We start from the raw sequence: 88,499 nt of genomic DNA, 5'->3' as shown, positions 1-88,499 counted from the left end.
CGGCGCCGGCATCGAGACCCACATCCTCGCCGCCGAGGGCCTCGCGGCGAGCGATCCCGACGCGGCGCTGGCGCAGCTCGAACGCTCGGCCCCGTCCTGCCGCGCCGCCGCGCGCCTGCGCGCGGCGATCCCGAGGGTCGATCCGCCGCCAGCGCCGCTGCCGGCGCCGCTCGCCGGCCCCGTCGTCGTCCTGGCCCCCGGCGGCGCGGTTCCGGCCGCCCTGGCGCCCCGGCTCGCCGGCGAGGTCCAGGGCCTCGACCCCGACGGCGAGGACGCGGTTCCGGCGCTGAACGCGGCGCGCCGGGTAATCGTCGCCGGGGCCGAGGCGTCGCCGGCACTCCTTCACGCGATCCTCTACGCGCGCGGCCTCGGGCTCTCCGTCCAGCCCGCCGACGCCGGCCTCCCGCCATCCACGGACCCGGCCGACGCGGCGGTCCGCGCCTGGCTGGTCGACCTCGCGCGGGCGGAGACCGGCACCGCCTTCGCGGCCGACCTCGATCCGGACCCGGCGCCCGCGGTCGAACCGGTCGCCGTCCCGGCGCGCGATCCCGCGCCGCGGCCGCATGCCGACGGGGCCGTGACGCTGTTCTCCGGCCCCCTGCCCGACGACCTCGCCCCGGTCGTCGCCGACGCCCTCGCGCGCCACCCGCGCCTGCGCCTCGCGCTCCTCGGGCAGGCGGATCTGCGCGGCGCCTTCGTGGCCGTGCGCGAGCGGGTGCATCCCCTCGGCAGCCTCACGGAGGCCGCCGCCTGCCGGGAGGTCGTGGCGGGCTGCGAGATCGTCCTCGTCCCCGGCCCGACCTCGGGCGCCGACGACCCCGCCGGCTGGCACGCCGCCGCGGACGCCGGCCGGCCCGCCCTGGTCGCCGCGGCGGAAGCCGCGCGGTGGGGCCTGCGCGACGGGATCGACGCCCTGGTGGCGGACGGTCCGGCGGCGTGGCGCGCCGGCCTCGACGCCCTGGCGGGCGACCCTGAGCTGTGCCGGCGGATCGGCGAGACCGCCCGCGCGGCATTGCCGGCCCCCGAACCTGTCATGTCGCGAGCCCGGCCCCGCCCGTCCGGTTCCCGGCCGCGGCTGATGCTCCTCAACGTGTTCGCGCCGCCCCAGACCCTCGGCGGCGCCACCCGGGTGCTGCGCGACAACATCGACGACCTGCTGGCGCGGGCGGGCGACCGCCTCGACCTCATGGTCGTCGCGACCGACCACGGCGCCGACGACGCGCCCTACCGGGTGCGGATCGACGCCTATCGCGGCGTTCCCGTCGCCCGCATCGCCGCCCCGCAGGAGACCCATCGCGACTGGCGCCCGTTCAACCCGGCGATGGCGGCGCCGTTCGCGGCGCTGCTCGACCGGTTCGCGCCGGACCTCGTCCACGCCCATTGCATCCAGCGCCTCACCGGCACGGTGCTGGAGGCGGTGCAGGCCCGCGGCATCCCCTCGGTGGTCACCCTGCACGACGCGTGGTGGATCTCGGACTTCCAGTTCCTCGCCGACGAGGACGGGCGCGTGCCAACCCCCTCGGCCGACACCCTGGCGACGCCCTCGGCACGCACCATCGGCCGGCTGCGCGCGATCGCCCGCCGGCGCGGGCTCGGCCGCCTCCTCGACGGCGCCACGGCGCTGGTCGCGGTGTCCGAATCCTTCGCCGCGACCTACCGGGCCGCCGGCCATCCGCGCACGATCGCGGTGCCGAACGGCGTCCCGCCGCTCGCCCCGGTCGCCCGCTCCCCCCGGAATGCCGGTCCGGTGCGCCTCGGCCATGTCGGCGGGCGCAGCGCCCACAAGGGTGCGACGCTGGTCGAGTCGGTGCTGCGGGCGAACGCCTTCGCCAACCTGTCGCTCACCCTCGTCGATCTCGCGCTCGATCCCGGCACGGTGCGCGAGGAGAGCTGGGGCGCGACCCCGGTGCGGATCGTCGGGCCGGTGCCGGCCGAGGCAGTCGGCGGCCTCTATGCCGGCCTCGACGTGCTGCTCGCCCCCTCGCTGTGGCCGGAGAGCTTCGGCCTCGTCACCCGCGAGGCGCGGGCCGCCGGCCTCTGGGTGGTGGCGAGCGACCGCGGCGCGATCGGCGAGGACATCCGCGAGGGAGTCGACGGCTTCCGCATCGACGTCGCCACCGCCGAGCCCCTGCGGGCGGTGCTGGCCTGCCTCGACGCCGAGCCCGCGCGGTTCCGGACCCCGCCGCCGCCGGAGCAGCCGATGCGGACGGCCGCCGACCAGGGCCGCGACCTCCTGGCCCTGTACGACCGGATCCTCGCCGAGGCGCGCTGACCGCGCATGAGCGAAGCCGATGCCCGCATCGCGAAGCGATCGCCGCGATCCCGCAGGGATCGCCAGAAGCGATCGATCGGGAGCCGTATCACTGCGGCAGCGGCAGCCCGGCGGCGTCCAGCGCGGCCTTCTGGCGGGCGGCGAGGTCGTCGAGGGAGAAGCGGTCGATCTCGGCCTCGAACAGGCGGTGGTAGTTCAGCTCCGAGCGCAGGTGCAGGAACACCGCGCCGAGGCCGACCGCGGCCCGGTCCATGAAAACGAATTCCCGCGGCACCGTGACGGGACCGCGCTCCTTGAGCGCCTTGTGGACCTCGAAGGCCTGCCGGCGGCCGTACTCGCCGGGCTTGACCCCGTCCGCGACCGTGCGGGTGCGGTCCTCGAGCAGCGGCCCGTAGATGAACCGGGCCCAGATGTTGAGCACCTCGATCAGGTCGCGGTTGAGGTTGCGGAAGCCCCAGACCTCGTAGGCGTGGACGACCCGCGCCTCGTCGTTCTCCAGGAGGCCCTTGTAGAGGTCGACCACGCCGCCGACGAAGCGCGGGTGGAAGATCCGGACGCAGCCGTAGTCGAGCAGGTTGATGCCCTGCGCCTCGCCGTCCTCGGAGAACACCGTGTAGTTGCCGAGGTGGGGATCGCCGTGGATCACCGCGGCGCGGCTGAACGGGTGCCACCACGCCTTGAACATCGCCAGCGCCAGCCGGTTGCGGATCTCCTGCGGGCCTTGCGCGAAGGTCAGGATCTTCTCGCCCTCGAGCCAGCCGAGGGTGAGCAGGCGCTTCGTCGACAGGTCGGGATGGACCGAGGGCACCCGCACGAGGCCGACGTCGCGCAGCACCTCGCGGTAGAGCGCGGCGTGCTTCGCCTCGCGGCCGTAATCGAGCTCCTCGCGCACCCGCTCGCCGATCTCCTTGGCGATCTCGCGGGTGTCGATGACCGCGCTCATGCGCCGGTGGAGCGAGAACGCGACCTGGAGCTGCGTCAGGTCGGCTTCCACCGCCGACTGCATGTCGGGGTATTGCAGCTTGCACGCCAGGGCCTCGCCCGACAGGGCGGTGGCGCGGTGGACCTGCCCCAGGGAGGCGGCGGCCGCCGGCCTGAGGTCGAAGCTCCCGAACCGCGTCTGCCAGTCGGTCCCGAGTTCGGCCGCCATGCGGCGCTTGACGAAGGCCGCCCCCATCGGCGGCGCCTCCGATTGCAGCTTCTGCAACTCCTGGGCGTATTCCGGCGGCAGCAGGTCCGGCACGGTGGCGAGGAGCTGGGCGACCTTCATGATCGGCCCCTTGAGGCCGCCGAGCGCCTGGGCGAGGGCGGCGGCGTTCGACAGGTCCTCGCCGCCCTTGCCGCCGAACAGGCGGTTGCCGGCCATGCGGGCCGCGACCCCGCCGACATTGGCGCCGACACGGGCGTAGCGGGCGGCGCGGGCGGAGAAACGGTTGGCTTCGCGATCGGAGGCGGACATGCGGATGCTCGTGAGGGCCGGTCTGCCGACTCAGATAAGCGGCGCGGGCCGCCGTGACAGGGCGACGGGACGGCGCGGCACCCGCACCCTCCTCAGCCTTGCCGCATCGCCGCCCGCAGCACCCGGATCATCTCGGCGACCGCGCCCTCGCGGTCCTCGCCGCGGGAGGCGTAGTCCGCCGAGGCTTCGAGGTGCTCGGCGATGATCTGGAGCGCCGCCTCGCGCACGGCGGCCGAGATCGCGTTCATCTGCTGGATCTCGTCGAGGCAATAGCGGTCCTCGTCGATCATCGCCTGCAAGCCGCGAACCTGCCCCTCGATGCGCTTCAGGCGCTGGAGAAGCGGCTTCTTCTCGTCTGCATTGCGCCTGAGATACAGGCGTCCGTCCGAATACGTGTAGTCCATCGGTCGCGCTTTCCCGCCTTCGCCCGTTCCCTGCCGCTCCGGAGGACGGGAACGTCCCGATGGCCGCAATTCCCCGCGAGGCGCGTATGAGCCTCTCTCTGAGGAAGCTCAACCGATCCTATGCAGAGGCGGTGCCGGTCAAGACCGAATCGCCCGGTCGAGCCCGCGGCTGCAAGCGTGGCCGATGTGCCGACCGGCCGTCGCCGGGCGGGAAGACTGCATCCGGAGCGGGCGCAGGGCCGGAATCCCAACGGCAGCGCCGGAGCCGCGGCGCCGCACGGCGCCGCGGCACGATCCTCACGCGAGGGCGTTGGTGACGGGGGCCTCCGCCATCTGCTCCTTCTGGGCGCCGGAATCGGGCCGGGCCGGGCCGAGCACCGGCTCGTCGCCCAGCGGCTCGAACGCCTCGAAGCGGTACTCGCCCTTGCCGTCGATCGACGGGCCCTGGCTGTAGCGCCCGGGGGTGACCGGGGTGCCGTTGCGCTCGGTGCCCATGAACATGTAGCTGAAGCGCTGCGCCTCCTTCGACTGGTCGAAGCTGTTGGGCACCGGCAGCGACTCCTTGAGCCCGCCGAGATCCTCGATCACCGCCAGCCACTGCTGCTGGTGCATCGTGTCGCGGGCGATGAGGAAGCTCAGCATGTCCTGCATGCCGGGGTCGCGGGTGGCGTTGTAGAGCCGCACCGCCAACGTCCGGCCGGTCGCCTCGGCGGCGACGTTGGCGAACATGTCGCCGACGAGGTTGCCGCTGGCGTAGACGTGCGAGCAGTCGAACGGCACGCCGTCGCAATTGGCCGGGAACGCGGCCATGCCGGTCGACAGGATGTGGCGCTGGAGCATCCCCTCGACGACGTGGCGCGGGCGCTCGCCGCCCATCACCGCCCCGATCACCGGATTGGCCTGCGCGGTCGATTCCTGGAGCGTCGCCGGCGCGTCCTCGAGGTTGAGGGCGACCGCGGTCGCCAGCATCTCGATGTGGCTGATCTCCTCGGTCGCGGTGTTCATCAGCACGTCGCGGTACTTGTTGTCCGGCCCGCGCGCGCCCCAGGCCTGGAAGAAGTACTGCAGGCAGACGCGGATCTCGCCCTCGATGCCGCCGATCGCCTGCTGGAGCTGGCGGGCGAAGAGCGAGTCGGGGTTCTCGACGCGGACCGGGTACTGCAGCCGCTTGTCGTGGTAGTACATCGGGGGGCTCCTGGTCATGGCGCGGGGCCCTGCGCGGCCGTATGCGGCCATGCTCATACTCAGTATGAGTATGTGGCAGGGATACCCGTCCAACGCCGGGGCGGGGGAGCGGTTCGAGCTTGGCCGCCGACCGGGACCGGCGAATTTTTTCGGGCGCCCCCGGATGTTGCGGCGCGAAGCGCCACCTTAAAAGGGCCGCGTTGTCCGTCTTCCCTCGGGTCTGAAGCCGGGCGCGCGCCCACCGCCACCGCCCGCTCCGGCCGGGCGCCTCGCTAGCCGAATGAACCCAGTCCTCATCAAGCTCTTCGCCACCGCGCTGACGCTGAGCCAGGTCACGACCCGGCCCGACGCGATCCGGACGCAGTTCGACCCCGCCACCGACGGCCCGGAGGTGGTGCGGATCCTGCGCGACGGCTGCGCCCACATGCGCAAGGCGTTCGACATCGAGGACATCAACCTCGACGATCTCATCTCCACCGCGATGGAGGATCCGAAGGCGATCGCGGGCGAGTCGAAGATCCTGCACGGGCTCGACATCACCGAGCTGCTGACGAGCTACAAGCAGTTCTGCAAGGGCGAGAGCCCGGCCAACTCGCCCTTCGACGCCCGGGCGGTGATCGAGTTCTATGATCGTGCCGTCGCGGACCTGCCGGACGCGAACGCCCTGAAGACCCTGAAGCTGCCCGGCGTCAGCACGATCCTCGACGGGCGCGGCAACCGCCTCGCCGAGGCCGCCGAGCCGAACGGCCGGCGGGTCACGGTGCCGATCGACACCGTGCCGGCGATGGTCCAGCGCGCCTTCATCGCCGCCGAGGACAAGCGCTTCCTCACCCATCGCGGCCTCGACGAGCGCGGGGTGATCCGCGCCTTCATCGGCAACCTCGCCTCGCCGGGCCGGCCGCAGGGCGGCTCGACCATCACCCAGCAGGTGGTCAAGAACCTCTCGGTCGGCGACGACGTCACCTACGAGCGCAAGATGCGCGAGATGATCGTCGCGGCCCGGGCCGAGCGGATCATGACCAAGCCCGAGATCCTCGGGCTCTACCTCAACGGGATCTATCTCGGCCGCGGCGCCTACGGCATCGAGATGGCGGCGCGGGCGTATTTCGGGAAGTCGGTGCGCGACCTCACGGTCGCCGAGGCGGCCCTGCTCGCCGGGATGCCGAAGGGGCCGAACTACTACAGCCCCGACCGCTACCCCGACCGCGCCCGCGAGCGGCGCGCCTACGTGCTGACCCGGATGAAGGAGGAGGGCGTGATCTCCGAGGCGGAGATGGCGGCCGCCCTCAAGGCCGATCTCGGCCTCGTGCCGATCGAGCGCACGCGGCAGGAGGCCGGGTTCCACTTCGTCGAGCACCTCAACCGCGAGGCGCGCACCCTGGCCGGTCTCGATTCGCTCACCGCCGACGCCTACACCGTGCGCTCGACCCTCAATGCCGGGCTCCAGGAGGCGACCGAGGGCCTCCTCCAGGAGGCGCTGTCGCGCTACGAGGCCTCGACCGGCCGCGCCCGCTTCGAGGGGGCGGAGTTCAACATCGCCGAGTCGGTCAAGCGGTTCGAGGCCGCGGCGCCGGCGCCCGAGCCTGCCCCCGCGATCGGCCCCCCGGCCAAGTCTGCCGAGGTCAAGTCTGCCGAGGCCAAGTCGGCCGGAAAGGCCAAGCCCGTGCCGAAGCCCGCCGGCCCGAAGCCGGCCTGGGCGCGGGCCCTCGAATCGGCCCGCCCGCCGCTCTACGACGTGCACTGGCCGCTCGCGGTGGTGCTCGACACCGGCGGGCGCGGCGGCGCCGCGAAGGTCGGCCTCGCCGACGGCCGCACCGCGAGCCTCAATGCCGGGCAGGCCCGCGGCCGGCTCGTCCCCTACGACGTCGTGCGGGTGTCGCTGCGCGAGGGCAAGGGCGCGCCGCGCGCCGACCTGCGGATCCGGCCGCAGGTCCAGGGCGCCGCCGTGGTGCTGGAGAACCGCACCGGGCGCATCCTGGCGATGGCCGGCGGCTTCTCCTACCCGCTGAGCCAGCTCAACCGGGTGACCCAGAGCGTGCGCCAGCCCGGCTCGACCCTCAAGCCGCTCACCTACCTCGCGGCGCTCAATGCCGGCCTCCAGCCCAACACCCTGGTGATGGACGCCGCCGTGACCCTGCCGCCGATCGGCGGCGTCGGCCAGTCGTGGTCGCCGAAGAACTACGAGGGCGGCGGCTCGGGGCCGACCACCCTGCGGCGGGGCCTCGAACACTCGAAGAACCTCGTGACGGCGCAGCTCCTGCGCGGCGGCATCGCCCCGGCGGCGCCGGCGAGCCTGCAGAAGGTCTGCGACATCGCCCTCGAGGCGCAGATCTACGCCGAGTGCGAGCGCTACTACCCGTTCGTGCTCGGCGCCCAGCCGGTGCGGATGATCGACCTCGCGGCATTCTACGCCGCGATCGCCAACGAGGGCGCCCGCCCCTCGCCCTACGGGCTCGAATCGGTGAGCCGCGGCGAGCGCGAGGTCTACCGCCGGCCCGAGCGGCCGCTGGTTCGGATCGGCTCGGCCGACGGCGTCGCGTTCTACCAGCTCAAGAGCCTGCTCCAGGGGGTGACCCAGCGCGGCACCGCCGCGGCGCTCGGGCGGTTCGCGCCCTACGTGGCGGGCAAGACCGGCACCTCGGAGGACGAGAACGACGCCTGGTTCGCCGGCTTCACCAACGACGTCACCATCGTGGTGTGGTTCGGCTACGACAACGCCGACGGCAAGCGCCGCACCCTCGGGCGCGGCCAGACCGGCGGCAGCCTCGCGGTGCCGGTCTTCGGGCAGATCCTCCAGGCGGCCTGGGCCAACGGGGTGCCCAAGACCCCGCTCGCTCCCCCCTCCCCCGACACCCGCCGCCACATCGCCGACGTGTCGATCGACCTGCGCTCCGGCAGCCCGGTGCCGGGCGGCGGCTTCACCGAGCATTTCCGGCTCCAGCCCGACGGCCGCGTCGCCGACACCCGCTACAGGCTCGTCCCGGCCGAGACCCTCACCGCGATGCGGCGCGGCCCCGAGACCGAGCAGGACGGCGACGCGCTCGCCGACCCGCAGCCCGACGAGGACCGCTACGATCCGTTCGGCGATCTCGGCCGCCAGCTCTTCGGCCGGCCGGATCCGGCCCCGGCGCCGCGCTACGGCGCCGAACAGCCCTCGCCCTACGGCCGGCGGGCCCAGCCGGTCCCGCCGCCGGACCCGGTCTGGCCCGGCGCGCGGGCGCGCTCGCCGTTCGGCGACGACGACGACCCCTGGCGGCGCCCGCGCCGGCGCGACCCCGACTATCCGTTCGGCGACGACCCGACCTACTGAGCGCCGTCCTCGCCTCATGCCCTCAACAGGAATGCCCCGTCCCGTGCGTCTGCCCGCTCCGGTCCGCCTCGCCCTGCCGCTCCTCGCCGTCCTCGCCGGGCCGGCCTCGGCCCAGTACGTCACGAAGGACGTGCCCGCGGTCGCCGGCCTCGCCCCGGCCGCGATCGCGCCGAACACGATCGCGTTCACCGACCACCGCGACACCCCGTCGAGCCCCGAGAGCGGCCTCGTGCCCTTCGCCGAGTGGGGCCGCCGGCAGCCGGAGCAGAAGGCGGCGCTCGCCCCCTATCCGGGCTACGTCGAGCCGGAATACACCCAGACGGTGAACGGGGTGGCGAAGCGCCGGCACGAGGACCTGAAGGTCTACGTCGCCGAGGCCCGCTTCGTGGTGCCGCGCCCGGCCGACCGCATCGACCTCCAGCGCTTCGCCTCGCTCGCCTTCCTCGGCCGCATGGACCCGGCGATCCGGCACAAGGCGCTCGCGCCCGCCGACGCCACGCCGACGAAGGACCCGGCGGCGGCCTTCGCCCGCCGCCCCGACCGGCCGTGGTGCGAGGCGCCGCAGACCCAGTGCATCGAATCGCGCTACGACCTCGAAGGCAAGCTGCCGCTCGGCGTGCGGCTCGCCAACAAGCTCGAGGAGGGCGGCGCGAAGAAGATCGCCGAGTTCGTCTCGTTCCAGAGCGAATTGCGGGTGCTGGCGCCCGACGAGGCCGCCCGCCTCACCGGCCTCACCCGGATCGAGACACCGGTCGCCGGCGCGCTGGAGCAGAACATCTTCTGGGTCAACCAGATCCTGCGCTTCGGCAAGTTCCTGGCGGTGCTCCAGCCGGTGCCGGGCGATGCCGGCCGGACGGTGGTGACCGCCTATATGACGCTCGGCATCAAGGCCGACGTGCTCGACCGCAAGAAGGAATACGAGCGCGTGCCGGTGCTGCGCAACCTGCTGCCGGCGCAGGTGCTGATGGGCAACTCGTCGTTCAACACCGGCACCTCGATCAGCGCCGGCCTGCCGACCTACGCCCGCAACCGCATCGCGGCCTTCGCGGACGCGCTGGCGAAGGAGTAGGATCGAACATCGAGCCCGCGGAGGTCGCGGCGCTCGGGGATCGGGGACGATGCCGCGCATGGCCGAGACGCCGCTGGTCACGATCGAATCCGACGCACGGCTGGTCGTGCTCGCCAGGACGCTCCGGGCGCCGGGTCCGGCGACGGCGTGGGAACAGGGCTTCGCCGACCGGACCGCGTTCGGCGAGACCTGCGTCGGGCGCGCGCTCTATCGCCACCGCTCCGTGTTCCGGAGCGCGTCGGACGCGCCGGTCTGGAGCCATCTCGAACTGACATATTTTCGCGATCTCGTCCCGGCCGACGCGCTCCGCGCCCTCGTCTTCGACCGCCCGCCCGGGGAGCCGGACCTGATGCGGGCGGAGATCCTCGCGACCACGCCGGCCTCCTTCGTGCTGCCGCGCGGCTGGCAGGGCGTGGCGGGCCGGCCGGACCGGCAGGCCTCGCTCGAATATCTCGACGTCGGGCCGGCGCATCTCGGCGCGTATCGCGAGATCATGCGGCGCTCCATCGGTCCCGCCGCGGCACGGCTCGTCGCCGCGGGCCGGTTCGGGACGTTCCGGGCCATGGAGACCCTCGCCGTGCTCCACAGCGACCCGGCGCTGACGACCGGCTGGAACCAGATCCACCTGTGCGAGGTGGAGGCCGAGAGCTTCGAGGGGTTCGGGCAGGCCTTCGACGCCGCGCTTCGTGACATCTCCCCGGATGGCGGCTTCGCGGGCGTCTTCGCCGGCCTCGGCCCGATGCGCACGATTCCGCGCTGGACGTTCAACGACGCGGTCGTGGAGGCGGATGCCGCCCTCGGCCGGCCGGGCCTCAGCGGCCCATGTTGACGATGCTCGGCATCGACGGCTGGGTGTAGAGGCGGTTGACGTCGGGGCGGCGCTGGGTGCCGTTGGTGTCGCTCGAGCGCACGTAGTTGCTGGTGTCGAAGGTGCTGCCGAAGCTGCTGCCGCCGCCCGAGTCCGTGCTCGAACAGGCGGAGAGCAGGCCCAGGAGGGCGGCGGCGAGGAGCGGGAGACGCATGACGGGTCCTTGACCGGATCGGATGCCGTCGTGCTTCGCGGTCCCGGCCGGCGCCGTCAAGGCCGCGGGCGCCTCCCGCCGCGGGCGGTGCGCGGTTCCCGGCCCGCTGTGCCCGGGGGGCCGCGCCGCCGGGGATTGTGTGGAGAGCGCCCCTCCCCCGGCTGGTGCCGTGGCGGGCTTTGCGCGAGAGTGGCGCCGATGAGCAACGTCGTTCCCCTGCGCGCCCGACCGGCGCCCGATGCCGCCGCCCGGGAGACCGCCTCGGTCGTCTGCGACCTCGTGGCGCTCGCCGAGCAGTTGCACGACATCGGCGCCCGCTCCGCCGGCCTCGGCCGGCCGCGCCTCGAAACCGAGCGGACGATCCAGCTCCTCCTCGATGCCGTCACCTCCGTCGAGCGCGCCCTCGACACCATCACGGACGGCGGCGACTACACCCCGTTCTGAGCGCCGGTCTGCTGCGGTTTTTGGACGACGCGGGTCCCGGCCCGCCGGCGAGCGGGGTTCTGCGAAGCCCCTGCGTGGCGGGTCCGTGCGACCGCCGCGGAAGCATCTCGGGGAGGACGGCCGGAACCCGGACGCCCCTTCGCCGGCCCGGCAGGGCGATCCGCCCGGCGGAGCGGGTCGTGTCCGCACCGGGGGCGGGAACGCGACGCGGCCCCGTGATACGGTTTTCGATGGACCGCTCGGCGCTCCCTGCGGGATCGTGGCGATTGCTGTGCAATCGCGTCGCGATGCGGATTTCGTATGAGAACCTGTTTGAGCGATGGTCCATCGTATTTATCGCGCGAAGCACCGCTTTCCCGGACGACTGAAGCGATAGCGGAAGGAGATCCGGGATCCAGACGTCAGATGTGCCGCGAAGCGGCTCAGTCTGATAGCACCGCCGCTGAGTATGGACGCTTCGCGACTTGTTGTGCTGGATCCCGGATCTCCTTCCACTGCGTTCCAGTCGTCCGGGAAAGGGGGGATCTTGTTCTTTAGATCGAGAGTCAAACAGGCTCTGAGTTGCACACCGGCTTTGCCGTCCCTTGCGGACGAAACCGGGCGGTGGTCGTCTGTATCCGTTGCCACGGTCGAAGGCGGCTTTCGCTTTGGCGCGCCTCCCCTCTCCCACTCGGGAGAGGGGATCCCGCGCTCCAAATATCCAATTTGAAATCAGATACTTGGAGCCAAGCTCCATTTAGCCGGCCGACGAAGGACCGGCGCAGCTCCGCGAGGCGCGGCCGGTCCGGCAGCAGGTCGTCGGCGACCGCCGGAGGCTCCACACACCCGAGCGAGGCCGGTTTCCGCATCGCGGAGGCGACGGCACCCGCCTCACGCGAAGGTGAAGTTGGCGGCCGAGAGGGTGCCGGCCTGCACGTTCTGCAGGGTGAGGACGTCGCCGGCGCCGTAGGCGATGACCAGATCGGCCCCCTCCTGCCGGCTCGCCGCCAGCACGCCCGCGAGGTCCGCGAAGGCGCCGTTGTTGAACGCGATCACATCCGCCTCCGGACCACCCGCCGTGAAGTCGGTGACGACGTCCACCCCGTCGCCGGGGCCGAAGCCGAAGATGTCCCAGCCGGCCCCGCCGGTGAGCCTGTCGTCGCCGGCATTGCCGAACAGCAGATCCTGTCCCGCGCCGCCGTCGAGCAGGTCGTCCCCGGCCCCGCCCGAGACGTTGTCGCCGCCATCGCCGCCGAACTGGCGGTCGTCGCCATCCTGGCCGTAGAGCTGGTCGGTGCCGGCGTCGCCCGTGAGATCGTCGTCGCCGGTGCCGCCATACACGAGGTCGTCGCCCCAGCCCCCGTCGACGCGATCGTCGTCGTCGTCGCCGAACAGCAGGTCGTTGCCGGCGCCGCCCTCGACGGTGTCGTTGCCCCATCCGCCCGAGCCGAAATCGTTGCCCGCGCCGGTGCCGACGAAGTCGTCGCCGTCCTGGCCGAGGACGAGGTCGTCGCCGAGGCCGCCGTACAGCGTGTCGTTTCCTCCGGCCCCCGGGATCGTGTCGTCGCCGAGGCCGCCGACCATCGAGTTGGCCTCGTCGTTGCCGTACATCACGTCGTCGCCGTCACCCCCGGTCGCGGTGTCCTGCACCAGCCAGCCCGAGCCGCTGGCGCTGGTGAAGTCGAGCTGGACCACGAGGTCGTTGTAGTCGCGGTCGCCGCCGCCGAACGTGCTCTCCCAGCCCCAGGTGTCGAGGCCGTAGTTCCACAGATGCGTCACCCCGCTGCCGCCGACCGTCTCGTTGGCGGCGGAGAAGCCGTAGAAGTCGTGGCCGCCGCTGGTCAGCCGCATCGCCACGAGGTCGCCCCCGTCGATGCCGGTCAGCTGAAGCTGCTTGTAGTAGCCGTCGCCGGGTCCCGAGATCGCGGTGGTGCCGCTCCCGGTGGCGTAGAGCCGGCCCGTGACCGCGGCGTCGTAGCCGGCCTGACCGGGCGCGAGGCCGTCGATGGTGCCGTCGAGGTCGTCGACCCGGTAGAACGAGGCCGTGACCGCCTCCTCGGTGTTCTGGCGCAGGCGCACCACCGCCCGCTGGCCGTCGGCGTTGCCGGCGGTCCGGGCGACGGCGACGGCGCGGGCGAGGCGGACCCCGCCGTCGCCGGCAGGATCCTTGTAATCGACGAAGCCGAACGGATTGGTCATGGCGGCCTGCGGCGTCGCTGCCGAGCCGCCGCCGAAGGCGACGCCGAGGCTGGCCCCGTCGGCGACGCCGAGGTCGTGCGGGGTACTCTGGCTGGCGCCGTCGAAGAGGCGCACGAGAGCCGGGTCGAAGTCGGCCTGCATCGCCCGCTGGGCGAAGGCGCTGTCCCAGGCGAAGCTGCCGGTGGCGGCGGCCCTGTAGGAGGTCGGGGCACCGGCCACCGAGAGGGCGAAGTTCCGGTCGCTCCGGACGGTCGGCTGGACGAGGAGGTGCTGGGCGGCGCTGCTGGCCGTGAAGGTGGGGTCGAGAACCGCCGGGGCGGTCGACGACATCTGGGCGTGGGCGATGGCGGTGAGCGCGCGGGCGAGGAGCAGGCCGTTGGGGGTGCCGAGGCCGGTGGTCAGGTCGTAGCCCGGCCCGGCCTCGTAGCCGTAGCCCGTGAGGGTGATGGTGTCGTCGCCGGCGGTGACCGGTCCGTCGTAGAGATAGGACGACGTGTTGTTGCCGTAGGTGATGTCGTTGAAGGCCGCCGGGGCGACGGCGGCCGCCTGGTAAAGCAGGTCGTTGGAGAAGCCGAGGTTCGGCAGGCCCTGGTCCGCGAAGATGGTGTTGAACTGCGCCAGCAGTGACGCCCAGAGCGGTGCTGCGGCGCTGGTGCCTTCGTCCCAGCTCAGACCGCTCATGTCTCCCCGCGGCGTGATGAAGAACATGTTGCCGCCGGAATTGGCCGACACGTCCGGCGTGCCCCGGCCCGTCCCGCCGCCGGGATTGACCGATGTCGGCGTGAGACCGAAATCGGTCTGATACGTCGGCACGGGCCGGTTCGTGTCCACGCCACCGTCGCCGGCGGCGATGTCGCTCCCGAGCGCCGGCAGGATGCTGTATCGGCCCTGGTCCTCGCTGACCTGGAGGATGTTCCAGACCGATTCCAGAAGGGCGACCTGGCCGGCATGCTGCGCCGACACCGAGGACGGCAGAATGGACAAGCCCCCGCCGATCAGCCGCCACAACGTCGCGGCGTCTCCCGCTATCGCACGATCATACAGGGACGCGGCCCGGGTCGGATCCTGGAATACCGTGGGGTCGCCCGGTGCGGCTCCCAGCGTCGTCAGCGACGTTCCGCCGACGATGAGCGCATAGGGCGAAGACGAGTTGGTCGCGACATTGGCGAGACCGTTGGCGAAATTCCACGAAGATCCCCAATCGTTTCCCGCGAATGCGACGGAGATGTTGCGCAAGGCCGCGTCCACGAACAGCTCGTCGACGGCGTTGGCGAACGGTGATCCGCGCTTCGACTGCTGGAAGAGCGAGAACGATGACGAGACGACAGAAGGGTTGTTGACCAGATCCCAGAACGCCGCCTGGAACGCCGTGAAGCTGTTCGACTGCGCGTGGTCGTCGAACCCGGAGCCCGCATACAGCCCGATCGTGCTCTGCGGACTGGCCGAAGCGACGACGCCGACGTCGAGCGACCGCTCGAGGGAGTTGCCCCTCGTGTAGCTCTGGCCGCCCTGGTTGCTGACGTAATAGCTCCCCGGCGTCGAGAGGCCGGCCGTCTGCCTGAACTCGTCGAGGAGTTCCTGGAAGCTGTTCGGATCGCCGGCGCTCAGAGCATTGCCGATCCCCGGCTCGACGAGGCCGATCGTCGCGGTCGGAACCGTGCGGTCGCCCAGCGGGAAATTGTAGAACCAGTCGGCGATATCGGCAGCGAAGTTGTTGCTCTCCCGGTAGTCTCCGGAGTTGCTCAGCGGCGACAGCGCGTTGCCGATGCTTTGATGTCCCACTCTCGGTGTGATCTGCGCACCGCCGGACATGTCCGAGAAAGCGGGATACTGGCCCCAGATCGGACCGAGGTCGAACCAGATTCCGGTCGCGCCGATCTCCTCGGGAACCGACAGAGCGCCGTTCCAGTAATAGATCTGCTCGGTCTGCCCGGAACCGCCCGGAACGTCGGCGGTCCCCGTCAGGGCCGGCGTCCCGAACAGCTCCCCGAACTTGGCCGGCGTCACTTGGAGCCAGATCGTGCGCGATTCGGCGGAGGAGACGTAGCCGTCCGTGCCGGAGAGGCCGAGCACCGGGATGTTCATGGCCCGCAGGGCCGCGACCGCGTCGGCGAAGGCGGTGGGATCGGCGCCGTAGGTCGACCACAGCGTGCCGGCCTGGTTCAACGCCTGGAGCGTCTTCTGGCGCGTCGCCCAGTCGCTCTCCAGCAGGGCGGTGGGATCGTTCGCCCGCGGCAGCATCAGCGCGACGTTGATCGTCTGCGTCGCCGGCACCGGCCCCGAGACGAAGTCGTAGGCGTCCGCCACCGTGGTCGCGGTCGTCGTGCCGTTGCTGGTGTAGTCCAGGTATGTCGAGTTGGGCAGTACGACCTGAGCCATGGCGATGTCGCGTCCCTCGGGCTGGTCCGCGCAACCCGGCTGCATCGTGAGGTCCGCCCGCTGTTGCGCGCGAGACGGGCTCAGACATTGCGGCCGATGGATCCTCGGGGTGGATGCAGCGCGCGCCCAGTCGCAGGCGTGCGGCAAGATGGTTAGCGAAGGACTAATGCGATTTTCGATGGATCGCCCGGCGACTGCGTCGCAGTCGCTTTCGCGATGCGGATTTCGGCTTCGCTCCGGCGCCGCGCGGGCTTGTGATACGGTTTTCGGAACTGATCGTCCGAGAATTGTATCAGTTGCTCACCGGCTTCGCCGTCCCTTGCGGATGAAACGGAGCAGCGGCTTTCTGCTCCCGTTGCAGCCATCGAAGACAGTTTTCGTCCTGGCGCGGGTCCCCCTCTCCCGAGTGGGAGAGGGGACAGGGGTGAGGGTGGCTCGGGTTCAGAATCAGGCACCAACGGTTGAGCTGCGCAACTCGACGGTCGGCATTCCATTCTGAAGTGTCTCCACCCTCACCCCTACCCCTCTCCCACTCGGGAGAGGGGATCCCGCGCTCAAAATTTTGACTGCAAAACCAGTCGTTTGCAGCGAGTTTCCATTTAGGTCGCGATCATCTCGCGGATGCGAGCCGCCAGGGCGTCGACCGCGAACGGCTTGGTCAGCACCGCCATGCCGGCGTCGAGCCGGCCGTCGCCGAGCACCGCGGCCTCCGCGAAGCCGGTGATGAACAGGACCTTCAGGTCCGGCCGGCCGACCCGGGCGGCATCCGCCATCTGGCGTCCGTTCATGCCGCCGGGCAGGCCGACATCGGTCACCAGCAGGTCGATGCGCGCATCCGACTGCAGCACCCTCAAGCCGCCCGCCCCGTCCGCCGCCTCGACCGCGGTGTATCCGAGGTCGCTCAGCACGTCGGTCACCAGCATGCGCACGGTCGGTTCGTCGTCCACCACGAGCACGGTCTCGCCGGCATCGGCGCAGGCCATCGGGCGCCTCTCGGGGGCGGGTCCGTCCGCGTCCGCCTCGCCCCGGTGCCGCGGCAGGGAAAGGCACACCGCCGTGCCGGCACCGACCTCGGAGGTGATCCGCACCTGCCCGCCGGACTGCTTGGCGAAGCCGTAGATCATCGACAGGCCGAGCCCCGTGCCCGCGCCGATCGGCTTCGTCGTGAAGAACGGGTCGAACGCCCGGGCGACGACCTCCGGGGGCATGCCGGTGCCGGTGTCGGACACGCACAGCGACAGGTACTGCCCCTCGGGCATGTCCAGCGCCTCGGCCTGCCGCCCGTCGATCCAGCGGTTGTACGTCTCGATGACGATCCTGCCGCCGTCCGGCATTGCGTCCCGGGCGTTGATGCACAGGTTCAGGAGCGCGTTCTCGAGCTGCGAGGGGTCGACCAGGGCGGGCCACAGGTCGTCCGCCCCCTTGTGCCGCACGTCGATGCCCGGGCCGACGGTGCGCTGGATCAGGTCGAGCATCCCGTCCACCAGCCGGTTCGCGTCGATGGCCTTCGGTGCCAGGGTCTGGCGCCGCGAGAAGGCGAGGAGACGATGGGTCAGCGCCGCGGCCCGCTTCGACGCGCCCTGCGCGGCGGCGATGTACTTCGCGACGTCCTTGGACCGGCCCTGCCCGATGCGGGTCTCGATGAGCTCCAGCGCGCCGGAGATGCCGGCGAGCAGGTTGTTGAAGTCGTGCGCCAGACCTCCGGTGAGCTGGCCCACCGCCTCCATCTTCTGCGACTGGCGCAGCACCTCCTCCATGCGCGCGCGCTCCTCCCCGGCCTGCCGCAGGCGGTCGGCGGCCTCCCGCAGGTCGCGGGTCCGCTCCTCGACCCGGGCTTCCAGCGAGGCGTTGAGCCGGCGGATCTCGTCCTGCGTGCGGCGCTGCCGGAACGCGGCGAAGCCCAGCAGGGCCGTCGCGAGGAGGCCCCCGACGCCGACGAGCCAGACCTCGGACAGGGCCGAGGCCCGTCGCGGGGAAAGGCGCTGCTCGAACAGCACGGTCCAGGTGCGGCCGCCGAGGTCGAGCGTCGCCTCGCGCGTCAGGCGCCCGGCCACGGCACCGGTGGCCCGCGCGGACCGGTGCAGCAGCGTCGCCTCGCTCGGAGCGCCGTCGTAGATCGCGAAGGCGGCGTCCTCCTCGGCCCTGGCCGCCACGATGCTGTTGAACAGGTCGTTGGCCCGGAAGGCCCCGAAGACGAAGCCGAGGAACCGCCGTCGCCGCTCGCCGACGCCGGCGGGCACCGCCCCGCCGGCATAGACCGGCATGGCGACGAGGAAGCCCGCCTGCTTGTTCGCGTCGATCTCCTGCACGAGCTGGATGCGCGCCGAGGCGGCCGGCAGGCCGGTGTCGCGGGCCCGCTCGACCATGTCGCGCCGGACCGGGTCGGACATCACGTCGTAGCCGATGGCGGCCTGGTTGCGCGGGTTCGGCGGCTCGGCGAACAGGACCGGGCTGATCATCGGGTTGTCGGTCGGCGGGCGCACGTGGAAGCCTGCCACGCCCAGCGCCTCGGCCCGCGCGGCGAACCGCTCGCGTTCGGAGGCGGGCATCGTCGGGGTGAAGCCGATGCCGAGGAAGCCGGGATACAGGCTCTGGAACTCGATGCGCCCGACATACGCCCGAAACTCGGCCAGCGTGACGCTGTCGCCGTTGGCCGCGAACAGGCCGGCGCCGCCTCGAAGCAGAGCGGCATAGGTGCGGAACTGGTCCTCGACCGTGCGCAGCTCGATCTCGGTGGCATGGAGAAAGGTCAGCCGGTCGCGCATCTCCGCCGCCCGCCAGGTCAGGGCGGTGCTGACCCCCGTTGCGAGCAGACCCACGGCCAGGGTGGCGCGCGGAACCCAGCGCGCCGCCCTGGGAGTCGGGGGCGTCGGGATGGCCGTGGTCTCGGCACGGTCCTGCGGTCGGTGACGTTCGTGCAAGTGAAAACCGGCGGGGTAGGCGGCCCTTCGTGCGGGACGGGCGGTGGCATGCCAGCCCATGATGGCGCCTGCAGGGCGGTTTTCGCCAGCCGCCGCTCGACGGCAGGCGGCGGATCGATCCCGTCCGGGCCGTCGCGGCCGCAGGGCGGTCAGGGCCGGCACCAAGGCCGGGGACCCCGGCGAGCCGCCCGCGGGCCCCGCATCCGGGACGGCCAGGCGGTCCCGGCCACGGCGCCGAGATCGGGCGTGATCAGGATCACGCCCATGCCGGAGCGGTCGCGCATCTCGCCGGGCAGGTCGAGGGCCCGACCGGCCGGTGCCGGAGGATCCGCTCTTAACGTCTCCACCGGCCGCTGGGATATTCCTGCCCGGACGCATTCATCCTGATGGCAGTGCCGTCGGGGGCCTTGCGGTAGGAGCCGAGATCGATGTGCGACGAGTAGCTCGGGGTTCCGATCGCTCCGGTCTGGACCCTGGTTCCGTACATGTAGTGTCCGTCGACGAGCTGCCATCCCTCGCTGGCACCCCCCTGGACACCGTCGAGATCGGCGTCGCTGAGCCTCACGGCAGCCCGTTCCATCCCGGCGTTCATGACAACCTCCGTCTGGGTGACGCGCCGGACGTCCCGGCGCCTGGGACCCGCTTCTGACCGCGCCCTGTTGCCCGAATGTTGCGCGCCTGCAATGAAACCTGCGCAACACGCGCGATGGTTAACAGCAAAAAACAGAACATCGACAATCGATCCTCGGATCGTCGCAGACCGTTGTCGGAAACAGCGGCTCAACCATCTTTTCCTGCCGCGGGATGTCAAATCGGAAACCCCGATGCGCGATGCCTCGAGGCGTCCCTATCCCCGGCAGGTCGATGGTCATGACAGCGGTCGTGTTCCGCAAGCAGGCGCTCGATGGCTTGTCCGAGCCGGGCCGCCTGGACGAGCGGCTCGATGTCGCCTCGCCCTCGGGCTGGGCGGCGCTCGCCGTCGCGCTCGCCATCCTGGCCGGATGCGCCGGCTGGGCCGTGTTCGGCAGCTACCGGGTCACCGTGACGGGGCAAGGGCTGCTCGTGCCGGCCGGCGGGGCCTTCGTGGGCGTCTACGCCCCCAAGGCCGGCTGGGTCGACAGCTACATCCAGCGCGGCGACCGGGTGAAGCGGGGCGACCTCATCGCGCGGCTGAACGCGCCCGAGGACGTGGCCCGGCTCGCCGATGCGGAGGCCCGGGTGAGCCAGTTGCAGGCCCAGAGGAGCGCCCTGCGCGCCCAGCTCGATGCCCATCTCGGCAAGGAGACCGCGGCGGCCGAGCGCAAGCGCGACGCCCTCCAGGAGACGATCGATCTCGCCCAGGCCCGCGTGCGCGAACTCGCCGAGCTGCTCCGGCAGCGCGAGGGCCTCCAGGGCAAGGGTCTGGCGACCGCCGAACGGGTCATCGAGGCCCGCGAGCGCCTGTTCGCGGCGCGGGAATCGATCTCCCGGGCCAGGACCGACCTGATCTCGGTCGACGCCTCGCTCCTGTCGCTGCGCCACCAGTCCGACCAGGAATGGGCGGCGATCGAGCGCCAGTTGCGCGACGGCGAGGGACAGCGCGACCAGATCCGCCTCGGCCAGCGCCTCGCCACCACGATCGAGGCGCGGGTCGACGGCGTCGTCACGATGAACGAGGTCGGCAACCACGCCCTCGTCGGCCCGGGCCAGAAGCTGATGGTGATCGAGCAGGGCGGGCCGCGGCTCGAAGCCCTGCTCTACGTGCCGGCCCGGAGCGGCAAGGAGATCCGCCTCGGGATGGAGGTGCGCCTCTCGCCCTCGGTGGCCAGGAAGGAGGAGTACGGCTCGCTCCTCGGCCTCGTCGTCGAGGTCGATGCCAGCCCCGAGAGCCAGAGCGCCCTCAACGACCGCCTCGGCAACCCGGATCTGGCCCGCCTCTTCACCAGGGACGGACCGCCGCTGCAGATCGTCGTGCGCCTCGAACCCGGCTCCGGCGGGCCCGACAGCTACGCCTGGACCTCCGCGCGCGGCGCCGAGATCCGGCTGACCTCGACGACCCTGCTCGAAGGCCAGGTCACGGTGAAGACCGGCCGGCCGGTCGCGCTGCTGATCCCCGCCCTGCGCCGGATGCTCGGGCTGTGAGCGCCGGGACCCGCTTCCCGCGCACCGCCCGCCTCCGGGTCCCGACCGTGCTGCAGATGGAGGCGGTCGAGTGCGGCGCCGCCTGCCTGGGGATGATCCTCGCCCATCACGGCAAGTGGGTGCCGCTGGAGGAGCTGCGCGCCGCCTGCGGCGTCTCGCGCGACGGCAGCAGGGCCCGGGCGATCGTCCACGCCGCCCGCTCCTACGGCCTCGACGCCGCCGGCTGGCGCAGCGAGACGGCGCAGGTGGACGGCCAGCGGCTGCCGGCGATCCTGTTCTGGGACTTCAACCATTTCGTGGTGCTGGAGGGCATCGGCCGCGACCGGGTCCACCTCAACGATCCGGCCTGCGGACCGCGCACGGTCACGCACGAGGAGTTCGATCGCTCCTTCACGGGCGTGATGCTGACCATGGTCCCCGGACCCGGGTTCCGCCCCTCGGGGTCCAGGCCCGGGGTCTGGCGCGCGGTCGCCGGCCAGCTCGCCGGCGCGAAGGGGGCGGTGGCGTTCCTCGTCACGGCGGGAATCGCCGCCCTGCTCCCCGGCCTCGTCGCACCCGCCGCCCTGCGGATCTTCGTCGACGACATCCTGATCCGCGGGCTGACCGACTGGCTTCGGCCGCTCCTCCTCGTCCTCGCGGTCGCGGCGGCTCTGGGCGGCCTGCTGGCCTGGCTCCAGGGGATCGTCCTCGCCCGGCTGCAATGGACGCTCGGCACCTCGCTCGGGCTGCGGCTGACCTGGCACCTCCTGCACCTGTCGCCGGGCTTCTTCGCCCAGCGGCATGCCGGCGACGTCGCGAGCCGGCTGCACGCCGCCGAGCACGCCTGCGACCTGATCGGCAGCCAGGTCGCCGCCCTGTTCGTCGGCGGCCTCGCGACCGTGTTCTACGGCGGCCTGATGCTGCTCTACGATCCGGTCCTGGCGGCGATCGGGCTGGCGCTGGCCCTGCTCGACCTCGCCTTCGTGCGGGTCGTCGCCGAGCGTCAGACCGATGCGCTACGCCGGGTGATGCGCGAACAGGCGATGCTCGGCAGCCTGTCGATCAACGCCATCCAGTCGATCGAGACCCTGAAGGCCGCCGCGGCGGAGACCGCCGTCCTGGCGCGCTGGTCGGGGGCCCAGGTCCGGATGATGAACGCCGTGACCCGCTCCGAGCGGTCCCTGCAGCGTCTCGGGCTGGTCCCGGCCGCCCTCGCGGCGGTGGCGACGGCGGGCATCCTGGCGGTCGGCGGCCTGCGCGTCATGGACGGGATCCTCACCGTCGGGACGCTCGCGGCCTTCCAGACGGTGCTGACGAGCTTCCTGACCCAGGTCAACGGCCTCGTCGGCGTGGCCGCGCGGATGCGCGAGCTGCGCGTCGCGCTGGAACGGGTCGACGACGTGCTGCGCGCGCCCCGGGACGCTCGCGCGGTGCAGGCGCAAGATCCGGCGCAAGATCCGGCGCAGAACCCGGCCGGCGCCGGCGCCGCCCGCCTCGCGGGCGCCGTCGCGGTCCGCGGCCTCACCTACGGCTTCGATCCCCTCGATCCGCCGCGGATCGCCGACGTCTCGTTCGCGGTCGCGCCCGGGGCGCGGATCGCCCTCGTCGGCCCGTCGGGCAGCGGCAAGACCACGCTCGCACGGCTGATCGTCGGACTGGCCGAGCCGTGGTCGGGCAGCATCCGCTTCGACGGCATCGAGAGCCGGGCGCTCGATCCGGGCGTGCGCTGCGCCTCGGTCGGCTACGTCGACCAGACGACCACGCTGATCGAGGGCAGCGTGCGCGACAACCTCACCCTGTGGGACGAGCGACTGCCCGACGACAGCCTGATCGCCGCGGCCCGCGACGCCCTGCTCCACGAGGTCGTCGCGAGCCGGCCGGGCGGCTACGACGGGCCGGTCAGCGAGGGCGGCGGCAACTGGTCGGGCGGGCAGGCGCAGCGGCTGGAGATCGCCCGGGCCCTGGCGCTCGATCCCAGCATCCTCGTCCTCGACGAGGCGACCTCGGCGCTCGACGCGGTGAGCGAGGTCGCGATCCTGGAGAACCTGCGCCGGCGGGGCTGCACCACCATCCTGGTGACCCACCGGCTCAGCGCGATCCGGGACTGCGACGAGATCCTGGTCCTCGACGGCGGCCGCATCGTCCAGCGCGGCCGCCACGATGCCCTGTGGAACGAACCCGGTCCCTACGCGGAGCTGATCCGTGCTGCATGACACGCGCGATCCGGACGGCTGGCAGGCGGTGGCCGCCGCCACGCCGGCCGATGGCGGTGCCCTCGTCCTCGACGGCGGGGTGCTCCAGGTCGTGGGCGGCGCGGCGTCGCTCTACCTCGAACGGCCGGGGCGCGCCGGGCGCCGCTACCTGTGCGGGATCGCGGCCGGGGAGGTCGCGCTCGCGCCGGTCTTCGGGGACGAGGGCTGGCGGATGGTCGCCTTCCTCGACGGTGCCGGCGCACGGGCCGAGCGCCACGAGGCCGAGGCGTTCCTGGCGCGTCTCGACGCCGGGGACGGGGGGGTCATCGCCGCGACGGAGGCGTGGATCGAACGGATCGCCGCCCGGGTCGGGGCCTCGCCGGCGGGACGTCCCGGGCCGCTCGGGGCCGGGACGCAGGTCCTGGTCCCGGGCGTCTGCGCGCGTCCGGCCGCGGGCCTGCTCTGGGTCTCGCTGGTGCAGGGCGCGACCCTGACCGGTCATCCGGAGCCGGTGGCGCCCGGCGCCGCGCCGGTGCCCGCCTTCGCCGCGCCCGGGGGAGGCATCGCGGCGCGCGACGGCGAGGCCCTGATCGTCTGCCGCGACAGCGGGGGGCTGGCCGCCGCGGGCGGGCTGTCGCGGGCGGTGCGCGAGCATCTGCGGCGCGTCGGCCGGGCCCTGGAGGCGCGGGAGGCGGCGCGGGAGGCCCGCGAGGCGGCGTTCGTGGCCGGCAAGGGCGCCCATGACCGCGCCCTCCTCGCCACCCGCGTCGACCCCCTGGTGATCCCGTCCGCCCGGTCCGACGAGCGGGATGACGGGACCCGGCTCGCCGCCGCCTTCCGGGCGGTGGCGGAGGCCGGCGGGACGGCCTGGCCGGACGCCGAGGTCGGATCGGCGATCCGCGACCCGTCCGTGCCGGTCGGGCGCCGGGTTCGGGCGCTCGCCGACGAGGCCGGGCTCGGCCTGCGCGAGGTCCGGCTCGACGGCCGGTGGTGGCGCGAGGGCGGACACTCCCTCCTGGCCTTCCGGGCGTCGGACGGCGCTCCGCTGGCGCTGATCGCCGGCACCGGCTGGCGCGGCGGCTACCGCCTGCAGGTCGGCGGCCGGCTGCGCAGGGTGGGCCCGCGCGAGGCCGCCGGGATCGCGCCGGACGCCTATCTGCCGGTGCGCCGCCTGCCCGACGCCCCGGTGGACGGCCGCACGCTGCTGCGCTTCGCGAGCGTCCTGACGGCGCCGGTCCTGATGCCGCTGCTGCTGCTCGCGGCCGCCGGCAGCGCCCTCGGCCTCGTCACGCCGCTCGCCTCCGGCATCCTGTTCGACACGATCATCCCGTCGGCCGCGCGGACCGAACTCGTCCAGCTCGCCGCCGGGATCGCCGGCCTCGGTCTCGGTGCGGTCGTGTTCGAACTGGTGCGCGGGTGGCTGCTGCTGCGGCTCGCCACCCTCCTCGACGGCGACCTCGAAGGCGCGCTCTGGGACCGCCTGCTCCACCTGCCGGCGAGCTTCTTCCGCGGGTTCCCGGCCGGGGACCTCGCCCTGCGCGCGACCGCGATCAACCAGATGCGCGACGCGCTGGGCGGCACGGTGGTCGCCAGCCTGCTGGCGGCGGTGGTCTCGCTGTCGAGCCTCGGGCTGATCCTGACCTACGACTGGCGTCTCGCGGTGCTGGCGCTCGGACTCGTGGCCGTGCAGGTCGCCGTCATGGTCGCGGTGAGCCTGCGGATGCTGGCGATCGCCCGGCGGATCCTGGAGACGGAGGGACGCCTGCAGGCCCTGGCGCTCCAGTTGATCCAGGCGATCGCGAAGCTGAAGGTCGCCGGGGCCGAGACGCGCGGCTACGCCCGCTGGGCCCCGCTGTTCGTCGCCCGCTCCACCCTCGCCCGGCGCCAGCACACCCTCTCGGCCGGCGTCTCCGCCTTCGGCGCGGCGTTCGCGATCGTCTCGACCGCGACGATGATCGGCGTCGTCGGCCTCGGCGGGCCGACGATCGGCGTCGGGCCGTTCGTCGCCTTCTCGGCCGCCTACGGGCAGTTCATCGCCGCCACGCTCTCGCTCGGAGCCGTCCTGCCGGCGCTGCTGTCGCTGCAGCCGCTCTACGCCCGGGCGAAGCCCCTGCTGCAGGCGGTGCCGGAGGCGCGCGGCCGGTGCGGGGCCGCGCCCGAGCTCTCCGGCCGCCTCGCGGTGCGCGACCTCGTCTTCCGCTACCGGCCGGACGGCCCGGCGATCCTCGACGGCGTGTCGCTGCGGGTCGAGCCGGGGGAGTTCGTGGCGATCGTCGGCGCGTCGGGATCGGGCAAGTCGACGCTGCTGCGCCTGCTGCTCGGCTTCGAGGCGCCGACCCGGGGAACGATCGCGTATGACGAGCGCGACCTGGCCGCGCTCGACGTCAGGGCGGTGCGTCGCCAGTTGGGGGTCGTGCTGCAGAACGGCCGCATCCAGAACGGCACGATCCTCGACACGATCCGCAACGGCCTGCCGCTTCCCGAGGCGCAGGCGTGGGAGGCGGCCCACATGGCGGGACTGGACGACGACGTCCGGGCGATGCCGATGGGCCTGCACACCTTCGTCGGCGAGGATGCCGGCCTGCTGTCGGGCGGGCAGCGCCAGCGCCTGCTGATCGCCCGCGCCCTGGTGCACCGGCCGCGCCTGCTGCTGTTCGACGAGGCGACCAGCGCCCTCGACAACCGGACGCAGCAGCGGGTGACGGAGCGCCTCGCGATGCTGGACGCGACGCGGCTGGTGATCGCGCATCGCCTGTCGACCATCCGGCAGGCGGACCGGATCTACGTGCTCGACGCCGGCCGCGTGGTCGAGGAGGGCGACTACGCCCGGCTCATGCAGGCGGGCGGACGGTTCCGCGAGCTGGTGCAGCGCCAGTTGCCGCTTTGAGCCGATGCAGCCGGCCGCTAAATGGAAACTGGCTCCAAAAGATTGATTTAGCAGTCGAATTTTCAAGCGCGGGATCCCTCTCCCGAGTGGGAGAGGGGTAGGGGTGAGGGTGGAGACGGTTCCGCAATGGCCCTGAACGGTTGAGCTGCGCAGCTCGACGCTGGGCGTTCATCTCGGAACCCGAGCCACCCTCACCCCCGGCCCCTCTCCCACTCGGGAGAGGGGAGGCGCGCCACACCGAAAACCGCTTCCCACCGGGGCAACGGGTGCAGACGAACACCGCTCCATTTCATCCGCAAGGGACCGCGAAGCCGGTGAGCAACTGATATGGTTTTCGGACGATTCGCTCCGAAAACCGTATCACCAGCCCCCGCGGCGCATGAGCGATGTCGATGTCCGCATCGCGACGCGACCGCAACGCCGTCGCCGGGCGATCGATCGGACATCGCATGACCCGTCCCGGGAGTCGCCGCGGCACTCCGCGCCCCCGGGCACAGTCGACGTCGGCAGGACGGCGCGGCCCCGCGGGGACGGCCGGCAGCGATCGACCGCCCCGCCCGTTGCCGGGATCGGCGTGCGCTCCCGATCCCGAATGGTTAAGCGGAGCCTCGCATTTACCAGTCAAGCGCCCCGGGCCGCTGTTTTCCTCCGGCAACAGATGACGAAATACCCGATCAACGATCCCGTGAGAACTTGGACGTGACGCCGACGGAGCGTCACGGACAACGAGTGTACCATGACCAGCCCGATCCACGACTCCACCACCGAGTCCGCCCCCCGCGAGGAGCCGGCCACCAGGCTCACCGATGCCGAGCTCGATGCCATCAACGGGACCGGCGGCCCGAGGCAGGGGTTCGATATCAAGAAGGACATCAACGATTTTCTGCGTCCGGTGGAACTCGCGATCCGCAACAACGGCGGATCGATCACGAAGTATCCGTAGTTCGACGGCGCGACGGACCGACCAGTCCGGAGACGGTTTCCGGACGCCTCGTTCAGGAACCGTCTCGGGCAGCCCGCGCGCTGCCCGAGACGCCCCGTGCCGCCCCTGCGAGGGACACGATCCCGTCGGCCTGACCGTCTGCGCGGAAAGGGGCGTGCCCGCGCAAGGCGACGACCGCGCTACGCGATGTCCGCCTGCCCCCGGCGATGGTCGTGGCCGGCGATGATCCGCCCGAGGAGGTCGGTGAGCAGGGCGCGCTCGGCCGGCGTGAGGGCCGCGACGGTCTGGGCGTGCGCGGCGCGCGCCGCCGGCTCCATCCCGGCGTGCAGCGCCTCGCCCTCGGGCGTCAGGCGGCAGACCTGCGCCCGGCGATCGGCCGGCGAGGTGACGCGGCTGACCAGCCCGCGGGCGGCCAGCCGCTTGAGCGCGCCGGTCGTCGTCGTCCGGTCGAGGGCGACCGCGTTCGCCAGCGTGGTCTGATCCGCCTCCCGCAGGACGCGCAGTTGCGACAGCAGGCTGTATTGCAGCGGCGTGATGCGGAATTCGGCGCAAAGCTCCGAAAACAGGCTGACGTGGATCTGGTGCAGCCGCCGGGCGAGGAAGCCGGGGCGCTCGGACAGGGGCCAGGGCCGGACCTCCGCAACCGGTTCCGGCCCGGCCGTCCCCTCGACCGCCCCGTCCCGCACGACCTCGTCCATCGACCCGCTCCGTAGAAGCCTTCCAGACTTGGCATGCCACATGCAGAGGCCAATGCGAAGCATGCTTCGCTTTTGCGGAGCCGAGGCCGGCCCGGCCGGCCGCGATCACGAGGTCGAGAATGGACACCGCCCAACCCGATCCGCGCCGCTACGACCTGCTCCTGCGCGGCGGCCGCGTCATCTGCCCCGCCTCCGGCATCGACGGCCTGCGCGACGTGGCTTTGCGGGACGGACGCATCGCCGCCGTCGAGGAGACGATCCTGCACTCCGCCGCCGCCGAGGTGGTCGACGTGTCGGGCAAGCTCGTCCTGCCGGGCCTGATCGATACCCACGCCCACGTCTACCAGTACGTCACCGGCCGCTTCGGCCTGAACCCCGACATGGTCGGCGTGCGCTCGGGCGTCACCACGGTGATCGACCAGGGCGGTCCCTCCTGCATGACCCTGCCGGGCTTCCGCCGCTTCATCGCCGAGACCGCCGAGACGCGGGCGCTCGCCTTCCTGTCGGCCTATCTGGTCGGCGGGCTGGAGGGGCACTTCTACCCCAACCTCTACAGCCCGGACGGCGTCGACGTCGACGCGACGGTGAAGGCGGCGGTCGAGAACCGCGACCTCGTGCGCGGCATCAAGGGCCATGCCGAGATCGGCGGCTTCGCCCGCTGGGGCATCAAGGTCATGGAGATGGCCGCCGAGATCAGCCGGCAGGCCGACCTGCCGCTCTACGTGCATTTCGGCCAGCTCTGGGGCCTGCCGGAATCGGGCGCCAACGGCGAGGACGCCAACACCATCATGGAGCGGGTGATTCCGCTGCTGCGCCCCGGCGACGTGCTGGCCCATCCCTTCACCCGCCACCCGGGCGGCTTCATCAACGAGGAGGGCGTGGTCCACCCGATCATCCGGGCGGCGATGGATGCGGGCCTGCGGGTCGATGTCGGCCACGGCAGCCACTTCTCGTACCGGGTCGCCCGCGCCTCGCTGCCGGCCGGCGTCGTTCCCTACACCCTCGGCGCCGACATGCACGGCTACAACACCGAGGTGCCCGAGGCGCCGCGCCCCGCCGGCACCCCGGACGAGCACCACGACGACGAGAACCACCCGTTCCTCGGCCAGGCCCGGTTCAGCCTCACCCAGGCGATGAGCTCGATGATGGCGCTCGGCATCCCGCTCGAGGAGGTGGTGCCGATGGTGACCTCGCACCCGGCCGAGATGCTGCGGATGAGCGACAGCCTCGGCGCCCTGAAGGTCGGCCGCGCGGCGGACGTCTCGGTGCTGCACGACGATCGCGGCCGCTTCCTGCTGCGCGACAACGAGGACACCCGGGTCGTCGCCGACCGGCTGCTGCGCCCGGCCTTCTGCCTGCGGGCCGGCCGGCGCTTCGAGGCCGATTCGCCGATCCTGCCCCAGGCGGTCGCGGCCTGAGGCGATGCCGATGCCCGCCGTCATGATCGCCGCGCCGCCCCGCCCGACGGACCGCCCCGGAGGCGCGCGATGAGCGCCGAGGGCGTCGGGGCGCCCCTGCCCCGCAAGGAGGACGACCGCCTCATGCGCGGGCGCGGCCTTTATGTCGGCGACATCCGGCTGCCCGGCCTGCACGACGTCGCCTTCGTGCGCAGCCCCCTGGCGCATGCCCGCATCCGGGCGATCCACGTGCCGGATCACTGCCGCGACCGCGTCTTCACGGCGGCCGACCTCGACGGCGTGCTGCCGATCCGCGCGGTCTCGGGCCTGCCGGGCTTCAAGGTCTCGGAGCAGCCGGTGCTGGCGACGGGCAAGGTCCGGCAGGTCGGCGAACTGGTGGCGATGTGCGTGGCCCCGACCCGCGCCGAGGCCGAGGACATCGCGGCGTCGATCGTCCTCGACCTCGAGGAGCTGCCGGCGGTCCACGACATGCTGGCGGCGCGCGAGCCCGGCGCCGCCCTCGTCCACGAGCACTGGGGCGACAACGTCTTCCTGGAGACGCTGGTCGACGTGAACATCGCCGCCGCCCTCGACGCGCCGATCCGGGTCAGCCGCACCATCTCGACCGGCCGGCAGTGCATGGCGCCGATCGAGGGCCGCGGCACCGTCGTCCAGCTCGACCACCGCCTCGACCAGCTCGTCGTCCACACCGCGAGCCAGATGCCGCACATCGTGCGCAACGGCCTGTCGGAATGCCTGGGGCTGGAGCAGGGCCGCCTCCGCATCGTCTCGCCCGACGTCGGCGGCGGCTTCGGCTACAAGGCGATCCTGCTGCCCGAGGACGTCGCCCTGTGCTGGCTGGCCCTGCGCCGCGGCCACCCGGTGCGCTGGCTGGAGGACCGCCGCGAGCACCTCACCGCCAACGCCAATTGCCGCGAGCACCATTACCGCATCACCGCCTACGCGGAGCGCGACGGCCGGCTTCGCGGCATCGATTGCGAGGCGACCGTCGATTCCGGCGCCTACTCGGCCTATCCGTTCTCGGCCTGCCTGGAGGCGGCGCAGGTCGCCAGCATCCTGCCCGGCCCCTACGATTTTCCGGCCTATCGCTGCCGCACCTGGTCGGTCGCGACCAACAAGTGCCCGATCCTGCCCTATCGCGGGGTCGCGCGGACCGGCGTCTGCTTCGCCCTCGAACTCGTGCTCGACGCGGTCGCGCGCGAGGCGGGCCTGCCGCCGGAGGTCGTGCGCGAGAAGAACCTCGTGCGGCCCGACCAGATGCCGTTCGAGAACATCACCCGCAAGCACTTCGACAGCGGCGACTACCCGGGGGCGCTGGCCCGGGCCCTGGCGGCGATCGACGTCGCGGCTTTGCGCGACCGCCAGCGCCGCGGCGAGGCGGACGGACGCCGGATCGGGCTCGGCCTCGCGATCTACTGCGAGCAGGCGGCGCACGGCACCTCGGTCTATTCCGGCTGGGGCATCCCGATGGTGCCGGGCCACGAGCAGGCCTGCGCCCGGCTGACCCCCGACGGCGGGCTCGAACTGCGCATCGGGGCGCATTCCCACGGCCAGGGCCTGGAGACGACGCTGGCGCAGGTCGCCCACGAGATCCTCGGCGTGCCGGTGGCGCGCACCCGCCTCGTCCACGGCGACACCGCGATGACGCCCTACTCGACCGGCTCCTGGGGCTCGCGGGTGATGGTGATGGCGGGCGGCGCGGTGGCGGCGGCCTGCGAGGACCTGCGCGACCGCGCCGTGCGGATCGGCGCCCACCTGCTCCAGGCGAAGCCCGAGGAGTGCCGCTTCGCGGGCGGCCACGTCGTCGGGCCGACCGGCGACGTGCCCCTGGAGGCGATCGCCCGCACCTGGTACCGGCGCCCGCAGGATCTCGCCCCCGACACCGACCCGGGCGGGCTCGAGGTCACCGCCGGCTACAAGCCGGTGCGCGATTCCGGCACCTTCTCGTATGCGGCGCACGCGGCCGTCGTCGCGGTCGATCCCGATCTCGGGACGGTCGAGATCCTCGACTACGTCGTCGTGGAGGACGGCGGCACGCTGGTGAACCCCCTGGTCGTCGACGGCCAGATTTTCGGGGGTCTCGCCCAGGGAATCGGCACCGCGCTGTTCGAGGAGATGCGCTTCGACGGGCGCGGCCAGCCGCTCGCCTCGACCTTCGCCGACTACCTGCTGCCGGGCCCCGCCGAGGTGCCGATGGCCCGCATCGACCACATGGAGACGCCCTCCCCCTACACCCGCTTCGGCCAGAAGGGGATCGGCGAGGGCGGGGCGATCGCGCCGCCGGCGGCGCTCACCAACGCGATCAACGACGCGCTGGCGGGTCTCGGCGTCGAGATGCTGCACAGCCCGGTCACTCCGCACCGGATCGTCGAGGCGGTGCTGGCCGCCCGGGCCGCGCCGGCCCGCGCGAGGGACGCCGCATGAAGCCCGCCCCCTTCGCCTGGGAGCGCCCGGCGAGCCTGCCCGCGCTCCTCGACCGCCTCGCCGGGGCCCCCGGCCTCGTGAAGCTGATCGCCGGGGGCCAGTCGCTCGGGCCGATGCTCAACCTGCGGCTCGTCGAGCCCGACCTCGTCCTCGACATCACCGGCATCGCCGAGCTGCGGCAGGCCCGGATCGAGGGCGACCACCTCGTGCTCGGCGCCTGCGTCACCCATGCCGACATCGAGGACGGGCGCGTGCCCGACAACACCGGCGGCGTCCTGCGGCGGGTCGCGGCCGCGATCGCCTACCGGGCGGTGCGCAACCGCGGCACGGTCGGCGGCAGCCTCGCCCACGCGGATCCGGCCGCCGACTGGGTGAGCACGCTCATGGCGCTCGGCGCCGCGGTCGAGATCGCCGGCCGCGACGGGCGCCGCACCCTGCCGCTGGAACGCTTCGTCACCGGCGCCCTCGACGTCGCCCTGCGGCCCGGCGAGGTCCTGGTCGCGGTGCGGGTGCCTGCACGGCCGCAGGGCGTGGCCTGGGGCTACGTCAAGCACTGCGCCAAGATCGGCGAGTTCGCCCACGCCATCGGGGCGGTGCGGATCGAGCCGGCGGCGGGGCGCGGCCGCGCGGTGATCGGCGCCGTCGAGGGACCGCCGGTCCTGTTCGCCGACGCCCGCCCGCTGTTCGGCGGCCGCATCGGCCCCGACTTCGCCGCGGCCTTCGACCCGGGGGCCGCCGACGCCGCCCTGGTCGCCGCCGGCATGGCCGACCGGGTCGCCCGCCACGTCCACGTCACGGTGCTCGCCCGGGCGGTCGCGCAGGCGGCGGAGTTCCCCGCGACCCGTCCGGAGGCCGCATGAGCGCCGCGCCGGCGGAATCCCCGGGCCGCATCGCGCTGGCCCTGACCGTGAACGGCGTGCCCCGGCGGGTCGAGGCCGAGCCGCGCAGCCATCTCGGCGACGTGCTGCGCGAGCGCCTCGACCTCACCGGCACCCATCTCGGCTGCGAGCACGGCGTCTGCGGCGCCTGCACGGTGCTCCTCGACGGCGAGCCGGCCCGGGCCTGCCTCACCTTCGCGGGCGCCTGCCCGGGCGCCGCCGTCACGACGATCGAGGGCCTCGACGACGACCCGGTGGCGATCGAGCTGCGCGCCGCCTTCAACCGCGAGCACGCGCTCCAGTGCGGCTACTGCACCCCCGGCATGCTGGTCGCCGCCCGCGACCTCGTCCTGCGCCTGCCCGACGCGGACGAGCGACGGATCCGCGTCGGCCTGTCGGGCAATCTCTGCCGCTGCACCGGCTATGCCGGCATCGTGCGGGCGGTGATGGGGGTGATCGCCGCGCGCCGCGCCCGCGGCATCGGGCCGGAGAGCGGGGCGGAGCGCGCCCTCGGGCCGGTCGGCGCCCGGCCGGGCGCGGCGGTCGCGACGCCCCGCCCCGTGGAGCTCCGCCCCGTCCCGGCGCTCGCCCCCGTGCCGGCGAGCGTCGGCGATCCCGGCGCGGCCTTCGCGCCGGCCCACGAGTTCACTCAGACGATCGACCTCCCCCACCCGCCGGAGGCGGTCTTCGCGCTCCTCGGCGACATCGAGGCCGTGGCCGCCTGCCTGCCCGGCGCCGCCGTCACCGGGCGGCCGGAGGCCGGGGTGGTCGAGGGCGGCCTGCAGGTGCGGATCGGCCCGATCGGCACGACCTTCCGGGGCCGGGCCCGCATCGCCCACGATCCCGCCAGCCTCGGCGGCACGGTGCGGGGCGCCGGCACGGACGCGGGCGGCCGCTCGGCCACCGAGGGGCGGATCCGCTACCGCGTCGGCCCGGGCGAGCTCCCCGGCACCGCCCGGGTGGTGCTCGACGTCGGCTACACGCTGACCGGGCCGCTGGCGCAGTTCGGTCGCCCGGGCCTCGTGCGCGACCTCGCCGGCCGGATCACCGCGGATCTCGCCCGCAACCTCGACGCCCGCCTCTCGGGCGCCGCCGCCCCGGCGCCCGCCCGCCTCGACCCCCTCCGCCTGCTCGTCGCCGTCGTCCGCGCCCGCCTCGCGGCGTGGCGCGGGCGCGCCTGACCTCACCTCCGCTCCCCCAAGTCCCGCTCCCCCAAGTCCCCTCCCCCCAAGTCCCCTCCCCCCAAGTCCCCTCCCCAAGCCCCCCAGGAGACCCGACAATGTCCGGCCGGTTCACCCTCACCACCGCGATCCTGCTGGCGCTCGCCGTCACGGGGGCGCGGGCGGACGCGATTCGCATCGGCGTCAACGAGCCGCTCACCGGGCCGTTCGCGGCCTCGGGCACCTACGTGGTCAACGGCGCGCGCATCGCCGCCGACGAGATCAACGCCAGGGGCGGGCTTCTCGGTCAAAAAATCGAGCTCGTGATCGAGGACAACAAGAGCAACCCGACCGAGGCCGCCGCCGTCGCCGAGAAGCTCATCACCAGCGACAAGACCCCGGTGATGATGGGCGCCTGGGGGTCGAGCCTGACGCTCGCGGTGATGCCCAAGCTGATGGATTACGAGGTGCCGATGCTGGTCGAGACCTCCTCGTCGGGCAAGATCACCACCTCGGGCAACCCGTTCGTGTTCCGCATCTCGCCGCCCTCGGCGCTGGAGGCCGAGACCTTCGCGCCGATGGTGGGCAAGCTCGGGCTGAAGAAGGTCGACTTCCTGGTGCTCAACAACGATTTCGGCCGCGGTGCGGCGACCGATTTCGGCAAGATGCTGAAGGAGAAGGGCGTCCAGGTCGGCCTCACCGAGACCATGGACCAGGGCGCCCAGGACATGAGCGCCCAGCTCGCCAAGCTGAAGGCGTCCGACAGCGACACGATCATGGTGACGAGCGCCGTCGACCAGCTCGTGCTGCTGTTCAAGCAGATGGCGGCGCTCGGCCTCAAGAAGCGCGTCATCACCACCGGCGGCTCGCAGAACCCGGACCAGATCATCGCCCAGGCCGGCTCGGCCGCCGAGGGCACGATGCACCTGACCACCTTCCTGCCGTGGATCCCGGAGAAGACCCCCGACCCGAAGGCGACCGAGGCGTTCATCGCCGAGTGGAAGAAGCGCGGCTTCCAGTTCGCCGGCGTCACCGAGAGTTTTCGCGGTTACGACGGCATCCGGGCGATCGCCCACGCGATCGAGAAGGCCGGCACGCCTGAGCCCGCCGCGATCGCCAAGGCGTTCTGGTCGGTCGACTTCACCGGGCTCAACGGCCCGATCCGCTTCGCCAAGTCCGGCCCCGCCGGCAAGGAGAGCGGCCAGAGCAAGCCGGACGTCTACATCATCGAGATCAAGGACGGCCGCGTCGTCGTGCCGACGTTGTGAGGTGCGGGTCGGATCGCCGGCCGTCCGGTCGGTGACGACACCTCCCACGCCAACCCTCCCCAGCAGAGGGGGGAGGGTCGGCCCCCATCCCATGCCGCCCGGCACGCCACCCGCGAGAGGCCGCCCATGGACCAGCTGATCCAGCACCTCGTGAACACGCTGATCCTCGGGGGCACCTACGCCCTCCTGGGGATCGGGCTGACCCTGATCTTCGGCATCATGAACGTGGTGAACTTCACCCACGGCGCCCTCTACACGGTCGGCGCCTACCTGATGTACCTCGCCGTCTCGGCGCTCGGGCTCGACTTCTTCCTGGCGTTGCCGGCGGCGATCCTCGGCGGCCTGCTGTTCGGGGCGGCGATCGAGATCCTGCTCCTGCGCCCGTTCCGGGGCCAGGACATCGACACCGTCATGCTGGTGATGATCGGGGCCGGCATCGCCCTGCAATCGGGCACGCTGTGGATCTTCGGCGGCGTCGCCAAGGCGATCCCCTCGCCGTTCCCGGAAGCACCGTTGCAGTTCGGCCCGGTCTCGGTCTCCTGGCTGCGCCTGTTCGTGCTCGGCGCCGCCCTGCTGCTGATCGGGCTCACCTACGCGCTCATCAACCGCACGAAGCTCGGGCTCGCCATGCGGGCCGCGTTCCAGGACGCCGACACCGCGGCGCTGATGGGCGTCAACGTGCGGCTCATCGACACCGCGACCTTCGCGATCGGCTCCTCGCTCGCCGCCGCGGCGGGCGCCCTGCTCGGGCCGGTCTACGTCGTCTATCCGCAGATGGGGGGACTGGCCGAGCTGAAGGCCTTCGCGATCGTCATCCTGGGCGGCCTCGGCAACGTGACGGGCGCGGCGATCGGCGGCTTCATCCTGGCGCTGGCCGAGGAACTCGGCGCCGGCTACGTCTCCTCCGGCTACCGGGACGCGATGGGCTTCCTCATCATCATCGCGGTGCTGCTCTACCGGCCGACCGGCCTGTTCGCCAGGGCGGAGCGCGTCGGATGAGCCGGCTGCTCCCCCTCGCCCTGCTGGCCGGCCTCGTCGCCCTGCCGCTGGCGCTCGGCGCCAGTCCCTACCTCCTCAACGCGCTGATCGTGACCGGCATCCTGACGATCGGGGCGATGAGCCTGAACCTGCTGCTCGGCTTCACCGGGCAGCTCAGCCTCGGCCACATCGCGTTCTTCGGCATCGGCGCCTATGTCAGCGCGCTCACCAGCCTCGGCTTCGACGTCGAGCTCGGCTTCGGCCTGCGCGTGGTGCACGAGCCGTGGCCGGCCGCGATCGGCTTCGCCCTCGGGACGCTCGCGGCCGGCGCCTGCGGCTGGCTGATCGGCCGGCTGTCGTTCCGGGTGCGCGGAGCGTATTTCGTGATCGTGACGATCTCCTTCGCCGAGGTCGTGCGGCTCGTCGCGCTCAATTGGGTCGAGCTGACGCAGGGCCCGCTCGCGCTGACCGGCATCCCGCCGATCACGCTCGGCCTGCCCGGGCTCGGGACCTGGACGCTCCGGACCAAGCTGCAGAACTACTACCTCGTGCTCGCCGTCGGCACGCTGTGCTGGCTCGTCATCGCCCGCCTCGTCGGCTCGCGGTTCGGCCGGGCGATGCGGGGGCTCAAGGAGAATGAATCCCTCGCCCTGTCCGTGGGGATCAACGCGACGCGCACGCTCACCGTCGCGGCGGTGATCTCGGCCGCGATGGCGGGCGCGGCGGGCAGCCTCTACGCCCATTACCTGCGCATCATCGATCCCGACGTGTTCGCCTTCACCACCACGGTCAGCATGGTCATCATGGTGGTGGCGGGCGGCAAGGGCACCCTGATGGGGCCGGTGGTCGGCGGGCTGATCTTCGGCCTGCTGCCGGTCGCCCTGCGCCCGGTGATGGCGCCGGAAGCCCAGTGGATCGTCTACGGCCTCGTGCTCATCGTGATCCTGTTCGTGATGCCCCGCGGCATCGTGCCGGGCCTCGCCGGCCTCGTCCGCCGCCGGCCCTCGCCGCCGGCCCCCGTCCTCGAACCCGGTCCGGCGGTGCAGCGATGAGCCCGATCCTCTCGGTCGCGCATGTCGGGGTCCGCTTCGGCGGCCTCGTCGCCATCGCCGACCTGCATTTCGACGTCGCCGAGGGCGAGATCGTCAGCCTGATCGGGCCGAACGGGGCGGGCAAGACCACCGCCTTCAACGTGATGACCGGCTTCCTCAAGCCGAGCCAGGGCGAGGTCCGGTTCCGCGGCACCCCGCTCCGGGGCCTCGCCCCGCACGAGATCACCCGGCTCGGCCTCGCCCGCACCTTCCAGCGCACCAGCGTCTTCCCGGACGACACGGTGTTCGACAACGTGATGATCGGCCTGCACCGTCACGCCGCCGGAACCGGCCGGGCCCCGCTCCTCGACGCGCTCGTCGGCCGCGCCGGGGCGGGGGAGCGGGCGCTGCGGGAGCGCGCGGTGGCGCTGCTCGACTGGGTCGGCCTCGGCGCCCGGGCGCAGGAGCGGGCGGGCGCGCTGGCCTATGGCGAGCAGCGCCTCGTCGGGGTGGCGCTGGCGCTCGCCACCGAGCCCGCCATGCTGCTCCTCGACGAGCCGGTCTCGGGGATGAACGCCTCCGAGACCCGGGTGTTCGTGCGGCTGATCCGGCAGATCCGCGAGCGCGGCGTCACGATCCTGCTCGTCGAGCACGACATGCCGATGGTGATGGAGGTCTCCGACCGGATCGTGGTGCTCAATTACGGCCGGCTGATCGCCGCCGGCCCGCCCGCCGCCATCCGCAGCGACCCGGCGGTGATCGAGGCCTATCTCGGCCAGGGCAGCGCCGCCCGCCGCGCCGCCGCCGAGGCCCGGGAGGCGGCCGATGCTTGAGATCCGCGACCTCGTCTGCGGCTACGGCCACGTCACCGCCCTCAAGGGGATCACCCTCGACGTGCGCGAGGGCCAGCTCGTCGCCCTGGTCGGCGCGAACGGGGCCGGCAAGTCGACGACCCTGCGGGCGATCTCGGGGCTGGTGCCGCCGCGCTCGGGCTCGATCCGCTTTCGCGGGCGCGACATCGCCGGCGTCGAGCCCCGCGCGATCCTCGCCGCCGGCATCGCCCATTGCCCGGAGGGGCGGCGCGTCTTCCCGCAGATGAGCGTCGCCGAGAACCTCGCCATGGGCGCCTACCTGCGCCGCGACCGGGCCGGCATCGCGACGGACCTGGAGCGGGTCTACGGCGAGTTCCCGCGCCTCGCCGAGCGCCGCGACCAGGCCGCCGGCACGCTGTCGGGCGGCGAGCAGCAGATGCTGGCGATCGGCCGCGCCCTGATGGGGCGGCCGACGCTCGTGCTGTTCGACGAGCCGTCGCTCGGCCTCGCGCCGAACATCGTCGAGCGGATGTTCGCGGTGATCCGGGCGATCTGCGACGCCGGCACCACCGTCCTGCTGGTCGAGCAGAACGCCTTCGCGGCGCTCGAACTCTGCGACTACGCCTACCTGCTGGAGACCGGCCGCACGGTGCGCGAAGGCCCGGGCGAGGCCCTGATCGCGGACCCGCACGTGCGGGACGCCTATCTCGGTGGCTGAGGCGCGGCCCGGGCGGATCCGCCTCGGCCCGCCGGACCTCCTGGGCGACCGGACCGTGGTGCCGGTCGTGGCGGGCCGGCACCATCTGGTCCTGGTGCGCGACGCCGGGCGGATCGTCGCCGCGGAGCGGGCCTGCCCGCACGAGGGCGCCGACCTGTCCCTCGGCCACTGCGCCGGCGGACGGCTGCGCTGCCCGCGCCACCTCGCCTCCTTCGACCTGCACGACGGATCGGTCTCGCCGGGCTGGTCGTTCCGCGCCCTGCGGCTGTTTCCCGTCGAGGTCGAGGCCGGCGGGCTGTGGCTCACGCTGGACGGGAGCCTGGCGTGATACGAAATCCGATTGATCGCATCGCGAAGCGATCAATCGAAAATCGTATGATCGTCCGCATCAGCCGAGGCGCATGGCGGCGATGCCGGCGAGGATGACCACCGCCGCCACGGCGCGGCCGGCGAGAAGCGGCTCCTTGAGGATCGTCACCGAGATCAGCGCCGCCACGAGCACGCTGGTCTCGCGCAAGGCCGCCACCAGGGGGATCGGGGCGACCGTCATCGCCCAGATCGCGATCCAGTAGGAGCCGAGAGAGAACAGCCCGCCGACGAGGCCCGGCAGGGCGACGCCCCGGATCTGGCGCAGGACGCCCGCGCCCCGGCGCCACAGCACGAAGGCGGCGAGCGGGATGCCGTCCACCACGAAGAGGGCGGCCGAGTAGGCGTGCGCGTCGCCGGCGGCCCGTGCGCCGAGGCCGTCGACCAGGGTGTAGCCGCAGATCATGAGCGCGGTGAGGCCGGCCCAGGCGAGCGCCCGCGGCCCGAGACGGCCGCTGCGGCTGCCGAAGGCCATCAGCCCGACGCCGAGGCACAGGATCGCGACGCCGCCGGCCGCGAGGGGCGCCACCGGCTCGCCCAGCACGACCAGGGAGGCGAGGGTCGTGAGCAGCGGCGCGCTGCCGCGGGCGACCGGGTAGACCTGCCCCATGTCGGCCTGCCGGTAGGCCTCCGTCAGGGCGACGTAGTAGCCGAGATGCAGGACGATCGAGCCGAGCAGCCAGGGCCAGGCCGCGAGCGGGGGCGGCCCGAGCCAGGCGAGCGCCGGCAGCGCGATCACCCCCGCCGAGGCGGTGATGAGCGCCATGGTGAGGAGGGGCTCCAGGCGCAGCTTGACCAGCGCGTTCCAGCCCGCATGCATGCAGGCCGCGGCGAGCACCGCGGCGAAGACGGACGCGCTCATGCGGCCCGCGCGGCGCCGGCCGCCCCCGTCAGGAGGCGGGCCGCCAGGCACGGCCCGGCGAGATCGATCGCGGAGCCGTCACACGAAATCCGATTGATCGCTTCCGGCGACCGCACCCGGTCGCTTTCGCGATGCGGATTTCGGCTTCGCTCAAGCGCCGCGCGGGCGGGTGATGCGAGATCCGGACGTGAGCGTCCGGATCTCGCATCACGCAGGATCGGCTCGCCGCCCCGGGCCACGGCTTCGCCGGGCGGATCGCAGGTCCGGGCCTGGGTCGGGACAGCGGTGTCGGTCATCGCGGCGCTCCTGCCTGCGCCCTCATCTAGCGTGGAGACGCCGCAGAGAGCAACACAAAACCACAAAAAGCCACATCAAGGCGCGACGACGAGCCCGATGCCCCGCGCCGCCAGCGCCTGTTCCATGGCGACGGGCGGCGCGGCATCGACGACGAGGCGCGTGCCGGCCGGGACGGGGTGCAGGCGGATCGGGGTCAGGCGGCCGAACTTCGTGCGGTCGACGACGACGAAGCCGCGCGCGGCCGCACCGAGCATCGCCGCGCGCAGTTGCGTCGGCAGGACCGCGAAATCGGTGAGGTCGCCGGAATCGGAGACGCCGCCGACCCCGATGAAGGCGAGGTCGGCGCGAAAGCGCGCGAGCGCGGCGATACCCTCGGTGCCGAAGGCCGCCTCGTCCGCGCCGTTGACCTCGCCGCCGAGCAGGTGCAGCCGGATGCCCGGCACCCGGCACAGCACGAGGCCGATCGACAGGCTGTTGGTGCACACCGTCAGGCCCTGCCAGGGGGCCCGGTCGGGGGCGGCGAGCGCCTGCGCGACCGCCAGCGTGGTCGAGCCGGAATCGAGCAGCACCACCATGCCGTCCTCGACGAGGCCGGCCGCCGCCCGGCCGATCGCCGCCTTTCCGGCCGGGTTGTCCTCCCGGCGCACGGCGAGCGCCGGCTCGTCGGCGCGGCGGGTCGCCCCTCCGTGCACGATCGCGAGCTGCCCGCGCCCGGCCAGCGCCTTGAGGTCGCGCCGGATGGTCTCGCGCGAGACCGAGAAGCGGGCCGCCATCTCCTCGACGCTGATATGCCCGTCCTCGGCGAGCCGCCTCAGGATCTCGCCGTGCCGGCGCGCCGCGATGGCGCGGGCGGACGGGGCGCTCATCGCCCGTCCCCGCCGGGACGCCCCTCGGCGGCGAGATCCAGCACGGCCCGGATCAGGCGCAGGGAGCGGCGGCGGGCGAGGCACACGATGGCGTGGCGGTTCGACAGGTCCGCTCCGGTGATCGGGACCGCGCGGATGCGCCCGTCCTCGCCGCATTCGAGGGAGGAGACGATGCCGATGCCGATCCCGGCGGCGACGGCCTCGATCACCGCCTCGCGGCTGTCGAGTTCCATCAGGACGGCGGGCGCGACGCCGCGGGCCCGGCAGGCGGCATCGAAGGTCCGGCGGGTGACGGAGGACGGCTCGCGCAGCACCATCGGCTGGCCGTCGAGCCCGGCGAGATCGATCGGCGCCCCCGTCGCGAGGGCGTGGCCGCGCGGCAGCACGGCCCAGACATGCGAGACCGCGAGGTCCTCGAGGTGGAGCTCCTCGCGCGGCTCGGCCTCCGTCACAACGCCGATGCTCGCGCGCTCGGCCAGCAGGGCCTCGCAGGTCTCGGCGGCGTTGCCGAGGCTCAGGCCCACGGTGATCCCGGGATGCCGGGCGCGCAGACGCGCCAGCAGCGGCATCACGACGTGGGGCGAATCGGCGGCGACCTCGATGCGCCCGGCGAGGAGCGCGCGGTTGGCGAGCAGCAGGTCCTCGGCCTGCTCGACCAGCCCGAACAGCGGCCGGGTCAGGGCCGCCAGGGCCTCGCCCTGCGGCGTCAGCTCGGCGCTGCGGGCGGTGCGGCGGAACAGGACGAGGTCGTAGCGCTCCTCGAGGGCCTTCACGTGCCCGGTCACCGCCGGCTGGCTGATGCTGAGCCGCTTGGCCGCGCGGGTGAAGCTGCCTTCCCGGGAGACGGCGTCGAAGGCGCGGAGCTGGAACAGGTTCATGGCGATCCATCGGCGCGACTGATGGCAAGCATCATGACAACCGATTTGATCTGATGGAATGGCGAACGCAAGATCCCCTCGTCCGCAGCGACGCCGGCGCGGACGACCGAGGACGATCATGGCCGCCTCCGCCCCCATCCTCCTGACGCCCGGCCCGCTCACGACGAGCGAGCGAACCCGCAAGGCGATGCTGACCGACTGGGGCTCCTGGGACGGCAGCTTCAACGGGCTCACCGCCAGCCTCTGCGACACGCTCGTGGCGATCGCGAACGGCTCGGGCAGCCATGTCTGCGTGCCGCTCCAGGGGAGCGGCACCTTCGCGGTGGAGGCGGCGGTCGGCACCTTCGTGCCGCGCGACGGCAAGATGCTGGTCCTCGTCAACGGCGCCTACGGCCGGCGCCTCGCCACGATCTGCGAGCGGCTCGGGCGCGCCCACGGCGTCCACGAGACGCCCGAGGACGTGCCGACGACGCCGGAGGCCGTGGACCGGCTGATCGAGGAGGACCGCGCGATCACCCATGTCGGCCTGATCCACTGCGAGACCTCGACCGGCATCCTCAACCCGCTCCCCGAGATCGCCGCCGTGGTCGCCCGGCACGGGCGCCGGCTGATCGTCGACGCGATGAGTTCGTTCGGCGCGCTGCCGATCGATGCCCGGACCGTGCCCTTCGAGGCGCTGATCGCGGCCTCGGGCAAGGGCCTGGAGGGCGTGCCGGGCATGGGCTTCGTCCTGGCGCGGGAGGAGGCGCTGCTGGCGGCCGAGGGCAACACCGCCTCCCTGGCGCTCGACCTGCGCGACCAGCACCTCTACCTGCGGCGCACCGGCCAGTGGCGCTTCACCCCGCCGACCCACGTGGTGGCGGCCCTGCACGAGGCGCTGCGGCAATACGAGGACGAGGGCGGCCTGCCGGCCCGCCACGCCCGCTACGCCCGCAACTGCGAGACCCTGATCGCCGGCATGCGGCGGCTCGGCCTGCGCAGCTTCCTCGCCCCCGCGGTCCAGGCGCCGATCATCGTCACCTTCCACGCGCCGCGGGACGGCCGCTACCGCTTCGCCGACTTCTACGGGGCGGTGCGCGACAAGGGCTTCATCCTCTATCCGGGCAAGCTCACCCGGGTGGAGACCTTCCGGGTCGGCTGCATCGGGGCCGTGACGCCCGCCGACATGGAGCGCGCCGTCGCGGCGGTGGCCGAAACCTTTCGCGAGCTTGGAATCGAGACCCTGTGAGGCACCTGAGCGAAGCCGGTTGTCGGCATCGCGAAGCGATCAATCGAAAATTGGATGAACCGCGAGCCGGGAGCCCGCCATGCGCTACGAGAACCCGCGATCGATCGAGGCGGTGGTCCTGGACTGGGCCGGAACCGTCGTCGACTTCGGATCCTTCGCCCCCACCCAGATCTTCGTCGAGGCCTTCGGCGAGTTCGGCGTCGCCGTCAGCCTGGAGGAGGCGCGCGGGCCGATGGGCATGGGCAAGTGGGACCACATCCGGACGCTCTGCAACGCGCCGCAGATCGCCGCGCGCTACGCGGAGCGGTTCGGCCGCACGCCGACCGATGCCGACGTGACGGCGATCTACGAGCGCTTCATGCCGCTGCAGATCGCGAAGATCGCCGAGCATTCCGGGATCATTCCGGGCGCCCTCGACGCGATCGCCGCCTTGCGGGCCCGCGGGATCAGGATCGGCTCCTGCTCGGGCTACCCGGCCTGCGTGATGGAGCGCGTCGTGGCGCTCGCGCGGACCAACGGCTACGAGGCCGACCACGTGGTCGCCACCGACGAGGTGCCGAACGGGCGCCCGTTCCCGGCCCAGGCGCTCGCCAACGTGATCGCGCTCGGCGTCCGTGACGTCGCCGCCTGCGTGAAGGTGGACGACACCGTGCCGGGCATCCTGGAGGGTCGCAGGGCCGGGATGTGGACCGTGGCGCTCACCTGCTCGGGCAACGCGATGGGCCTGAGCTACGAGGCGTTCAGGGCGCTCCCGGCCGATCGGCTCGCCGCCGAGCGCGAGCGGATCAAGGCGCTGTTCGCCGCGTCGCGGCCGCACTTCCTCGTCGACACCATCGCCGACCTGCCCGGCGTGATCGCCGATATCGAGGGGCTGCTCGCGGCCGGCCGCATGCCGCAGGCCTGCTGACGCCAGGCCAATCGCTTCAGCGATTGTCCTGCGGTCGCCCGCAGGGCGACGCTCGATGGCGGGCGCGAAGAGCGCCTCGCGGAGCGGGTTCGAGGGGACGAATGTCCGCTCGAACGCGTAAGCGAAGCGAAAGCCAAGTGAGCGGATGCGAACGCCGGCGCCTGAGGCCAAGCAAAAAACCAGGGCAATCGCTCTCAAGCGATTGCCCTGCTGCTGACGCCGCCCCGCTCATCGCCGCCGAATCGGCCGACCCGACGTCGTCGGGTCGCACGCTGCGGCTTTGCTCGATACACTTCTGAATTCCCCGCGCCGATAGCGCCAAAAAACTAGGCAATACTGCAAAAACTAAGAACTTGCTGCCGGGAGGCGCCGCCCGTCTATTGTCGAACCGCCGGAGCTGCAAGCGCCCGGTGCCGTCCGCTACCGGAGCCCCGCGCATGAGACTCGTCTCGATCCTTGCCCTCGCCCTCGCCCTGGGCATGTCGGCGGCACAGGCGGCCGAGCGGACGAAGCTCACGATCTACACCGCGCTGGAGAACGACCAGCTCGGTCCGTTCAAGGCGGCCATCGAGAAGGCGGTGCCGGAGGCCGAGGTGGTCTGGGTGCGCGATTCGACCGGCGTCATCACCGCCCGGTTCCTGGCCGAGAAGGACAATCCCCGCGCCGACATGGTGATCGGGCTCGCCGCGTCGAGCCTGCTGATGTTCGAGACGCTCAACCTGCTGGCCCCCTACAAGCCGGCCGGCGCCGACGCCCTCAAGGAGGCGTTCCGCGACCCGAAGCCGCCCTATACCTGGACCGGCATGGACGCCTATCTCGGCGTCGTCTGCTTCAACACGGCGGAAGCCTCCCGCGACGGCGTGAAGACGCCCCAGCGCTGGGAGGACCTGCTCCAGCCCGGCCTCAAGGGCAAGGTCGTGATGCCCCATCCCGCCTCGTCGGGCACCGGCTACCTGATGGTGGCCGGCTGGCTCCAGAGCATGGGCGAGGAGAAGGGCTGGGCCTTCATGGACCGGCTCCACGACACCATCGCGGCCTACCTGCATTCGGGCTCGGCGCCCTGCGTCCAGGCCGCCCGGGGCGAGCGGACCGCGGGCCTTTCCCTCGACATGCGCGGCGCCTCCGAGAAGAGCAAGGGCGCCCCGATCGAGGTCATCGTGCCCGCCGACGGCACCGGCTGGGAGGAGGAGGCCATGGCGGTGGTGGCGGGCACGAAGAACCTCGCCGTCGCCCAGAAGGTCGCCGACTGGGGGGCCACCAGGGCCGCGAGCGAACTCTACGCCAGGAGCTACGCGATCGTCGCCTATCCGGGCGTTTCGAGCGCACCAGCCAACTACCCGCCCAATGCCGAGGCGGGGATGATCAAGAACGACCTCGGCTGGATGGCCGAGAACCGCGACCGCATCCTGGCCGAGTGGTCGCGCCGCTACGAATCGAAGGCCGCCGCCAAGAAATAGCACGGGCCCTGGGGTCGCCCGCAGGGCGACGCTCCATGGCGGGCGCGAGGAGCGCCCCGCGGAGCGGGTTCGAGGGGACGAAGGTCCCCTCGAACGTCGAGCGGAGCGAAAGCCGAGTGAGCGGACGCGAACGCCGGCGCTTGAGGCCAAGCAAGAAGCCAGGGCCATCGCTTCAGCGATGGCCCTGGGCGAGGCGCGACACGTCGAGGAGCGAGACTGGCATGACGAGATCCGATCCCGCACCGTTCCTGACCATCCAGGGCCTCTCGAAGACCTACGGCAGCTTCACGGCCCTGGACCGGATCGATCTCACGATCCCGCGCGGCGCCTTCGTGTGCTTCCTCGGCCCCTCCGGCTGCGGCAAGACCACCCTCCTGCGCATCGTCGCGGGCCTCGACCGCCAGGATGCGGGCCGCATCGCGATGGGCGGCGTCGACGTCTCGAAGGCGCCGCCGGCGGAGCGGGATTTCGGCATCGTCTTCCAGTCCTACGCCCTGTTCCCCAACCTCACGGTCGCCGACAACGTCGCCTACGGGCTCGTCAACCGCCGGATGACGCGCGACCGGATCAAGGCCCGCGTCGCCGAGCTGCTGGCCCTCGTCGGCCTGCCGGATCAGGCGGCGAAGTACCCGGTCCAGCTCTCGGGCGGCCAGCAGCAGCGCATCGCCCTGGCCCGCGCGCTGGCCACCTCGCCCTCGCTGCTGCTGCTCGACGAGCCGCTCTCGGCCCTCGACGCCAAGGTCCGCCTCCGCCTGCGCGAGGAGATCCGCGCCCTCCAGAAGCGCCTCGGCCTCACCACGATCATGGTCACCCACGATCAGGAGGAGGCGCTGGCGATGGCCGATAGCGTCGTGGTGATGAACCACGGCCGGATCGAGCAGGTCGGCACGCCGGAGGCGATCTACCGCAACCCGGCGACCGCCTTCGTCGCCGACTTCATCGGGGCGATGACCTTCCTCGACGGGACGGTCTCGCCGTCGCAGGCGCTGCGGGTCGGCAGCGTCGATCTCGTCTGCGAGGGCGGGCGCGGCTTCCTGCCGGGCAGCCCCGTGCGCCTCGGCTTCCGGCCGGAGGAGATCCGGATCGGGGGCGTCTCCGCCGGCGACGTCAACGCCGTCGAGGTGCGGGTGAAGAGCCTCGAATTCCTCGGCTCCTTCTACCGGGCGCGGCTGGAGCCGCGCCGCGACCTCGGCGGCAGCCTCGTCGCCGACGTCTCGGCCAACCTGTTCGGCGACCTGCGGCTCGCCGAGGGACAGTCCCTCTACGTGGCGCTGCCGCCCGGGGCGCTGCGGGCCTTCCCGCAGGCTCCGGCGGCCTGAAAGAGCCCGGCGGCCCGATCGACGTGACGGAGGCTCGGACGCGATGAGCGACGGTGCGATCACCCTCCCCCTGGACGACACCGGCGCGCCGGCCTCCGCCCGCCGCCGCATCCCGGAAGCCGCCGTCGCCGCCGGCCTCGTCGCCGCGCTCGGCCTGCTTCTCGTCCTCATCATCGCGCTGCCGCTCGGGGCCCTGCTGGTCAAGAGCGTCGAGGGACCGGACGGCAGGTTCGCCGGGCTCGCCAATTTCCGCACCTACTTCGCGACCTCGGCCCTCGTCGACGCGCTGGCCAACAGCCTTCTCGTCGCCTCCCTCGCGGTGGCCGTCGTGGTGCCCCTCGCGTTCGGCTACGCCTACGCCCTGACGCGCACGGCGATGCCGTTCAAGGGGCTGTTCCTCGCCGCGGCCCTGCTGCCGATCTTCGCGCCCTCGCTCCTGTCGGGGATCGCGCTCACCTACATCCTGGGCAACCAGGGCTTCCTGCGCGGCCTGCTGTTCGGGCACTCGGTCTACGGGCCGATCGGCATCGTGATCGCCGAATGCCTCTACGCCTTCCCCCACGCCCTGCTCATCCTGACCACCGCGCTGGCGCTCGCCGACGGGCGCCTCTACGAGGCCGCCGCCGCCATGGGCACGAGCCGCCTGCGCACCTTCGCCACCGTGACGCTGCCCGGCGCCCGCTACGGCCTCGTCAGCGCGGGCTTCGTGGTCTTCACCCTGGTGGTGACGGATTTCGGCATCCCGAAGGTGATCGGCGGGCAGTATTCGGTGCTCGCCACCGATGCCTACCGGCAGGTCGTCGGCCAGCAGAACTTTCCCATGGGCGCCGTCGTCGGCCTGCTGATGCTGGTGCCCGCGGTGCTGGCCTTCGCCGTGGACCGGGTCGTCCAGCGGCGCCAGTCCGCCCTGCTCTCGGCCCGCTCGGTGCCCTACGAGCCGCTGCCGCGGCGCCTGCGCGACCGCCTGTCGCTGCTCTTCGCGGTCGCGGTCGCGGGCGTCGTCGTCGGCACCTACGGCGTGGCGGTCTGGGCCTCGTTCATCCGCTACTGGCCCTACAACCTCGCCCTGACCCTCGACCATTACGACTTCGCCGCCACCGATGCGGACGGCTGGCAGCCCTACCGGACCTCGCTCGCCATGGCGGGAACGGTGGCGGTCATCGGCACGGTGGTGGTATTCGCCGGCGCCTACCTGATCGAGAAGCTGAAGGTCTTCCCCGCCGGCCGGATGCTGGCGCAGCTCCTCGCGATGCTGCCGCTGGCGGTGCCCGGCCTCGTCCTCGGCCTCGGCTACGTGTTCTTCTTCAACGCGCCGTGGAACCCGCTCGACGTCCTCTACGGCTCGCTGGCGCTGCTCGCGGTCAACACGCTCGCCCACTACTACACGGTCGCCCACGTCACCGCCACGACGGCGCTCAAGCAGATCGACCCCGAGTTCGAGGCGGTCTCGGCCTCGCTCAAGGTGCCGTTCTGGCGCACCTTCACCCGCGTCAGCCTGCCGATCTGCCTGCCGACGGTGCTGGAACTCGCGGTCTATCTGTTCGTCAACGCCATGACGACGGTCTCCGCGGTGATCTTCCTGTACGGACCCGACACCAAGCTCGCCTCGATCGCCATCGTCCACATGGACGAGGCCGGGACGACCGCCTCCGCGGCGGCGATGGCGAGCGTCATCATGGCGACCGCCCTCGCCGCGCGGCTCGGGGCCGCGCTGATCGGCTGGGGCGTCGTCGCGCGCCTGCAGCGCTGGCGCCGCCGCGAGGCCTGACCATGACCGCATCCGCGACCCGTTCCTCCGGCATCGCCGAATCCGAGGGCGACACCAACCTGACCGGCCGCCGCGCCGCCTGGCAGGCCCGCAGCCTCGACGGCGAGACGCGCGGCCTGCTCGCCCGCGACGCCCGCGCCTTCCTGCACCAGTCAGTCTCGACGCCCTGCCTCAACGCCATCGCGAGGGCTGAGGGCATCTGGATCGAGGACGTGGCGGGACGCCGCTACATGGATTTCCACGGCAACAACGTCCACCATGTCGGTTACGGGCACCCGCGCGTGAAGCGGGCGATCGCCGAGCAGATGGACGCCCTGCCCTTCGCGCCGCGCCGCTACGCCTGCGCCGGCGCGGTCGCCCTGGCCGAGAGGCTGGGCGCGCTCGCCCCGGGCGACCTCGGCAAGGTGCTGTTCACCACCGGCGGCTCGGACGCGATCGAGGTGGCGGTGAAGGTCGCCCGCGCGGCCACGGGACGCCACAAGACCCTGTCGTTCTGGGACGCCTTCCACGGCGCCGGCACCGGCGCCTCGGCGATGTCGGGCGAGATGCTGTTCCGCTCCGGGCCCGCCGGACCGCTGGTCGCGGGCGCGCTCCACGTGGCGCCGTTCGGGGGCTATCGCTGCCCCTACGGCACGGACGGCGCCGAGGCGAGCGGACGGGCCTGCGCCCGCATGATCGACTACGTGCTCTCCCGCGACGGCGACGTCGCCGCCCTCGTCGCCGAGCCGACCCGCGCCGTGCCCTACGTCCCTCCGCCGGGCTTCTGGGCGGAGGTGCGGCGGATCTGCGACCGTCACGGCGTCCTGCTGATCTTCGACGAGATTCCGACCGGGCTCGGCAAGACCGGCCGGATGTTCTCCTGCGAGCACGACGGCGTCGTCCCGGACATCCTCGTCCTCGGCAAGGGGCTCGGCGGCGGCATCCTGCCGATCGCGGCCGTCGTCGCCGACCGGCGCCTCGACGTCGGCGGCGACTGGGCCTTCGGGCACTACACCCACGAGAAGAACCCGGTGACCGCCCGCGCGGCCCTGGAGACCCTCGCGATCATCGAGGACGAGGATCTCGTCGGCAACGCCGCGCGGGTCGGCGCGCTCGCCCTCGACCGGCTGGAGGCGATGAAGGCGCGCCACCCCGCGATCGGCGACGTGCGCGGCCGGGGCTGCCTGATCGGGATCGAGCTCGTGGGCGACCGCGCGACCCGCGAGCCCGATGCCGATCTCGCCGAGGCGGTGCTCTACCGGGCCCTCGATGCCGGCCTGTCCTTCAAGACGACCATGGGCAACGTGCTGACCCTGACGCCCCCGCTCGTGGTGAGCGAGGCGCAGATGCTCGCCGCCCTGGACATCGTGGAGGCCGCGATCGCCGGCGCGGCGAAGGACCGGGGATGACCGGCCCCCCGTCCTCCTCGACCTCGCCGGCCGGGTGGCCCTGCCGCTCTGGAGCATCCCTACGAAACCCGAACAATCGCTTCGCAATACGGATTTCGGCTTCGCTCAAGCGTGTGGAGCCTCCAGTTCCACCGCGCGGGCCGGCGATACGATGTCCGGAACGAAGGTCCGAAACCCGTATCATACGAAATCCGAACGATCGCTTCGCGATGCGGATTTCGGCTTCGCTCAAGCGCCGCGCGGGCTGATGATACGATTTTCGGAACTGATCGTCCGAAACCCGTATCAGTTCCGGCTTCGCGGATCGGCGACCTCGACCGCCCGCACGGCGTCGCCCTCCCGCAGGAACGGGCCGGCGCGGACCACCACGAGGTCGTTCTCGGCGAGCCCGGAGCGGATCTCGACCTCGTCTTCGGAGAACAGCCCGATGCCGACCGGGCGCGCCTCGATGGTGCGGCCGGCCGAGACGTAGACCGCCGGGCCGTCGCTGCCGTTCACCAGGGCTGAAAACGGCACCGCGACGCCGCAGCTCTCTCCCACCGCGACCGTGCCGCGGGCGAACAGGCCGAGCCGGATGTCGGCCGCCGAGCCGAGCAGGATGCGCACCTGACCGAGTTGGGTCGCCGGATCGGCGACCGGGGTGACGAGGCGGACCTTGCCGGTGACCGGGCCGAGACCGATCGGCCTGACGCTCGCCGGCTGGCCGGGCGCGAGGCGGTCGAGCTTCGCCAGCGGCGCCTCGGCCGCCAGTTCCACCTCGCCCCGAGCGGCGATCACGAAGAGCGGATCCCGGCGGGTCGGCGCCGGGGCGCCGACCACCGCCGTGCTGCGGCCGACGAGGCCGGCGACCGGCGCGCGCAGGGTCACCGGCCCGCCCGGCTGGCCGTCCTCGGGGGCGAGCTGGGCCAGGGGCTGGCCGGCCCGGACCTCGTCGAGGGGTCTGGCGAGGACCTGCGCAACCCGCAGGCCGTCCCGGTCGGGCCGAACCTGCACCTCCTGCCGGGGCACCAGCACGCCGGTCACGTCGACCCGGTCGGCAAAGCAGCGGGTTCTCGCCCGGGTCACGCTGACCGTCGGTCCGGCAGGCCCCGGGTCGGCCGCCGCGCCGGCGAGCCCGGGAACGACGCCCGCGCAGGCCGCGAGCAGCGTCAGAAATCTTCGTCGCGACACGTCCCGTTCCTCATCCCGATCGCGTCGTCGGATCCTGTCCGGATCGGTCCGTCCCGCCTCGGCGCGCCCATGCGTCATCCACCCGGATCCTTGTCCTGCCGCGGGTCTCCGAAGCAAGAGGCCTCCGAAGCAAGAGGTCTCCGAGCCGGGACCCGCGGCCATCGTCGCAAGGACTGCTCAGCGGCGCCGGGGCGCCGCCCGGCCGGCGCCCTCCGCCGGCACGAGGGCGTCGAGGAGCCCGCCGCCCCGGCCGCCCAGGAGGTCCGTACCGAGCGTCCCGAGGCCCTGCTGCAGGCGTCCGTCGCTCATCAATCCGGCGAGGTCGACGTGAACCTGGGGGGCGTCCCAGGGGCCGTTGACGAGGATGGGCAGGCTCACGTCGAACAGGCGTGGCAGCGCGCGCGCCGCCGCGCCGGTCAGTCGCGGCTCGATGCGGAAGGCGAGACCCCGCTCGACGAGGTCGACCACCCCGCTGCCGCCCGCCGTGACCAGGGGCCCCGCGAAGGCGAGGTCCTGGGTCGTGGCCCGGCCGTCGTCGATCCGGAAGCGCAGCGAGAGCCGGTCGAAGGCGGTGGTGTCGGCCGCGGAGATCCGCGCGGCCATCGACTGGACCATGCCGGGAATGTCGGCGCCGTTGAAGCGCCCGTTCTCGACCAGGAGCGCGGCGGTGCCCGAGAGGCTGCGCCGGATCCCGGCGAGGTCGCGGCCGCCGGCGCGCAGGTCGAGGGTCGCGGTGGCGGCGCCGTCGACGAGGGAGAAGCCGGCGAGGCCCGACAGCAGCGGCAGCGCCCGGACCCGGGCCAGTTCGATCAGCAGGGCATGGCGCGGCTCGTCCTCCGGCGCGGCCGCGAGCGTGGCCGCGAGGCGGCCCTGCACCCGGCCGCCATGCAGCCCCGCCGGAGCGAGCGCCGCCTCGACGGCACCGTCGGCGAGCCGCAGGTCGAGGTCGACCCCGTCGAGGCGGGTCCGGCCCATGGCGAGGGAGGCGGCCCGGAGCCGCATCCGGCCGTCGAAGAGGCGCAGCACCGCCGCGGTCCCCAACGCTCCGGTCTCCGGCGGGGCCGCGACGGACAGCGCCTCGAACCCGAGATCGAGCCGCACGAAGGGCTTGCGCGCGAGATCGACCAGGGCGCTGCCGCCGAAGCGGTCGGAGCCGAGACTGCCCGAGAGGCGCGAGAGGGTCAGGGTCGAGCCGGTCAGGACCGCCTCGGCGGCGCCGTCGATGGGCGCGCCCGAGACCGGCGGGACCCGGCAGCTGAAGGTGACGGCCAGGGCCTCCGCATCGCCGGGCGGTCGGCCCGCAACCGGCGGAGGATCCGCCGGCACCGGTGGAGGATCCACCGGCACCGGTGGAGGATCCACCGGCGCGGTGGTCAGGGTGCAGCGGACGGGCGTGCCGTCCGTCCGGCCCGCCACCGTGAGCGCGTAGCCGCCGGCCTGCCGTGCCGCCGCGACGGCGAGCCCGTCGAGGGCCGCGACGGTGCGCTCCCCCTCGGTCAGCGCGATGCGGCCCTCGCGCACGGTGAGGCGTGCGACGCGGGGAGCGTGGCCCGGGGAGAGGGCGGGACCCCGAAGCGTCTCGTCTCCGCGCCACCACTGTGCCGGCCAGTGCAGGGCAGGCCGGACGAGTTCAACCTCGTCCGCCTCGCCCGCCAGGAGACCGAGCGCCGCCGCGGTGAACCGCACCGCCTCGATCGTGAGGCGGGCCCGGCCCACGGGTCCGGGCGGCGTCTCCGTCGCGAGGTCGTACAGGACGAGGCCGGCCGGCCGGAGCGACAGCCCGGCACCACCCACCACCCAGGACCGTCCGGTCGCCGCCTCGAGGCGGCCGGCGGCAGCGCGCACGATGAGGCCCTCGCCCGCGACCAGAAGCGCCGCAGCGCCGGCCACGCCCCCGGCCGCCAGGATGAGCAGGAGGTTGCGAAGTCTCATGTCCGGCCGGCAACCCGTCGAGGACGCGCGATGAAAGAAGACCGCACTTGCCCGGCGAAATCAATCGCCCAGGCGCGGCGCGCCAGGGCAATCGCTCGAACGCGATCGCCCTGGTTTCTTGGCTCGGCCTCAGGCGCCGGCGTTCGCGTCCGCTCACTCGGCTTGCGCTCCGCGGGGCGCTCTTCGCGCCCGGCACACGGCGCGATCGCTCTTCGAGCGATCCCCCTGCCCCGCGCGGGCGGGTCAGGGCAGGCGGGGCGAGACGGGGACGTCCGGCCCGGACCGGATCGTCGCCCCGACGACGGCGGCGCGAAATCGTCGCGCGGGCGGCGACAGTCGTGGCAGGCGGGGGCGACGGCCGCGGACTCGCGGCCGACTTCCGGTGCCGCAGACCTCGGGGGACCTCGCGAAGACGATCCCCGTCCCGAATCGTCGGATGGTGCGTAACGGCACTTGCCCACGGCGACCGCGACCCTGTAATTTGGCGGCCATGAAACGGTCGCTCCCTGCCCTCCTCGCCTTCTCGCTCACGGTGTGGGCCACGACGGCCGTTTCGGCCCCATCGGACCGGCGCATCGCGCTCGTGATCGGCAACGCCGCCTACGACAGCTTCGGCCGCCTCGCCAACCCGGGCAACGACGCCGACGACATCGCCGGCGTCCTGCGCCAGGTCGGCTTCGAGGTGGTGGACGGCCGCAACCTCTCGCGGCGCGACATGGACCGCAAGCTGGCGCAGTTCTCGCGCATCGCCCACGATGCTGACACGGCGCTGGTCTACTATGCGGGCCACGGGCTTCAGTACCAGGGCCAGAACTACCTCGTCCCGACCGATGCGCAGCTCAAGGACGGGTTCGACGTCCCGTTCGAGACGATCGCGGTCGAGAGCGTGATCGGAGCGCTCGACAACGCCAAGGGCGCCCGCATCCTGATCCTGGACGCCTGCCGCGACCTGCCGCTGAAGGATGCCGGCCGGCGCAGCGGCGCCGCCGGCCTCGCGAGCGTCGTCGGCCGCAAGGGCCTCATCATGGCCTACGCCACCCAGGCCAACAGCGTCGCCTTCGACGGCACCGGCCGCAACAGCTTCTACGCCGCCGCCCTGGTCAAGACGATGGCCGAGCCGGGGCTGGAGGTCGGGCAGGTGTTCCAGCGCGTCGCCCTGTCGGTGTCCACCGCCACCAACGGGCGCCAGCTGCCGGAGGTGACCCGCTCCTACCCGGGCGAGGTCTTCCTCAACCGCACCGAGACCGACATCCAGGCCTGGAGCCGCCTGCGCACCAGCACGCAGATCGCCGACCTGCGCAGCTTCACCGTGAAATACGCCGGCAGCTTCCTGAGGGACGACGCCCTCGCGCGGATCAGGATGCTGGAGGAGAAGGGCTACGTCGCGGCGCCGGTCGCCGCCGACGATGCCCGCGGCCGCGAGGAGCGTCGCGCCACCGACGATCAGGTCGCCTGGGCGCGCCTCGAGGAGGAGCAGCGCCAGCGCGAGAAGGTCCGTCTGGCCGCCGACAAGGCGCGGCGCGACGAGGAGGAGCGGCAGGAGCAGGCCCTGATCCTGGCCCAGCGCCGGGAGGACGAGCGCCTCGCCGAGCTGGCCCGCAGGGCCCGCGAGGAGGAGGTCCGCGAGGCGGAGCGGCAGCAGGTGGCGCGCCTGGAACGGCAGCGTCGGGACGAGGAGGCCGCCCGGACCGTCGAGGCCGAGCGCCGCGAGCTGGAGCAGCGGACCAGACTCGCGATGCTCGCGACGCCGAAGGTCGAGGCGCCGCGGACCGAGGCCGCGCCCCCCGCCCCCGAGGCGCCGAAGCCGGCGGCCGCCCGGCCCGACCTCGCCGCCGACGTCCCCTCCGGACCGGCGATCGCCTATGCCAGCCTGACGATCAAGGACGAGCCTGCCGCCGCGACCGCCGCCCTGGACGAGGCCGCGGCCGCCCAGCAGGACCGCATCGTCGGCGCGGTGCAGGACCGTCTCCAGGCCCTCGGCTGCTACGACGGGACGATCAGATCGGACGGGAAGTCCGGCGCGTCGTGGAACACCCAATCGATGGAGGCGCTGGAGCGCTTCTACCGCGTCACCCAGGCGGGCGACACCCGGCCAGGCCTGACCCGCGCGGTCAAGATCGTCTCGCACATGCCCGACCAGTCCACCCTCGACATGCTGACCGGCTACCACGGCCGGATCTGCCCGGCGGCGTGCCCGACCGGAACCGAGCCGAGCGGCGATGCCTGCCTGCGGGTCTCCTGCCCGCCGGGCCTGGAGCCCAGCGGCGACGAATGCCGGCCCGCCACGGCCCCCCAGCACGTCAGCCTTCCGCCGGCGACGCCGCGGCCCGCCGAGACGCTCAAGCCGGCGGCGCCGGCCCCGAAGACCGCGGCACCGGCCGCCAAGGAACCCCGGGTCAAGCGCGCCGCGCTGCCCGATCCGGAGCCGGTGAAGGCGCGGCCCGCCGTCCGGGAGACGACGCGCCCGGTGGTGAAGCCGAAGGTCACCGTGGTGGAGCCGATCCGGGCCCGCGCCCGGATCCCGTCGCTCTCGCGGCCGGTCGAGGCCCGGGCGCCGGCGCCGGCGAGGGCGGCGTCGAGTTTCGGCCCGGCCGAGATCGGCGCGGCCCGGATGATGAGCCGGATGCCCTGACGGGGCCGGCTCCCGATGCGACGAGAGGCCGGTTCCGCTGGGAGCCGGCCTCTCGTCGCATCGGGCCCCTGGCCGTCCTCAGCCGGTCTCGTGGAGCGTCAGGGCGTAGGCGACGCCGTTCTCGCGGTCCTTGCCGACCGCCAGACCGATGCCGAGGGTGCCGACGTCGCGCAGCACCAGTTCCTCGCGCCGGATGCAGAACTCCTCGGCGCCGAACGGCGTCACGAAGGTGCCGTTGGTGCTGTGGTCGACGAGCACCCACTTGTCGCCCCGCCGCTCGATCGTCGCGTGGCGGCGGGAGACGTGCTCGCTCTCGATCAGGACGTCGTTGCCGGCCTCGCGGCCGAGGGAGACGCTCTGGCGGCCCTCGTCGAAGGTCCAGCGCCGGCCGCCGTGGGACAGGCGCAGTTCCGGGATCGGAGCCGCCTGCCGGGGGGCGGGCATCAGCGAGAACACGGTGGTCTGGTGGGTGGAGAGGTGCCACAGCACCTCCGCGACCCGCACCTCGTCGCCCACGCCCTTGACGTGGATGCCGCCCAGCGAGCGGGTGGCCGCCCGGCGCGCCGGAGGAAGCGCGTCGGCGAGGGCGCCGGTGGTGATGATCTGCCCGCCCTTGGCCAGGGCGACCATCCGGGCCGCCATGTTCACGGTCGTGCCGAAATAGTCGTCGGCGGTGCGCACCACCGGGCCGAAATGGAAGCCGATGCGCAGCTGCAGCCGGTGGGCGGCGGCGTGTTCGAGGGCGGGCGCCGCCTCCTCGAACCGGCGCTGGACCGCGATCGCCGCGTCGCACATGGCGCAGGCGTCGTCGAACACCGCCATGAACTCGTCGCCGATGGTCTTGACCAGACGACCGCCGCCGGCCTGCACCGCCGTCGCGGCGAGGTCGAGGCACGCATCGACCACCCGCAGGGCCACCGCGTCGCCGACCTCCCGGTACAGCCTGGTGCTCCCGGCGACGTCGCAGAACAGGACACCGATCGAGGCGGTTCCGGTGGTGCTCATCGGAGAGGAGTGATCCCCGCGGCTCCCTCGCGGGGCCGCTCCTCCCCTCCTGTAAGCAACTCCCCGGCGGTCGGGAAGCAAAAAAGTGCCGCTCGCCGTCGCGACGCCGGCGGAGCGCGCCCGATCGTGCCGGATCCTCGCCCCGGCGGGGCGGCCGGCGCCGCGCCGCGGGCTCTGGGCCCGGACTCCGACCCAATTCGCCGACGACGCAGGGATAACCGCGTCGTGAACGAGTTCTGCCCAGCAACGCCGGACCCCGCGACTCGCGCCTTACTGGGGTAATGCCGCCGCCCTACGCCGATCGGATTGTTTCCGCATCATTTCGATCCACCGACCCAAGCCCACTCGATCATGTGTCAGCATGGCGTGATCTTGATACCTCATTCATCTGGATGAGGCGATTTGCTCGACTTCGATGATCTCGACAGTTCTGTGGCGATTGCGCCACGGGGAGCGCAAATCCAGGCGAGGGCAGCCGAGCGGGTTTTTTCTCAACCGTGGCTGTGCGCAGAATGCGCCAGATCGTGATCGGGGCGGAGTTCGCGGATTATGGCGACGGACGGAGTGTGGGCGCGTGCGAGGCACCGCCAGGGTCTCGGGCGGGTGCGGCGGGCGCTGCTGCTGGGCGTGGCCGCAGGCATCGTGACGCCGGGCGTGGTCGCCGCCCAGACGATCGTGACGCCGGGCGTGGCCGCCGCCCAGAGGGTGGTGCCAGGCTTCGACTCGAATCAGCTCGCCCGCAACGACGACAGTTCGACGGGAGCGGTGGCGCTGCCGTTCGCGGCCAACTACTTCGGGACGACCTACAACCAGCTCTACGTCAACAACAACGGCAACGTGACGTTCGGCCGGGCGTCGGGCAGCTACACGCCGGTCGGACTGGGCGCAGATTACCGCGGCTCGCCGATCATCGCGCCGTTCTTCGCCGACATCGATACCAGCAACCCCGCGAGCGGGATCACGTCCTACGGCAACGGCTCCTTCGCCGGCCGCACGGCCTTCGGAGCGACGTGGCCGGGCGTCGGCTACTTCTCGAGCCGTGCCGACAAGACCAACACGTTCCAGTTGATCCTGACGGACCGCGCCGATACCGGCACCGGCAACTTCGACATCTACTTCAACTACGCCCGCATCCAGTTCGAGACCGGCAACGCCAACGGCGGGACGAACGGCCTCGGCGGCACCTCGGCCTCGGCCGGCTACTCGAACGGCTCCGGGGAGCCCGGCACCTACTTCGAGCTGCCGGGTTCGCTGGTGAACGGCGCCCTGATCGACGGCGGGCCCAACGCCCTCGCCACGTCCTCAAACAACGGCGTGGCCGGGCAGTTCCTGTTCCCGGTCCGCAACGGCACCGTGCTGTTCGCCAACGTCTGCCGGGCGGGCGACAACGCCTCGACGACGACGGTGGCCAATTGCGGTCCGAGCCAGACCTACAACGGCGGCATCCTCTACACGCCGAGCGGCTCGTTCATCCTCAACGTGCTCGACAACACCACGATCAACGCGGTGGCCCGCGGCACCGCCGTGCTGGTGACCCCGGCGAGCGCGACGCCCGGCACCGATCCGGCCGGCAGCGTCACCATCAACGTGGCGGCCTCGGCGACGATCTCCTCGCCCACCGGCACCGGCATCGAGATCGACAACGCCCAGGGAACCGGCGCCAGCACGGTGGCGAACCAGGGCACCGTCACCGCCGGGACCCTCGGCATCCTCGCCCGCGCCGGCTCGGGCATCCTGACCGTGACCAATGGCGGCACCGTCACGGCACCGCTCGGCGTGGTCGGCGCGTCGAGCAGCAGCGTCAGCGTGACCAATACCGGCACGATCGCCGGAGCGGCGATCGGCATCGCCGCCCTCGCGCCGGTCGCCACCGTCCGCAACGGGGGCGGCCTGAGCTTCAACGAGGTCGGCATCGCCGCCTACGGCCTCGCCTCCGTCTCCGTCGAGAACACGGGCACGATCACCCAGGACGCCTCCATCCCTGCCCTGCCCTCCGCCCTGCGCGCGGGCCTGCCGCAACTCGCCCAGCTCACCCAGACCTTCAGCCAGTTCGGCGCCGGCATCCTCGCCGACGGCGCGACCCAGGCCTTCCGGGGCATCGGCATCGCGGCACTCGGCAACGGCGGCGCGATCGTCAACAGCGGCACCATCACGGCGCCGGCCGCCGGCATCGCCGCCTATGCCGAAGCCGCGACCGGATCGTTCGGACTCGGCGATCTGAGCATCACCAACTCGGGCACCATCACCGCGACGGCCGGCATCGGCGTCGTGGCCTTCACCTCCGGCGGCAACCTGACCGTCACCAACTCCGGCACGATCGCCGGCGTGACCGGCCTCGTGGCCGGAATCCGGTCCCAGCAGTCGGGCACGCTCGCCATCACCAATACCGGGACCGTCTCGGGACTGGGGGGCTACGCGATCGACACCTCGGCGAGCGCCGTGGCGTCGCGCATCGACAACCGCGGCGTCATCCTCGGCACGGTGGCGCTGAGCAACGGCTCGACCCTGTCGAATGCCGGCCTGTTCAGCACCGCCGGCACGAGCAGCTTCGGGTCCGGCACCGTCGAGAATACCGGCGTCATCGCCCTCGCGGCCCAGAGCCCGACCGACAAGGGACCGGTGAGCGCCACCTTCGGCGGCATCTCCACGTTCACCAACGCCGGCACGATCGACCTGCGCACCGGCAGCGCCGCGAACCGGCTGGTCGTCCAGGGCGACTACGTCGGCCGCGACGGCACCCTGCTGCTCGACGCGGCCTCGGCCACCGGCGCCTCCGACCGGCTGGTCGTCACCGGCAGCGCCGCCGGCACCACCCGCCTCTTCGTCAACAACGTCACGCCCGGGGCGGCCTTCACCACCTCGCCGGTCCTGGTCGAGGTCGGCGGCGCGCTGACCCCCGGAGCGTTCAGGCTGGCGGGGGCACAGAACTTCGGCGCCCTGGAGGTCGCCCTCGTCAACGGCGCCGGCAGCGGCGGCGGCGGCACCGTCGCCCTCGCCACCGTGCCGTCCGCGGTCGGCCTCTCGGCTCCCACGGCGGTGATCGCCTCGCGCACCATCGCGTTCCAGGGCGGCACCGCCGTCCTCGACCGGATGACCCAGTTGCGCACCGACGCCCAGCGCGCCGCCTCCGGCACGCCGTCGATCCCGCAGGCGATGCAGTATGCCGGCCTGAACCAGTACTCGGCCCTGGTCAGCAAGGACCCGATCGCCCCGAACCTGGTCAAGCCGGTCGAGCCGGTGCCGAGCAACGTCCGCCCGGCCGCCTGGGCCCGCGCCTACGGCGACCTCGAGCGCCGCTCCGGCTCGTCGTCGTTCTCCGTCGGCGGCACCAGCTTCGTCCGCGACCTCGGCTACAGCCAGTCCGGCGGCGGCCTGCTCGGCGGCGCCGACCTCGTGATCAGCCGCCTGACCAAGGAGGATGACGGCCTCGTCATCGGCATCATGGGCGGCTACACCACCGCCGACGTCCGCCTCAACCGCAATGCCGGCCGGCAGGATTACGAGGGCGGCACGGTCGGCGTCTACGGCACCTACCTGAACGGGCCCTGGTTCTGGGACCACCTGTTCAAGGTCGACCTGCTCGGCCTCGACATCCGGGCGCCGGGCCTGCTGCAGCGCACGGGGCTGCAGAACTACGCCTACACCACCAATGTCGGCTACCGCATCCCGCTGGAGCACGCGATCTACGTCGAACCGACGGCGGGGCTCGAATACGTCGCCACCACCTTCAACCAGCAGGCGGCGCTGACGGCGACCTCGGTTCCCCTGCGCGACGGCGACGCCCTGCGCGGGCGGATCGGCGCGCGGGTGGGTTCGGAATTCGTCGAGGGCGACATCCGGGTCGAGCCGAGCGTGACCGGCTTCGTGTACTCCGTGCTGACGGAGAGCGGGGTCACGGGCGCGGTGAACGGGGTCACGGGCGTGACCGGCCTGCGCGAGCAGGGCAAGGTGCGCGGCGAGGTCCAGGCCTCGGTGAACTTCTTCAACCTCAAGACCGGCCTGTCGGGCTTCGTGCGGGCCGATTACCGCATCGGCGGCGACCTCGTCGGCGGCGGCGGCCGGGTGGGCATGCGCTACCAGTGGTAGGCTCGATCGACGGTCGACGATGCAAGGGGGTCCGGCTCGCGCCGGGCCCCTTTTTCGTCGGCCCGGCCCCGGGGCCGCCGCGAGGGCGCCCGTCGCGTGCGCCGACGCACAGGCTTCCGGCGCCTCGCCCGATACGGTTCCCGGACGATACGGTCATGACCCGTATGAGAAGATGCTCCACGCCAAGCTTGCATCGTCCTGGCGGGACACCACATCCGCAAGACGTCCGGCCTCAAGACTTGCGAGGCCGCCAGAGAAACCCGAAGGAGGGATCATGATTCTGCGTGTTGCCGCGACCCTGTCGGCCGCCACCGTCGCGATGTTCTCGACCGCCGCCGTGCCGGCGCGGGCCGACTACGTCCTGTGCGCCACGCCGTGGTCGTGCGAGCGCGTCAGCGAGCGGCCCGCGTACCGCGACCTGCGGGAACTTCACGCGGCCAACCACCAGTGGCAGGCCTGGAACGGCGACGGTCCTCGCCCCTATACCCGCTTCGACATCGAGGCGCTGCGGCTGATGACCCGGATGCCGTGACGCCGGGGCGCGCCATGGGCGCCGGCCGGGTTCAGCCTCCGAGCCTGAAATAGCTGATCGCGATCCCCGCCGGCCGCGGATCGCGGTCGAGTTCCTCGCCGACCTGACGCAGGAGCGGCCCGGCCCGCAGCGTGCCGGGTCCCCGCAGGCTGGCGAGCGGCCTCTGGCTCGTGAGCAGGAGCAGCATCTGCGGCTTGGGCGCGCCGCTGCCCTCGACCCGGACCGCGAAGCGCGCCGTGTCGCCGACGCGCCGCACCGAGCGGCTGAGGTTGCTGACCCGGCCGTCATCCCCGACGAGCAGCAGTTCGACGCTGCGGTCGCCCCCCGCCTCCACCGTCCCGGTCAGTTCCTGGCCGCTGTGCAACAGGTCCGACGTGACCGCGAGGCCGGCGGCGCGGGCGTCGCGCAGCGGATAGTGCCGTGCCAGGAACGCCACCAGCGGGCATTGCGCCTCGGTGAGCTGGTGCAGGACGATCTGCGGCTCGATGCCGAGGCCGCGCTGGAACGCGGCATCGAAGACCATGAACGGCCGGGGCGAGGCCCCGAACGCGTCCACCATCACGTTCGGCGGCTCGACCGAGACCGCCGTGACGAAGAAGCAGTCGCCGCCGTCGTAGGTGCGCATGAAGCTCTCGACCTGCGCGGCGCTTGCCGGAGGGTCGGCCGCGGCGCTTGCCGGAGGGTCGGCGCGCGTGGGCGGCGCCGCGTCCGGATCCGGTCCCGGATCGGGCAGCGGCGTGATGACGGATTTCGGCGGCGGGCCTGATTGCGGCGGCGGCTCGGGCGCCCGGGGTGCCTCGGGCGCCTGGACCGGCCCGACGGCTGCGCCGTCGCCCGGCGGGGCGTCGCGGACCTGCTGGGCCGGCCGTCCGGACCCGTCCGGGGGGAGCGCCCCGACCCTCGGCGGAGCCGCGGGTTCGCGTCCCGGCAGCATCAGCGCCGCCGTCCCGCCGAGGACCGCCGCCGCCGCCAGCCCGGCCGCGGTCGCGAGCACGGGTCCGATCCGCCGCCGCCGCGGCTCGTCCCAGGACAGCAGGGCCGCCACCGCCGCCATGTCGGCCGGGCGGTCCTTCGGGTGCGGCTGCAGCATCGCGGTCAGGACCGGGCGGATGCGCTCGTCGATCCGCGAGAGATCCGGCACGCGCCGGCGCTTGTCGATCACCTCGACGAGGCTGCCGCCCATGTCGAGGGCCTCGCCGCGGGCCGCGCAGGCGAGCAGCAGGCCGAGGCTGTAGATGTCAGATTGAGGGGTCACCTCGCCGCCGTGCAGGCCGAGCTGCTCGGGCGAGACGTAGGCGTACTTGCCGGCGAAGCCGCCGCCGATCACCGTCCCGTCCTCGCTCGGGGCCCGGGCGATGCCGAAATCGATCAGCTTGGCCCGGGCGACGTTGCCGCCGGGCAGGATCACGTTGTCGGGCGAGACGTCGCGGTGGATGATGCCGAGATCGTGCGCGGCCTGGAGCCCGGCGGCGAGCCGGCGCAGCAGCAGCGACAGGGTCGCGGTGTCGAGGGGGGACGCCTTCAGGTGCTCGGACAGCAGCACGCCGTCGACGAACTCCATCGCGAGATAGGGCAGGCCGAGCTTCGGATCGACGGAGAACACGAAGTACCGGACGATCGCCTCGTGGTGGAGGTTGTGCAGCGCCGAGGCCTCGCGGCGGAACAGCGCCAGGGCCGCCGGGTCGCGGGCGAGTTCCGCCTTGATGACCTTGATCGCCACCGCGTCGCCGGTGCCCAGCGCCTCGCCCTTGTAGACCTCGCCCATGCCGCCGGCGGCGATGAGGCTGCGGATCGCGTAGGTGTCGTTGAGCCGGGTGCCGGGACGGATGAAGGCGCTCTCCGCCTGCGGCAGGAAGACCGTCTCCTCGTTCATGACGCCGCGTCCTCCGGGGGCGTCCCCTCCGGGTCCGGCGGGCCGAGGTAGCGGACCGCCACGACGGTGACGTTGTCGGTCGCGCCGCGCGCCAGGGTCAGCGCCACCAGGGCGTCGCACGCGCCCTGCGCCGCGGCGGCGTCGGCGCACAGGCTCAGGATCTCCCGGTCGCCGACGTGCTGGGTCAGCCCGTCCGAGCAGAGGATGAACAGGTCGCCGGGCTCCAGCAGGCCGTGGTCGAGCTCGACCTCGGGGCGCTCGCGCACGCCGATCGCCCGGGTGACGACGTTGCGGCCCGGCCAGGCGCTCGCCTCCTCGGGGGTCAGCACCCCCCGGTCGAGCAGGGACTGGATCTCGGTGTGGTCGCGGGAGAGCTGCGCGATGTCTCCGGCCCGGACCCGGTAGATCCGGCTGTCGCCCGACCACAGGCAGGCGAAGTGGGGGACGAAGATCAGCAGCGCCGCCACGGTGGTGCCGACGAGGTCGCCGCGGGCCTGCGCCACCTTCTGGATCTCGGCATTCGCCATGACGATGCCGGCCTTCATCCGGGCGAGCAGATCGCCGGCCGAGGCCGCGGGCGCGATTCCCGCCAGGGCCCGGACGAGGGCGCCCGATGCGACGTCGCCGGCGGCGTGCCCGCCCATCCCGTCCGCGACCGCGAACAGCCCGCTCTCGGGCGCGACGAGGAAGCGGTCCTCGTTCAGCGAGCGGACACGTCCCACATGGCTCGCCGCGCCGAGATCGAGCCGGGTCGCCGGCCAGCGCGGCGCCTCTCCCCCGCCCTGCGGGGCCGTCTCGGGCATCCGACCGGTCCTTCCTCGTGCAACCCGACCACCGTCGCGCGGGCGCGGCAACCCTGACCGAGGCGACGCGGTTCGGCAAGGCCGGGCGGATCGCGCCGCGGGGCGACGCTACATTCCGGGCGCGAAGAGCGCCTCGCGGAGCGAGTTCGAGGGGACGAATGTCCGCTCGAACGCAGAGCGGAGCGAGAGCCAAGTGAGCGGATGCGAACGCCGGCGCCTGAGGCCAAGCAAGAAACCAGGGCAATCGCTCTCAAGCGATTGCCCTGGATCGCGCCGCGGGGCGACGCTGTCTGCCGGGGGCGACGCGCACCCCGCGAAGCGGGGCCGAGGGGACGAAGGTCCGCTCGCACACACGGCCGCCGGCGCCCGAGGTCGGCCAAGGAGCGGGGGCCGTCGCGCCGAAGCGGTCGGCCCGATGCGCGCCGGCCCCGCCGCCCGTCGCGAGGGACACACGCCGGTCGTCGCGCCGGCATCGATCCGACCCCCGGCCTCGCACCGTCTATCGCGGCATCGGGTGCGCGCCCACACCGAAGTCGCCGGGTGAACGACGTAGGAAACAGGTCGTCGCCGGAGGGCAGGCGCTCCCGGGATCGGGGATGCTGCTGATGTCCGGGCCTGTTTGTCGCCGTGCCTTGGGACGGAGAGAGCGATGCGCGGTTTATGCTTGGCCCGATCGGGCGTGCCGCCTTCAGGGCGAATGGATCGTGGGGGCCGCCACTCGCCGTTGACTGGCGGCGCCGTTGCTCCGGATAGATCCGTCAAACTTGTCAGCACCGCCGGGTGGTTTTAAGATCCCATGGCTGAAATCTGGCCTCTGCGGACATCTTCGAGGGTCGTATGCGTGCGTGGTGGTTCGTCTGCATCGTGCTCGCGGCGGGGGCCTCTCTCGTGCGCCCGGCCGCGGCCGAGACCAAGCGGGAGGACCGCGTGGCGCTCCTGATCGGCAACGCGCAGTATCCGGACGGCGACGCGCCGCTGACCACGCCGGTCCAGGACGTCCGCGCCCTCGGGGCGGCCCTGCAGCGGAAGGGCTACGCCGTCGATCTCGCCGAGAACGCCACCAAACGCACGATGAACGACGCCCTGACGGCGTTCTTCGCCAAGATCAAGCCCGGGTCGAGCGTGCTGTTCTACTTCTCGGGCTACGGCATCCAGTCGGCCCGCAAGAACTACCTGGTCCCGGTCGACGGCCAGATCTGGAGCGAGGCCGACCTGCAGCGCGACGGGGTGACCGTCGACGGGGTGATGGCGGAGATCGACCGGCGCGGCGCGGAGATGAAGGTCGTGGTGCTCGACGCGGCCAACCGCAATCCGTTCGAACGGCGCTTCCGAAGCTTCTCGACCGGCCTCGCGCCGACGACCGATCCGCCGGCCAACACCCTGCTGGTCCACTCCACCGCCCCCGGCACGATGCTGCGTCCGGGCACCGGCACCCGCAGCGCCTTCGCGGAGGAGCTCGTCCGGGCGGTCGGCAGCGACGGCCTGTCCCGACCGGCCTTCGACAAGACCCGGGCCGGCGTCTCGGCCGCCAGCCAGGGCGCCCAGGTGCCATGGATCTTCTCGACCCTGAAGGAGGGCTCGGGCGGGGGCTGGAGCGATCCGCGGCCGGTGGCCGGCAAGCCGCCGCGGCAGATCGAGATCGCGGCGGCCACCGCAGCCGGGCCGCTGCGGACCGAGGCGACGAAGCCGGACCCCGCGAAGGCCGCACCCGAGCCCGCCAAGCTGCCCGAGCCCGCAAAGCTGCCCGAGGCAGCCAAGCCTGATGCGCTCAAGCCCGACCTGACGAGGCCCGCGGACGCCGCCAGGCTGCCCGAGACCGGCACGTCGCCGGCGGTCGTCGCCGTGCCGGACCCGGCCCGGGACTTCGCCACCGCCAAGCGGACGAACACCCGCGAGGCCTACCAGGCCTTCGTCGCCCGCTACCCGACCGGCGCCTGGGCCGACCGGGCTCAGGCCGAGATCGACCGGCTCGACGCGGCCGCGAGGCCTGCACCCGCCAGCATCCCGGTCCTCGCCTATTCCCGCGAGGACCAGCGCATGAAGGCCGATCTCGATCGGGCGCTGGAACGCAACCCCGCCGATGCGGCCGCGCTCTACCGACGGGGCCAGCTCCACGCGATCCATCGCGAGTTCCGGCCGGCGCTCGCGGATTTCGACGAGGTCATCCGCCTCAACCCGCAGGACGTCGAGGCCCTCAACAACCGCTGCTGGGTCCGGGCGATGATCGAGGAGCTCGACCGTGCCCTGCGCGACTGCAACGAGGCCCTCAAGCTGCGTCCCAACTTCCCGGACGCCCTCGACAGCCGGGGGCTGGTCAACCTCAAGATCGGGCTGCACGGCATGGCCATTCGCGACTACGACGCCGCCCTGCGGAGCAACGGCAAGCAGGCCTCGTCGCTCTACGGCCGCGGGCTTGCGCGCCTGCGCACCGGCGACACCCAGGACGGCAACAGCGACATCAGCGACGCCCTGGCGATGGATCCAGGCGTCGCCAAGGAGTTCGCCCGATACGGAATCCGTTGAGCGGAGATTCGGAGCATCCGCCCAACGCGACGGCAGGCCCCCGTCACGCCCCGGGACCGGGGCGGGGCCACAGCAGGTCCGGTCTCATGCGTCCCCCACGACCCGACCGCACGCTCGCCGTGCGGACCGCACAAGGAGCATCACGATGACGAGCGAAGTCCCGGTCCGGTTCCGTCGCACCGGCCGCCTCACCCTCCTGGCCGGCCTCCTGGCCCTGGGCTCGGCCGCCGCGCAGGCGCAGACGGCCCCCACCGAGGCGGACATCCTCAAGGCCCTGTCGCCCGAGCCGCCCCTGACCCGCAGCCTCTCGACCGCCGTCCGCGGCGAGACCGGCAGCACGGAGGACCGCGCCTTCCTCGACACGCTGCGCAACCGGACCTCGTTCTCCTCGACCGAGCGGCAGAAGATCGCCGCCGCCTCGGCCGACAAGCCGAGCATCGATCTGGAGATCCCGTTCGAGTACAACTCGGCGACGATCGGCCCCAAGGCGCTGCCGCTGGTGAAGACCCTCGGGGCAGCCTTGGCCCAGCTCAAGGGCAGCACCTTCCTGGTCGTCGGACACACCGACGGCAAGGGGCAGGACCAGACCAACCAGCGCCTGTCCGAGCGCCGGGCCGAGGCGGTGAGGCAGTACATCGTACAGAACTACGGCGTGCCGCAGGCCAACCTCGTGGCGGTCGGCTATGGCAAGACGCAGCTGAAGGATCGCGGCAACCCGCTCGCGGCGAACAACCGGCGGGTGACCGCGATCAACATGTCGGGCGTGAAGTCGGCCTCGCGCTTCTGAGCCGCAGGGACGACGCCCCCGCCGCCCCCGCGCGGGGCGGCGGGCGACCCAGAGCCCCACCGAGCGCGGCGCCGCGGGTGTCCGCTCGCGACGCAGAGCCGTTCATGCCCGCCGACCGTTTCCGGGTTCCGTCCGCCGCATGGCTCCTGGCCACATGGCTCCTGGCCGCTTGGCTCGCCGCGGTCGCGCCGGGCGTCTGCAGCGCAGCGCCCGCCACCGTCCAGGCCCGCAAGGCCTGCTTCTCCGATGCGGTGCGGGTCACCGGCTACGTCGTTCCCCGCAGCGAGACCTATCTCGCCTACCCGGTCGAGGGCTACCGCATCGCCGAGGTGCTGGTGCAGGAGGGCGACAGCGTGAGCGCCGGCCAGGATCTGGTGCGCCTCGCCCGGATCGCGCCGGAGGATCCGGCCGGCGCAGGCCCGGCCACCCGCCTGCCGGCGAGCGTCGCCCTGAAGGCCCCCGAAGCCGCGACCGTCGCCCGCAGCACCGCCCAGGTCGGCGCCCTCACGGGCCCGCAGGCGGATCCGCTGGTGCGCCTCGTCGCCGACCGGAATCTCGACCTGATGGTGCAGGTGCCGAGCCTCTACGTGACCAAGGTGCGCCAGCACGCCGCCACCCGCGTGCTGACCGAGGCCGGGGAGTTGCGCGGGGAGGTCCGGGTGCCGGCGACCGACGTCGACCCGGCCACCCAGTTCGGCCGGGCGCTCATCTCGCTGCCGGCCGGGGCCGGGCTGCGGCCGGGCCTGTTCGCCCGGGCCCTGGTGGACACGGCATCGAGTTGCGGGCTCTCGGTGCCTCGCTCCGCCATCCTGCGCCGCAGCGACTTCACCAGCGTGCAGGTGGTGGCGCGCGACGGGCGCATCGATACCCGGCGGGTCACCGTCGGCCTCTCCTCGCAGGACGACGTCGAGATCCGCAGCGGGCTCGCCGAGGGCGACACGGTGGTCGCCAACGCGGGCATGGCGTTCTGACGCGCGAGCCGGGCGACCGCCCGGGGCCGGCCCGACGGCCACTCCTCCCGATCCGAGACCCAACCGAGGCGAGAGCGACCTTGTCCCTGAACGTGTCCTCCTGGGCGATCCGCCGGCCGCTCCCGTCCATCCTGATCTCGCTGATCCTGCTGATCCTCGGCTGGACGAGCTTCACCAAGCTGCCGATCACCCGCCTGCCCTCGGCCGACATCCCGATCATCTCGGTGGCGGTGGCGCAGTTCGGGGCGGCGCCGGCGGAACTGGAGACCCAGGTCACCAAGACCGTCGAGGACGGCCTCTCGGGCGTCGAGGGGGTGCGCCACATCTCCTCGACCATCACCGACGGCATCTCGGTGACGACGGTGCAGTTCCGCCTCGAGACCAATACCGACCGGGCCCTCAACGACGTCAAGGACGCGATCACCCGCATCCAGGCCGACCTGCCGCGCAACGCCGAGACGCCGCTGATCCAGCGGGTCGACGTCGTCGGACTGCCGATCGTGACCTACGCCGCGGAAGCCCCCGGCAAGACGCCCGAGCAGCTGTCCTGGTTCGTCGACACCGTGGTCAAGCGGCGCCTGCAGAGCATCCGCGGCGTGGCGCAGTTCGAGACCATCGGGGGCGTCGAGCGCGAGATCCTGGTCTCGCTCGATCCCGACCGCCTGCTCGCCTACGGGCTCACCGCCGTCGATGTCAGCCGGCGCCTGCGCGGCATCAACGTCGACGTGGCGGGCGGACGCACCCGGCTCGGCGGGCAGGACTACGCCATCCGGGCGCTCGCCGGCGCCCGCTCCCTCGACGAGCTGAAGGGCGTGATGATCCCGCTCGCCACCGGCGGGCAGATCCGGCTGCAGGATCTCGGCGTCGTCACCGACACGGTGGCGGACCGGCGCACCTTCGCCAGCCTCGACGCCAAGCCCGTCGTCGCCTTCGGCATCAAGCGCGCCAAGGGCGCCAGCGACGTGGTGGTGGCCAAGGCCGTGCAGGCCAAGATCGACCAGATCCAGGAGGAGCACCCGGACGTCCGGCTGACGCTGATCGACACCTCGGTCGACTACACGGTCGGCAACTACGACGCGGCGATCAAGACGCTGTTCGAGGGGGCGGCGCTCGCGGTCGTGGTCGTGTTCCTGTTCCTGCGCAATCTGCGCACCACGGTCATCGTGGCGGTGTCGCTGCCGCTGTCGATCTTCCCGGCCTTCTGGGCGATGGACCTGCTCGGCTTCTCGCTCAACCTCGTGAGCTTCCTCGCCGTCACCCTCTCGACCGGCATCCTGGTCGACGATTCGATCGTCGAGATCGAGAACATCGTCCGCCACATCCGCATGGGCAAGTCGCCCTATCAGGCGGCCGTCGACGCCGCCGACGAGATCGGACTCGCGGTCATCGCGATCAGCTTCACCATCGTGGCGATCTTCGCGCCGGCGAGCTTCATGGGCGGCATCGCCGGGCAGTTCTTCAAGCAATTCGGCATCACGATCGCCGTGCAGGTGCTGTTCTCGCTGCTCGCCGCCCGATTCGTGACCCCGATGCTGGCCGCCTACATCCTCAAGCCGGAGGTCCGCGGGGAGAAGCCGCCGGGCCGGATCGAGCGGGCCTATGTCTGGCTGGTCGGCAAGTCGGTGCGGTACTACCTCGTCACCGTGCTGCTCGGCATCGGCCTGTTCGCCGCCTCGCTCGCCAGCATGCGGCTCCTCTCCGAGGGCTTCCTGCCGGCCCAGGACACCGCCCGCTCCCTGCTCTCGGTCGAGCTGCCGCCGGGCTCCCTCATCTCCGACACCCAGCGGGTCACCGACGGCATCGTGGCGGAGCTGAAGGCGATCCCGGAGGTGAGAAGCGTGTTCGTGAACGGCGGACGCCCGCAGCAGGGCACCGCCGAGGTGCGCCGCGCGTCGCTGATCCTGAACTACACCCCCAAGTCCGAGCGCACGATCACCCAGCAGGCGCTCGAGCAGCAGGTCGACCGGCGCCTGCGGGAGCTTCCCGACATCCGCTACTGGTTCGTCGACGAGAACGGGCTGCGGGCGGTCTCGCTCGTGGTCACCGGCCAGGACAGCCGCACGGTCGCGAGCGTGGCCAACGAGCTCGCCAACCAGATGCGCCGCCTGCCGACGGTGGCCAACGTGATCTCGGGCGCCACCCTCGACCGGCCGGAGCTGCGCATCCGGCCGCGCATGGACCTCGCGGCCCGCTTCGGCATCACCGCCGACACCCTGTCGGAGACGATCCGCGTCGCCACGATCGGCGACGTCGGTCCCGCGCTCGCCAAGTTCGACGCCGGCGACCGGCTGGTGCCGGTCCGGGTCCAGCTCGACGACACCGCCCGGCTCAACTGGGCGGTGCTGGAGGGCCTGCGCATCCCGAGCCCGGCCGCCCGGGGCGGCGTCCCGCTCGCGACCGTGGCCGAACTCGGCTTCCAGGACGGGCCGGCCAACATCGCGCGCTACGACCGCGAGCGCCAGGCGACGGTGGCGGCAGATCTCGTCGGCACGGCAGCCCTCGGCGACGTGCTCAAGAGCATCGACGCGCTGCCGGTGATGACGAACCTGCCCAAGGGCGTCCAGGTGAGCCAGTCGGGGGACGCCGAGAACCTCGCCGAGCTGTCGGCGGGCTTCGCCGAGGTGATGCAGGCCGGCCTGCTGATGGTCTACGCCGTGCTGGTGATGCTGTTCGGCTCGTTCCTGCACCCGGTCACGATCCTGTTCTCGCTGCCGCTCTCCCTCGGCGGCGCCGTGATGGCGCTCCTCGTCACCGGCAAGCAGCTCACCACGCCGGTCTGGATCGGCATCCTGATGCTGATGGGCATCGTCACCAAGAATGCGATCATGCTGGTGGAATTCGCCATCGAGGCGATGCGTCACGGCATGGACCGCAACGAGGCGATCATCGATGCCGGCCGCAAGCGGGCCCAGCCGATCGTGATGACGACCATCGCGATGGTGGCCGGCATGGTGCCGAGCGCCCTCGCGGTCGGGGCCGGCGGCGAGTTCCGCTCGCCGATGGCGATCGCGGTGATCGGCGGATTGCTGTTCTCGACCGCGCTGTCGCTGATCTTCGTGCCGGCGGTGTTCTGCCTCATGTGCGCGGTCTCCGACCTGCCGGGCCGGCTCTATCGCGGGGTGCAGGCCCGGGTCGGGACGCCTCGCGCAGCCGGGGACCGGGCCCCGCCCGGCGCGCCGCCGGAGACCGCGACGGCCGCCCCTCGCGAGGGGTGATACGATTGTCGTGGTATTTTCCGCGTGAAGCACCCCTTTCCCGGGCGAGTGAAGCGTCAGCGGAAGGAGATCCGGGATCCAGACGTCAGATGTGCCGCGAAGCGGCTCAGTCTGACAGCACTGTCGCTGAGTATGGACGCTTCGCGAATTCTTGTGCTGGATCCCGGATCTCCTTCCATTGCGTTCCAGTCGTCCGGGAAAGAGGAGTCCATTCTTTAGATCAAGAGTCAAACAGGCTCTGATACGATTCTCGGACGATGCGGTCCGGAACCCGTGTCACCAGCCCGCGCGGTGGAGCCGGAGGCTCCACACGCCTGAGCGAGGCCGAAATCCGCATCGCGAAGCGCGGAGATCGGCTTCGCCGCCGCGCATGCCGAGGCGGCGTTCCTGAGCGGCCCGTCGACATCCGCGATCGCCGCGACGGTGGCCGACACCCGCCGCACCGCCCGCGATCCCGCCGGAATCCCGTTCTTTGCCCTGATGACGGTGATCGTCGGGCGCATCCCGGTGATCCGGAGGGACCACGCGGTCGCCTCGATGGTCGAGTCCTTCCCGCCCGGAGAAGATCTGGACGATCCGCGAGATCGTCACCCACAACGCCATCGGCGGGCGCGGCCCGGTGCTGGGGGCTCGGCCGCGCAGGTCGCCGAGGTCCTGGCAGGTCGCCGACGCCCTGGAAGCCTGGATGGACGGGACCGACATCGACGGCCTCAACCGGAGCTACGCGGCGACGTCGTCGGCCCCACCCGGAACCGGCGGATCGCACCCGTCGGTTCAGTCGGTCGTTTTCATACGATTTCCGATTGATCGCTTCGCGATGCGGAAATCGACTCCGCTCAGGTGCGCGCAGAGCTTTGCTCTGCGCCGCGCGGGCTGATGATACGGAATCCGGAAGCAATCTTCCGGATTCCGTATCATGTCCTCTATCCCGGAGACGGCCGCCGTCACCGTCCGGCCTGCGGTACCGACATCCCGTTGGCAGGAAGTCTACCGAGCCAGTCGACAAATCCCCCCGTCTCCGGCACCGCTTGCCGGCCCGCCTCTCCGCAGAACCCCGCCACACGCAGGACGACGATGCTGACCAACAAGGGCAAGTACGGGCTCAAGGCGATGGTCCATCTGGCCGGGTTGCCCCCGGGCGCCCGCATCGGCGTCGCCGAGATCGCGGAGGCGCACCGGATCCCGAAGAAGTTCCTCGACGCGATCCTGGGCGACCTGCGCAATGCCGGCTTCGTCCACAGCAAGAAGGGGCCGGGCGGCGGCTACGCCCTGGCGCGACCGGCCGAGGAGATCCGCATCGGCCACGTCGTGCGCGCCCTCGACGGCCCGCTGGCACCGCTTCCCTGTGCCAGCCGTACCGCCTACCGGCCGTGCGAGGATTGCGCCGACGAGGCGGCCTGCTCGGTGCGCCTCGCGATGCTGGCGGTGCGCAACAGCATCGCGGGCATCCTCGACAACCTGACCCTGGAGCAGATGCGGGCGATGCCGCAGGCGGAGGCCGAGGCGGGCCTCACCTACCACATCTGAGCGCCGCGTCCTCTCGCGCCGGGCCCCGCCGCACTTCGGGCGGGGCGATGGCCGGCGCGACGGCTCCCTCCCCCGCGCGTCCCGTGAGAGCGACGCGCCCCGCGAGCCAGGCGCAGGCGGCGTCGAGGTCGAGGAGGCGGGGTGCTGCGTAGGGCATCAGGTCCGCCGGATGACCGGCGAACAGCCGGTCGGCGGCTCCCGGCGCGACGGCGAGGCCGCTGGCGCGCGGCAGCAGCAGCCCGCGCAGGACGAGGTCGCGCAGGAGCGCGCTCGGCCTCGGCGCGTCACGGCGCGTCGCCGGGCCGTCCGTCCCGCCGCCGAGGATCCGGTCCCACACCCGCCGGCCATGGCGCAGCAGGCGCTCGCGCGCCTCGTCGGGCAGATCGTGCCAGAGGGCCGGGGCGCTCAGCCGCACGCCCGCCACCGCCACGTCGCGGCCGACCCCGCGGCCTCCCGCCTCCCGCACCAGCGCCCGCAGGGCACGCACCAGGGCGGCGGCGCCGGTCCCGAGGGGCAGGTCGGCCGGGTCGAGCCGCAGGGCGCGGAGCGCGGCGTTCCTCTCCCGCGGCGGAACGCCCGAGGCCGGCGGTTGCAGGGCGAAGGCCAGCACCGCGGCGCGCCCGAGATAGGTGGTCCCGTCGGCCGTCCGCGCCGCCACGCCCTGCGGCGTGGACGCAACGGACAGGCAGGTCGTCTCGGCGACGTGGAGGCGCCCCGCATGCTGCCGCAGCGCTTCGACGAGGTGCAGCGGGGCCAGAGGCAGCGGGCCGGTCTCCTCTGCCAGCAGGGACGCGAACTCGGCCCGGCGCAGGCGGCGGCAGCGGGAGCCCTGCGCCTCGATCACGGTGACCTGCACCCGCGCCTCGCGGCGTAGAAGATGGGACGCGAGGCTCAAGCCGCTCGCGCTCGCGCCGATCACCAGGACGTGGCGGCCGCGGGCGGCCGGTGCGGGCCCGGCATCCCGAGGACGGGTTCCGGTGTGGTGCGTATCCGGCATCGGTCGGTCCCCGCAGGGTTGGGCAGGCTCTCATGAGACGTCAGTCTCTTCGCGCCATGCCGGCCGGTCAACGAGAATGTTCTTTTTATAGAACGATCCGCAAAAGAATGATTTGCTGCTCCCGGCGTGCCACAGGAAAAATGAAGGGCAATGCCGTCACGATTGGCTGATTCGGTCCAGCAATTCGATTGCACGCCGATCCTTCCGGCTCCGGTCCGCCCGATCGCGTTTGCCGAAAAGAACGAAACGGAGATCCTCGCTCATCCTGGAGCGCCCACGTCACGTCCCTCGCGCGCCGCCTGCGCCCGAGCGCCGCAGCGGGCGCCGCCCTGCCCGTGGTCCCGTCGGCTCTCCGTCACCCTGGCACGCTCGCCCTCCAGGATCTGCACGAACCACGTCGTGTCGACGACGAGGAAGCCGGTGATCCCGTCGCGGCTGACGTTGCGCTGGGAGGCGGAGAGGATCTTGCGCATGGTGGTCAACATCGCGCGGTCGCTACCGGGTACGGCGTTGCGGCTGAAACAGACGAGCTGATGGGTCATGGACATATCCGACTCCCGCGGCCGGCGGGGGGCTGCCTCGCGGCGTCCCGGCGGCCCTCTGAGACGGAATCCGGAAGATGGCTTCCGGATTCCGTATCGCGAAGCGATCCCGCAGGCGTCGCCGAGCGATCAATCGGATTCCGTATGATTACAGAATGGGAGTATCACCCTAGAGCACGTCACGATCGCGCTGCAATCGCGAAGCTCTCTGGGTCTTTGACCTTGCCGCATTTTCTTCGACGAGCCGGTATCCACTTCGTCGGAAAATGCTCTAACGAAACCCTGCTTCGACGGCGGAGCTGACGCGGCGGCCGCTCGCCCACCTGGGGAGAGCGTTGACACATCGTGCTCCGGCCGCAGTGAAGAAGGCCCGTCGAGCCCGGGTCCGGCATCCCGCGGACACCGCATCGCGCGGCAGCCGGCCGGATGGCGGACGACAGGCCCTCGCGGCGTCCTCAGGCGGCCCGGGGCGGCGAGGCTTCCGTGGGGTCGCCGGCGTCGAGGCGATGGACCGCAGGCAGTCGCGCCAGTTCCGGCCGCGCGAACAGGTAGCCCTGGAACAGGCGGATGCCGGCCGCCCGGAGCACGAGCAGCTCCGCCTCGGTCTCGACCCCTTCCGCCAGCACGGTCACGCCGAGGTCCCGCGCCATGGCCGTGACGCCGGCGACGATGGTCTGGCGGGCCGGGGACGCCGCGATCCCGCGGATCAGGTCCATGTCGAGCTTGATCAGGTCGGGTTGGAAGCTCGCCAGCAGGTTGAGCCCCGCATATCCGGCGCCGAAATCGTCCAGCGCGGTCAGGAAGCCCTGCTTGCGGTACTCGGCGATGATCCGCTGAAGGTGGCCGACATCGGTGATCCGCTCGTTCTCGGTGAACTCGAACATGATCTGCCGGCGCGCGAAGCCGACGCGGTGTGCGGCCTCAAGCGTGGCGCGGATACACGCGGCGGGCTCGTAGACGGCGTTCGGCATGAAGTTGATCGAGAGCTTGGTCTCGGCATCCGGGAACAGCGCACCGGCGAGCTCGATCGCCTTCACGCGGCACGCCTGGTCGAACTTGTAGCGGTTCGCCTCGTCGACCTGCCCCAGTACCCAACCCGCACCCTGGCCATCCTCACCGCGAACCAGGGCCTCGTAGCCCCAGACCTTTTCCCGATCGACGTCGAGGATCGGCTGGAAGGCCATGGTGAACGCGAACGGCAGCGGCGCCCCGTCCCTGCAGCCCTGACACCCGACCTTGCTCATCGTTGCGCCTCTCGACGTGCCGCACTGGACGATCTCGACCGCCATCCGCGAGGGAGCCCCCCGGACGGCTACAACAGCCAAGCCAGTCGCACACCCTAGAGAGACGAAGCTATAAAATTTGTGTAATTCGAGTGCGGGCGATCAAAATTTCGGCGCCCCACTGAACCGCCGGCACCATGAATATGACTTTCTTTGCTTTTTCAGATGAATTCAGAGATACGCCTCATGACGGCGGCTCGATAGTCTTATCCTCTCGTACGCACGCTGGCCGGTGAGCCCCACCTCCGTGGGCGAGCTCTCCGTTCCGATCGCCTGTCCTGGGCGTCACCGCCGGGTTGCGCCGGTTCGGGTCGGGCTGCTCGGGCAGGAGGACCGCTCGGCGCAGATCGAAGGCTCGTGCGAGGAGGATCGTGTTCCTTGGAGTGGTGTAGCTGGGGCTGGTCCACTACGGTGACCGGCAGGGCCGGACTGGTCAGACTGCGAGGTTAGGCAGGCTGACGAGGGGATCATCGCCGATCGGGGCGATACTTTCCAGGGTCATGTAACGGCAACGCTGCACGGCCCATTCGTCGTTCTGCTCGAGTAGGATCGCGCCGACGAGCCTGCGGATCGAAGGCTCGTCGGGGAAGATGCCGACGACCTCGGTGCGCCGCTTGATCTCGCCGTTGAGGCGCTCGAGTGGGTTGGTCGAGTGCAGCTTGGCGCGGTGAGCCGCCGGGAAGCCCATGGTGGCCAGCACGTCGGTCTCCGCCGCATCCATGAGGGCAGCCAGCTTCGGGACCTTGGGCCGGAGCTGATCGGCCACCCGCCGCCACTGCTGGCGGGCAGCCCCAGCGTCCTCCTGGGCGAAAGCGGTGGCGATGAAGGCCGAGACGACGCGCCGGCCTGAGCGGCCGGCATGGGCCAGGACGTTGCGCATGACGTGCACCCGGCACCGGGGGTCTCCCGGGTTCGGGGTTGGTGGCTCACAACCCGATCCTAACCCGTCGCCGCCGATGCCCCCCCCCCGCGAGAGATCCCGCCTGCTCCAGCGCTGTGAAGGGCGCGCAGGCGGGATCTCCCGCTCTCGGTCAGCTACACCACTCCAGGGACACGACCTAGCGGAGCGGCCTAGCGGCCCTGCCGCAGCCAGCCGTGAAGGGCCTTCGGCGGGGTATCCGGGCGCCGCGCCAGCTGCTCGCGGTAGGCGCCGGCCGCGGCGATCGCCTGGAGCTGCTCGGCCTCGCCGAAGGCGCCGAAGTAGCGCCGGGCCCGGCCGAGATCCGCCAGCGTGATCCCGTCCCTGGGATAGGCGCCCTGCAAGCGGGTGAACCGCTCCTCGGCCGCAGCCGTCAGAACGTCGACCGGCTCGCGCCGCGGGTCCGGCTGCCCCTGCGGCGCGGCAGCGCCGCCCTCCCTCGATCCCGATTCCTGAGACAGGCCAGGCCCCCCCGCTCGCGGGGGGATCAAGGGGGGATTCTTTTCCTGTCGGTTCCCCTGTCTGTTCGAACGTAGTGAATCCGGACTGTGGGGCCGGTGGCCGTGGCCTGGAGGGCCGGTCGCTACGGTCCGTGGGGCCGGTGGCCGCCTCGCTCACCACCGGACTGCCGGGCCGCCGGCCGGCGCGCTCCCGGAGCACGGCGAGGTCGATCGCGATCAGGTCGGAGCGGCGAACGCCGTTGGCGCGCCGGCGGGCCGTCCGGGTGAGGTAGCCGGCGGCTTCCAGCCACAGCAGCGCCCGGCGGATCGCCCGCACGCTGAAGGAGGTGTCGGCCGCGATCTGCTCCTGCGACGGCCAGCAGGCGCCGTCGCCGTCGCTGCGGGCGCAGAGGGCGTTGAGCACGCACTTGTTGACCGGCTCGGCGATCGGCTGGCGGCGGCCGAGATCGATGATGTCGAGGGGCCTCATCGTCACGACACGCCCCCTTCGGTCGGGCCGGCGGCCGGGCGGGCGTAGGATCGGGTCGGGGGCGCGCTCGCGGCGCGGCGTCGGGGGGCGGACATGCTGGCCTCGGGCAAAAGGGATCGCGAGGCGCCGCAGGGCACGTCAGGCCCCGGGCGCGCGAAGGCCCGGCGCCGCGGGCGCGGGGGCACGCGGCGGACGGGCGGGCGGTGAGGTCGGGCGGTCCCGGGCCGAACAAGAGCGTTCGCCGAAGCGGCTTTCGCCGCGGCGTTGCGCATGGGGCGGGCTACCGGCCGCCGCCCGGATCGGGCGCGGCCGGGCCGACGAGGGCCGGGGATGCGGGGCGAGGCCGGGCGGGCCGCGGATGGGCGGCCGCAGGCGGGCGGGGCGGGGGATGGGCGGAGTCCGAGTCCGGAGCGCGGGGGACGAGCCGCCCCCGCGGATCATGTCCGGTCGAACAGCTCGCCCTGGCGCGGGCCGGGGGCGGGAACGGAGGGAGGGGCCGGGCGCGGCGGCGGGACCGGCGCCCGGCGCGGCAGGTGCTCGGCGCAGAAGTAGCGGCCGGCCTCGCTGCGCTCGGTCGCCAGCCGGCCGCACAGGCAGGTGGCCATGGTGGCGGTGACGCCGCCGCGGAGGTTGGAGCGGGCGGCCATCAGGAGACGCATCCGGGCCGGGCCGTTATCTCGATCCACGAGATGAAAATTGGGGAAACCCGAACCCATTCGTGGAATATTTTGAGGATTTGCATCGTCATCGCACAATCCTCGGGGTAAAATCATTCTCAGTGATCTTGATGTTGTTTGCCTTGGCGAAGTCGATGATCTTCGAGATATGCCAATGCGGAACGTGGCCCCCGGTGCCGCCACGATGCTTGGGGTAAGTCCATTTGCTGACAGTCGAGCGGGAGAGCCCGATCGCCCTGGATGTCCGGGCGGGTCCTCCAAGCTTCGCGATGATCGAGGCGGCAGGCTCGAGACTCATGATGCTTTGTGTATCGATTTTCGAAACGCGGTCAACGCCCGTCATCTCAATAATGGCGAGAGACGGAAAAGCGCCTGAGTGCGATGCAAGAGTGATGTCAAGCAAGGGCCCACAGCAAAAATGACCAGAGAGGAGATAGAAGATTGGCTGCGCAACGGCCTGGAAACGTCGGGATTTTCTATGGCTGAAGCGTCGCGTCAGCTTGGCATACCAAGGGACGCTATTAGTAAGGTTCTTAAGCAAGAACGAGAATTAAGTGCTCTCGAACTGGCACGTCTTGCAACAATCTTGGGGATTGCGCCTCCGCAATCTTTGATAAACGCCATGCAGCCTGCGTTCTATATAACCGTCGTAGGGGAAGCTCAGGCTGGGCTATGGAGAGACATGTCGCAAGACTATTTCGCTGGATATTCCATTCCAGCCATGATCGAGCCACCATACAAGCCACAAGATTTGTTCGCTATTTTGATTGGCGGACCTAGCATAAATCTCAGAGCCAAGGATGGCGATCATGTGATCGTTCTCAAATATGAGGCTGCGCCCCGCGGCATACGCGACGGTGACTGGGTTGTCGTGGAACGTACGAAGGGCGAGCTGCGCGAGCTGACAATTCGCGTCGTAAAATCCAATAAATCTGGCGGTTTAGATTTTCACTTTTGCTCAGATGATTCGAGGTATGATGCTTTTATATCACAAAATCTTGCTCCTGGAGAAACAGTCAAAGTCCTTGGATTTGCAATGAATTTCGTCAGTCGCGGTACGATGATATGAATAATGGTGGTCAGCCGTCGGATCAGATAGCTAGATAATCCAAACTCATAGCGATTGACTCGATTTCGAAAATCGATACGGATTTTCCGTTCTTAATGTGACGGAGGCTCCTGTGTCGCCTGCTTCTTCTGGTCCCGCCCTTGCTCCGGACGGCACCCTCGATCTGACCGCCACCATCGTCTCGGCCTACGTGTCGAAGAACCCGGTCCGACCCTCCGACGTCCCGGGCCTGATCGCCGAGGTGCATCGGACGCTGACCACCCTCGCGGCCCCGCCGGCCCCGGAACCGGAGCGGCCGACTCCGCCCATCCCGATCCGCAAGACGGTGACGCCCGACCACCTCATCAGCCTCGAGGACGGCAAGCCCTACAAGTCGCTCAAGCGCCACCTGTCCGGCCGCGGCCTCACGCCCGAGGCGTACCGCCGGAAATGGGGCCTGCCGCCGGACTACCCGATGGTCGCGGCCACCTACGCGGCGCAACGCTCCGAACTCGCCAAGAGCAACGGCCTCGGCCGTGGCGGCCGGCGCGGCTGAGCCGTGACCGGCCTTGGCCCCCGCATCGACGGCGCGCTCATCTGGCAGGAGCTGCCGGAGGTCGACCGCACCGCCCTCGGCATCGTCGCGGTCGAGCTGGCCTCGGTCCTGATGCTGCAGCACCGGCTCAACCGGGAGGACATGGGCGCGGCGCCGGCGGCCGGCGGCCTGCTCGCGCCCGCCGTCGAGCGCGCGGCCGGCACGGCGGAATTCGAGCTGCAGGGCGTCCTGGTGGCGTTGCTCGACGCGGCCCGTCCGGAGATCCTGTCCGTCCAGGCCGGTCCGGACCCACGCCTGCCGGCCCGACTCGGCCGGATCTGCCGCGGCTGCGGCTGCTCACAGGCCGATGCCTGCGCCGAGGGCTGCACCTGGGTCGAGCCGGACCTGTGCAGCGCCTGCGCGGTCCTCGGCCCGGCCTGACCGGCCCTACCCGGCGCCGACCTCGCCGGGGGCGATGCCGCGCGACACCATCAGGCGCAGCAGCAGGGCGACGACGCGCGGCACCGGATCGGTGCAGCGTCTGTGCTGCCATCGAGGATCATGTCTAGTTCATCAGATACATATACATAGCATATGTGGTAATAATTTATATTTCTGTGGTAAATTATTATTTACCTTGATTCGCTTTACGTAATGTATGATATGGATATCTGCAAAATAGATTGTAGTTCCTCATAGTATCCTATCGTGTATCTCGCAAGGGGATCTGTTATGTTCTTTGCATAGAAATTCTTGCGCAAGATACGATGACGGGAACTTCCCAGTCGCATTGTTGTAGAGGCTTACATGGCAGAAATTTGGGGAACCTCGGCCAACGATGTGCTGAATGGTACGAGCGGTGCGGATCAGATCTCCGGGCTTGGTGGCAACGACACCGTGTCCGCCGGCGACGGCAACGACACGGTCATCGGCGGCGGCGGCATCGACGCCTTGTACGGGCAGGCGGGTGACGACAGCCTGATCGGCGGCGATGGCGACGACGGCTTCGACGGCGGGACCGGTGCCGACTGGATGGACGGCGGCGCCGGCTACGACGGCGTGTCGTACTATTACGGCGCGACCGGCCTCACCCTCAACCTCAAGACCGGCGTGCATACCGGCGAGGCGGCCGGTGACACCTTCGTCAGCATCGAGCAGTTCCAGGGAACGCGCCTCAACGACGTCTTCGTCAGCGGCAGCGAGGCGAAGCACTTCGACGGCCATGATGGCTTCGACGCGCTCGACTACTCGACCTCGGCCGCGGCGGTGAGCATCAACCTCGCCACCGGCCTCGGCAGCGGCGGCGACGCCGAGGGCGACAGCTACCTTCGCTTCGAGGCGGTGGTCGGCTCGGCCTTCAACGACACCCTCACCGGTGCAGCGACCAGCGATGTTCTGGAAGGCGGCCGAGGTCACGACATCCTGATGGGGAGCGCAGGAGCCGACGAACTGATCGGAGGCTTGGGGACCGATACGGTCGACTACAGTTCTGCCAACGCGGCTGTCGTCGTCAACTTCCTGACGGGGATCGGCGCAGGAAGCGATGCCGAAGGCGATACCTACAACGGCATCGAGCGTGCCACCGGTTCGGCTTACGACGACACCTTCATCAGCGGAGCTGGGGCGAACCGTTTCATCGGCGGAAACGGCCTTGACGCCGTTGACTATCGTCAATCGAGCGCAGCGGTGATGGTCGACCTTTCGACCGGAACCGGTCAAGGCGGTGATGCTCAAGGCGATACATACGGCGGTGTCGAGAGGATCGAGGGCTCAGCCTTTGGCGACACACTCATCAGTGGTGTTCGCAGTGACGCGCTCAGCGGCAATGCCGGAAACGATATTCTGGATGGCGGAACAGGCTACGACACTCTGATCGGGGGTGATGGCGCAGACGTCTTCCGGTTTTCTTCGGCACCCGGGGACAGGTTGTTGTTCACGATTGCAGAATTTGTGCAGGGTACCGATAAGATAGAATTGTCGAGTACCGCCTTCAACAACCTGAGCGTTGGAACATTATCAGCCAATGACTTCTCGCAGTATTTTGCTTACGACGGACAAACAGGTTTCCTGAGCTATGACGCGGATGGCTCGGGACAAGGCGCTTCGGTGCGATTTGCTGAGTTGACAACGCATCCGAGCCTTTCGGCAAGCGACTTCGTAGTCGTGTAGGAAATCTCCCCGGCGGAGTGCCACTGCGCTCAACCGGGGGAACAGAGCGCTTCTCGATCCGCCTTCGCTTCCGCGATTTCAATCACTTCGCAGGCGCCAGGGCGGGTTCTTGTCAGGAACCCTAAGCAAAAGGCCCCGCCGGTTCACGCCGGCGGGGCCTTTTGCTTAGGGTTCGGCTTGTCCACCATGCCCCGATCACCGGCCTCGCCCTTCTAACGGTGCGCGGTCGCGCTGCCGCGGTCGCCCTCCGCGCTTGCCGTTCTCCCGCGACGCCTGCGCCTTGCGCTCCGATCGCACCGAGCCGCCAGCGCGGCCGAGCTGCTGGGCCATCCACTGCGCCGAGCCCGTCACGCCCTCGATCAAGGCCGGGACGTAGACATCGGCATCGAGACGCGGGAAGTGCAGGCCCAGGCCCGCCGGCGTGACCTCGATCTCGCGCAGGTCCTCGGGCGCAGCGCCGGCCAGCCCCTCGATGCCGTCCACGGGCACGGCCAGTTCGGCCCCCGTCGAGAGCACCACCACCAGGCGCTTGCGCGCCGCCAGGTAGCGCGCCGCAACGGCGTGCGGACCGGCCTTGCGGACACGATCCCCTTCGAGGTTGGCCCGGTCGAACGCGGCCTCATCCATGGATCGTCCTCCAGGCTTCGCAGAGCTGCTCCAGGTTCTCCTCCAGGGCCCGGGCGATCGCCTGGGCCCGCTTGAGCGAGAAGCCATGGTTCTCGCGGATCTCGACCGGCCCCTCGGGACAGTCGAGGTTGAACACCGCCTCACAGCCCTCGCCGATGACGTGGACGTGCGGGGGACGATGATCGTTCGGGTAGATCACCACGCGAAGGGATCCGATCCGCAGAACCGTTGGCATGGACGATAGCAAAAACCCAAGCGGTTAGGAACGGATGAAAGGCTGCCTGGTTGCAGGCTCAGCCTTGTGCCCTGGCATCGAGGATCCGGTAGACGCTGGCGCGGCCGATGCCGAGGCGGCGCGCGATCTCGGCCGGGCCGACACCCTCGGCCTTCAGCGCCCGCACCTGCGCCGCGTCGATCGAGGGCGGACGGCCCTTGTAGACGCCCGCCGCCTTCGCCTTGGCGATCCCCTCCAGCTGGCGCTCGCGCCGCAGGTTGGTCTCGAACTCGGCGAACACCCCCAGCATGTCCAGGAACGCCTTGCCGGCCGCCGTGCCGGTGTCGATCGGCTGCTCCGTCGCCTGAAGCCGCGCGCCCTTGGCACGCAGCTCGCGCACGATGTCCTGGAGGTCGCCGATCGAGCGGGCGAGGCGGTCGATGCGGGTGACCACGAGGGCGTCGCCCTTGGCGATGAAGTCGAGCACGGTGCGCAACTCGGCCCGGCCGGCGAGGGTGGATCCGGAGACCTTCTCGGCGCGGACGAGGTCGCAGCCTGCGGCCGTGAGGGTGTCGAGCTGGAGGGCGAGGTCCTGGTGGGTGGTGGAGACGCGGGCGTATCCGATGCGGGCCATGGATTGTCTCGGATGGCTCTAGACCGTCTGTTCATGGCGTCTCTTAACGGCCGAGGCAGCCCTTGCGAGACGCGAAAAGCGTCTCACGCTGGCGTCTCACTAGGGTATATTCAAACGAGTTTGCAGAGCCGAGGGAGGGAGACGACCGCCCCCTCCCCCAGCCCAGGTCACGCGAAGAAGCGCGCGTCGGTGTTGGCGGCGCCCGCCGACAGGTCGAGGTCGGAGACGCCGGTCAGCCGGAAGCTGCCGCTCGTCAGGCCGTCGCCGCTGGTCACCGTGTAGAGGTCGCTGCCCACGCCATGCGAGAGCACTGCGTCGGTCCCGAAGCCGTAGAACGCCAGCGTGTCCGTCCCGCGCACGAAGTCCGTCACCGTGTCGCCGATCGTCTCGCCGGCCCGGAACACGAAGGTGTCGTTGCCGAGCCCGCCGGTCAGGGTGTCGGCCCCTCCCCGGCCGTCGAGGACGTTGGCGCCGCGGTTGCCGACCAGGAGGTTGGCGATGTCGTTGCCGGTGCCGGCGAGCGAGGCGCTGGTGCCGAACTGTAGCGTCTCGACGTTGTCGCCGAGCGTGTAGCTGGTGCTCGCCAGCACCCGGTCGATGCCCTCGCCGGCCTGCTCGATCACCACGTCGCCGGCATTGTCGACGATATAGGTCTCGTTGCCGATCCCGCCGACCATCGTGTCGGCGCCGGCACCGCCATCGAGCCGGTCGCTGCGGATGCCGCCGGTGATGAGGTTGGCGAGGTCGTTGCCGGTGCCGACGAAGTTGCCGGGACCGGTGTAGGCGAGGGATTCGACGTTGTCGGCCAGGGTGTAGGTGGCGAGGCTGGTGAGGACGGAGTCGAAGCCCTGGCCGGCCAGTTCGGTCACGACGTCGCCCGGGTCGTCCACCACGTAGGTGTCATTGCCGAGACCGCCGATCAGCAAATCGGAACCAACGCCGCCATCGAGCCGATCACTACCTGACAGTCCAGTCAGCCGATCGCGGCCTGCCGTGCCGACGAGTTGGTCATTGACACCATCCCGTCCGACAACTTCGTTATAGACCCCGAAGATCTGCGCCTTGATGCTACCGCTGCTCGCGTCGCCTCCCTGGCCGCTGCTGTCGCGCCAGGAGACGACGAAGCTGCCATCCGTCAGACTCGTGATCCCGGAATTTGACTGATTACCCTGTGCGATAGTGTTGACGAGGAATTCATCGCCAATCTTTGCGCCTGACGCATCAAAGGTTTGCGCTCTGACTTGGATGCCAGTCGAACTAAGAACGCCGCTCTGGTCCGTCCATGAAATGACGAAACCTCCATTCCTCAGACCAGTGACGGTGGGCTTTTCCTGAAGGCCCTTAGTGATGGTATTTGCGAGGAATTCACCATCGACCTTCATACCCGACGCGTCATAGACCTGCGCCTTGATGTTCCCGCGATTTGGGTCGTCGCGTTGGAAATTGTTATCCTCCCATGAGACAACGAAGCCGCCTCCGGTCAGAGATGCAATTGTGGACGCACGCTGATCACCATCCGTGATGGTGTTGATGAGAAACTCAGTCCCGACCCGGGTGCCAGTTGGATCGTAGATCTGCGCTTTGACGCCTAGGCCGCTCGCATCGCCACCCTGACCGCTATTGTCAGTCCAAGAAATGACGAAGCCACCATTCGTCAATCCCGTGATATTGGGGGAGCTTTGGCTGCCCTGTGTGATAGTATTAACGAGAAATTCTCCACCAATCTTCGTACCGGTCGAGCTATAGATCTGTGCCTTGAGTCCGAAGGCCCTGTCAGTCCCCACACCACTTTGATCCTCCCACGAAACGACGAAGCCGCCGTTCGCCAGACCCGTGATCGTGGAGTTTTGCTGCGCACCGGGGGTAATGGTGTTGACGAGGAACTCACTACCAGACCGCGTACCATTCGCATCGTAGATCTGCGCCTTGATGGCAAGACTGCTTGAGTCGCCACCCTGTAGGCTGCTATCCTCCCACGAGACAACGAAGCCACCGTTCGTCAGCCCAGTAATCTCAGGTCTCAACTGGAATTCAGATGTCGTGGTATTGACTAGGAATTCACTGCCGATTTTAACGCCTGTTGCGTTATAGATTTGCCCTTTGATGTTAGTACGGTTCGTATCACCACCTTGGCCGCTGTGATCCTCCCAGGAGATGACGAAACCACCGTTAGTCAAGTTAGCAATTTTAGAATTTCGCTGCTCGCCCTGAGTAATGGTGTTGACGAGGAACTCGCTACCCTGTTTCAATGCAACGAACGGCGCGCTCATATCACTTGTTCCCTGTGCTTGCGGAGTTCCAGATCCGCTTATCGGTGTCTTAAGTGAAATGAGACGTCAAGTCATGTCGATTTTCTTCTTCAGTTCGAATATTTTTTCATGAGCTGGCTATATATTAGGAATACACATAATATTAATAATTGGTACGGAAATCCGATGATGTGCTTAGCTAGCATAGCTGCTTATTGGTGCTTCGTAAATCAGCATCGTCGCGCAAGGCCCTTTGAGGATCGCGATACTAAGTAGTCCGACTGACTGCAGAGCTCCAGTTCGTCTGAGATGAATCGCTCCGGGTTTTTCGGAGGCTGATTGGCTTGGGTCAGGCGGCCAGGGCTTGGTCGTCGACGTGGGCATGATAGCGCGCTTCGGCCTCGGCGGGAGGGACGTTGCCGATGGGCGCGAGGAGGCGACGGTGGTTGTACCAGTCGACCCGCTCCAGGGTGGCGTACTCGACCGCCTCCAAGGAACGCCAGGGTCCGCGTCGGTGGATCACCTCTGCCTTGAACAGGCCGTTGATCGTCTCCGCCAAGGCGTTGTCGTAAGAGTCGCCGACGCTGCCGACCGATGGCTCGATACCGGCTCCGGCCAGACGCTCGGTGTAGCGCAAAGCCAAGTCTTGCGAGCCGCGGTCCGAGTGATGCACCAGCCCGCTGCCCTGAACGGGACGACGCTCGTGCAGCGCCTGTTCCAGAGCATCCAGCACGAAGCTTGCATGAGCGCTGCGTGAGGCTCGCCAGCCGACGATGCGTCGGGCGAACACATCGATGACGAACGCCACATAGACGAAGCCCGACCACGTCGCCACGTCCGTGAAGTCGCTGACCCACAGGGCGTTCGGCCGTGGAGCCTTGAACTGACGGTTGACGCGGTCGAGGGGGCAAGCTGCGGCCGGGTCGGGGATCGTGGTGCGCACGGTCCTGCCACGCACCACCCCCGCCAAGCCCAATCGGCGCATCAACCGCGCACCGTGCATCGAGCGACCACGATCCCCTCACGGGCCAGTTGCCGCCAGATCTTACGCACGCCGTCGACACGGAAGTTCGCCTCGAACACGCGCTTGATCTCGATCATCAACACGGCGTCGCTGCGAGTACGAACTGGTTGCTTGTCGGGGTCAGTACGTCGGGCAGCGTGCACGTAGTAGGTCGACGGGGCGATCGGCAGCACCCTGCAGATCGGCTCGACCCCGTAGACCTCTCGATGATCGTCGATGAAGCGGATCATGGCCGAAACCGGCGGTCGAGCTCCGCCATGGCGAAATACGCGCTCGCCTTGCGCAGGATCTCGTTGGCCTGGCGCAACTCGCGGTTCTCCCGCTCGAGTGCTTTGATCCGCTCGCGTTCGTCCGTCGTCTGGCCAGGACGTACACCCTGATCCCGCTCGGACTGGCGCACCCAGTTCCTCAGCGTCTCGCCCGAGCAGCCGATCTTAGCCGCGATCGACTGGATCGCCGACCACTGCGAGCCGTGCTCGCCCTCGTGCTCGCGCACCATCCGCACGGCGCGTTCGCGCACCTCGGGGGAAAACGGGGCTGTTCGCTTCGTCATGGCTCCATCCTCTCAGAAGGTGGAGCCTCCGGGAAACCCGGGGCGATTCAAGCCGGTGCGTCGGGCATCGGCAGGCGGGTGACGAGCCGCAGCACGGTCGCGCGGCTTGCCGGCATGTGGAGGTGCGCGAGGAGACGCGCGCCGCCTGCACCACCGCATGCGAGGCCGACCCTGGCCTGCGCCTCGCCAAGCCGCCGCGTGCGCCGGGCGCGTGGTGCGAGGAGGGTCATGGGCGCCTCGGCGAAGGTCCGGCGTTGGCAGGCCGGGTTGCGACAGTAGAACCGCCGTACCTCAAGGCGGAGCTTGGTCTGCAATGCCGACACCGGCAGGTCTGCGGGATAGCGGTGGTAGCGGCTATGGACGGACCGGCTCGCATGCCCGCACTCGGGGCATCGGCCACTAGCTGCGTCCAGTCGCATCGGGACGACGAGGTGATCCTCGTGCTGCTCGACGAACCGCCCAACACGGCACTCGGGGATGGCGAGGGGGATATCCATGCCATCCACGATGGGGAGGACAGCCCTACCCATCAGCGGCCCGGGTCAATCCACCGTTGTCCACGCAAAACGAGCAAGAACCATCAGCTTGAGAATGTGAGGATCAGCTCTCGACCCATTGCAGATGAGCGGCCCCTTTGCCGGTAGAACGTCCTGCATGACGGAACACACGAGCATCCACGTGCAGCGCGCCGATCATGTCGGCTTCGCGGTCGGCTCCCTCGACGAGGCACTGCGGTTCTGGATCGATGGTCTCGGCGCACGCCTCGTGCGGACGGGCGAGATGGGGGGCGAGTTCCTCGGTCAAGTAACCGGAGCGCATGGGGCGACGGTGCGCCTGGCGATCGTTTCGCTGGCGGATCAGACGATCGAACTCCTGGAGTATCGAGGTCCGGACCGACCAGGCGTGCCAGCCAAGCCGTTCGACCCAGGCTTCGCGCATCTGGCCCTGGTGGTCGATGACATCGACGCGCTTCTGGTGCGGATCGCCGCCTACGGCTGGAAGGCGCAAGGCACGCCGCAACCGATCGCGAGCGGTGCGCGGGCTGGAACGCGGGTGATCTACGCCGTTGGCCCTGACGGCGCGGCGATCGAGTTCATGCAGCCGCCAGCTACCGCCGAGGATCACTGATCCCGCCGGGCGGGTGTCCGCTTCCCACCCTCAGCGGCCCTTCACACGGCCAAGCTGATTGAGTTTTGACCCTAGGACCGAGACGAGAGTGCCTCGGCTTTGTTCGAATCATGATTCTTACGGTTCTTGAATCGATCCATCTTGCTCCCAGACTGGCGGTTTCATCCCGTTCCGCAAAAACATCGCAGCGACAGCGCTGCGTACCGGGTCCACCCCTTCTTGCTTATCGGCGCGACTAAGGAGCCGACTCAGCTCGCTGACATCATCCTGCGTATCACCGGCGGGCCACAATGCCGACTGAGCTAGCAGCCTGTCGGGTTGGGGCTTGATTTCACGGCTGGCGCAGGAGCGCGCGTGTCGAGGTGTGGCGGCGGGTCAGCCTGGTCCGAGTTCCGGTTGATGAGCAGCCAGGCTGGACATCAAGAGGA

The 88,499-nt window shown here is 71.3% G+C and carries 66 protein-coding genes, 3 pseudogenes and 1 other annotated feature; of the genes and pseudogenes, 38 read left to right on the top strand and 31 right to left on the bottom strand.

All coding sequences use genetic code 11. The annotated features are described in order from the left end of the window. Positions 1–2,272: glycosyltransferase family 4 protein (locus EOE48_RS30285; protein ID WP_281292792.1), on the top strand; the 2,272-nt coding region annotated here is incomplete at its 5' end. 88 nt (positions 2,273–2,360) lie between these two features. Here the strand turns inward: EOE48_RS30285 and EOE48_RS21435 are convergent. From EOE48_RS21435 to EOE48_RS21425, 3 genes are all read right to left on the bottom strand, one after another. Continuing rightward, entirely contained in the window at positions 2,361–3,731 is a 1,371-nt protein-coding gene (locus tag EOE48_RS21435) for an ABC1 kinase family protein (RefSeq protein WP_127732925.1), read from the bottom strand. A 92-nt stretch (positions 3,732–3,823) separates the two neighbouring features. Then, positions 3,824–4,135 (bottom strand): metal-sensitive transcriptional regulator, encoded by a 312-nt coding sequence (locus EOE48_RS21430; RefSeq protein ID WP_127732924.1) that lies wholly within the window; start codon positions 4,133–4,135, stop codon positions 3,824–3,826. A 297-nt stretch (positions 4,136–4,432) separates the two neighbouring features. Next, positions 4,433–5,320: a manganese catalase family protein gene (locus tag EOE48_RS21425; RefSeq protein ID WP_127732927.1), complete on the bottom strand. Its 888-nt coding sequence runs from the start codon at positions 5,318–5,320 to the stop codon at positions 4,433–4,435. 280 nt (positions 5,321–5,600) lie between these two features. Between EOE48_RS21425 and EOE48_RS21420 the strand changes: the two genes are divergently transcribed. Genes EOE48_RS21420 through EOE48_RS21410 form a run of 3 tightly spaced genes read left to right on the top strand, consistent with a single transcriptional unit; the run spans position 5,601 to position 10,528 of the window. Then, a complete protein-coding gene (locus EOE48_RS21420) occupies positions 5,601–8,630 on the top strand; it encodes a penicillin-binding protein 1A (RefSeq protein ID WP_127732923.1) in 3,030 nt (1,009 codons plus the stop codon). Positions 8,631–8,661: 31 nt separating this feature from the next. Then, on the top strand, positions 8,662–9,699 hold the full coding sequence (locus EOE48_RS21415; protein WP_127732922.1) for a hypothetical protein: 1,038 nt from the start codon (positions 8,662–8,664) through the stop codon (positions 9,697–9,699). Between the two features lie 58 nt (positions 9,700–9,757). Beyond that, a complete protein-coding gene (locus EOE48_RS21410) occupies positions 9,758–10,528 on the top strand; it encodes a hypothetical protein (RefSeq protein WP_127732921.1) in 771 nt (256 codons plus the stop codon). On the opposite strand, the gene EOE48_RS21405 is transcribed toward EOE48_RS21410, so the two are convergent. Beyond that, a complete protein-coding gene (locus tag EOE48_RS21405; protein WP_127732920.1) occupies positions 10,512–10,721 on the bottom strand; it encodes a hypothetical protein in 210 nt (69 codons plus the stop codon). The genes EOE48_RS21410 and EOE48_RS21405 overlap by 17 nt on opposite strands. Before the next feature lie 198 nt (positions 10,722–10,919). Here EOE48_RS21405 and EOE48_RS21400 point away from each other — a divergent pair, with 198 nt between their 5' ends. Beyond that, a complete protein-coding gene (locus tag EOE48_RS21400; RefSeq protein ID WP_127732919.1) occupies positions 10,920–11,165 on the top strand; it encodes a hypothetical protein in 246 nt (81 codons plus the stop codon). Between the two features lie 870 nt (positions 11,166–12,035). Here EOE48_RS21400 and EOE48_RS29995 read toward each other — a convergent pair. Further along, a complete protein-coding gene (locus EOE48_RS29995) occupies positions 12,036–15,722 on the bottom strand; it encodes a hypothetical protein (protein WP_127732918.1) in 3,687 nt (1,228 codons plus the stop codon). Between the two features lie 599 nt (positions 15,723–16,321). After that, on the bottom strand, positions 16,322–18,487 hold the full coding sequence (locus EOE48_RS21390; protein ID WP_246154670.1) for a CHASE domain-containing protein: 2,166 nt from the start codon (positions 18,485–18,487) through the stop codon (positions 16,322–16,324). A 1,026-nt stretch (positions 18,488–19,513) separates the two neighbouring features. Between EOE48_RS21390 and EOE48_RS21385 the strand changes: the two genes are divergently transcribed. The 4 genes from EOE48_RS21385 (at position 19,514) to EOE48_RS21370 (ending at position 26,765) form a co-directional block, all read left to right on the top strand. Next, a complete protein-coding gene (locus EOE48_RS21385) occupies positions 19,514–20,764 on the top strand; it encodes an NHLP bacteriocin system secretion protein (RefSeq protein WP_187371502.1) in 1,251 nt (416 codons plus the stop codon). After that, entirely contained in the window at positions 20,761–22,956 is a 2,196-nt protein-coding gene (locus EOE48_RS21380; protein ID WP_127732915.1) for an NHLP family bacteriocin export ABC transporter peptidase/permease/ATPase subunit, read from the top strand. The genes EOE48_RS21385 and EOE48_RS21380 overlap by 4 nt, the downstream gene beginning before the upstream one ends. Further along, positions 22,946–25,822 carry an NHLP bacteriocin export ABC transporter permease/ATPase subunit gene (locus tag EOE48_RS21375; protein ID WP_127732914.1) on the top strand — a complete coding sequence of 959 codons (2,877 nt, stop codon included), beginning with the start codon at positions 22,946–22,948 and terminating at the stop codon, positions 25,820–25,822. Before EOE48_RS21380 ends, EOE48_RS21375 begins: the two co-directional genes overlap by 11 nt. A gap of 736 nt (positions 25,823–26,558) precedes the next feature. Next, complete coding sequence (locus EOE48_RS21370) at positions 26,559–26,765, top strand: hypothetical protein (RefSeq protein WP_127732913.1); 207 nt, start codon at positions 26,559–26,561, stop codon at positions 26,763–26,765. A gap of 179 nt (positions 26,766–26,944) precedes the next feature. On the opposite strand, the gene EOE48_RS21365 is transcribed toward EOE48_RS21370, so the two are convergent. Further along, a complete protein-coding gene (locus EOE48_RS21365) occupies positions 26,945–27,463 on the bottom strand; it encodes a MarR family winged helix-turn-helix transcriptional regulator (protein ID WP_127732912.1) in 519 nt (172 codons plus the stop codon). A gap of 119 nt (positions 27,464–27,582) precedes the next feature. Between EOE48_RS21365 and EOE48_RS21360 the strand changes: the two genes are divergently transcribed. The 10 genes from EOE48_RS21360 to EOE48_RS21315 all read left to right on the top strand — a co-directional run bounded on the left by EOE48_RS21360 (position 27,583) and on the right by EOE48_RS21315 (position 38,478). Further along, complete coding sequence (locus tag EOE48_RS21360; RefSeq protein WP_127732911.1) at positions 27,583–28,881, top strand: amidohydrolase/deacetylase family metallohydrolase; 1,299 nt, start codon at positions 27,583–27,585, stop codon at positions 28,879–28,881. 69 nt (positions 28,882–28,950) lie between these two features. Continuing rightward, positions 28,951–31,305 (top strand): xanthine dehydrogenase family protein molybdopterin-binding subunit, encoded by a 2,355-nt coding sequence (locus EOE48_RS21355; RefSeq protein WP_127732910.1) that lies wholly within the window; start codon positions 28,951–28,953, stop codon positions 31,303–31,305. Next, complete coding sequence (locus tag EOE48_RS21350) at positions 31,302–32,165, top strand: FAD binding domain-containing protein (protein ID WP_127732909.1); 864 nt, start codon at positions 31,302–31,304, stop codon at positions 32,163–32,165. Before EOE48_RS21355 ends, EOE48_RS21350 begins: the two co-directional genes overlap by 4 nt. After that, positions 32,162–33,364, top strand: coding sequence for a xanthine dehydrogenase family Fe-S subunit (locus EOE48_RS21345; protein WP_127732908.1), 1,203 nt, complete (start codon positions 32,162–32,164; stop codon positions 33,362–33,364). The genes EOE48_RS21350 and EOE48_RS21345 overlap by 4 nt, the downstream gene beginning before the upstream one ends. Before the next feature lie 98 nt (positions 33,365–33,462). Then, on the top strand, positions 33,463–34,611 hold the full coding sequence (locus EOE48_RS21340; protein ID WP_127732907.1) for an ABC transporter substrate-binding protein: 1,149 nt from the start codon (positions 33,463–33,465) through the stop codon (positions 34,609–34,611). Positions 34,612–34,737: 126 nt separating this feature from the next. Further along, positions 34,738–35,610: a branched-chain amino acid ABC transporter permease gene (locus EOE48_RS21335; protein ID WP_127732906.1), complete on the top strand. Its 873-nt coding sequence runs from the start codon at positions 34,738–34,740 to the stop codon at positions 35,608–35,610. Next, positions 35,607–36,641 (top strand): branched-chain amino acid ABC transporter permease, encoded by a 1,035-nt coding sequence (locus tag EOE48_RS21330; RefSeq protein ID WP_127732905.1) that lies wholly within the window; start codon positions 35,607–35,609, stop codon positions 36,639–36,641. The genes EOE48_RS21335 and EOE48_RS21330 overlap by 4 nt, the downstream gene beginning before the upstream one ends. Beyond that, positions 36,638–37,453, top strand: a complete 816-nt coding sequence (locus EOE48_RS21325) for an ABC transporter ATP-binding protein (RefSeq protein ID WP_127732904.1) — start codon at positions 36,638–36,640, stop codon at positions 37,451–37,453. The genes EOE48_RS21330 and EOE48_RS21325 overlap by 4 nt, the downstream gene beginning before the upstream one ends. Further along, a complete protein-coding gene (locus EOE48_RS21320; protein ID WP_127732903.1) occupies positions 37,446–38,150 on the top strand; it encodes an ABC transporter ATP-binding protein in 705 nt (234 codons plus the stop codon). The genes EOE48_RS21325 and EOE48_RS21320 overlap by 8 nt, the downstream gene beginning before the upstream one ends. Next, on the top strand, positions 38,143–38,478 hold the full coding sequence (locus EOE48_RS21315) for a Rieske (2Fe-2S) protein (RefSeq protein WP_127732902.1): 336 nt from the start codon (positions 38,143–38,145) through the stop codon (positions 38,476–38,478). Before EOE48_RS21320 ends, EOE48_RS21315 begins: the two co-directional genes overlap by 8 nt. Before the next feature lie 60 nt (positions 38,479–38,538). Here EOE48_RS21315 and EOE48_RS21310 read toward each other — a convergent pair whose 3' ends face one another. From EOE48_RS21310 to EOE48_RS21295, 4 genes are all read right to left on the bottom strand, one after another. Beyond that, on the bottom strand, positions 38,539–39,378 hold the full coding sequence (locus EOE48_RS21310) for an EamA family transporter (protein ID WP_127732901.1): 840 nt from the start codon (positions 39,376–39,378) through the stop codon (positions 38,539–38,541). Then, positions 39,375–39,674 (bottom strand): hypothetical protein, encoded by a 300-nt coding sequence (locus tag EOE48_RS21305; RefSeq protein WP_127732900.1) that lies wholly within the window; start codon positions 39,672–39,674, stop codon positions 39,375–39,377. Before EOE48_RS21305 ends, EOE48_RS21310 begins: the two co-directional genes overlap by 4 nt. A gap of 75 nt (positions 39,675–39,749) precedes the next feature. After that, positions 39,750–40,541, bottom strand: a complete 792-nt coding sequence (locus EOE48_RS21300; RefSeq protein WP_127732899.1) for a DeoR/GlpR family DNA-binding transcription regulator — start codon at positions 40,539–40,541, stop codon at positions 39,750–39,752. Next, positions 40,538–41,419: a LysR substrate-binding domain-containing protein gene (locus EOE48_RS21295; RefSeq protein WP_127732898.1), complete on the bottom strand. Its 882-nt coding sequence runs from the start codon at positions 41,417–41,419 to the stop codon at positions 40,538–40,540. The genes EOE48_RS21300 and EOE48_RS21295 overlap by 4 nt, the downstream gene beginning before the upstream one ends. Positions 41,420–41,537: 118 nt before the next feature. Here EOE48_RS21295 and EOE48_RS21290 point away from each other — a divergent pair, with 118 nt between their 5' ends. The 6 genes from EOE48_RS21290 (at position 41,538) to pbfA (ending at position 49,486) form a co-directional block, all read left to right on the top strand. Further along, on the top strand, positions 41,538–42,647 hold the full coding sequence (locus tag EOE48_RS21290) for a 2-aminoethylphosphonate--pyruvate transaminase (protein WP_127732897.1): 1,110 nt from the start codon (positions 41,538–41,540) through the stop codon (positions 42,645–42,647). A gap of 79 nt (positions 42,648–42,726) precedes the next feature. Beyond that, a complete protein-coding gene (gene phnX, locus EOE48_RS21285) occupies positions 42,727–43,554 on the top strand; it encodes a phosphonoacetaldehyde hydrolase (RefSeq protein ID WP_127732896.1) in 828 nt (275 codons plus the stop codon). A 437-nt stretch (positions 43,555–43,991) separates the two neighbouring features. Next, positions 43,992–45,011: a putative 2-aminoethylphosphonate ABC transporter substrate-binding protein gene (locus EOE48_RS21280; protein ID WP_127732895.1), complete on the top strand. Its 1,020-nt coding sequence runs from the start codon at positions 43,992–43,994 to the stop codon at positions 45,009–45,011. A 221-nt stretch (positions 45,012–45,232) separates the two neighbouring features. Beyond that, on the top strand, positions 45,233–46,330 hold the full coding sequence (locus EOE48_RS21275) for a putative 2-aminoethylphosphonate ABC transporter ATP-binding protein (protein WP_127732894.1): 1,098 nt from the start codon (positions 45,233–45,235) through the stop codon (positions 46,328–46,330). A gap of 43 nt (positions 46,331–46,373) precedes the next feature. Beyond that, on the top strand, positions 46,374–48,098 hold the full coding sequence (locus EOE48_RS21270) for a putative 2-aminoethylphosphonate ABC transporter permease subunit (RefSeq protein ID WP_127732893.1): 1,725 nt from the start codon (positions 46,374–46,376) through the stop codon (positions 48,096–48,098). A gap of 2 nt (positions 48,099–48,100) precedes the next feature. Continuing rightward, positions 48,101–49,486: a (R)-1-hydroxy-2-aminoethylphosphonate ammonia-lyase gene (gene pbfA / locus EOE48_RS21265; protein WP_127732892.1), complete on the top strand. Its 1,386-nt coding sequence runs from the start codon at positions 48,101–48,103 to the stop codon at positions 49,484–49,486. A 285-nt stretch (positions 49,487–49,771) separates the two neighbouring features. On the opposite strand, the gene EOE48_RS21260 is transcribed toward pbfA, so the two are convergent. Next, positions 49,772–50,656, bottom strand: coding sequence for an efflux RND transporter periplasmic adaptor subunit (locus EOE48_RS21260; RefSeq protein WP_246154668.1), 885 nt, complete (start codon positions 50,654–50,656; stop codon positions 49,772–49,774). A gap of 177 nt (positions 50,657–50,833) precedes the next feature. Further along, positions 50,834–52,588 carry an AsmA family protein gene (locus EOE48_RS21255; RefSeq protein WP_127732890.1) on the bottom strand — a complete coding sequence of 585 codons (1,755 nt, stop codon included), beginning with the start codon at positions 52,586–52,588 and terminating at the stop codon, positions 50,834–50,836. A gap of 490 nt (positions 52,589–53,078) precedes the next feature. Here EOE48_RS21255 and EOE48_RS21250 point away from each other — a divergent pair, with 490 nt between their 5' ends. After that, a complete protein-coding gene (locus EOE48_RS21250) occupies positions 53,079–55,220 on the top strand; it encodes a caspase family protein (RefSeq protein ID WP_127732889.1) in 2,142 nt (713 codons plus the stop codon). Positions 55,221–55,298: 78 nt separating this feature from the next. Here EOE48_RS21250 and EOE48_RS21245 read toward each other — a convergent pair whose 3' ends face one another. Further along, positions 55,299–56,225 carry an adenylate/guanylate cyclase domain-containing protein gene (locus EOE48_RS21245; protein ID WP_127732888.1) on the bottom strand — a complete coding sequence of 309 codons (927 nt, stop codon included), beginning with the start codon at positions 56,223–56,225 and terminating at the stop codon, positions 55,299–55,301. Between the two features lie 549 nt (positions 56,226–56,774). Here EOE48_RS21245 and EOE48_RS21240 point away from each other — a divergent pair. Further along, positions 56,775–60,311: an autotransporter outer membrane beta-barrel domain-containing protein gene (locus EOE48_RS21240; RefSeq protein WP_127732887.1), complete on the top strand. Its 3,537-nt coding sequence runs from the start codon at positions 56,775–56,777 to the stop codon at positions 60,309–60,311. Between the two features lie 274 nt (positions 60,312–60,585). Further along, the gene (locus EOE48_RS21235) at positions 60,586–60,843 is read left to right on the top strand and encodes a hypothetical protein (protein WP_127732886.1); all 258 of its coding nucleotides are present in this window, start codon (positions 60,586–60,588) and stop codon (positions 60,841–60,843) included. Positions 60,844–60,874: 31 nt separating this feature from the next. Here the strand turns inward: EOE48_RS21235 and EOE48_RS21230 are convergent, their stop codons facing one another. Both EOE48_RS21230 and EOE48_RS21225 read right to left on the bottom strand, forming a co-directional pair. After that, entirely contained in the window at positions 60,875–62,716 is a 1,842-nt protein-coding gene (locus tag EOE48_RS21230) for a serine/threonine-protein kinase (protein ID WP_127732885.1), read from the bottom strand. Beyond that, entirely contained in the window at positions 62,713–63,519 is an 807-nt protein-coding gene (locus tag EOE48_RS21225) for a PP2C family protein-serine/threonine phosphatase (protein WP_127732884.1), read from the bottom strand. Before EOE48_RS21225 ends, EOE48_RS21230 begins: the two co-directional genes overlap by 4 nt. 837 nt (positions 63,520–64,356) lie before the next feature. Here EOE48_RS21225 and EOE48_RS21220 point away from each other — a divergent pair. The 4 genes from EOE48_RS21220 to EOE48_RS21205 all read left to right on the top strand — a co-directional run bounded on the left by EOE48_RS21220 (position 64,357) and on the right by EOE48_RS21205 (position 71,015). Then, positions 64,357–66,042, top strand: coding sequence for a caspase family protein (locus EOE48_RS21220; protein WP_127732883.1), 1,686 nt, complete (start codon positions 64,357–64,359; stop codon positions 66,040–66,042). 145 nt (positions 66,043–66,187) lie between these two features. Beyond that, on the top strand, positions 66,188–66,829 hold the full coding sequence (locus EOE48_RS21215) for an OmpA family protein (RefSeq protein ID WP_127732882.1): 642 nt from the start codon (positions 66,188–66,190) through the stop codon (positions 66,827–66,829). Between the two features lie 104 nt (positions 66,830–66,933). Continuing rightward, positions 66,934–67,800: an efflux RND transporter periplasmic adaptor subunit gene (locus EOE48_RS21210; RefSeq protein WP_127732881.1), complete on the top strand. Its 867-nt coding sequence runs from the start codon at positions 66,934–66,936 to the stop codon at positions 67,798–67,800. Positions 67,801–67,880: 80 nt separating this feature from the next. Then, positions 67,881–71,015, top strand: coding sequence for an efflux RND transporter permease subunit (locus EOE48_RS21205; protein ID WP_127732880.1), 3,135 nt, complete (start codon positions 67,881–67,883; stop codon positions 71,013–71,015). A gap of 227 nt (positions 71,016–71,242) precedes the next feature. Here the strand turns inward: EOE48_RS21205 and EOE48_RS29320 are convergent, their stop codons facing one another. Beyond that, a complete protein-coding gene (locus EOE48_RS29320) occupies positions 71,243–71,518 on the bottom strand; it encodes a hypothetical protein (protein WP_187371501.1) in 276 nt (91 codons plus the stop codon). A 571-nt stretch (positions 71,519–72,089) separates the two neighbouring features. On the opposite strand from EOE48_RS29320, the gene EOE48_RS21195 reads away from it, so the two are divergent. After that, positions 72,090–72,542, top strand: coding sequence for an RrF2 family transcriptional regulator (locus tag EOE48_RS21195; RefSeq protein ID WP_127732879.1), 453 nt, complete (start codon positions 72,090–72,092; stop codon positions 72,540–72,542). Here EOE48_RS21195 and EOE48_RS21190 read toward each other — a convergent pair. The 8 genes and pseudogenes from EOE48_RS21190 to EOE48_RS21165 form a co-directional block, all read right to left on the bottom strand. After that, on the bottom strand, positions 72,526–73,539 hold the full coding sequence (locus EOE48_RS21190; protein WP_127732878.1) for a Rossmann-fold NAD(P)-binding domain-containing protein: 1,014 nt from the start codon (positions 73,537–73,539) through the stop codon (positions 72,526–72,528). The two genes, EOE48_RS21195 and EOE48_RS21190, sit on opposite strands and share 17 nt — an antisense overlap. A 260-nt stretch (positions 73,540–73,799) precedes the next feature. Continuing rightward, positions 73,800–74,081 (bottom strand): BLUF domain-containing protein, encoded by a 282-nt coding sequence (locus EOE48_RS21185; RefSeq protein WP_127732877.1) that lies wholly within the window; start codon positions 74,079–74,081, stop codon positions 73,800–73,802. Between the two features lie 455 nt (positions 74,082–74,536). Continuing rightward, positions 74,537–75,370 (bottom strand): EAL domain-containing protein, encoded by an 834-nt coding sequence (locus EOE48_RS21180; protein WP_246154666.1) that lies wholly within the window; start codon positions 75,368–75,370, stop codon positions 74,537–74,539. A 427-nt stretch (positions 75,371–75,797) separates the two neighbouring features. Further along, positions 75,798–76,262: pseudogene (locus tag EOE48_RS29990) on the bottom strand (transposase); the annotation flags it as partial. Positions 76,263–76,435: 173 nt separating this feature from the next. Continuing rightward, the gene (locus EOE48_RS29985; RefSeq protein WP_246154672.1) at positions 76,436–76,627 is read right to left on the bottom strand and encodes a hypothetical protein; all 192 of its coding nucleotides are present in this window, start codon (positions 76,625–76,627) and stop codon (positions 76,436–76,438) included. A gap of 394 nt (positions 76,628–77,021) precedes the next feature. Then, positions 77,022–77,213: pseudogene (locus EOE48_RS30530) on the bottom strand (helix-turn-helix domain-containing protein); the annotation flags it as partial. A gap of 437 nt (positions 77,214–77,650) precedes the next feature. Beyond that, positions 77,651–77,860 carry a hypothetical protein gene (locus EOE48_RS21170; protein WP_127732875.1) on the bottom strand — a complete coding sequence of 70 codons (210 nt, stop codon included), beginning with the start codon at positions 77,858–77,860 and terminating at the stop codon, positions 77,651–77,653. A gap of 97 nt (positions 77,861–77,957) precedes the next feature. Further along, entirely contained in the window at positions 77,958–78,293 is a 336-nt protein-coding gene (locus EOE48_RS21165) for a helix-turn-helix domain-containing protein (RefSeq protein ID WP_127732874.1), read from the bottom strand. A gap of 15 nt (positions 78,294–78,308) precedes the next feature. Between EOE48_RS21165 and EOE48_RS21160 the strand changes: the two genes are divergently transcribed. The 4 genes from EOE48_RS21160 (at position 78,309) to EOE48_RS21145 (ending at position 81,642) form a co-directional block, all read left to right on the top strand. After that, positions 78,309–78,959, top strand: coding sequence for a LexA family protein (locus tag EOE48_RS21160; protein ID WP_127732873.1), 651 nt, complete (start codon positions 78,309–78,311; stop codon positions 78,957–78,959). A gap of 112 nt (positions 78,960–79,071) precedes the next feature. Continuing rightward, positions 79,072–79,494, top strand: a complete 423-nt coding sequence (locus EOE48_RS21155; RefSeq protein WP_127732872.1) for a Ros/MucR family transcriptional regulator — start codon at positions 79,072–79,074, stop codon at positions 79,492–79,494. Between the two features lie 3 nt (positions 79,495–79,497). Next, entirely contained in the window at positions 79,498–79,914 is a 417-nt protein-coding gene (locus tag EOE48_RS21150; RefSeq protein ID WP_127732871.1) for a hypothetical protein, read from the top strand. A 366-nt stretch (positions 79,915–80,280) separates the two neighbouring features. Further along, positions 80,281–81,642 carry a calcium-binding protein gene (locus EOE48_RS21145; RefSeq protein WP_127732870.1) on the top strand — a complete coding sequence of 454 codons (1,362 nt, stop codon included), beginning with the start codon at positions 80,281–80,283 and terminating at the stop codon, positions 81,640–81,642. A gap of 195 nt (positions 81,643–81,837) precedes the next feature. Here the strand turns inward: EOE48_RS21145 and EOE48_RS21140 are convergent, their stop codons facing one another. The 6 genes and pseudogenes from EOE48_RS21140 to EOE48_RS21115 form a co-directional block, all read right to left on the bottom strand. Further along, positions 81,838–82,269: a DUF2442 domain-containing protein gene (locus tag EOE48_RS21140; protein ID WP_127732869.1), complete on the bottom strand. Its 432-nt coding sequence runs from the start codon at positions 82,267–82,269 to the stop codon at positions 81,838–81,840. Further along, on the bottom strand, positions 82,262–82,471 hold the full coding sequence (locus tag EOE48_RS21135; RefSeq protein WP_246154665.1) for a DUF4160 domain-containing protein: 210 nt from the start codon (positions 82,469–82,471) through the stop codon (positions 82,262–82,264). The genes EOE48_RS21140 and EOE48_RS21135 overlap by 8 nt, the downstream gene beginning before the upstream one ends. Positions 82,472–82,562: 91 nt before the next feature. Continuing rightward, positions 82,563–83,117 (bottom strand): recombinase family protein, encoded by a 555-nt coding sequence (locus EOE48_RS21130; RefSeq protein WP_127732867.1) that lies wholly within the window; start codon positions 83,115–83,117, stop codon positions 82,563–82,565. A 167-nt stretch (positions 83,118–83,284) separates the two neighbouring features. Next, the gene (locus EOE48_RS29315) at positions 83,285–85,387 is read right to left on the bottom strand and encodes a calcium-binding protein (RefSeq protein ID WP_187371500.1); all 2,103 of its coding nucleotides are present in this window, start codon (positions 85,385–85,387) and stop codon (positions 83,285–83,287) included. Between the two features lie 328 nt (positions 85,388–85,715). Further along, a pseudogene (locus EOE48_RS21120) lies at positions 85,716–86,943 on the bottom strand (IS3 family transposase). Then, positions 86,546–86,662: a sequence feature (AL1L pseudoknot), on the bottom strand. (Overlaps the previous pseudogene by 117 nt.) A gap of 47 nt (positions 86,944–86,990) precedes the next feature. Next, positions 86,991–87,440, bottom strand: coding sequence for a transposase family protein (locus EOE48_RS21115; RefSeq protein ID WP_187371499.1), 450 nt, complete (start codon positions 87,438–87,440; stop codon positions 86,991–86,993). A gap of 157 nt (positions 87,441–87,597) precedes the next feature. On the opposite strand from EOE48_RS21115, the gene EOE48_RS21110 reads away from it, so the two are divergent. Further along, positions 87,598–88,071, top strand: coding sequence for a VOC family protein (locus EOE48_RS21110; RefSeq protein ID WP_127732864.1), 474 nt, complete (start codon positions 87,598–87,600; stop codon positions 88,069–88,071). Positions 88,072–88,499 lie beyond the last annotated feature (428 nt).

Source organism: Methylobacterium oryzihabitans (genome assembly GCF_004004555.2).
Lineage (GTDB): Bacteria > Pseudomonadota > Alphaproteobacteria > Rhizobiales > Beijerinckiaceae > Methylobacterium > Methylobacterium oryzihabitans.
The sequence above is the reverse complement of the archived record's forward strand: the minus strand, read 5'-3'. Positions and strand labels throughout refer to the sequence as shown.

What these genes read in the sequence shown, in the direction of transcription:
- EOE48_RS21435 (WP_127732925.1), bottom strand. Translation starts at nt 3,731, where the DNA reads ATGTCCGCCTCCGATCGCGAAGCCAACCGTTTCTCCGCCCGCGCCGCC.
- EOE48_RS21430 (WP_127732924.1), bottom strand. Translation starts at nt 4,135, where the DNA reads ATGGACTACACGTATTCGGACGGACGCCTGTATCTCAGGCGCAATGCA.
- EOE48_RS21425 (WP_127732927.1), bottom strand. Translation starts at nt 5,320, where the DNA reads ATGTACTACCACGACAAGCGGCTGCAGTACCCGGTCCGCGTCGAGAAC.
- EOE48_RS21420 (WP_127732923.1), top strand. Translation starts at nt 5,601, where the DNA reads ATGAACCCAGTCCTCATCAAGCTCTTCGCCACCGCGCTGACGCTGAGC.
- EOE48_RS21415 (WP_127732922.1), top strand. Translation starts at nt 8,662, where the DNA reads ATGCCCCGTCCCGTGCGTCTGCCCGCTCCGGTCCGCCTCGCCCTGCCG.
- EOE48_RS21410 (WP_127732921.1), top strand. Translation starts at nt 9,758, where the DNA reads ATGGCCGAGACGCCGCTGGTCACGATCGAATCCGACGCACGGCTGGTC.
- EOE48_RS21405 (WP_127732920.1), bottom strand. Translation starts at nt 10,721, where the DNA reads ATGCGTCTCCCGCTCCTCGCCGCCGCCCTCCTGGGCCTGCTCTCCGCC.
- EOE48_RS21400 (WP_127732919.1), top strand. Translation starts at nt 10,920, where the DNA reads ATGAGCAACGTCGTTCCCCTGCGCGCCCGACCGGCGCCCGATGCCGCC.
- EOE48_RS29995 (WP_127732918.1), bottom strand. Translation starts at nt 15,722, where the DNA reads ATGGCTCAGGTCGTACTGCCCAACTCGACATACCTGGACTACACCAGC.
- EOE48_RS21390 (WP_246154670.1), bottom strand. Translation starts at nt 18,487, where the DNA reads ATGCGCGACCGGCTGACCTTTCTCCATGCCACCGAGATCGAGCTGCGC.
- EOE48_RS21385 (WP_187371502.1), top strand. Translation starts at nt 19,514, where the DNA reads ATGACAGCGGTCGTGTTCCGCAAGCAGGCGCTCGATGGCTTGTCCGAG.
- EOE48_RS21370 (WP_127732913.1), top strand. Translation starts at nt 26,559, where the DNA reads ATGACCAGCCCGATCCACGACTCCACCACCGAGTCCGCCCCCCGCGAG.
- EOE48_RS21365 (WP_127732912.1), bottom strand. Translation starts at nt 27,463, where the DNA reads ATGGACGAGGTCGTGCGGGACGGGGCGGTCGAGGGGACGGCCGGGCCG.
- EOE48_RS21360 (WP_127732911.1), top strand. Translation starts at nt 27,583, where the DNA reads ATGGACACCGCCCAACCCGATCCGCGCCGCTACGACCTGCTCCTGCGC.
- EOE48_RS21355 (WP_127732910.1), top strand. Translation starts at nt 28,951, where the DNA reads ATGAGCGCCGAGGGCGTCGGGGCGCCCCTGCCCCGCAAGGAGGACGAC.
- EOE48_RS21350 (WP_127732909.1), top strand. Translation starts at nt 31,302, where the DNA reads ATGAAGCCCGCCCCCTTCGCCTGGGAGCGCCCGGCGAGCCTGCCCGCG.
- EOE48_RS21345 (WP_127732908.1), top strand. Translation starts at nt 32,162, where the DNA reads ATGAGCGCCGCGCCGGCGGAATCCCCGGGCCGCATCGCGCTGGCCCTG.
- EOE48_RS21340 (WP_127732907.1), top strand. Translation starts at nt 33,463, where the DNA reads ATGTCCGGCCGGTTCACCCTCACCACCGCGATCCTGCTGGCGCTCGCC.
- EOE48_RS21335 (WP_127732906.1), top strand. Translation starts at nt 34,738, where the DNA reads ATGGACCAGCTGATCCAGCACCTCGTGAACACGCTGATCCTCGGGGGC.
- EOE48_RS21330 (WP_127732905.1), top strand. Translation starts at nt 35,607, where the DNA reads ATGAGCCGGCTGCTCCCCCTCGCCCTGCTGGCCGGCCTCGTCGCCCTG.
- EOE48_RS21325 (WP_127732904.1), top strand. Translation starts at nt 36,638, where the DNA reads ATGAGCCCGATCCTCTCGGTCGCGCATGTCGGGGTCCGCTTCGGCGGC.
- EOE48_RS21320 (WP_127732903.1), top strand. Translation starts at nt 37,446, where the DNA reads ATGCTTGAGATCCGCGACCTCGTCTGCGGCTACGGCCACGTCACCGCC.
- EOE48_RS21310 (WP_127732901.1), bottom strand. Translation starts at nt 39,378, where the DNA reads ATGAGCGCGTCCGTCTTCGCCGCGGTGCTCGCCGCGGCCTGCATGCAT.
- EOE48_RS21305 (WP_127732900.1), bottom strand. Translation starts at nt 39,674, where the DNA reads ATGACCGACACCGCTGTCCCGACCCAGGCCCGGACCTGCGATCCGCCC.
- EOE48_RS21300 (WP_127732899.1), bottom strand. Translation starts at nt 40,541, where the DNA reads ATGAGCGCCCCGTCCGCCCGCGCCATCGCGGCGCGCCGGCACGGCGAG.
- EOE48_RS21295 (WP_127732898.1), bottom strand. Translation starts at nt 41,419, where the DNA reads ATGAACCTGTTCCAGCTCCGCGCCTTCGACGCCGTCTCCCGGGAAGGC.
- EOE48_RS21290 (WP_127732897.1), top strand. Translation starts at nt 41,538, where the DNA reads ATGGCCGCCTCCGCCCCCATCCTCCTGACGCCCGGCCCGCTCACGACG.
- phnX (WP_127732896.1), top strand. Translation starts at nt 42,727, where the DNA reads ATGCGCTACGAGAACCCGCGATCGATCGAGGCGGTGGTCCTGGACTGG.
- EOE48_RS21280 (WP_127732895.1), top strand. Translation starts at nt 43,992, where the DNA reads ATGAGACTCGTCTCGATCCTTGCCCTCGCCCTCGCCCTGGGCATGTCG.
- EOE48_RS21275 (WP_127732894.1), top strand. Translation starts at nt 45,233, where the DNA reads ATGACGAGATCCGATCCCGCACCGTTCCTGACCATCCAGGGCCTCTCG.
- EOE48_RS21270 (WP_127732893.1), top strand. Translation starts at nt 46,374, where the DNA reads ATGAGCGACGGTGCGATCACCCTCCCCCTGGACGACACCGGCGCGCCG.
- pbfA (WP_127732892.1), top strand. Translation starts at nt 48,101, where the DNA reads ATGACCGCATCCGCGACCCGTTCCTCCGGCATCGCCGAATCCGAGGGC.
- EOE48_RS21255 (WP_127732890.1), bottom strand. Translation starts at nt 52,588, where the DNA reads ATGAGACTTCGCAACCTCCTGCTCATCCTGGCGGCCGGGGGCGTGGCC.
- EOE48_RS21250 (WP_127732889.1), top strand. Translation starts at nt 53,079, where the DNA reads ATGAAACGGTCGCTCCCTGCCCTCCTCGCCTTCTCGCTCACGGTGTGG.
- EOE48_RS21245 (WP_127732888.1), bottom strand. Translation starts at nt 56,225, where the DNA reads ATGAGCACCACCGGAACCGCCTCGATCGGTGTCCTGTTCTGCGACGTC.
- EOE48_RS21240 (WP_127732887.1), top strand. Translation starts at nt 56,775, where the DNA reads ATGGCGACGGACGGAGTGTGGGCGCGTGCGAGGCACCGCCAGGGTCTC.
- EOE48_RS21235 (WP_127732886.1), top strand. Translation starts at nt 60,586, where the DNA reads ATGATTCTGCGTGTTGCCGCGACCCTGTCGGCCGCCACCGTCGCGATG.
- EOE48_RS21230 (WP_127732885.1), bottom strand. Translation starts at nt 62,716, where the DNA reads ATGAACGAGGAGACGGTCTTCCTGCCGCAGGCGGAGAGCGCCTTCATC.
- EOE48_RS21225 (WP_127732884.1), bottom strand. Translation starts at nt 63,519, where the DNA reads ATGCCCGAGACGGCCCCGCAGGGCGGGGGAGAGGCGCCGCGCTGGCCG.
- EOE48_RS21220 (WP_127732883.1), top strand. Translation starts at nt 64,357, where the DNA reads ATGCGTGCGTGGTGGTTCGTCTGCATCGTGCTCGCGGCGGGGGCCTCT.
- EOE48_RS21215 (WP_127732882.1), top strand. Translation starts at nt 66,188, where the DNA reads ATGACGAGCGAAGTCCCGGTCCGGTTCCGTCGCACCGGCCGCCTCACC.
- EOE48_RS21210 (WP_127732881.1), top strand. Translation starts at nt 66,934, where the DNA reads ATGCCCGCCGACCGTTTCCGGGTTCCGTCCGCCGCATGGCTCCTGGCC.
- EOE48_RS29320 (WP_187371501.1), bottom strand. Translation starts at nt 71,518, where the DNA reads ATGCGCCCGACGATCACCGTCATCAGGGCAAAGAACGGGATTCCGGCG.
- EOE48_RS21195 (WP_127732879.1), top strand. Translation starts at nt 72,090, where the DNA reads ATGCTGACCAACAAGGGCAAGTACGGGCTCAAGGCGATGGTCCATCTG.
- EOE48_RS21190 (WP_127732878.1), bottom strand. Translation starts at nt 73,539, where the DNA reads ATGCCGGATACGCACCACACCGGAACCCGTCCTCGGGATGCCGGGCCC.
- EOE48_RS21185 (WP_127732877.1), bottom strand. Translation starts at nt 74,081, where the DNA reads ATGACCCATCAGCTCGTCTGTTTCAGCCGCAACGCCGTACCCGGTAGC.
- EOE48_RS21180 (WP_246154666.1), bottom strand. Translation starts at nt 75,370, where the DNA reads ATGGCGGTCGAGATCGTCCAGTGCGGCACGTCGAGAGGCGCAACGATG.
- EOE48_RS21170 (WP_127732875.1), bottom strand. Translation starts at nt 77,860, where the DNA reads ATGGCCGCCCGCTCCAACCTCCGCGGCGGCGTCACCGCCACCATGGCC.
- EOE48_RS21160 (WP_127732873.1), top strand. Translation starts at nt 78,309, where the DNA reads ATGACCAGAGAGGAGATAGAAGATTGGCTGCGCAACGGCCTGGAAACG.
- EOE48_RS21145 (WP_127732870.1), top strand. Translation starts at nt 80,281, where the DNA reads ATGGCAGAAATTTGGGGAACCTCGGCCAACGATGTGCTGAATGGTACG.
- EOE48_RS21140 (WP_127732869.1), bottom strand. Translation starts at nt 82,269, where the DNA reads ATGGATGAGGCCGCGTTCGACCGGGCCAACCTCGAAGGGGATCGTGTC.
- EOE48_RS21130 (WP_127732867.1), bottom strand. Translation starts at nt 83,117, where the DNA reads ATGGCCCGCATCGGATACGCCCGCGTCTCCACCACCCACCAGGACCTC.
- EOE48_RS29315 (WP_187371500.1), bottom strand. Translation starts at nt 85,387, where the DNA reads ATGAGCGCGCCGTTCGTTGCATTGAAACAGGGTAGCGAGTTCCTCGTC.
- EOE48_RS21115 (WP_187371499.1), bottom strand. Translation starts at nt 87,440, where the DNA reads ATGGATATCCCCCTCGCCATCCCCGAGTGCCGTGTTGGGCGGTTCGTC.
- EOE48_RS21110 (WP_127732864.1), top strand. Translation starts at nt 87,598, where the DNA reads ATGACGGAACACACGAGCATCCACGTGCAGCGCGCCGATCATGTCGGC.